The sequence below is a fragment of the Pseudomonas sp. rhizo25 genome (genome assembly GCF_031931935.1).
Lineage (GTDB): Bacteria > Pseudomonadota > Gammaproteobacteria > Pseudomonadales > Pseudomonadaceae > Aquipseudomonas > Aquipseudomonas synxantha.
This window is the reverse complement of the sequence record NZ_JAUJXA010000010.1, coordinates 57,672-171,474: the sequence shown is the minus strand read 5'-3', so window position 1 is coordinate 171,474 and position 113,803 is coordinate 57,672. Positions and strand designations below refer to the sequence as shown.

Sequence of the window (113,803 nt, the reverse complement as noted above, 5' to 3'; positions counted from 1 at the left end):
GCTAAGTGGCAAATGGCAGGCAATAAAAAACCGCCTTGATAGGGCGGTTTTTTTTTGCAAACCCAGTTAGTGGCTGGGGTTGCGGCTTCTCAGGAAGCGTTGACCCACTGCGTTGATACTAATGTGAGTTACTGGATCGCGCAAGGCTTGACGAGGGTCGGTGGTTTTATTCGTCTATCTTATTTAGAGCCAATTTTGGCGGTAAAAAATTGCAATAAATGATCTAGTTTCGACAGCTCGTTTATCTTCGTCCGTCACACCTTTGGTCGGAATATTGGTTAGTATCACCCCCGTTCCAAGTATGTCGTTTTGTGGTGGCTGGGTATGCGCGCGGAATTATGGACCGAACGCCACGGGCTAGTAATCCGTGCCGGATTTCATGCGGGAGGAACCAGAGCCCGGCCGCCTCACAGGAAGCGTTGACCCGCGTCCAAAGGCCCACATGTTCCGGTAAGTGCGCCGGAGGTAAGGCCCAACTCACGGAGGGCCGAGTATGTCTAAGTTTGCACGACGTACATGGAACCTCGTAGTGAACTGCCTGCGTGCGTATCACGTATGGAAGTTCCTGCGGGACAGCTTCGATGACCGTTAAGGTCTGAGAGGTGGAGCCGCCTCGGTCTAGATCGAGGCGGCTTTTTGGTGTCTACACCCGGAAATGACTGACCATCTGCTGCAACTGGCTACCCAGCCGTGCCAGTTCCACACTCGACTTCGCCGTCTCGTCACTGGCCGTCGCCGTCTGCTCAGACACATCCCGCACATTCACGATACTGCGGCTGATCTCTTCCGCTACGGCGCTCTGCTGCTCGGCGGCCGCGGCAATCTGCTGGTTCATCGACTGGATATTCGACACCGTACGGGTGATGTTTTCCAGTGACACGCCGGCCTTGCGCGTCAGTTCGACACTGCTGTCGGTGAGGCTGCGGCTGTTGTTCATCACGTTGGCTACTTGCTGGGTGCCGTTCTGCAAGCCGGCCACCAGGCCTTCGATTTCTTCGGTGGATTTCTGCGTGCGCTGGGCCAGGCCACGCACTTCGTCGGCGACAACGGCAAAGCCACGGCCGGCTTCACCGGCACGCGCCGCTTCAATGGCGGCGTTGAGGGCCAGCAGGTTGGTTTGTTCGGCCACTGCCTTGATCACGTCCATCACGCTGCCGATCTTGTTGCTCTCTTGCTGCAGGTGCGTCATGGCGTCGGTGGAGCGTGCCACTTCGGCGGCCAGGCGTTCGATCTGGGCGATGGCTTCGGCCACCACCTTGTCGCCTTCACGGGCCTGGCCGTCGGCGTCGGAAGCCGCCTGGGAAGCCTGCTCGGCGTTGCGCGCGACCTCCTGCACGGTGGCGGTCATTTCATGCATGGCGGTGGCGACCTGATCGGTCTCGATCTTCTGGCTGTTCACACCGGCGCTGGTCTGTTCGGTCACGGCCGACAGTTCTTCGGCGGCGCTGGCGATCTGAGTCACGCCATCGCGAATGCCGCTGATCAGTTCACGCAGGGTCGTGCCCATGCGCTGGATGCCTTGTTGCAACACGCCCAGTTCATCACGACGGGTCACCTGGATGTTGTGGCTCAGGTCGCCGGAAGCGATGCGCTCCACCACGGCCAGGGTGTCCTGGATCGGGCGCGTGATCTGGCGGGTGATGACCCACGCAGCGATGACGCCGACCAGCAGGGCCAGCAAGGTGCTGATCAATTGCAGGCTACGGGCCTGGGTGCTTTCAGCGTCGCGACGTTCCAGTTGGATGTCGTACAGCTTATCGCTGATCGTCACGATATCGGCGCCTTGGGTGGTCATTTCGGCGCGGGCGGTGACGATATTGGCGTTGGCGGCCTTGTAGCTCTGCACGGCACTGCGATAGTCGCCGAGCGCGGTTTCCAGTGCGGTCAATGCGGTTTGCTGGCCAGTACCGAATGCGGCGTTGAGGGTTTTCAAACCAGCGACGGCTTTTTCGATTTGTGCAGCGGCGCGGGCTTCGGTTTCTGCGCTGGGGCTATTGGTATAGCCACGCACTTCATAGCGAGCTTGCTGGAACTCATTCTTGGCTTGGGTCACGGCCGAAAACTGAGTGAAGCGCTCCGGGCTATCGGGCGCTTGCTGCACGCTGGTTTCCAGCGCATTGATTTGCGCATTGGCGATGTCAGCCTTGGCGCCCATGACGTCGCGCGCAGCGTTGCCATTACGGTAGGCCTCGCGCATTTTGTTCAGGGACTGGCGGTAAGCGGTAATGACGGCTTTCTGCTCATTGAGCAGCTTGAGGTTTTCCGGGCTCTTGAAGCTGTCCAGCAGCTTCTGTTGCTGGGCGGCGAAGGCCTCGAGGCTGGTCTGCACGTTCTGCGCCACGGCTTCGTCGCCGTTGGCCAGCATGTATTGCAAGCGCACGATCCGCAGCTTGGTCAACGAGGCGTTGAGCTGGGTGATGTCGCTCATCCAGTTACTACGGTCGATCAGGCCGCCCAGGCTGGTCCAGCCGGTGAGTGCCAGGATCGAGGTGAGGACCAGCACCAGGCCAAAGCCCAGGCCGAGTTTGAGATTGACGCTGATGTTACCGAACCAGCTGTTCATCGAAAGCTCCTTGAAGAGTGATGTCTGTCTGCTGGACGGTGTGTTGTTGTTTGAGCCAGCCAAGATGTGTAGGGCTGTATCGGCGGCAATGGACAATTCTGAAATACTTTTCTTGCCGGGCGACGAAGAGGTGTCATTCGGCTGTACCTGACCTACCACCTGGCGCTCTGATGGCCGGGGGAGGGGGCTGATCATGGGCCGCCCTTGTGTGCTAGTCTGCGGGCCCTTTTAGTTCTGGGCGGCGCGGGAAACCGTGTTGTCCTATAGCGGAGCCTCTTCATGTCCGAAGTTAATCTGTCCACCGACGAAACCCGCGTCAGCTACGGTATCGGCCGTCAGTTGGGCGACCAACTGCGCGACAACCCGCCACCGGGCGTGAGCCTGGACGCGATCCTGGCCGGCCTGACCGACGCGTTCGCGGGCAAGCCAAGCCGTGTTGATCAGGAGCAAATGGCTGCCAGTTTCAAAGTGATCCGCGAAATCATGCAAGCCGAAGCGGCTGCCAAGGCTGAAGCAGCCGCTGGCGCCGGCCTGGCATTCCTGGCTGAAAACGCCAAGCGCGATGGCATCACCACCCTGGCTTCCGGTCTGCAATTTGAAGTGCTGACAGCCGGCACCGGCGCCAAGCCGACCCGTGAAGATCAAGTGCGTACCCACTACCACGGCACCCTGATCGACGGCACTGTGTTCGACAGCTCCTACGAGCGTGGCCAGCCTGCAGAATTCCCGGTTGGCGGCGTGATTGCCGGCTGGACCGAGGCCCTGCAACTGATGAATGCCGGCAGCAAATGGCGTCTGTACGTGCCGAGCGAACTGGCTTACGGCGCTCAAGGCGTTGGCAGCATCCCGCCGCACAGCGTTCTGGTATTCGACGTCGAACTGCTCGACGTTCTGTAAGACCTGTTGCTGATTACCTGTTGGGGCGAACGCGTTCGCCCCAACAGGGATTTGCCAGTTTGTTCATGGATGGAACTTGCCATTCAGATCCGCCGCCGGGCGCAACGCTCGGGCATAGCAGAACAGAAACAGATTCCTTACCACTTCCTTCAGTACTCCAGGCTCACTGGAACTCAGGCCATTGACGTCCAGGTCGCCCTGATCCTGCAGTTCGTTCAGCGCTTCTTCCTCAAGCACCGCACAGACTTCGCCGGTTTCCCGATGCAGGATCCGCAGGTAAGGGTGTGGGCGATCCAGCCAGGCGTCTATCAAATAAGTCATGGTCGTTCTCCTTGATGGGTTTCAATGAGAATAATTCTTATTCGTAGAATAGCAAGTATCTATTGGCGGTTTCCGGTTTTTTTTGTGTGGATATTGTTGTCGATCAATCGAGAGGGCGAAACGCCATCCCGCGGCGGGCGCGGGATGGATGCAGCAGGATCAGACCTTGCGCACGAATTCGGACTTGAGTTTCATCGGGCCGATACCGTCGATCTTGCAGTCGATATCGTGGTCACCGTCGCACAGGCGGATGTTCTTGACCTTGGTACCGACCTTGACCACCAGAGAGGTACCCTTGACCTTGAGGTCCTTGATCACGGTGATGGTGTCGCCGTCCTGCAGGACGTTGCCCACAGAGTCTTTCTTCACGGTTTCATCGCCGGCCACTTCGGCCTCGCCAGTGGCGGACCACTCATGGGCGCATTCCGGGCAGACCAGTTGGGTGCCATCTTCGTAGGTGTATTCGGAATTGCATTTCGGGCAGGGTGGCAACGTGCTCACTAAAGCTCCTTGAAGTTCAGGGATGACTAAAAGTCGCACATTATATAGGGTTTTGTAGCTCGGGCGGGATCTTGAATTGGCAATGGATTCCAAACGTGGGAGGGGGCTTGCTCCCGATGACGGTGTATCAGCCACCTTATATATTGGCCGACATATTGCCATCGGGAGCAAGTCCCCTCCCACATTGTCCTGCGTCTGCTGGTGATTTTAGTGAGTGCGGGCGACCGCAAACTCACTCAGCTCAACCAATGCATCCCGGTATTCACTGGCCGGCAAGGCTTCCAGGCACTGGATCGCACGGGCCACGTAGTCACGCGCCAGTTGCGCGGTGTACTCCAGGGAACCGGACGCTTCCACGGCAGCGCGGATGGCCTCGAGGTCTTCGATGCCGCCTTTCTGGATCGCCTTGCGCACCAGGGCGGCCTGTTCCGGCGTGCCTTCGCGCATGGTGTAGATCAGCGGCAAGGTCGGCTTGCCCTCGGCCAGGTCGTCGCCGACGTTCTTGCCCAGGGTCTCGGCGTCGCCCTTGTAGTCGAGCAGGTCGTCTACCAGTTGGAACGCCACGCCCAGGTGATCACCAAAAGTGCGCAGGGCTTCGGCCTGTTCGGCGGTGGCGCCACACAGTGCGGCGGCACTGTGGGTGGAGGCTTCGAAGAGCATCGCGGTTTTGCCGCGAATCACTTCCATATAGGTTTCTTCGGTGGTGCTGGCGTCGCGGACTTTGGACAGTTGCAACACTTCGCCTTCGGCGATGATGCGCGTGGCCTGTGAAAGGATCTTCATCACCGGCATCGAGCCCAGCTCGACCATCATTTCGAACGAGCGCGAATACAGGAAGTCGCCCACCAGCACGCTCGGCGCGTTGCCCCACATGGCATTGGCGGTCTCGCGACCACGGCGCATGCCGGACATGTCGACCACGTCATCATGCAGCAGGGTGGCGGTGTGCAGGAACTCAATGGTGGCGGCCAACAGGCGCAGGTCATCGCCTTCGCGGCCCAGGGCCTTGCCACACAGCAGCACTAATAAAGGACGCAGGCGTTTGCCGCCCGCCGACGTAATGTAGTCGCCAATTTTGGAGACCAGCGGCACGTTAGACGTCAGCTGCTGCTTGATGATGCCGTCGACGGCGCTAAAATCGTCCGCGACCGCGCGGTAGAAAGCTTGGGGTTGCATCAGCGACAGTCGCTCCAGAAGGGTTGCGCGGCATGCTAGGACCCTGACCCCCGGGTGTCAAGGCGCGATAGACGGCCCCTTGCAACACCCATTTACCTTGCGTACAATCGCGCACCCTGAACTTCCTGGGCAGCACCTGCCTTACGCAATTGCATTCGGGACGTCCATCCCATGCAGCCATGCCAGCCAATACCTCTTCTTATAAAGCGCTGGGTGAGCAGGATTATCGGAGAAATACCATGTCGTACGCAGTAATTGTTACTGGTGGCAAGCAATACAAGGTCGCCCCAGGTGAATACCTGAAGATCGAAAAACTGGAAATCGCTACCGGCGAATCCGTTACTTTTGATCGCGTTCTGTTGGTCGCCAATGGCGATGACGTGAACATCGGCGCTCCAGTCGTTGCTGGCGCTACCGTTGTGGCTGAAGTGATCTCCCAAGGTCGTCACGATAAAGTCCGCATCATCAAGTTCCGTCGTCGTAAGCACCACATGAAGCGTATGGGCCACCGCCAGTGGTACACCGAGATCAAAATCACCGGTATTCAGGCTTAATTTCAGCCTAATTCCTCACTAGGAGAATTGACTCATGGCACACAAAAAAGCTGGTGGTAGTACCCGTAACGGTCGCGACTCAGAAGCCAAACGCCTTGGCGTGAAGATGTATGGCGGCCAGAAAATCATTCCGGGCAACATCATCGTGCGTCAGCGCGGCACCCAATTCCACGCCGGCTACGGTGTAGGCATGGGTAAAGATCACACCCTCTTCGCGAAAATCGAAGGCGTGATCAAGTTCGAAGTAAAGGGCGCGTTCAACCGCCGTTACGTGAGCGTTGTCGCAGCTTAATTGCGAGATCGCTGGAAAAGCCCTGTCTTGCGACGGGGCTTTTTCGTTTGTGGAGTGAGTCTCTTGCAAAGCTGTTTGTAATGGGCGAGGGCAGCAGGATTTGCGGTCGTTGCTTGAGGTCGCTGCGCTCATTTTTGCAAGAGTCTTATGTCTTGGTTTCTTAAGCTCGCCCATGCGGCGAGAGGCGTTTTGTTATGAAGTTCGTTGATGAAGTTTCCATCCGAGTAAAAGCAGGCGACGGCGGTAACGGTTGCATGAGTTTCCGTCGCGAAAAATTCATCGAAAACGGTGGCCCTAACGGCGGCGACGGCGGTGACGGCGGTTCCATCTATATGATGGCCGACGAAAACCTCAATACCCTGGTCGACTATCGTTACACCCGGCACTTCGATGCCGAGCGTGGCTCCAACGGCGGCAGCACCGACTGCACCGGTAAAAAAGGTGAAGACCTGGTACTGCGCGTACCGGTGGGCACCACGATCATCGACTCCGCGACCCAGGAAGTGATTGGCGACCTGACCAAGGCCGGCCAGAAGCTGATGGTTGTGCAGGGCGGCTGGCACGGCCTGGGCAACACCCGATTCAAGTCCAGTACCAACCGTGCGCCGCGCCAGACCACGCCGGGCAAGCCGGGCGAGCAGCGTGACCTGAAGCTGGAAATGAAAGTACTCGCCGACGTGGGCCTGCTGGGCCTGCCGAACGCCGGCAAAAGTACCTTTATCCGCTCGGTATCGGCCGCCAAGCCGAAGGTCGCCGACTACCCGTTCACTACCCTGGTGCCAAACCTGGGCGTGGTCAGCGTCGACCGTTGGAAGAGCTTCGTAGTTGCCGATATTCCCGGCCTGATCGAAGGAGCTTCCGATGGCGCAGGCCTGGGGATTCGCTTCCTCAAGCACTTGTCCCGCACCCGTTTGCTGCTGCATCTGGTCGACATGGCGCCGTTGGATGACACCAGTGCTGCGGACGCCGCCGAAGTGATCGTCAGCGAGCTGACCAAGTTCAGCCCGGCTCTGGCCGAGCGTGATCGCTGGCTGGTACTGAACAAGTGCGACCAGATCCTCGAGGAAGAGCACGAAGAACGCGTCAAGGAAATTGTTGATCGCCTGGAGTGGGAAGGTCCGGTCTATGTGATCTCGGCGATTGCCAAAGAAGGCACCGAGCGCCTGACCCGCGACATCATGCGTTACCTGGAAGACCGCGCCGACCGCCTCGCGGCCGACCCGGTATTCAAGGCCGAGCTTGCCGAGCTCGACCAGCAGATCGAAGACGAAGCCCGTGCCCAGTTGCAGGCCCTGGACGACCAGCGTGCCCTGCGCCGCAGCGGCGTGAAGTCGGTCCATGACATCGGCGACGATGATTGGGACGAAGAAGACGTGGATGATGAAGACGGTCCGGAAATCATTTACGTGCGCGATTGATTCGTTGCGATAAACTTGAACGCCGCTCCCTGGAGCGGCGTTTTGGTATCCGGGTATAACGTTATGGGCGGCGCTGGGTCGCGCAGCCCTCACTCTAAGGTTGAAGATGATGCGGAGCAAAGTGACAGGTGCGCAGCGCTGGGTCGTGAAGATCGGAAGTGCGCTGCTGACGGCGGATGGCAAAGGTCTGGATCGCGCAGCCATGGGCGTCTGGGTCGAGCAGATGGTGGCCTTGCATGAAGCAGGCGTCGAGTTGGTGCTGGTTTCGTCCGGGGCCGTTGCTGCCGGAATGAGCCGCCTCGGCTGGACCGCGCGACCCAGCGCGATGCACGAACTGCAAGCTGCCGCCGCTATCGGCCAGATGGGCCTGGTGCAAGCCTGGGAATCCAGCTTTGCCGAGCACGGCCGCCATACCGCGCAAATCCTGCTGACCCACGACGACCTGTCCGACCGCAAGCGCTACCTCAACGCCCGCAGCACCTTGCGCGCTCTGGTGGAGCTCAAGGTCATCCCGGTGATCAACGAGAACGATACGGTGGTCACCGACGAAATCCGCTTCGGCGACAATGACACCCTGGCCGCCCTGGTGGCCAACCTGGTGGAAGCCGACCTGCTGGTGATCCTCACCGATCGCGATGGCATGTTCGACGCCGACCCGCGCAACAACCCCGATGCCCAGTTGATCTACGAAGCCCGCGCCGATGACCCGGCACTGGATGCAGTCGCCGGCAGTGTCGGTGGTGCCCTGGGCCGCGGCGGCATGCAGACCAAGCTGCGCGCCGCGCGCCTGGCCGCGCGTTCCGGTGCCCACACCATCATCGTTGGCGGGCGCCTGGAGCGCGTGCTGGACCGTCTCAAGGCCGGTGAGCGCATCGGTACGCTGCTGTCGCCGGAGCGCGGCATGCTGGCGGCGCGCAAGCAGTGGCTGGCCGGGCACCTGCAAACCCGTGGCACCCTGGTGCTGGACGCGGGTGCGGTGTCGGCGTTGTCTCAGGGCAACAAGAGCCTGCTGCCGGTGGGCGTCAAACTGGTGCAGGGCAGCTTCCGCCGTGGCGAGATGGTGGTGTGCGTGGCGCCGGACGGGCGCGAGATCGCCCGTGGCCTGGCCAACTACAGCGCCCTTGAAGCGCAGAAGATTATTGGACAATCGTCTGACGCCATTGTCGGACTCTTGGGCTATATGGCGGAACCGGAACTGGTGCACCGCGATAACCTCATCCTGGTTTAAACGAAGGAATACCTGATGCGCGTAATGAAGGGATTGCTTGGCCTGTTGCTCGCCATGCCACTGCTGGCCTCGGCCGAAGAGATTGCCCAGGTCTCGACAGTGTTCAAGTTTGTCGGCCCCAACGACCGAATCGTGGTCGAGGCGTTTGACGACCCCAAGGTCGATGGCGTGACCTGCTACCTCTCCCGCGCCAAGACCGGCGGCGTCAAAGGCGGCCTGGGCCTGGCCGAAGACCGCGCCGAAGCCTCGATTGCTTGCCGCCAGGTCGGCCCGATCCGCTTCAAGGGCGAGCTCAAGGACGGTGACGAAGTGTTCAAGGAGCGCACCTCCCTGGTATTCAAGACCATGCAGGTGGTGCGTTTTCTCGACAAGAAGCGCAATACCCTGGTGTATCTGGTCTACAGCGACCGTCTGATCGAAGGCAGCCCGCAGAATGCGGTGACGGCGATTCCAATCTTGCCGTGGCCGACCGCTCAGTAACCGGCAAGCGTGTTTCGTCACCGACGTCTATGATTGCAGTCTTGCGGGTTGTAAGCTCTAAGGGCTGCAATGCAAAGAACATGGGATATCTGGAGTTCGTCATGAGTGCTTTCCACGATCTGAAACTCAAAGCCTTGGACGGACAAGAGCTACCGCTGGCGCCCTTTAAGGGCCAGGTTGTGCTGGTGGTCAATGTGGCGTCTAAATGTGGTTTGACCCCGCAATACGCGGCGTTGGAAAACCTCTACCAGCAATACAAAGACCAGGGGTTTTCGGTGCTTGGTTTGCCGTGCAACCAGTTTGCAGGCCAGGAGCCGGGCTCCGAGGAAGAGATCCGCGAGTTCTGCAGCCTGAACTACGGCGTGACCTTTCCTCTGGGCAGCAAGCTCGAGGTGAACGGTCCTGACCGTCACCAGTTGTACCGTCTATTGGCGGGCGAGGGTGCAGAGTTTCCGGGGGATATCACTTGGAACTTCGAGAAGTTCCTGTTGGGTAAAGACGGCCGGGTATTGGCGCGCTTCTCGCCGCGTACCGCTGCGGACGACCCGACAATCGTGCAGGCCATCGAAAAAGCCCTGAGCTGAAACACACCCACTGTAGGAGCGAGCTTGCTCGCGAAGATCGCCAACGGCAACGCGTTTATCCTGACTTAACGCGTGTGCTTGGGTTCTTCGCGAGCAAGCTCGCTCCTACAAGTATTCGGCTACTTTTATCCCTTTAATCACCCAGATCAATAGTGCTATTCGGCACGCTGCACTGCCCATATTATCCGCATCATAAATTTTTTTGCGGTGGAGTGCTGCCATGCCTGTCCAAGCCTTGTTCAAACCGTTCCAGCTCGGTGCATTGCAGCTGTCTACCCGCGTGGTCATGGCCCCGATGACCCGTTCGTTCTCCCCGGGGGGCGTACCCAATTCCAAAGTCATCGAGTACTACCGCCGTCGCGCCGCTGCCGGTGTGGGGCTGATCATCACCGAAGGCACGGTGGTCGGCCACCCGGCATCCAACGGCTATCCCAACGTCCCGCACTTCTATGGTGAGGCGGCGCTGGCTGGCTGGAAGAAAGTGGTGGATGCCGTGCATGCCGAAGGCGGCAAGATCGTCCCACAGCTGTGGCATGTAGGCAGCGTGCGTCGCATCGGCACCGAACCTGACGCCAGTGTGCCGGCCTACGGCCCGATGGAAAAACTCAAGGACGGCAAGGTGGTCGTGCATGGCATGACGGCCCAGGACATCAAGGACGTGGTCAATGCCTTCGCCCAAGCCGCCAAGGACGCCCAGGCCATCGGCATGGACGGTGTGGAAATCCACGGCGCCCACGGTTACCTGGTGGACCAGTTCTTCTGGGAGGGCAGCAACCAGCGCACCGACGAATACGGTGGCAGCCTGATCAACCGTTCGCGCTTTGCCATCGAGCTGATCCAGGCGACCCGCGCCGCAGTGGGCCCGGATTTTCCGATCATCCTGCGTTTCTCCCAATGGAAGCAGCAAGACTACACGGCGCGCCTGGTACAGACCCCGCAAGCATTGGGTGAGTTTCTCAAGCCGTTGTCTGACGCCGGCGTGGATATTTTCCACTGCTCCACCCGCCGTTTCTGGGAGCCCGAATTCGAAGGCTCCGAACTCAACCTGGCCGGTTGGACGCGCCAGCTCACCGGTAAGCCGACGATCACCGTAGGCAGCGTTGGCCTGGATGGCGAGTTCCTGCAGTTTATGGTCAACACCGACAAGGTCGCGCAGCCGGCCAGCCTGGAAAACCTGCTGCAGCGCCTGAACAATGATGAGTTTGACTTGGTGGCGGTGGGCCGTGCGCTGCTGGTCGACCCGGATTGGGCCGTGAAGGTGCGCGAAGGGCGCGAGGGCGACATCTTGCCCTTCAGTCGTGAGGCGTTGACGACGTTGGTATAAGGGCTGGACTCCCTGTGTCGACCACAGGGAGTTTTGCGGCTCTAGTGATTAATACTCTGGACGCTTATTCAGCTCTTTGTGGTGATCAGCCTTGAGCGCATCTTTATGCCCGGGCTGACCATAGGTTGGCGGCTCTGCACGAGATTGATCCAGCCATTGTTGCTGGCGTGTCCATTCCGCGGTTGGCATATTGACGCCATTGCGTACACCCATTCCATAAATTGGCATTGTTAAATATCTCCATTATTTAAAAGGGCCTGCTTGACCGGCAGGTATCAATGGTTGGCGTTTCGCGGCGCAAGGGTTCCCCTTTTAAATACCAGGCAAAACTTGAGTTGCCTGCAGCAGGCTCATCGCGGTTTGCACGTAAATGGCAGGTTGCTCAGCGTACGTAAGGTTGTGTTGGAAGGGCGAAACGCTCCCCGCACACACCACGCAAGTGATGCTCGAATTGCTCGATAATCGCTGCCCAGCCTTGGCGGCTGGCATGTTGGCGAGCATTCAGGCGCATGCGTCGTAAACTCTCCGTATCCTCCAGCAGCCAGTTGGCGGCATCGCAGAACGCATCTTCATCCCCTGGCATCGCCAGCACGCCGTTGTAGCCGTGACGAATGTGCTGGGTAGCGGCTGCCTGGTCGTAGGCCACCACGCCCAGTCCCGAGGCCATGGCTTCCAGTACCACGTTGCCGAAGGTTTCGGTCAGGCTGGGGAACAAGAACACATCGCCGGACGCGTAATGCCGCGCCAGTTCTTCGCCGCGCAAGGCGCCGCAGAAAATCGCTTCGGGCAGTTCCTTTTCCAGCATCGCCCGTTGCGGCCCATCACCGACGATGATCAGTTTCATCTGGCGCATTGGGTAACGGTCCTGCAGCGTCTCGAAGCAGCGTTTCAGCAGGCCCAAATTCTTTTCCTGCGCAAGCCTTCCTACATGCAGCACCGCGATTTGCTCATTGTTCAACGCCCAGGTTTCGCGCAACGCATTGTCGCGTTTGGCCGGATGGAACAATTGGCTGTCGACGCCCCGTGACAACATCTCCAGGCGCTCGAAATGTCGACGTTCCAGTTCCAGCCGTTGGCTGGCGCTCGGTACCAGCGTCAGGCTCGAACGGTTATGAAACCAGCGCAGGTAATGGGTGACCATGCGACTGAGCAGGCTCAAGCCATACTGGTTCGAGTACTGCTGGAAGTTGGTGTGAAAACCGCTGACGACGCTGATACCCAGCCGACGCGCTGCTCGCAGGGCCGATAAGCCCAGCGGCCCTTCCGTGGCGATATACAGCACGTCCGGACGTTGGCGGCTCCAGCGCCTGAGCAATTTGTGCATCGACGATTGGCCCCATTGCAGTCCTGGGTAGCCCGGCAATGGCCAGCCGCGACACAGCAGCAATTGGTCGTCACTCGACCGGCTCTGGTCGGCACCCTGGCGAGGGCGTACCAGTTCGACCTGATGGCCACGCAAGCGCAAACCCTCGCACAGACGGCCAAGGGTATTAGCCACCCCGTTGATTTCCGGCGGGAAGGTTTCGGTGATCAGGGTTATGTGAAGCGAGGCTGTCGTCATGACCCACAGTGTCGCCGTGGGCCATGTCGTCATTGTGTCAGCGCGATGATGGATTTATGACTTGGCCACTGTTTGCTGCGTCATCGCCTCGGCGCCTTGCTCGCGCACCCAGAACAACGTCGCCCCGGCGACCGCAGCCGGCATCATCAGCAGATTGACCACCGGCACCAGCAGCACCAGGTAGACGATGCCGCCGAAGCTCATGCTCTGCCAGCGCTTCTGGCGCAGCCAGGCGAGCATTTCGTTCCAGCCCAGCTTGTGGTTGTCGGCCGGGTAGTCGATGTATTGGATCGCCATCATCCACACGCCAAACAGCAACCATAGCGGCGCCGCGATCAGGTTGACCACCGGAATGAACGACAGGATAAAGAGGCCGATAGCCCGTGGCAGGAAGTACCCCAGCTTGCGCATTTCCCGGGCCAGGGTACGTGGAACCATGGCGATCAGCTCACCCCAGCTGAAAGGCGGGAAGTCATCGGTGCCTCGTACCACCACCTCGACTTTCTCGGCGAGGAAGCCGTTGAATGGCGCCGCGATGATATTGGCAAGCATGGTGAAGGTAAAAAACACCATCAGCACCACCAGCACCACAAACAACGGCCACAACAGGTAATTTAAAAAACCTAGCCAACCGGGCAGCGTCGGTATCAAGCTATCGACCCACAGGCTGAACTGATGGCCGGCAAAATAGATCAACCCGACGAACAGCACCAGGTTGATCCCCAGCGGCAATAATACAAACAGGCGCAGGCCGGGGCTCAACACCAGTTTGAGGCCTTCACGCAGGTATTGCGGGCCAGAAAGAACAGGGGCAGGCATGGACAACTCCGAGCAGGATGACGAACGCGCCGACCTTACCGGCTTTGCACAGGATGTGAAAGCGCAGGCACGGAGGCGACATCCACGGTAACAAAAGTGTCGATTAACTCAATCAAGCACATAGAGAGTCGCTATGAGCTGGATTGTTAATGCGTATTTCCTTAATCTTGCCCCCCTCGATACCCTGCACCCATTATTTTTCAGGACCTGGCGAGTCAAAGCCTTCCCCAAGTGCTTCGCGGTCCTTTTTTATTCCAGCCGCTCTGTGGTTCGAGCGGTCGATAGGAGTGAGTCATGTCTGATACCCGTCATTCCCGAGTGATTATTCTCGGATCCGGCCCTGCCGGTTACAGCGCTGCCGTCTACGCTGCCCGGGCCAATCTCAAGCCGCTGCTGATCACCGGCATGCAGGCGGGCGGCCAGTTGACCACCACCACGGAAGTCGACAACTGGCCGGGCGACGTCCACGGCCTGACGGGGCCGGTGCTCATGGAGCGTATGAAAGAGCACGCCGAGCGTTTTGAGACCGAGATCGTCTTCGACCATATCAACAAAGTCGATTTCTCGAAAAAGCCTTACAGCCTGACCGGCGACAGCGGCGTGTACACCTGTGACGCACTGATCATCGCCACCGGTGCCAGCGCACGTTACCTGGGCCTGCCCTCGGAAGAAGCCTTCATGGGCAAGGGCGTTTCTGCCTGCGCCACCTGCGACGGTTTCTTCTACCGCAACAAGCCGGTTGCCGTGGTTGGCGGTGGTAATACCGCCGTGGAAGAGGCACTGTACTTGGCTAACATCGCCAGCACCGTGACCCTGGTCCACCGCCGCGAGACCTTCCGCGCCGAAAAAATCCTGATCGACAAGCTGCACGCCCGTGTCTCTGAAGGCAAGATCATCCTCAAGCTCAACGCCACCCTGGATGAAGTCCTGGGTGACAACATGGGCGTGACCGGTGCTCGCCTGAAAAACAACGATGGCAGCTTCGACGAGCTGAAAGTCGACGGCGTGTTCATCGCTATCGGCCACACCCCGAACACCTCGCTGTTCGAAGGCGTGCTGGAAGCCAAAGACGGCTATCTGGTGGTGCAGGGCGGTCGTGAAGGCAATGCTACCGCGACCAACATCGAAGGGATCTTCGCTGCCGGCGACGTGGCTGACCACGTCTATCGCCAGGCCATTACCTCGGCTGGCGCCGGTTGCATGGCGGCCCTGGATGCCGAGCGTTACCTCGACGGTTTGAAGGACGCTTCGTTCTAAACAACGCTGCAAAAAAATGTGGGAGGGGGCTTGCTCCCGATAGCGGGTTTTCAGCCAAGTATTAGTTAGCTGATACACCGCTATCGGGAGCAAGCCCCCTCCCACATTTGGATATGTATTTGACTCAGGATTTGCGGGCCAGTGGCTGCGCGGCAAATTTTACCCCAGCCAAACCATGGGCAATCAAAGCCCGGATATTGCCATGGTCACTGCCGTCCGGCGTGGCCATCACCGAGCGGTAATGCTCGCCAAACGCCAGCAAGGCTTCCTGGTCGCTCAAGCCTTCCAGCAGTGCCAGGCCCAAGGTCTTGCACGAGCCTTCGTTCTGCCCAGCAGCGTTTTCCACATCGCCATTGGTGAACGCCTGTGGCTGGTAGTCGTAGCCTTGCGCGACAAAGGCTAGGGTATCGGCAAAGACGTGTTCGCCGCTGTCGAGACTGGCACGCAGGGTATTCAAATCAGTCATGGGGTTTTCCTTTGGCAAACGCTGTTTGCTGGTCGGCGTTGGCTTCTTGCTGGTATTGGGCTTTCCACTCGGCATACGGCATGCCGTACACCACTTCACGGGCTTCATCGAGGCTGACCTCGATCTGGCGCTCGTCGGCCTCTGCCTTGTACCACTTGGACAGGCAGTTGCGACAGAAGCCGGCGAGGTTCATCAGGTCTATGTTCTGCACATCCTTGCGGCTGTCCAGGTGGGCCACCAGCCGGCGGAAGGCGGCGGCTTCGAGTTCGAGGCGTTGTTGGTCGTTCATAGGGCTCACTGCAGATTCAGGGGGTTAGCGGCTGGCCGCCAGGGTAATCGAAACCGATTCGGCAAAACGCAGCGCATGGGGCTTGTCCACTTCGACCTCGGCGTACAGCACCGACTCGTTGCTCATCACCAGGTCCAGCAATTCCTGGGTCAGGCGCTCCAGCAGGGCGAAACGGTTGCCTTCGACATGGGCGATGATCGCCTTGGTGATGGTGCGATAGTTCAGGGCGTGGTCGATATCGTTGTCGCGCACGGCTTCCTGGGCGGCATACAGGATGGTCAGGTTGATCAGCACATCCTGCTTATTGAGGATTTCGTCCTCGTTGATGCCGATAAAGGTGCGCAGCCGCAGGTCCTTGACCCGGATACGCGCCATGCCTGGTTGAAGTTGTGGCATTGCTACTTGCTCCGTCCAATCAGTTGCAGGAACTCCATGCGCGTGGTGTTCGAATCGCGGAAGGCGCCGAGCATCACCGAGGTGTTCATGGTTGAATTCTGTTTTTCCACGCCGCGCATCATCATGCACATGTGTTTGGCTTCGATCACCACAGCCACGCCGGCGGCCTGGGTCACGTCCTGGATGGCGTCGGCGATCTGGCGCGTGAGGTTTTCCTGGATCTGCAGGCGCCGGGCGAACATGTCCACGATGCGCGCCAGTTTCGACAGGCCCAGTACCTTGCCGGTCGGAATATAGGCCACATGGGCCTTGCCGATAAAGGGCAGCAGGTGATGCTCGCACAGCGAGTACAGCTCGATGTCCTTGAGGATCACCATTTCGTCATTATCGGAGGCGAACAGCGCGCCGTTGACGATTTCGTCCAGGTTCTGCTCGTAGCCATGACACAGGTACTGCATGGCCTTGGCGGCACGCTTGGGCGTGTCGAGCAGGCCCTCGCGCTGCGGGTCCTCGCCCAAGCCCTTGAGGATTTCGCGATAGTGGTGGGGCAGGGATAAAGTCATGCAACATCCTCACAAACGGCTTACTTGATATGCCGCCCGCCGTTGACGGTCAGGGTGGTACCGGTGACATAGGGGTTGTCCAGCAGGTAGCGCACGCTCTGGTAGATCACCTCGGGCCCGGGCTCGATGCCCAAGGCCGACTTGTTCAGGACCTTGGCGCGATAGGCCGCGTCATCGCCCTCATTGAACATCACCATCGCCGCAGCGATGCCATTGACCTTGATCAACGGCGCGAACTGCGCGGCAAACGACAACGTGAGGCTGTCGAGCCCGGCCTTGGTGGCGCAGTAGGCAATGTGCTGGCGACTGCCCTTGCGCACCACATCATCGCTGATATGCACGATGTCGGCAGGTGTCGAGCGTTGCAGCAAGGGTGAACAATGCAGGTTGATCAGGTATGGCGCAAGCATGTGCACGCTGAACATGTCGATAAAGGCGCGGCTTTCGTCGCCTGGGGTTTCCGCGACCCAGGCCGACGCGTTGTGGATGATCGCGCGCAGGCTTTGGGTATGGGTGTGCAGTTCGGCAATAAAGGCAAGCGTCCCGGCTTCGCTGGAGAAGTCGGCGAACACACCGATGGCACCCCGATCGCGCAGTGCCTGCACGCCGGGGCGTTCGCTGCGGTAGCTGAAAATCACCGATTGGCCCTCGTCCAGCAGGCGCTCGGCGCAATGCAGGCCGACCCGTTGGCCGGCACCGGTGATCAGGATCGGGGCGTTGGTTGCAGTCATGGGAGGCTCAAGTCGCGGGCAGGCTGAAACTATACCAGCGCCCCGGCCCCCTGTACTCAAGCGGCGGCTTCGGTGACTTTGCGTGAAGGCGAGGGCTGTAGCCAGTTCGCCAGCAGATGGGTCGACAGCGGGATAAAGAGGTAAACCATCAACGGTGTCAGCGCAGCCGTGCTGACCAGTACCCGGCTGAACAAGTCCAACTCGTTGAGCAGCGGCCCCAGACCGAAGTTGAACAGCAATGACACCGGGAAAAACGCCAGCCAGATCGCCACTGCCTGTTTCCAGCGTGGAGGGCGAGCACCCACGGCGCCGAACCAGCCATCAATACCGCTTACACGGTGCTCGGATGGGTCGGCAAACAGTTCGCTGCCGCGGCTCAGCCACGCGCTGCGCGAGGCGGAAAACTCCCAGGCGTGCAGGGTTTTTTCGTCGGCGAAGCGAAAGATAATCTGGAATTCATCGTCGTGGGGTGGAGGGGCTAGCACGCCAGAGCCCAGGTAACCCGGGAAGTCAGTGGCCAATTGCTCGCCTTCGCGCAGCCAGGCCATCAGTTCTTCGTAGCGACCTTTGGCCACGCGCCGCGCAACCATCAAGGTGACGGGTGAAGTAGACATTGTGTATCTCCAAGTGATCGGGTGCGCTGGGCCGGATAAGCGGCGCACGAACGAAGCTGCGGGGTGATGCAGCGACGTAAAAAACAGGCAAGGATTATTCCGGTTTTGCCGAAATACGCCAGAAACTTCGGATGGTTTGCCGTAGATCTTGAATAATTGGCTTTAATGGGCGTTAAATAAGATCCAAGCCCAAACGGATTTTTTGACTGCTGATGTCCGAAATCATTGCTCCTGTTCGAGAAACGACACCCGACCGACACGCTGACGCCGAGGTGCTGTTTCCGATTCGTGAAGTGGCAAGGGTTACCGGTGTTAACCCGGTGACACTGCGTGCCTGGGAGCGTCGCTATGGCTTGATCCAGCCCGTGCGCACCGAAAGTGGGCACCGGCTGTATTCAAGCACCGATATCGATACGGTTCATCGCATTCTCGACTGGATCGAGCGTGGCGTAGCGGTGAGCAAGGTGGGCAAGATCCTGGCGCGCGACCCACTGCCTGGCGAGCCCGCCACGGCGTCACGCAGCGATACCGAACTGGAGTGGCGCCAGTGGCAGGCACAGCTGAGGTTGGCAATCAGCGCCTTTGATGATCATGAGCTGGGCCACCTGTATGGCCAGATCTTCAGCGTCTACTCAACGACAGTGGTGTTTCAAGACATTCTGATGCCGCTATGGCAGCAACTGTTGCGTCATCAGGGGCGCTTTGGCCAGGCCAGCGAGTGGCTGTTCTTCGACAACTTCCTGCGCTCGCACGCCTCGCGTTGCCTGCAGATGGCCTGTGCCTCGCCGGTACCCAGGGTGCTGTTGGCGGCCATCGCGGGAGAGTGCCGTGAGCTGGAAATGCTGGTTGCAGGCCTGTTGATGTCAAGCGACAAGCTCGCAGTCAAGGTTCTGGAAGTGGGCCAGCCACTCGATGAATTGACGCTGATTTGTGAGAGAACCCGGCCGCAAGCCTTGGTGATGTTTTCCAATCACGCACCCGGCGCAGAACTACCATCGCGGCTCAATCGCCTTGCATTGACGCTCGATTGCCCGCTGCTGCTGGCTGGGGATGTCTCTGACCTGGCCGAACAGAGCCTCGCGGGCTCGTCGATTGGTTGCCTGGGCAATGACGGCCGTGTGATGCCACGTCGCTTGCAGCAGTTTCTCAGCGGTCGCCTGGATACCTGATCTCAGGCATGCACCTGGGGATGGACCAGGCGGTGCTGGTGCAGGATGAACTGGCGCAGGCGCTCGATTTCACCGGCATCACTCTGATTCAGGCGATAGGCAAACAGGCCTCGAGCGGTTTCCCGCTCCAACGTACCGCGCAGCGCGATACGCTCGTAGCCGGAAGGGCTGAACCACAGGGAAAAGGTCTTGGGTGGGTTGGTCCGGCCACGCACCTCTACCAGCACACCCTTGAATGACACTTCGTGCACCCACAATGCGCTGGCGTAGCCCTTGACGTTCTCCAGCGCCACGGGCGCTTCCAGGGCCAGCCGCCAGGGGCGGATCATCGGGCCGTCTTCGAAAATGCTCGGCACACCCAGGCGCAAATGCACGGCATGAAATTCATCTTCCACCAAATGCAGGGGGAAGGTCAGTTGCTGGTTGTCGAACTGCGCCTGGATGGTGACCTGGTCGTGAGCGGCAAGCCGGGTGAGCAAATCGCGAATCTGCGCTCCGCCATTGACCGTCAGGCTCGACCACGCATCCCGCAGGTTGAGCTGCGGGTTGTGCTGCATGTCCTGGATAAAATCCAGCTCGTCCTGCGTCAATAGCGTGTGGCGCTGCATTGATCTGGCTCAAGGCTAAGGCATTAAAGAGCCATTATCGCTCTAAAGGCTGCATCTTTTACAGTTTGTTAATTCCGCTCGTCGCCTTGAGAGCCGCGAGCTCGGCTTTGAGTTCGGCCAATTGGGCTTCCAGCTGGGCAACGCGTTGCTGCGCCTTGACTTGAAGGGTGACGTCTTTTTGCACGCCGACGAAGTACGTCTGCTTATCGGCCTCGTTGTACACCGTCGAAAGCGATAACTCATTCCAGAAGTGGCTGCCGTCTTTGCGGTAGTTGCGCAGGATCTCCCGGCACATGCCACCGCTGTCGAGGGCTTCACGGATGGCCATCAGCGCCGGCTGGTCACGGTCGCCTGACTGGAGGAAGCGGCAGTCCTGATACAGGATCTCGTCCAGGGTGTAGCCGGTCATCCGCTCGAAGGCCGGGTTGACGTAGATCAGCGGTTTGTCCCTGCCTTCGCGTTCGGCAACGACGATGCCGTCGTTGGAAGCATTGACGACCATTTGCAGCAGCTTGGCGTTAATCATTGAGCGGTCCATGGCTTGTTTTGACCCTGCAAGTTTATGGCAAGTCTTGAATGTTGCACGGTGCGCACTGAAATATTGGCACGGGCTGCTAATATCCCAGGCTTTCACTCAACTACAGGATCAGATTGATGAAAGTCGCCATCCTTTCCGGCTCGGTCTATGGCACGGCTGAAGAAGTCGCTCGCCATGCCAAAGAAATCCTCAAAGACGCCGGTTTTGAAGCCTGGCATAACCCTCGCGCTACCTTGGCCGACGTGCAGGCGTTTGGCCCTGAGGCCTTCCTGGCGGTGACCTCGACCACCGGCATGGGCGAGTTGCCCGACAATCTGCAACCCCTGTATTCGACCATTCGCGATCAACTGCCCGCGGCCTGGCGCGGCCTGCCCGGTGCGGTCATTGGCTTGGGCGATGCCAGTTATGGCGATACTTTCTGTGGTGGCGGGGAGCAGATGCGCGAATTGTTCGGTGAGTTGGGGGTACGTGAGGTGCTGCCGATGCTGCGCCTGGACGCCAGCGAAAGCGTCACCCCGGAAACCGATGCCGAGCCGTGGCTGGCCGAGCTGGTCACTGCACTGCGCAGTTGATCGCAGTAAACGTCGTCAGTGAAGACCTGCCTTCATTGACGGCGTTTGCCTGACACAAATTTGTACTATTCTGTTGGCTGACTCGCTCAGTCATCAAGCTGGCTGCGAAGGCAACTCCTTCGGCCTCGGCGTCTGACTAGACTGGCTCTCACTTTCGACACAATAAGAAGTGCGCCAAGGAGGTCATTGCCGTGAGCCTAGCCCCCGCTTTATCGCCACAGAATGTCAAAGCCCAGGTCAGTGCTGCCGAATGGCAGACCCGCGTCGATCTGGCGGCCTGTTATCGCCTGGTGGCGATGCATGGCTGGGACGACCTGATCTTCACACACATTTCTGCCAAGGTGCCAGGTACCGAGGACTTCCTGATCAACCCCTATGGGCTGATGTTCCACGAGATCACCGCCTCAAGCCTGGTCAAGGTCGATCAGGCCGGCAACAAGCAGATGGAAAGCCCCTACGAGATCAACCCCGCGGGCTACACCATCCACAGCGCCATCCACGAAGTGCGCCATGACGTGACGTGCGTGCTGCATACCCACACCGCTGCGGGCGTGGCGGTCTCAGCGCAAAAGCAGGGGGTGTTGCCTATCAGCCAGCAATCGCTGTTCGTGCTGTCGAGCCTTGGCTATCACGCCTATGAAGGCGTGGCGCTCAATCACGAAGAAAAGGCTCGCCTGCAGGCGGACCTGGGCGACCACAATTTCCTGATGCTGCACAACCACGGCCTGCTGACCTGCGCCGGCACCATCGCCGATACCTTCTTGATGATGTTCACCTTCCAGCGCGCCTGCGAGATCCAGGTGCTGGCGCAAAACGGCGCACCTGAGCTGATTGCCATCGGGCCGCAGATTCTCGCTGGTGCCAAGGCGATGGTGGCAGCTGTCACAAAAAGCGCCCAAGGTATGGGTGGTGCGCTGGCCTGGCCGGCGTTGCTGCGCAAACTGGACCACCAGGACCCCGGATATAAAAGCTGATGCCACTCGCCGAGATACCACTCAGAGCCTGGCGCAAACGCGGCCAGGACTTCATCTTTCGTGGCCATACCCTGCGTTATTGGGTGGCCGGGCAGGGCGAGCCGTTGCTGCTGATTCATGGCTTCCCCACTGCCAGTTGGGATTGGCACTATCTGTGGCAGCCGTTGGCTCAGCGCCATCTAGTGATTGCCTGCGACATGCTCGGCTTTGGCGACTCGGCCAAGCCCCTGAATCACGACTATTGCCTGCTGGAACAAGCCGACTTGCAACAGGCGCTGCTTGATCACCTGCGTGTGGAGCAACCGGTGCATGTCTTGGCCCATGACTATGGCGACAGCATCGCCCAGGAATTACTCGCCCGGCATTACGAGGGGCGTTTCCAGATGGCCAGCTGTGTGTTCCTCAACGGCGGGCTGTTCCCGGAGACCCATCGGCCGACGTTGGTGCAAAAATTATTGCTCAGCCCCCTGGGCTGGATGATCGGCCGGGCCTCTGGGCGCAGTGCGCTGGCCAGCAGTTTCAACCAGATCTTCGGCCCGTGCACACGCCCCAGTGAAAGCGCCCTGGATGATTTCTGGAGCCTGATCAACTGCAATGATGGCCCACGCATCCTGCACAAGCTGATTACCTACATTCCCCAGCGCCACCGCCTGCGCGAGCGCTGGGTAGCCGCCATGCAGCAGGGCGATGTAGCGTTGCGAGTGATCAATGGCGAGGTTGATCCTATTTCCGGCGCCCATATGGTCGAACGCTATCACCAACTGGTGCCCCACGCCGACACGGTAATGCTGGCCAATATTGGCCACTACCCGCAGATCGAGGCGCCGGTGCAAGTGCTCAAACACTACCAGGCGTTCCGTGATCGTCTCGGCCAGCCGACGCCGCGTGCGGTCTATTCCTGAAAAGGCATCATCCTGCTGCCTTATCGAGCACCATTCAGCCTCGGCCGTCTTTATTGTGACCAAAGGCGCTGTGCGTGACACTCTGGCTATTCCCATTGTCGCCAGCGGAGTTCGGTATGAGTGAGTCAGTGCAGTTCCAGGATAAGGTCGTGATCGTCACCGGTGCCGGCGGTGGCCTGGGCCGGGCCCATGCGCTGCTGTTTGCCAAACACGGGGCCAAAGTGCTGGTTAATGACCTGGGAGGCTCAACCCAGGGCGAGGGCGCCAACGCCTCGGCGGCCGACCGGGTGGTGGCAGAGATTCGCGCAGCGGGGGGCATTGCTCAAGCCAACCATGATTCCGTCACCGACGGCGACAAGATCGTACAAAATGCCCTGGATGCATTCGGCCGTATCGACGTGGTAGTCAACAATGCCGGGATCCTGCGCGACAAGACCTTCCATAAAATGGACGACAGCGACTGGGACCTGGTCTACCGGGTGCATGTCGAAGGCGCCTACAAAGTCACCCGCGCCGCCTGGCCCCATCTGCGCGAGCAGGGTTATGGCCGGGTGATCTTCACCGCCTCCACCTCGGGCATCTACGGCAATTTCGGCCAGTCCAACTACGGCATGGCCAAGTTGGGCCTGTATGGTCTGACCCGTACCTTGGCGCTGGAAGGGCGCAAGAACAATATCCTGGTCAATGCCATTGCCCCCACGGGTGGTACGCGCATGACCGAAGGGCTGATCCCGCCGCAAGTGTTCGAGCGGCTCAAGCCTGAGCTGGTCAGCCCGTTGGTGGTGTACCTGGGCAGTGAAGCCTGCGAGGAAACCGCGGGGTTGTTTGAAGTGGGTGGCGGTTGGATCGGCAAGACCCGCTGGGAGCGCAGCCTGGGGGTGGGCTTTGATCCGGAGGCGGGCTTCTCGCCGCAGGATGTGGCCGCGCACTGGCAGCAGATCTGTAATTTTGAAGGGGCCGCGCACCCCAAGGATAATATTGAAGCCTTGAAGGAGATGATGGCTAACTTGCAGAAGTTCAGCCTCTGATCGTTGCTGGAAAAACACTGAATCCAACGGGGCGTCGATGACGCCCCGTTTTATTGCGGGCATAAAAAAGGCCGCTGCATAGCAGCGGCCGAAGTAAGACGTTGGATCAAGGAGCGACAAATCAACGTCAGTGAACACCGGGAACAGACTGAATAAAGGATCAATCTGTTGTAAATAGGCTTTTTCTCCCAACCTTGGAAGCGGGCTGTTTGCCCTGAAAGCCAGGCAAGAATAATCGGTTGTAACAAAATGAGTAATAGCAGTTCAGGACAAGGACTGTTACATAAATGACAATAATTGATCTCGCCATGGATTCTCCTGATAGCCCCTTATCCGTCTAATGCATGGGCCCTGTGCAAGCCCCGTCCTGCTGGGCCATTCATCCTTTCGAGTGACAACACGAATACCGCCTTGGTGCGCTTATCGCTCCTCAAGGGCGGCAGTAGGGTGGGGCCTTCTGTCACTCACCGGGGAAGACGCATGACAAAAACAATAATGCGCGCCATCTTCACGCCACAGGCGCTGGCCACTGCGGTTGCGTTGGGTTGCTGTGCCCAGGCACAGGCTGTTTCGTTCAATATTGGTGAGATCGAAGGGCAATTCGACTCTTCGCTCTCGGTGGGCGCGAGCTGGGGCATGCGCGATGCCGATAAAAGCCTGGTCAGTACCGTCAACGGCGGCACCGGCCAGGCGTCGACCGGGGATGACGGGCGCCTCAACTTCAAGAAGGGCGAGACCTTTTCCAAGATCTTCAAGGGCCTGCACGACCTCGAGCTGAAATACGTCGACACCGGCGTGTTCGTGCGCGGCAAATACTGGTACGACTTCGAACTCAAGGACGAAGATCGCGAGTTCAAGCAGATCAGCGATCACAACCGCAAAGAAGGCGCCAAATCCAGCGGCGCGCAAATCCTCGATGCCTTCGTCTACCACAACTACTCCCTGGGCGACCTGCCCGGCACCGTGCGCGCCGGCAAGCAGGTGGTCAGTTGGGGCGAAAGCACCTTCATCGGTAACTCCATCAACAGCATCAACCCCATTGACGTCTCGGCGTTTCGCCGCCCAGGGGCCGAGATCAAGGAAGGGTTGATCCCGGTGAACATGCTGTTTGCGTCACAAAGCCTGACCAACCAACTGACCGTGGAGGGTTTCTACCAACTGGAATGGGACCAGACCGTGCTGGACAACTGCGGCACCTTCTTCGGAGGGGACGTGGCGGCGGACGGCTGCACCGGTAACTACACGGTGGGCAACCCGGCGATTGCCCCTCTGCAACCCATAGCAGCGGCACGTGGCCAAGGCTTTGTGGTGACCCGCGAAGGGGTGGTGGTGCAGCGCGCTGGCGACCGTGATGCACGAGACTCCGGCCAGTTTGGCGCGGCCTTGCGCTGGCTGGGTGATGACACTGAATACGGCCTGTACTTCATGAATTACCACAGCCGTACCCCGACCGTGGGCACGATTACCGCCAATACCAACCTTGCGACCATCGGCGCCATTGGTGCCGCTGCTCCGCCGGGCTTCGGGTCGGCCCTGGCCCAGAGCACCATGCTTGGCCGTGGCCAGTACTACCTGGATTATCCGGAAGATATCCGCCTGTTCGGCGCCAGTTTTTCCACCACCCTGCCTACTGGCACGGCGTGGACCGGCGAGATCAGCTATCGGCCGAATGCACCGGTACAACTCAACACCACCGACCTGACCCTGGCGCTGGTCAACCCGATTGCCGGCAATACCGCGTCGCCGATCCGCAGCGCGTTTGGTGCGGACAACAAAGGCTACCGCCGCAAGGAAATCACCCAGATCCAAAGCACCATGACCCAGTTCTTCGACCAGGTGCTGGGCGCCGAACGCCTGACGCTGGTTGGCGAAGCGGCGGTGGTGCACGTCGCGGGCCTGGAAGATAAAAGCAAGCTGCGTTATGGCCGCGACTCGGTGTACGGCGCCTACGGTTTCGAGGGCGACACTGACGGTTTCGTCACCTCCACCTCCTGGGGCTACCGCGCGCGGGCGATCCTGGACTACAACAACGCGATTGCCGGGGTGAACCTCAAGCCCAACCTGTCCTGGTCCCATGACGTGGCTGGCTACGGCCCCAACGGCCTGTTCAACAAAGGCGCCAAGGCCATCAGCGTCGGCGTGGATGCGGACTATCGCAGCACCTACACCGCCAGCCTGAGCTACACCGACTTCTTTGGTGGTGACTACAACACCCTGACCGACCGCGATTTCCTCGCCCTCAGCTTCGGCGTGAACTTCTGATCTGGCTTAAAAGAAGGACAAGACCCTATGCGTAAGATGATTGCAGTGATGGCCCTGAGTGTATTGGCCGCTAACGTAATGGCGGCGGTGTCGCCCGAAGAAGCCGCCAAGCTCGGCACCACCCTGACCCCGGTCGGCGCCGAGAAGGCCGGCAACGCCGATGGCTCGATCCCGGCCTGGACCGGCGGCATCCCGAAAAACGCCGGCGCGGTAGACAGCAAGGGCTTTCTCGCCGACCCCTTTGCCAATGAAAAACCGCTGTTCGTGATCACGCCCGCCACCGTGGACAAGTACAAAGACAAACTCTCCGACGGCCAGGTGGCGATGTTCAAGCGCTACCCAGAAACCTACAAGATTCCGGTCTACCCCAGCCATCGCACGGTCAATCTGCCGGCAGACATCTACGAGTCGATCAAGCGCAGCGCCCTGAATGTGCATGCGATCAATGACGGCAACGGCCTGGAAAACTTCACCGGCAATCGTTATTACGCGTTCCCGATCCCTAAGAACGGTGTGGAGGTGCTGTGGAACCACATCACCCGTTATCACGGTGGCAACCTGCGCCGCATCATCACCCAGGCCACGCCGCAGACCAACGGCAGCTATACGCCGATCCGCTTCGAAGAAGAAGTCGCGGTGCCCCAGGCCATCGCGGATATCGACCAGGCCAAGGCGGCCAACGTGCTGAGTTATTTCAAGCAGTCGGTCACCGCCCCGGCGCGGCTGGCCGGCAATGTGCTGCTGGTGCACGAAACCCTCGACCAGGTGAAGGAGCCGCGCCTGGCCTGGATCTACAACGCCGGACAGCGTCGTGTGCGGCGGGCGCCGCAGGTGTCCTATGACGGTCCGGGCACGGCCTCCGACGGCCTGCGCACCACCGATAACTTCGACATGTTTTCCGGCGCCCCCGACCGTTATGACTGGAAGCTGGTGGGCAAGAAGGAAATGTACATCCCCTACAACAGCTACAAACTCGATTCGCCGAAGCTCAAGTACGACGACATCATCAAGGCCGGGCATATCAATCAGGACCTGACCCGCTATGAGCTGCACCGCGTATGGGAAGTGGTCGGCACCGTCAAGCCCAGCGAGCGGCACATCTACGCCAAGCGCCATATGTACATCGATGAAGACAGCTGGCAGGTCGCCCTGGTGGATCACTACGACGGTCGCGGCCAACTGTGGCGCGTCGCCGAAGGTCACGCGCAGTTCTACTACGACCACCAGGTGCCGGCCTACACCGTGGAAACCCTGTACGACCTCATCGCGGGGCGCTATATCGCGCTGGGCATGAAGAACGAGGAGAAGAGCAGCTTCGTATTCGGCTTCGCGGCCAAGGCGGCGGACTACACCCCGGCCGCACTGAGGTCGGCAGGCGTTCGATAGTACCTTTGTGAAATGCGATCAACGTGTGGGAGGGGGCTTGCCCCCGATGGTGGCCTGACAGCCAACTGGGATGTCGGGTTTGTGCATGGTCACTAATCACCCCGCTGAATACTTCTTCAACAACCACCAACCACGGGTCTACGGTTGCATAACAATAAAAAAGCAGGATGCAGCAATGACCGCCATGACCCGCTGCCTGGACCGTCCTGGACTCATGCCAAGGCTGTCCGCTCACCACCTGTTGCGCCCGCGCCTGGCTGGGCCGCTGCTCGCGGCACCGGCGCGGGTGAAGTTGCTGTGCGCGCCTGGGGGCAGTGGCAAGAGTGCGCTGCTCGCCGAGTGTGCATTGCAGGCGCCCAAGGAGTGCCAGGTCTACTGGATGCCACTCAATGGTGCGGCGCTCACCCCTCTGGATTTCTGCGCACGGCTGGCGCAATACCTGGGTCTGCGGTTTATCGACGAAGCCACATTGCTGCTCGACCTCAGCCGTTGGCCAAACCCCACGTGGCTGTTTCTCGATGATTTCTGTCGTCTGCCGGCGCCCGAGCTGGACGCCTTGCTTGACCGTTTGCTCACCGCCAGCAGCCCACACCTGACCTGGTGGCTGGGTGCGCGGCGACGTCCGTTGTGCAACTGGCCACGCCTGTTGCTCGACGATGAATTGCTGGAGTGCAGTGAGTTGTCATTCAGCGCTGCGGAGATCCAGACGCTGCTCGCACCAGGGCAGAGCGTCGACAGCATTATGCAGTTCAGCGCCGGTTGGTGTGCCGGGGTACGTATTGCCTTGCTGGGCGACGGCCATCCCGACAAAACCTTGCTCGATTACCTGCAGCATGAACTCTTCAACACCTTGCCGACGCCATTGGTGGATGCCTGGCGCGTGCTGGCCCATCTGCCACGCTTCAATCAAAGCTTGTGTGAGCATCTATTCGGCATTGACGACGGCGCTCAGTATTTGCACGCGTTGCAGGCGCTCGGCGCGTTTATCCAACCTTGGGAAGACACCAGTGAATGGCTGCAAGTTTTTGCCCCGCTGGCGCGATTGACGCGCGAAGCCCCCTGGCCGACCAAGCGTTCATGGCACCGACGTGCGTGCCAGTGGTTTTGCGCCGAAACCGACTGGCAGGCGGCCTTCGAGCAGGCGCTGCTGGCAGAGGAATACGAACTGGCGGTAAGCCTATTGCAGCATTTCAGTTTCGAAGATTTGTTTCGCCAGCAAAACGCGGTGCTCCTGTTGCGCCTGCATGAGCAGCACGGCGATGAGTTGATGCTTGGGTCTGCGCAATTAGTGGGGTTGGTCACGGCGGCCTTGCTGTTTGCCGGGCGCTTCGAGCAAGCGGCGTTGTGTATCGACCAACTGGCTCGGTTTGCTCCCCAGCCGACGGCCGCTGGGCAACGCTATCTGCTGGCGCGCTGGCAGGCCCAATGGGGCTGGCTGCTGCATTTGAGCGGCGATGCCGGACGCTCCCGCGAGCATTTCCTCGAAGCGTTGCAAGCCTTGCCTGAGAGTGCCTGGACGTCGCGCCTGATGTGCCTGTCGGGCCTGACCCAGCAAGCCTTGTTGCGCGGTGAGCTGGATGTCGCCCAAGCCTTGAACCGCGAAGCCCTGTGCCTGGCCCGTGCCCATGATTCGCTGGTGCTGGAGGCCCTGCTGGAGTTGGATCATGCTCAATTGCTGGAGCAGCGCGGCGCGCCCTACCGGGCACAAAGCCTGTTGGAGACGGTGCAGGCGATGTTGGCTCGCCAACGTCTCAAGGCTGGGCCGTTGGTGGGGCGTATTGTGCTGCGTCGCGGGCACTTGGCCTTGCGGCAGGGCCAAGACAGCTTGGCGGCCGAGTGTTTTGAAGCGGGCTTGACGATGTGCCTGCAGAGCCAGGACAAACGCGTGCTTTATGGCTTTCTCGGCCTGGCGCTGTTGGCCGCCAATCGTGGCGACTACGCCCAAGCCTTTATCCAACTGCGTGACGCCGAGCGCCTGATGCAGCAGCGCCATGTGCCGGACACGGTGTATCGCGCGGTGCTGCTGTTGGTCAGCGGGCACTTCTGGTTGCAGCAGGGACGTGCTGAATTGACGGTGCAAGCGGTGCGCCGGGTGTTGCGTCATTTTCGTGGGCCCTGCGCCAAGCAGGCGCCACCGGCTACCTTGGAGCTGATCCCGCGCCTGGAATATTTGCTGGTGTTGGCCGAGGTCAAGCTGGGCTGTGCCGAACAACCCATTACGCGGCTCAATGCCTTGCTCGACACCTCCCGGCAGCGCGGCATGCTCTGCCTGGAAACCGAACTGCACCTGGTGCTGGGAGAAGTGACCTGGCAGCTCGGTGACCCCGCCTTGGCTCGTCGGGCGTTGCAGGCCGGGTTGGCGCTGGCGGGGCGTTGCCAGGTGCAGCAGGCCATTCGCGAGTTGCGTTTGCGCGCCCCCGGGCTATTGAGTGAACTGGGCCTGGAGCCACAGGCAGCGCCTGTCGGTGCCGTGGAGAACCCACTGAGCCAGCGCGAGCTGCAAGTGCTGGAGTTGATCGCCCTCGGTAATTCCAACCTGGAAATCGCCGAGCGCCTGTATATCTCCCTGCACACCGTCAAGACCCACGCACGGCGTATCCACAGCAAACTCGGGGTGGAGCGACGCACCCAGGCGGTGGCCAAGGCCAAGACGCTGGGCTTGATGGTCTAGGCGCAGAAAGCCTGGCGGTATTCACTCGGGGTGGCGCCCATGGCTTGGCGAAAACGTTGGTTGAAATGGCTGGCGCTGGAAAAACCGCACAGCAGGGCAACTTCGCCCATCGGCAACGCGCTGCTGCGCAGCAAGGTCTGCGCCCGCACCAGGCGCCGTGACAGCAGGTATTGATGGGGCGGCAGGCCGAAGCTTTGCCGGAACATCCGGGCGAAATGGTATTCCGACAAGGCGCACATCGCGGCCAGTTGGCCGAGGCTGATGGGGTCTTCGACGTGGTGGTCGATGTACTCCACCAACAGCCGCCGCTGGTGCGCCGCCAGCCCGCCTTTGAGGCGCAAGCCGTCGCGGACGCCGACCTGGCTGAGCAGGGTATGGCTGAGCATTTCATGGGCCAGGCTGCTGGTCAGCAGGCGCTCACCGGGCTCATGCCAGTTGAGGCCCACCAATTGGTGAAAACGCCGGGCCTGGCGGGCATCTTCAAGGAAGGTACCCTCACGCAATTGCAGTGCACGCGGCTCGCGGTCGAGCAGGGTGATGCAGCCGAGGGCGAATTGTTCCGGGCTGAAATACACATGGGCCAGGCGAATCTCGCCATTGATCACCCAGGCCGACTGATGCTCGGCCGGCAGGATGCACAGCTTGTCGGGGCCGCCCATGGTGCCCGGCCGCTCACGGCGAAACGTGCCGGTGCCGCCGCCGATGTAGCACGACAAGGTGTGATGGCTGGGCGCCTGGTAATCCTGGGCGTCATGGTGGTTGCTCCACACGGCTGCAGCCAAGCCATCGCCCAGTTCGGCGCAGGCCTCGAGGCGCGCATGGGGCGAACGGTTGAGGGATTGAAAGACTTGCAGGGATTCCAGCTCTGGCATGGTGTGTTCTCCGACACCTTGCATCCTACGCTCCACGGCTGGCGCTGTGAGCCCACCGCTCGATAAAAGCGCAAGAATGTGCAAGAGCCTTTCAAGGAGCGGGGGCGACACTGTGGCTCAATCGATGGAGCCCGCTATGAACCTCTTCCTGTATTTACTGACCGTGCTGATCTGGGGCACCACCTGGATCGCGCTCAAATGGCAGCTGGGCGTGGTCGCCATTCCTGTGTCGATCGTTTATCGCTTCGGCTTGGCTGCGCTGGTGCTGTTCGGGCTGTTGCTGCTCAGCGGCAGGTTGCAGGTGATGAACAGGCGCGGGCACCTGATCTGCCTGGCCCAAGGGCTGTGCCTGTTCTGCGTCAACTTCATGTGCTTTCTGACTGCCAGTCAGTGGATACCCAGCGGCTTGGTGGCGGTGGTGTTTTCCACGGCGACCTTGTGGAACGCTCTGAATGCCCGGGTGTTTTTCGGCCAGCGGGTTGCACGTAACGTGTTGATGGGCGGCGCGCTTGGGTTGCTGGGCCTGGGCTTTCTGTTCTGGCCGGAATTGGCCGGGCATACCGCCAGCCCGCAGACCTTGCTGGGTCTGGGCTTGGCGCTGCTGGGGACACTGTGTTTCTCGGCGGGCAATATGCTCTCGAGCCTGCAACAGAAGGCCGGGCTCAAGCCGTTGACCACCAACGCCTGGGGCATGGCCTATGGCGCGGCGATGTTGGCCACCTATTGCGCGGTACGCGGTATTCCTTTCGAAATGGACTGGAGTGCACGGTATATCGGCGCCCTGTGGTACCTGGTGATCCCGGGTTCGGTCATCGGCTTTACTGCTTACCTCACCCTGGTTGGCCGCATGGGCCCGGAGAAAGCCGCGTATTGCACCGTGTTGTTCCCAGTGGTGGCGTTGAATGTGTCAGCGTTTGCCGAGGGCTACCAGTGGACAGCGCCGGCTTTGGCAGGGCTGGTGTTGGTGATGTTGGGGAATGTGTTGGTGTTTCGTAAACCCAAGCCGGTAGCTCCGACTTTTCATGCGAAACAAATCTAATGTGGGAGGGAGCAAGCCCCCTCCCACACTTTACTGAGTCGCCTGGTCTATTTGAGGCCCAGGCGCTTGGCCATGCGCCCAAGGTTGGCGCGGTCCAGGCCCAGTTCCCGGGCGGCGCCGGCCCAGTTGTGCTGGTGACGTTCCAGGCAGGCGCTGATGACCTGGCGCTGGTAGTGCTCGGTGGCCTGGCGCAGGTCGCCAGTGGCCATGGGCACGGCTTCGACCGGTGCTTCAGTCACCGCTGCAGTGACGGCGGGCAAGTCCAGGTCCTGGGCACTCAGGCTGAGAATCTTCGGCCGCTCGCGGCAGTTACCCAGGGCTTTCAACGCGCTGCGGCCGATCAGATGTTCCAGTTCGCGCACATTGCCCGGCCAGTCATAGGCCAGCAGCGCCGCTTGGGCGTCGGCGGTCAGGCGCAAGCTGCCCAGGCCCATGCGCGAACGGTTTTGTTCGAGGAAGAAACCTGCCAATAGCAGCACGTCACGCCCGCGCTCGCGCAGTGCGGGCACTTGCAGCGGGTACACGCTTAAACGGTGATAGAAGTCGGCACGGTAGCGGCCATTGCGCACCTCTTCGGCGAGGTCGCGGTTGGTCGCGGCGATCAGGCGCACATCCACCTGGTGCTCCTTGTCCGAGCCCAGGCGTTGCAACTGGCCGCTTTGCAGCACACGCAGCAGCTTGGCCTGTACGGTCAACGACAACTCACCCACCTCATCGAGGAACAGGGTGCCGCCATTGGCCAGTTCGAACTTGCCCCGCCGCTCATTCAGCGCCCCGGTAAAGGCGCCGCGCACATGGCCGAACAGCTCGCTTTCCACCAGGGTTTCGGGCAGGGCGGCGCAGTTGAGGCTGATCAGAGGTTTATCGGCGCGGGACGACGCCGCGTGAATCGCCTGAGCCACCAACTCCTTGCCGACCCCGGTTTCGCCGGTGATCAGCACGGTCAGGTCGCTGCCACCCACCAGCTTGATTTCCTCAACCAGTCGTTTATGTGTCTTGCTCTGGCCGATCATTTCCTTGTGCTGCTGGCCGCTGGCCTGGCGATAGATCTCGGCGCGTTGGTGCTCGTCTTCAGCCCGCAACGCCAGGCGTTCGATGCGCTGCGCCACATTGACCGTGGCCGCGGCGAGGCTGGCGAAGGCTTGCAAAGCGTCCAGTTCGACCCGTTCAAAGCGTTCGGTGTCGAGGGCATCCAGGGTCAGCAGGCCCCAGGGCCGGTCGTCGACAAACAGCGGGCAACCCATGCAGTCGTGAACCTGCAAGTGCCCGTGCAAACCGGCGACCAGGCCGTCATAGGGGTCAGGCAATTGGCTGTCGCTGTCGAAACGGGTAGGGCCGGGGCTGCTCAGCAGTATCTCGAAGCGTGGGTGTTCGCTGATCTTGAAGCGTCGGCCCAGGGTGTCGGGGCTCAAACCATCCACGGCCAGCGGCACCAGCCACTCACCGTCCAGGCGCAGCAACGCGGCGGCGTCACAGGGCAGCAGGGCGCGCATGGCTTGTAGCAGGCGTCGGTAACGCTCGCCTTCGGGTAATTCCCGAGACAGATCGGCAACCAGCGGCAGCAGGGTGGTGAGCAACGGTTGTGCAGTCATAATGACTCCTTGTAGTCCTTATGACTATAAAGCGTAGGAAGTCATTTTGACTAGATTATATTTAATCTATTGAAAATAAAGGATTTATTAGTTGGCACGAATACTGACTACCAAAGGGTGATGAGTAAAAAGACCTAGGAGTCTCCCATGCTTAGTGCCCAAGACCGTGCAATCGTCAAATCCACCGTGCCCCTGCTGGAAAGTGGCGGCGAAGCGCTGATCACCCATTTCTACCGCATGATGCTCTCCGAGTACCCCGAAGTGCGCCCGCTGTTCAACCAGGCTCACCAGGCCAGCGGCGACCAGCCCCGCGCCCTGGCCAATGGGGTGCTGATGTACGCGCGCCATATTGACCAGTTGGACCAATTGGGCGACCTGGTGGCCAAGATCATCAACAAGCACGTGGCTTTGCAGATCCTGCCCGAGCATTACCCCATCGTCGGTGCCTGCCTGCTGCGAGCTATATCCGAAGTGCTGGGCAGCGAGATTGCCACCCCAGAGGTAATGAGTGCCTGGGGTGCGGCCTATGGCCAGTTGGCGGACATCCTGATCGGCGCTGAGGCGGCCATCTACGATGAAAAAGCCCAGGCGCCCGGCGGCTGGCGCGGTGCGCGGCCATTCCTTTTGGTCAAGCGCGTGGAGGAGAGCGACGAGATCACCTCGTTCTATTTCGCCCCGGTGGATAACGGCCCGATCCTGGCTGCCACACCTGGCCAGTACATCGGCCTGAAACTGGTGCTCGATGGCGAAGAAGTGCGCCGTAACTATTCCCTGTCGGCCCTCACCGATAACGGCATGTACCGCATCAGCGTCAAGCGCGAAGCCGGTGGGCGGGTGTCCAACTACCTGCATGACCAGATGCACATCGGTGCCACCATTGACCTGTTTCCACCGTCGGGCGAGTTCACCCTGGCCGCCAGTGATAAACCGCTGGTGCTGATCAGCGGCGGGGTGGGTATCACTCCAACCCTGCCGATGCTCGAAGCGGCCCTGGCGACCCAGCGCCCGGTGCATTTTATCCACTGCGCCCGTAATGGCGGGGTGCATGCGTTTCGTGACTGGGTAGACAGCCTGGCGGCCCAGCATCCGCAGCTTAAGCGTTTCTACTGTTATGCCGAGGATGACGGTATCAGCCCGGCGGCGGACAAGGTTGGAATGCTGAACCAGGAGCAGTTGGAGGCCTGGTTGCCTGAGGAGCGGGATGTCGATGCGTACTTCCTGGGGCCCAAGGGGTTTATGGCGGCGATCAAGCGGCACCTGAAGGCGCTGGGCGTACCGGAGAAGCAGGCGCGCTATGAGTTCTTCGGCCCGGCTGCGGCGCTGGAATAATCTTTTTGTAGCGGCACTATCCCAATGTGGGAGGGGCTTGCTCCCGATGGCGGTGGGCCAGCTACCTCTATGCTGACTGATACACCTATATCGGGAGCAAGCCCCCTCCCACATTAAGTGCTCTATTTTTCCTGATTAATCTGCTGTTAACCCCTCTCTGTTTAAACCACTGCCTGTGTGTAAACTTGTTGCCATCAGGCACAACCATAATCAGGCAAAGGGAAAACGGGGATGATTGACGATATGCGTTTGGGCAGGGAGCGGCGCTTTCTGGTGTTGCTGGGCATCATCTGCCTGGCGCTGATTGGCGGGGCGCTGTACATGCAAGTGGTGCTGGGCGAAGCACCATGCCCGCTGTGCATCCTGCAACGCTACGCCTTGCTGCTGATCGCCCTCTTCGCGTTCATCGGGGCGGCCATGCGCACCAAAGGAGCGGTCACAGTCTTCGAAGGGCTGGTCGTACTCAGCGCCTTGGGTGGCGTGGCTGCTGCCGGCCACCATGTGTACACCCAGTTCTTTCCACAGGTCAGTTGCGGCGTTGATGTGTTGCAACCGATCGTCGATGACCTGCCCCTGGCCAAAGTGTTTCCCCTGGGTTTCCAGGTCGACGGCTTCTGCAGCACGCCTTACCCGCCGATACTCGGCCTGTCCCTGGCCCAATGGGCGCTGGTGGCGTTCGTGCTGACGGTGATCCTGGTGCCGCTGTGCATCTATCGCAATCGTCATCCCAAAGCCTGAGCCTTCGCTCCATTAAGACGCTCCGTCCTTCTTGTGAAGGCCGGAGCGTTTTTGTTTGTAGGGATTTGTGAAAGCGCCGTGACGAGGAGCAACTTAAGGTGCGCACAGTGTGCGACATGTTGTCACACGGACACTGTCGCAGGACGTTTCTGACCCGTGAAATCGGCGCTTAAATTTGCACCCAGCGCACAAATTGTGCTGTCAGTTCGTGGTGCGAGCGGCGCCGCGCCGCACCTGTGGTCCGAGCGCTCGACGGAGCTATGAATGCCTTGTTTTATGGGGACTTGGATAGCTTCGGCATGCCCTTACAGGCTGTAAGGGAAGTGGCAATCTGCCCAATAACAGGGCAATTTTTGTGGTTTTTGTTGAGAATTGAACGCGATAAGATCGCGAATCTTTGCAAGTTTGGTGAAGGATTGTTGCTGGAATCGATAAAAATTATTTCTTTATAAGACATGGTTTATACATCGCTAGCTAACTACAATCGCCCGCACTGAATGTCCGGTGCTGTTCAATCTTTGAGCATTGGAGCGGTCGAGGGGCAGATGGAAGGCTCTGTGCGACCCCAGGTTCCGGCAGCCTTTCAACTATCCGCACCAAATGGAATTGGTCTGTAACAAGGCCTTTAGCCACGAAATCGAATAAGAACTCACTGCTGGTCCGTGCAACGTACAGTCATGACGTGTCGGGCAGGCTCTTATTCAATCGAAGAGAAATGCCAACCCTTGGCAGGGTGAAGTGTTGGCGATCAAAACCCAACTGCATTGCGCAAGCTGCTTTAGAGGTCGTGAGATGAGTAAAAACAGGTACCCCCGATTACTAGGCTTTTTGCCGCTGCTTGGCATGATGTTAATGCTGGGAGGCTGCAAGTGGACCTTGATGGACCCAAAAGGACAGATCGGTCTGGATCAACGAAACCTGATCATCACTGCCACCCTGCTGATGCTGTTGGTCGTGGTGCCTGTGATCATCATGACGTTCGCCTTCGCCTGGAAATACCGCGCGTCGAACACCAAGGCGACCTACGCGCCCAAGTGGTCGCACTCCACCAAGATCGAAATTGCGGTGTGGCTGGTACCGATCCTCATCATCATCGCCCTGGGTTACATCACCTATAAGTCGACCCACGAGCTGGACCCGTACCGTCCGCTTGAATCCGACGTCAAGCCGATCAACATCGAAGTGGTCGCGCTGGACTGGAAGTGGCTGTTCATCTACCCGGACCTGGGTATCGCCACGGTCAACGAGATCCGTTTCCCGGAGAACACCCCGCTTAACTTCCGGATCACCTCCGACGCCGTGATGAACTCGTTCTTCATCCCAGCCCTGGGCGGCCAGATCTACGCGATGGCAGGCATGCAGACCCGCCTGCACCTGATCGCCAACGAAAAAGCTGAAATGGAAGGCATCTCCGCGAACTACAGCGGCGCTGGCTTCACCGGCATGAAATTCAAAGCGATCTCGACGAGCCAGGACGATTTCAACGCCTGGGTAGCCGAAGTCAAGGCCGCACCTAAACAGCTTGATCAAGCTGAATACGACGCCCTGACCAAACCAAGCCAGAACAACCCAGTCGCCCTGTACTCCACGTATGAGCCGAACCTGTTTCAGAAAATCGTCGACAAGTACGAAGGTATGAAGCCAGGCAAGCCGGTCAAGCATGAGAAGAAAGAAGTGGCCGCGGTTGAAGGTTCTGATACAGGCGCGCATTCAACTGCTGGGGCAGAGGAGTAAACGATGTTTGGTAAATTAAGTTGGGACGCGGTCCCATTCCACGAGCCGATCGTAATGGTGACTATCGCCATGATCGCGCTGGGTGGTCTGGCACTGGTTGCGGGTATCACCTATTTCAAGAAATGGTCCTACCTGTGGACCGAATGGCTGACCTCGGTCGACCACAAGAAAATCGGCGTCATGTACGTCATCGTTGCCATGGTCATGCTGCTGCGTGGTTTTGCCGACGCCATCATGATGCGTACCCAGTTGGCCATGGCCACCGAGGGTTCGCCTGGCTACCTGCCACCTGAACACTATGACCAGATCTTCACCGCTCACGGTGTGATCATGATCATCTTCATGGCGATGCCATTCTTCACCGGCTTGATGAACCTTGCCTTGCCGCTGCAGATTGGTGCGCGTGACGTTGCCTACCCGTTCCTGAACTCCCTGAGCTTCTGGCTGCTGGTTTCCGGCGTGGTGCTGATCAACGTTTCCCTGGGCGTCGGCGAATTCGCCAAGACCGGTTGGGTTGCGTATCCGCCATTGTCGGGCTTGCAATACAGTCCGGGCGTGGGTGTGGACTACTACATCTGGGCGCTACAGTTATCAGGACTAGGGACGACATTGACGGGGGTCAACTTCCTGGCCACCGTCCTGAAAATGCGCGCCCCTGGCATGAAACTGATGGACATGCCGATCTTCACCTGGACCTGCACCTGGGCAAACGTACTGATCGTGGCCTCGTTCCCGATCCTGGCCGCTACCATGGCGCTGCTGTCGCTTGACCGTTACCTGGATTTCCACATTTTCACCAATGAACTTGGTGGCAATCCAATGATGTACGTGAACCTGTTCTGGGCATGGGGTCACCCTGAGGTGTACATCCTGATCCTGCCAGCGTTCGGTATCTTCTCCGAAGTGATCTCGACCTTTACCGGCAAGCGCCTGTTCGGTCACCACTCGATGGTCTACGCATCGGGCGCAATCTCCGTACTGGGCTTCATGGTCTGGCTGCACCACTTCTTCACCATGGGCTCGGGGGCCAGCGTCAACGCCTTCTTCGGCCTGGCGACGATGCTGATTTCCATCCCGACGGGGGTGAAGCTATTCAACTGGCTGTTCACCATCTACCACGGTCGTCTGCGCATGACCAGCCAGGTCCTGTGGACCCTGGGCTTCATGGTGACATTCGCCATCGGCGGCATGACCGGCGTACTGCTGGCCATCCCGGGTGCTGACTTCGTCCTGCACAACAGCCTGTTCGTGATCGCGCACTTCCACAACGTGATCATCGGTGGTGCTGTATTCGGCTACATCGCTGGCTTCAGCTTCTACTTCCCGAAAGCGTTCGGCTTCAAGCTGCACGAAGGCTGGGGCAAGGCTGCATTCTGGTTCTGGATCTCGGGCTTCTTCGTCGCGTTCATGCCGCTCTATGCGCTGGGCTTCATGGGCATGACCCGTCGTCTGAACGCCACCACCAACCCTGAGTGGGTACCGTACCTGTACGTTGCCATGTTCGGTGCGGTGATGATCGCCGTGGGTATCGCCTGCCAGTTGATCCAGCTGTACGTGAGCGTCCGTGACCGTAAGCAGAACGCTTGCGAATCCGGCGACCCATGGAATGGCCACACCCTGGAATGGTCGACCTCGTCGCCACCACCGTTCTACAACTTCGCCGTGATCCCGACTGCGAACACCATTGATGCGTTCACCGAAGCCAAGGAAGACGGTACTGCGTACCAGAAGCCCAAGCACTACGAACCGATCCACATGCCAAGCAACACCGCCACTGGTGTGGTGATGGGCGCGCTGTTGACCGTGTTCGGTTTCGCGATGATCTGGCACATCTGGTGGCTGGCAATCGCGAGCCTGGTGGGCACTATCGGTTACTTCATCATTCACGCTGCCCGTGATGATCAAGGCTACATGGTGCCGGTCGAAACGATCGAACGCATCGAAGCCGAGCAGCACGCTCGCCTGGTAGCCGAGAAGAAGATTCCGGCCAACCGTGTAGAAACCTCGTTGGAACAGGCTTAAACCATGTCGAACTTAGTGACCAATGCTGGACACGCCCATGTCGATGACCATGGGCACGATGACCATCACCACGACTCGGGGCCAATGACCGTCTTCGGTTTCTGGCTCTACCTGATGACCGACTGCATCTTGTTTGCGTCGATCTTCGCGGTGTACGCGGTACTGGTAAACAACGTAGCGGGTGGCCCGTCGGGCCACGACATCTTCGAACTGCCTTACGTGCTCGGCGAAACTGCCTTGCTGTTGTTCAGTTCGATCACCTACGGCTTCGCCATGTTGGCCTTCTACAAGGGCAACAAGAAGGGCGTACTGAGCTGGTTGGCACTGACCTTCCTGTTCGGCCTGGGCTTCATCGGCATGGAGATCAACGAGTTCCACCTGCTGATCTCCGAAGGCTACGGCCCGCACCGTTCCGGCTTCCTGTCGGCGTTCTTCACGCTGGTCGGCACCCACGGTCTGCACGTAACGGCCGGCCTGCTGTGGATGGCGGTGATGATGTATCAGGTCAATAAGCACGGCCTGACCAACACCAACAAGACTCGCCTGACTTGCCTGAGCCTGTTCTGGCACTTCCTGGACGTGGTCTGGATCTGCGTCTTCACCGTTGTTTACCTGATGGGGACTCTGTAATGGCTAATGCACACTCCCATGACCATGACAGCCATGATGCGAGCCACGGCAGCGTTAAGTCCTACGCTATCGGCTTCATCCTGTCGGTAATCCTGACGATCATCCCGTTTGGTCTGGTGATGTACCCGACCCTGCCGAAGTCGATCACCTTGATGATCGTGTTGGCGTTCGCGGTGATTCAGGTGCTGGTTCACCTGGTGTACTTCCTGCACCTGGATCGTTCCAAAGAGCAGCGCGACAACGTGGTTGCGTTCGTGTTTGCAGGGATCGTAATCGTGCTGCTGGTTGGCCTGTCGATATGGATCATGTTCAGCATCCATACGTTCATGATGGCGAAGTGAGGTAAGACCCGATGTCGCTTAAGCACTTTATCCAAATCACCAAACCGGGGATCATTTTCGGTAACGTGCTTTCTGTGGCGGGCGGTTTCTTCCTGGCCTCCAAGGGACATGTCGATCTGGCCATCTTCCTGGCTGCAATGATCGGTACGTCCCTGGTGGTTGCTTCCGGTTGCGTGTTCAACAACTGCATCGACCGTGACATCGATATCAAGATGGAGCGCACCAAGAATCGCGTGCTGGTGCAGGGGCTTATCTCCCTGAAACTGGCACTGATCTTTGCGACCGTCCTGGGTGTTGCCGGTGTGGTGCTGTTGTACAAGGTGGCCAACCCGTTGGCGGCGCTGTTTGCCGTGATCGGTTTTGTCATCTACGTCGGCCTCTACAGTCTGTACCTCAAGCGTAAGTCGGTACACGGTACGCTGGTGGGCAGCCTGTCGGGTGCGATGCCGCCGGTGATTGGTTATGTGGCTGTAACCAATAGCTTCGACATGGCCGCGCTGGTGCTGCTGGTGATGTTCAGCCTGTGGCAGATGCCGCATTCCTACGCCATCGCGATTTTCCGCTTCAATGACTACCTGGCCGCGTCGATTCCGGTATTGCCGGTCAAGCGTGGCATCCAGGTGGCCAAGAAACACATCCTGCTCTACATCCTGGCCTTCCTCGTGGCGACCTTGATGTTGACCTTCAGTGGCTACGCCGGCATGAGCTACCTGGCCGTGGCCGCCGCCATGGGCATGTACTGGTTGTACATGGCCTGGACCGGCTACAAGGCGGTGGATGACACCGTCTGGGCGCGTAAGCTGTTCGTGTTCTCGATCTTCACCATCACCGCGCTCAGCGTGATGATGTCCCTGGATTTCCAAGTGCCGAAAGAGCTGTTGCTGACCTACGCCCACTGAGTGGTGTGAGCAATTAAAAACCCCGCCTTCGCAAGAAGCGCGGGGTTTTTTATGACATGCCCTTTAAACTACTCCCCAATTCCACGAATGCAGGAAGCAAAGCAATGAGTAAAAAAGCCGTTATGGTATTCAGCGGCGGGCAGGATTCGACGACCTGCCTGATCCAGGCACTGCCGCTGTATGACGAAGTGCACTGCATTACCTTTGATTATGGTCAGCGCCATGTGGCGGAAATCGAAGTGGCCCGCACGCTTGCCAAGCAACTGGGGGCCACGGTCCACAAAGTGATGGATGTGTCCTTGCTCAATGAGCTGGCCATCAGCAGCCTGACCCGTGACAACATTCCCGTGCCGACCGTGAACAGCTCGGGCGAAAGTCTGCCAAGCACTTTTGTGCCGGGTCGCAATATCCTGTTCCTGACCTTGGCGTCGATTTACGCCTATCAGGTGAAGGCCGAGGCCGTCATTACCGGCGTGTGCGAAACCGACTTCTCGGGCTACCCCGATTGCCGGGATGAGTTTGTCAAAGCGTTGAACAAGGCCCTTGAATTGGGCATGGAATACAAGCTGCGCCTGGACACCCCATTGATGTGGCTGAACAAGGCCGAAACCTGGGCACTGGCCGATTACCACGACCAGCTGGAGCTGGTGCGCGAGCAGACGCTGACTTGCTACAACGGCATCATCGGCACAGGCTGCGGCAATTGCGATGCGTGCAACCTGCGTGCGCGGGGCTTGAATGAGTATCTGCAGAACAAGGCGGATGTCATGCACAGCTTGAAGCATAAGTTGCAGTTGAAATAACTCTTGTAGGAGCTAGCTTGCTCGCGGAAATCCCGAGAGCGCCGCGTTCAACCAGGAGCGCTGCGTTATCGTTGACGTTTTTCGCGAGCAAGCTCGCTCCTACACGGCAATGGGTTCAAGTCGCCAGGTAGCGCTTGAACAACGAGCGTGCCCCATACGCAGGCAGGATATTGAAGAACGCAAAGCCGACTTTGATCGCGATCTGTACATAGATCATGCCCAGGATGTCGCGGGTCTCCATGGCGCCGTAGAAGGCAATGAAGCAAAACAGGAAGCTGTCGATAATGACCGCAAAGAATGTACTGAGGAAAATCCGCAGGTACAGGTATTTGGAGTTGGTCAGCTCCTTGATCTTGCACAGCAGGTAGGAGTTTATATTCTCCGACACCAGGAACGACACCGAAGAGGCCACCAGCACCGACGACACTTGCAGGATCACGTCGGTATACGGCCCGTCCAGTTTCCAGCCCGGCAGCCCCGGCAGGAAGGTCGAGCCATATAGCAGGATGATGATCATCGCGTTGCTGGCAAACGCAAACAGAATGGCCCGTCGCGCCAGGCGCAAGCCGAAATTCTCGTTCAGCAGGTCCACGATCAGAAAGGTCAGCGGGTACAGGAATGTGCCCGGCGTCACGATGATGCCCATGGACTCCAGGTATATCGGCTTGGTCGCGGCAATGCTGGTGAAGATATAAAACGTGAACAGCAGCAAGTTCAGGATGATGTAGATCATCCAGGAGTTTTCATTGCGATCGTTTATATCGTAGGCGGTGAGTGTGCCTCCCTGGGCATAGAACTTCTTGTAGACGTTCTTGACTTCCATTCTATTGAAGTCATCCATGATCTCACTGTTGAGCACTTCACTCAGTTTGATCTTGATGACCTTGCCCGTGGCAAGCACCATGATCACCGCCAGGCGCTTGTCATTTTCAAAGCCCAGCAATTTATACCTGCTGTTTTCAACGGCCCCTTCATACGTGGTCATTGAAGCGCTCCTCAAGAATATCGCCGATGACACATAAACGGTCTGAATGAGCACAGGGCTCCAGGGTGATAAACAGCTTTTTGGTCGCGCGGTCGTATACCAGTTTCTCTTTACCGTCGCTCGATGAACCTTTCTGTACGATCAACAAGTCACCCGCCTCATTGATGCCGGGGATCGCATGTTCCAGGCGCACGCCGATCAAGTTGCATGACGTACCGAAGTAATAGGTCAGCGGATAAAGCGTGGCCAATTCGCCCACGCGCTTGCCCAGGTTCTGCATGAGCAGGCTTTCCTTGAGCACAGGCACCGCTGCCGGGTTCATATTGCCCAGCGGCGAGACATTGTTCTCGATGATTTCCTTGGCTTCAAAACTGATGGTCTCGATTTCCTCATACGAGACGCCGAAGAAGTCAGAGATCTTGCGAATGGTCGACTGCTGTACGTTGAGGACTTTGCCTCCCAGGATGTTGTAGATGGTGGTCCTGGTCAGCCCGGCGGCATTGCTTAACGAACGCTGGGTTTCGCCACGGCTCTTGATCAAGTACTTGATGTTGCTCTTCAAGTGCTCGGTTTTTTCCCGTCTGTGTATCAAGTGCTCACCACTTCCATTTAGTCGTCAGTCCATGTCCGGCAGAACCTGTCCTTTCAAGTTCGCGGCACTGGAAGTGTTGCATGGGCCCGGCATAACAATAAAGTGCTGAGTGTACCGATAGGGTGTGACGCTAAATCAGGCAACGGTTATTTCGTCATACTCTTGAATATGACCCGGTGCGAATTTCTCGCGCCTCTACAAGGAGTAGTAGCCATGGTCAGTATCAACCGTCGATCGCTTCTCGCCCTCGGGGCCGCTTTGCCCGTGCTGGGGCATCTGGATTGGGCGCTCGCCAGCCCGCCGCCGACGTCATCTGACAAGGTGCTGCTCAACTACAACGAAAGCCCTTACGGCCCTTCAGACGCAGCCCGTGCGGCGATGCAGCGGGCGATTGCAGAGTCTGGACGCTATCCTTACCCGCACATGTACGCACTGGCCGAGCTGTTTGCCCGGCAACAGGGAATCGCTGAAGAAAACGTCGCAGTATTTGCCGGGTCGATGGCGGCCCTGCGTTATGCGGTGCTGGCGTTCACCAGTCAAAACCGCGGCCTGGTGATGGCCACACCGTCCTACGAAGTCCCGCGACAGGCGGCCGAGTCAAACAAAGCGCCTGTGCATGAAGTGGACCTCGACACGCAGCATGCCCATGATGTGCAGGCCATGCTCAAGGCCGACCCACAAGCCGGCATGCTGTACCTGTGCAATCCCAACAACCCGACCGGCACCCTGACCCCGACTGAAGCTATCCGCCAAGCCCTGGTGAACAAACCCAAGGGCAGTGTGCTGGTGGTAGACGAAGCCTACATCGATTTCTGCGACGCCCCCAGCTGCGTGAGTTGGACCAACGACTACGATGACCTGCTGGTGCTGCGCACGTTCTCGAAAATCTATGGTATGGCCGGTGCACGCCTGGGCCTGGCAATCGGCCATCCGGCACTGTTGGAGCGGCTGGCCGTGTTCGGCGGCGACAACGTCCCGGCTGGCGCCAGCTTGTTGGGTGCGACTGCCAGCCTGGAAGAGGCCCAACTGGTGGGCCAACGCAAAGCGCTCAATGCCAGGTTGCGCGATGAGACGATCGCTTGGCTCAAGGACCGGGGTTTTGCCTGCACGGCCTCCCAGAGCAATTGCTTCATGATTGACGTGAAGCAACCGGCAGAACAGGTGGTCGAGCGGCTGGCAGCCCAGAATGTACTGGTCGGGCGGGTGTGGCAGAACTGGCCGCAATGGGTGCGGGTGACGGTGGGTACCCAGCAGGAAATGGAACGCTTTCGCCAGGTCTTCGCGGCGCAGCTGGCCCGGGCCTAGGCACCAGGGTTGTTACACCAAGCCTGGACAGGCCTGCCGGGCATGCTTCGTTTTCGTGCGGGTTGAATGATCAAGGACGACAGCTGTGCGACGAAATGTCTTCCCCGATAAAACCCGACCGATGCTGAACGACGACCTTCGGCGCTTGCTCGATGTGTGCTGCACATCGTGTTACTGGGCGGCGATGGTATAGCCGTCAAAGGCGCTTTGCTGTTGCAGTGCGGTGACGATGCTCTTGCGCGTGACTGGCTGCTCCGCGCCGCTGTTGTCGATAAAGGTTTCACTCGCCAATTCCGCCTCGCTGCCTTCGCCCACAAAGGCAAAGCCGAGGAACTCCAGTGCTTCGCGGTCCACATTGAGCTTGGAGCGCGGCGTGCGCAGCGGCAGGGTGACGCTGATGCCATCCTTGCTGATCACAAACACTTCGGTGTCTTTCTTGGCGCGCGCGGCCTTGCCCTTGCCGGCGTTCGGGTTGCTGATGGCCTGGTGCGACTGGTTCAGCACCTTGAGGGCCAGGCCGTACACCAGTTCCTGGAACTCTGGGTCGTCCTTGAAGCAGGACAGGATACGGCTGATGGAGAACTGGCTGCTCAGGTTTTCCAGGGCGGCGTTATCGGCGGCTTCGGCGTCTTTCAATTGCTTGAGCTGACCCATCAGGTCATAAGCCTTGTCATCGTCGAAGGCGTCGTGGGCCTGGCGGATGGCAACGCGCAACTCGCGGATCTGGTCGCTTTCCTTGGAGGTGTGAAACGCGTCCAGCACCATCTCGCTGATGATCTTGGCCGCTGGCACATGCTGTGAAAGATTGATGGCGTTTTCGTATTCGGCTTTGGATCGCAAGGCGGCTACGGATTCTTCGGCGGATTCTGCGGTGTAGGAATCGGACATTAAAATTTCACTGCGTAGTAAGCGGGGAGACAAAAAAACGTCGGGCATTTTCGGCGGGGAGAGGGATCAGGTCAAGGCAGGTTCGGGCGGGTGAATACTTTCAGTGCCGATAGCGGCGCATCAATGACTGTACCACCATCCAGGCCCTGCCTTGGCATGCGTGCTATTCATCCAGTTGTGCGAGACAGGCCTGGAGAATATCCAGGCCTTCCTCCAGCACTGCCGGCTCGGTGGTCAATGGTGCCAGCAGGCGCACGATGTGCCGCGACTTGCCGCTGGGCATCAGCAGCAAGCCGGCCTCCCGCGCCAGGCGCAGCAATTGGGTCAGTTGCTGGGGCGCGGGCGTGCCGTCGGCATGGGCCAGCTCAATGCCGCGCATGGCCCCAACGCCGGTGAGGCGGCCCAGGTAGGGCGACAGTTGTCGCGAACGCCAGGTGTTATAGCGGCTGACAATCGCCGCTTCCTGTTGTGATCCCCATGCCTGCAGATGCTCATCGGTCATCACCTCAAGAGTGGCCAGCGCTGCTGCACAGGCGATGGGGTTGCCGGAGTACGTGCCACCCAGGCCACCTTTGGGCAGGTTGTCCATCAGCGCTTTGCGCCCGACCACCGCGCCCAGCGGCACGCCGCCGGCAATGCTTTTGCCGAGCAGTAACAGGTCCGGTTCGATGCCCAGGCGCGAGAAGGCAAAACGCTGGCCGGTGCGGCCAAACCCTGACTGGATTTCATCGATGATCAGCAGGATGCCATGCTCGTCGCAGAACCGGCGTAAGGCCTGGGCGAACGCGATATCCAGGGCGAGGAAGCCGCCTTCACCCTGCACCGGCTCGATAATGAAACAGGCCACATCGTTGACGTCGATTTCCACGCTGAACAGGCGGTCCATGGCCTTCAGCGCTTCGGCACTGGTCACCCCATTATCGGCACTGGGGTAGGGCAGGTGATACACCGGGCCGGGCAGTACGCCGACTTTCTGCTTGTAGGGCGCTACCTTGCCATTGAGGTTGAGGGTCGCCAGTGTGCGGCCGTGGAAAGCACCGTCAAAGGCGATCACCGCCGTGCGCCCGGTGGCGCCACGCACGATCTTCAAGGCGTTTTCCGCGGCCTCCGCGCCGCTGTTGGTGAGCATGCCGCTGACCGGGTAGCCCACCGGAATAAACGCAGTCAGGCGTTCCATCAGCTCGATGTAGGGTGTATGTGGTGCGGCGTTGAACGCGTAGTGCGTGAGCTTGGTCGCTTGCTCACTAATCGCCGTAACCACAGCCGGGTGGCAATGGCCCAGGTTGAGTACGCCGATGCCGCCGACAAAATCGATATAGCGCTTGCCCGCCGTATCCCAGACTTCGGCGTTTTTACCGTGGCAGAGGCTGATGGGGTGAACGATGGAAATTGATTGGCTGATAGTGGCGTGGCTCATGAATACGGGACTCGGCAAGGGCAGGCGTGTTTATCTAAGCCGCGCGCCTGGTCTTGCCGCAAACGAAATAAAGTCGCCGGGTCATTCCAAATCGGAAGGAGCGGTTGCCTGCATTATTCCGAAACCCCGTCCTTGCCCGCCGCCTTTGACCGATACAGCGCTTGGTCGGCCCGCGCCATAAGGGCGGCCGGCGACTCACCCATGAGCCGCTCCACCACACCCAGGCTCAGGGTGACGTTGAAGCCGCCTACGGTGGGCGCTAGCTTGACTGTATGGCGAATCCTTTCGGCCAGTTCCTTGGCCATCTCCAGGGTGCTTTTGGGCAGCACGACCATAAACTCATCGCCCCCCCATCGGGCCAGCAAGTCACTGGTGCGTATGCAGGTTTCCAGGCTTTCGACCACCTGTATCAGCGTCTGGTCGCCGACGCCGTGGCCGTGGCGGTCGTTGATCGGCTTGAAATCATCGATATCCATCGCCACCAGCGCCAGGGGCAAGCGGAAGCGCTCGGCGCGGTCGCATTCTTCCAGCAGGACTTTTTCCAGGCGATAACGGTTGGCTATGCGTGTCAGCGCGTCCCGTTCGGCCAGGGAGCGGTTTTCGTCCAGTTGCAATTGCAGTTGTTGATTGACCCGCGACAGCTCCAGGGTACGTTCGGCCACCAGTGCCTCAAGGGATTTATTGCGCCTTTGCAACTGTTCGATGGAGCATTTGCGCGTATGGATATTGCGGTGCGCGCCCACCATGCGGGCCACGGAGTGGTCGGGGTTACGTGCAATGATATAACCGCAGTCCTCGATCCAGAGATAGGTGCCATCTTCTTTTCGACAGCGGTATTCAGCCCGGTAATGGGGCGAGCGCTGGCTGATGTAGTCGTCAAACATCGCCATCACGCGGGGGTAATCCTCGGGGTGGATCACGTTCTCCCAGGTGAACACGCTGTTTTCCAGGGAGTGGCGGGAGTAGCCAAGCATCTCGTACCAGCCGGGGTTGCGGTAGACGAAACCGGTATTGGCGTTCCAGTCCCAGACTCCGTCACTGACCAGTTCCATGATGGCGTGCAACAGGTCGACGTTGAGGTCGGTTATGTCATTGCGTAGTGGTTCGTTGCCGGATGTATCGTCCATCAGCGCGCTTCCTGCGAGGGCTGGCTTAAGGCCAGTCATTGTTGTCGCCGATACTCCGTGGCTGGCGCTACTGTACATCGCCGCCTGCGCGCTTTGAATAGGGCGGGTGTGCTGCTTTTGGCTAGTGGCAATAGGCTATTGTTCGGGAGGTGCCATTTTTGTCCGGGGCTTCCCATTGGCGTTGTGCTGGTAAATAGCCTCTGGCTGGCCGTGCTCATTGAAAAACACCTGGCCAATGCCCGCCGAATTCCACAAACGCTCCCCCGCCTCGGCATGCTCCGGAATATGCGGTACCACCTGCATGGTGCGACGACGGGTAAACCAGTTGAGCGGTGAACGTGGGGAGTAGAGCCAGCGATTGAGGCGGTCGAACCATTCCAGCAAGCGTGGCGGGAACTCGTTCTTGATACCGCTGCTGGTGATTTGCCAGATCTTCGGGCCACCGTTGCGATGGCGGATCAGCACCTGGTAGACGAACGAGTAATGCACGTCGCCGGAGAGGATCACGTAGTTACCCGGCGTACGCGAGTGGCGGAAGATATTCAATATCACCTGGGCGGCGCCGCGATGGGCCATCCAGTTTTCAGCGTCTACCAGCAAGGGGAAGCCGCACCAGCTGAAGATTTTCTGTACGGTCTCGATCAGCTTTACGCCAAAAATCGGCGCGGGCGATACGATAATGGCCGACGGGTGGTCGAGCAGTTCCTGTTGCAGTTCGCTCAAGGCTTCCCAGTCCAGCAGGCCGGAGGGTTGCTTGAGGGTGAACTCGCTGCGCCAGCGCCGCGTGCGGGTGTCCAAAACCACCAGGGCGGGCGTGGTTGGCAATACGTAGTGCCAGTGCTGGAATTTCAACAGCGCTTTCAGCAGGTCATCTTGCGCGACGGCGTCGAGATGATTGTCGCGTGCCTGGCCGGCCATGGCCTGGGTTTGGCTCAGCAGTTCACCAAACACTTCGGGCTGGTTGCCCCAGCCTTGGCATAACAGGTACGCCAGCAACGCATTGCCGATAATGCGTTTGGAGAAGGGGTGGCCGTAGGCAGTTTCTTCCCATTGGGCGCTGAGGTTCCAGTCGTCGGTGATGTCGTGATCGTCGAAGATCATCAGCGTCGACAGGTGGGCGAACACTCGAGCGACTCCAGGCAGACCGCTGCGGAACAGGTCAATCTGCGCCTGCTCGCGGGCATAACGCTGTTGTTCTTCGGGGCTCAGTTGTGGTGGTTGTGGCGTGATCAGCGTCCACGGCGTGGGTGACCAGGCCAGCAGATACATGGCGATCACTTCGGCAAAGGTCACCAAGTGGTTGTCCGCGGTGCTGCTGGTGAAGATAGGTTTTTTCACGCCGCCGAAAAAGCGTTCGCGCAAGGTCTCGTTACTGTCCAGCGCAGGGAGCAAATCCGCTCGGTGGTAGTAACTGGCGCGATGGTCGTAGAGGGTGGCGCTGTCGGTCACCACGGCACCTTCCAGGTATTCGTCGAACAGCCCCAGGCGCGCGATCAGCGCATGAATTGCCCGTAGCATGGGGCCTGCGACATCGTCGGCGTAGACCTGGTCGCCGCTCATCATCAGCAGGGCCGGGCGTTCGGTCGGTGTGCGGGCATCCGTCAGCAGGCGGTCAACGCATAACAAGCCTTCGTCGGCACGGTGGTGGGGCTTACGGCAGGAGCCGTGTACCAACTGGTGGATGCGGCTGTGCAGCACGAAGTTCGGCATCGTCTTATCGGCGTACAGCAAATGTGATGCCCAGTCGGCGATGCCTACGCCGTCGATCAACAGGTCGTAGCCGATGACCACATCCTGGGGCAGGGCATGATCCAGCACAACATCGATCAGGTGGATGAAGGCATGGCGCCCGACGGGCACGACTTGGCAGCACGTGGTATCTAAAGGGATATCCAACGTCTCGCCGTGGGGTAAACGCAGTTCCAAGTACAACGGCAGGACACGACTGCCCACCAACCAAATAACCAGGCGCTGCGGTTCCAGCCGCCTTAACAGCGGTCCTGCAATGACTGCGGGCAGAGTGTCGGGTTGAAGCATTGAGGTGGTGGCTCACACGAAGTCTAGGACGTGAAAGGGTAGCGCGGGGGATGTCAGTGTTTTGTCAACAGAGTGCAGCACCGGCGCTGCACTCCTTGGGGGCGACCAGGCGTGCTACAGGCCTGGCGCTGTGGGTAGGGTCAAAGCAGCCTGCCCTGTCCGAGGGAGTCCAGGGATGAGTGAGGAGGTTTCCCCGTTGTCACGTGCTCTGATTGATTGCTTTCAGTTGTCGACGGGTTATCCGCAGGATTTAGGGACGCTTGATGGTCCTGCTGGACCTCCGTGGATTGGTTGATGTTATAGGTGTGGAACGGCTGACCGATAATCATGATAAACCCTTTGCTCAATTGGAGGATTGTTCCCGCATCAATGCTCCCTTTGAGTGCGCACTTAATCAGTGGCATAAGCCGGGTTCGTCGTTCCCGGCCTCAGGTAATCAAATGTTTGGGCGTGTTTCAGGCGGGCTTAGGCACCGTAAACCTGAACTCACTGCCACGGCCCAACTCACTCTGGGCTTCAATCCGCCCGCCATGGGCCTGGACAATGCCTTGGGTGATATACAGCCCCAACCCGCTGCCGGTAGGGTTGTTTTCCGTCTGGGTCCAATAGCGTTCAAACACATGGGGCAGTTGTTCAGGCGCAATGCCTTCACCGGAGTCGCGCACCGAGAACACGATATCTTTGCCGTTGCTCATGGCGCTGATACCGATGTTGCCCTGGCGCGGCGTGAACTTGATCGCGTTGCCGATCAGGTTCGACAGCACCTGGAACAAGCGTTCCGGGTCGGCATTGATCTGCAGGCCAGGTTCGGCATTGAACGACAGGTCGATGCCTTTTTCCGTGGCCAGCGGCGCCAGTAGTGAGTACGCCTCTTCAAAGATCTGACTGACGTCCAACGCAACCGGCTTGACCACATAGCGCCCGGCCTCGATTTTCGAGGTGTCGAGCAAGTCCTCCAGCAGCACATTCATACGTCCGGCGGCCTGCTGCATGGTGTCGATGGCCGATGAAATCCGCCGTGAGGTGTGTGGGCCCTCGGAACTGAAGGCTTTTTGCATCATGCCGCAGAGCATCGAGATGACTGTCATCGGGTTACGCAGGTCGTGGGACACCACCGCGACCAGTTCATCACGGGCGCGCACCGCTTGCCGTTCGCGCACCACTTGGCGGGCCAGGTCATTTTCCAGGGCCGAGCGACGCAGGTCGTTGGCGGCAAACAGATCGCCATGGCTCCACTTGGTGGAGATGCCGGCCATTTCCACCTTCCAGATTTCAAACGAGGTGCGAGGGCGAAGGCGCAGGCCGGCGTCGGAAGTTTCCAGGTCCAACGGCTTTTTCGGATCGCCACTCCAGTTGATGTTCTCTTTCACCTCGGGGCGGAACCACAGCACACCGTTATCCACAGGCTTGGGCAGGCTCATGGCGAGTACGCCGCTGGCGACGGCCTGGTACTCGGCGGCGGGCGGGTATACCGAGGCCAAGTTATGGCTGGAAAACACCGGCTCGCCGCTCTCCTGCAACCACTTGTGCAATGCGCGGATCTGCGCCGGTTCCGGACAGTTGCCGTAGCGGTGCAATTGTTTGTCTTCGATGATCGCTACGCCGCCGGAGAGGGCCAGGTCCATCAGTTTTTTGCCGTGGTGGGCCAGGCTGTCGAACACGTTACCTTCGTTGGCTTTCATGGCCTGATCGAGCAGCGCCAGGGCTTCGATTTTCTCTTCGCGCTGGCGATTCAGCTCCAAGGCTTCCATGGCACTGATCTGCAACGACAGTATTTGGCCTATGGTCTGGCAGGTCATACGCAGGTCGTTGGGCACCAGCAGTGGTTCGCGGTTGCCGCAGCTGATCAGTCCCCAGAGTTTGTCGCCCTTCATCAGCGAGATGCTCATGGACGACAGCACACCCATGTTCTGCATGTACTGGCAGTGGATCGGCGAGACACTGCGCAGGGTGGCAAAGCTCAGGTCCAGGGGCTGGCCCGTGTCCGGCCGCAACTTGGGCAGCAGCGGCACCGGTTCGTAGGACGCGTTCGGGATGATGCGTAGCCAGTTGGTGCGGTACAACTCGCGAGCTTGTTCGGGGATGTCGGATGCGGGGAAGAATAGCCCATTGAACAACTCCATGGACGGTGCCGACGCTTCTGCAATCACCTGGCCATGGCCTTCTTCTTCGAAGCGATAGATCAGCACCCGGTCGTAGCCGGTCATGGCCTGGATTTCATTCACACTGATGGCATACAGCGCCTGCAGGGTCTTGGCCGATTGCAGGCGTTGCAGCATCTTGCCCAGGTCACTGGTGCGGCCATTGCGCGCCTGTGGCTTGAAGTTCTCAAGCCGTGGTTCGAATTCCAGTACCAACACATCCTGATGGCGATGCAGCAGGCCCTCGAATGGCGCGCCGTCGAAGGTGACGTGCAGGGGCGGAGCATCGAAAAACGTGTTGTTGGCAGCCATGGTTTGCACAGCCAGGGCATGCTCGTCGCCAATCAGCCTGTGCAACGGCTGGCTCAACAGGGTCTCAGGCGCGTGGCCAAACAAGGTGCCTACGTTGGCACTCACCTGAATGATTTCCAGGCCGGGCTCCGACAAGGTCAGCAGCACACCGTGGGGCTGGATCGCCCCCGGAAAGCGGATGGGCTCGTCAGCACAGTTGGCAAGCAGCTCATCAAAGTCTTCGGGTTTCATAGCAGTACCTTCTGGCTGTCGAGCCATTGCTCAAAGCCGCTGAATGTCGAGCGGGCCGCGTTAACCGCGTGCTGTTTGGCGAGTGCATCCAATGGCAAACGGCCCAGATAATCGAGAAATTCTTTCCAGCGCCGACCGGTCTCGGCGCCATATACATTGAGAAACGCGCCGCCGTTGTCGGCACCCACGTCCAGGCGCAGGGCCATTTCCCGGCGCAGCACCTGGCCGCCGAGGGTCGCGCCTTCCAGCACGTAGAGTGCGCCCAGGCAGGCCGCCGGGGTGTCCAAGTCTGGGAGATGGGTGCAGCGGGGCAGGGCGTTGATACCATGGTCATCCAGGCCCAGGGCGTGGAGGTCACTGACCAGTGTCGGGGTTTTCGCACGCAACACGCAGTCGAAGCCTTCAGGGATCAAGTCACTGTGGTTCAGCGCTGATTCTATTGGTCTGTAAAACCCGTAATACGCTTGAAGTAAACGTCGGTACCAGTCGACATCCAGGCTCGCACAGAAAAACGGCAGGCGCTTTTCCAGTGCTACGTGCAGCAAGCCCGTGCCTGTGCGCAAGGCTTCCAGCAACGGGGGCGCACCAATGTCAGGGGCCTGTGAATGCATTCAATGAGCTCGAACTGTGGGCTTGTCAGCCATCCATGACGGGTAAAAGTCGGCAACGATTCTACACACTCATGGCCGTCAGCTGAGCGCACAAAGCGAAAAGGCTGACCGTCGGATCCGAGAAGTCGCTCCATGCATGGTTAATGACCCCTTCGCCTGACCGGAAGTTCGGTTTGAGCGATGTCGCAGCGCTATCAATGCATGGACGCACCCTGCTGGGTCAACGCCGACTCCACACATTCCAGCAGACGCTCGGTGCTCCACGGCTTGGGTAAAAACCTGACTCTGCCACCCAACTCAGACGCCAGCGACGTATTACCGGACGTCAACAGCACCTGGATAGATGGCCAACGATGCGCCACCACCCTGCTCAAGTCATAGCCGTTCAATAGCCCGGGCATCTGGATATCGCTGACAATCAGGTCCACCTGCTCATCATCGCGCTCCAGGAAAATCATCCCGTCATCCGCCGAAGGGAACGACGTCACATGCGCCCCGAACTCCTCCAGCACATCCACCATCAACGAACGAATGATCTCGTCGTCTTCCAATACCAAAATCGATGGCTGAGCCATGATCCTTACTCCACCATCAGGGGTTCAGTAGGGTGGAGTGGGGCGCGCGCTTATAGGTTCGATTGGATGTTTTTTAAACGATGGGTGGTCATTTGACGTGGTTGCTACCGGAGCGAGGTTATCTGACGTGCCTGATTGAACGGTTGGGGGCATGCCCGCTTAAACAGGCATAATCGCCGGTAATAGCCGAAGTGGAACCCTCAATGAAGTACGCCCTGTTCACCCTCGTCCTGACCCTTGCCACCAGCCCTGCCTTCGCCGCCGGCGACGCGGAGGCGGGCGGTAAACTCTTCGCCAAGACCTGCGGTGGCTGCCATAGCGTCGGCGAAGGCGCCCGCGGTGGTTTCGGGCCGCAGCTTAACGGCATCATTGGCCGGCCTGCCGGAACTACCACCGACTATCAGTATTCGGATGCGATGAAGAATTCCGGGGTGGTGTGGACGCGGGACAAGCTTGCGGCCTATATCGAAGCGCCGAAGAAGGTGGTGAGTGGGACGCGGATGATTTTCTGGGGGATCAGCGATCAGGAGAAGATTGAAAACATCCTGGCCTACCTGGAGACATTCCAGCCCAAGTGAGCGGCCTCGCATGCGTATTCAGCTGATACAGCGCGATCAAAATGTGGGAGGGGCTTGCCCCCGATGGCAGAGTATCAGTATCCGATCTAGTCACTGATTCACCGCTGTCGCGGGCAAGCCTCCTTGTGTTGATCAGCCCAGCAGATGCTTGGAAATCAACCGCGATATTTCCACAATCGAGGTCTTGCCGGTGAACTCAAACCTCACCTTCCCCAGTGAGGAAAAGTAAATCTCCAATTCCGAATCCAGATCAAACGTCCCGGACGTTTCCACCGAATACGCCACGATATTTTTATACGGCAACGACGTGAAGTCCTTCTTGCTGCCGGTAATCCCCTGCACGTTCACCGCAATGATGCGCTTGGTGGTGAAAACCACGCCGTCACGCATGGCTTTGTAGGCGTCGACCACTTCCTCACCGTCGAGCAGCAGGGCCGATACGCGTTCGGCGTACTCATTGTTTTGTTTGAGCTTGAAGAAGCCTTTGTTGTTGAAGTCGATCATGTACCTGTCCTGGGTCAGTGGGGGCGCCTGTGTATGAGGTTTTGTTCGCGGATCTGTATCTAACGCCCACGCCTCTAACGCCCTAGCATGGAGCGAAACATCACAGTGTGGCGAAGGATTCACGCTGGCAGAATAAAAATCCAGGAGCGAAACAATGCCCGATATGTCCAGCTTGCTTGCCTATGGCCTGATTTCACTCGGCATGGTGCTGACGCCCGGGCCGAACATGATCTACCTGATCTCCCGCTCGATCTGCCAGGGCCGCACCGCCGGGTTGATTTCCCTGGGCGGGGTGGCGTTGGGTTTTGTGGTGTATATGGTTTGCGCGGCACTGGGTATCACTGCGTTGGTGATGGCAGTGCCCTTCGCCTACGACGCGCTGCGGCTCGGCGGGGCGCTGTACCTGGTGTACCTGGCCTGGCAGGCGGTCAAGCCGGGTGGGCGTTCGCCATTCCAGGTGCGGGATTTGCCCAAGGACAGTCCGCGCAAGCTGTTCACCATGGGCCTAATCACCAACCTGCTCAATCCCAAAGTAGCGGTGATGTATTTGTCGCTGTTGCCGCAGTTCATCGATCCGAACGGTCATGCCAGTGTGCTGATGCAATCCCTGGTGTTGGGCTCCCTGCAGATTTTTATCAGCGTGAGCGTCAATGCGGTGATTGCCTGCATGGCGGGTTCCATCGCGGTGTTCTTCGTCACCCGGCCAGGCTGGCAGGTGGTGCAGCGCTGGGTGATGGGGTCGGTGTTGATGGGGTTGGCGGTGCGGATGGCGGTGGAGGGGCGACGCTAGCTGCGCGTTACAGGATGGCTTTGAGGTAATCCTTGAGTGCCTGGAGCGGAGCATTGAGTGCTTCCAAGGTCGCTGCTTGATGCACGTCCAGCGCAAGCCGCTGCAGCTCGCGCCCCATCACGGTATGGGCGCCGCCCAGAGAGTCGAGCGCTAACGTCAGGCACTGATCAAGCTTTAACTGAATCCGCGCCAAATCACCCTGGCGCACCAGCAGCCCAAACACCTCGCGTTCATACCCATCCATCGCCGGGTCATCGCGCAGCAGCGGGCTGCCGTCCTCGGTCTCATGCACCAGTTTCAGGGCAAACAGTGCAACGGCTTCAAGCGTCAATTCCATGGTCCCGCTACCTCTACTGCCATGCCGGTCACTTTTTCACAGGCGAAAAAAAAGACCTTGAATTTCAAGGTCTTTTCTTAAGATGGTGCCCCGAGGGAGAATCGAACTCCCACTTCTTTCGAAAACGGATTTTGAATCCGCCGCGTCTACCAATTCCGCCATCAGGGCTCAATGGCGGCGAAGTATAGAGATGAGATTACCGTTGGTCAATCACGTTTCATGGTCAATTTTGACTATTTCCGCTAGACTTCCCGGCCCTGCTAGACGAACCCCATCATGCGCGTTGCTGACTTTACTTTTGAGCTCCCTGATTCGCTGATCGCTCGCCACCCTTTGGCCGAGCGTCGCGCCAGTCGACTGCTGACCCTGGACGGGCCGAGCGGTGCCCTCGCACACCGTCAATTCACTGATTTGCTTGAGCATTTGCGCCCAGGCGATTTGATGGTTTTCAACAATACCCGGGTGATTCCGGCGCGGCTGTTTGGCCAGAAAGCCTCCGGCGGCAAGCTGGAAATCCTGGTGGAGCGGGTGCTGGACAGCCATCGCGTGCTGGCCCATGTGCGCTCCAGCAAGTCGCCGAAACCGGGTTCGAGCCTGTTGATCGATGGCGGTGGCGAAGCCGAGATGGTGGCGCGCCACGATGCCTTGTTCGAGCTCAAGTTCTGCGAGGAAGTGTTGCCGCTGCTGGAACGTGTCGGTCATATGCCGTTGCCTCCTTATATAGATCGCCCCGACGAAGACTCGGATCGCGAGCGCTATCAGACGGTGTACTCCCAGCGTCTCGGTGCGGTTGCAGCACCGACGGCCGGCCTGCATTTCGACCAGCCGCTGCTGGATGCGATTGCCGCCAAGGGCGTCGAGACCGCTTATGTGACCCTGCACGTGGGGGCCGGTACGTTTCAGCCGGTGCGTGTGGAGAACATCGAAGACCACCATATGCACAGCGAATGGCTGGAAGTCAGCCAGGACGTAGTGGACGCGGTTAACGCGTGCAAGGCGCGCGGTGGGCGAGTGGTGGCGGTGGGCACCACCAGCGTACGGTCACTTGAAAGTGCGGCGCGTGATGGCGTACTCAAGCCGTTCAGTGGCGACACTGACATCTTTATTTTCCCGGGTCGGCCATTCCATGTGGTCGATTGCCTGGTCACCAATTTCCATTTGCCGGAATCCACGCTGTTGATGCTGGTGTCGGCATTTGCCGGTTACCCGGAAACCATGGCCGCTTATCAAGCCGCCATCGCCAACGAGTACCGTTTTTTCAGCTACGGTGATGCGATGTTTATCACCCGTAACCCGGCGCCGCGCGGCCCTGAGGACAACTTATGAGTCGTATGTCGTTTGAACTGCTGGCTACCGACGGCAAGGCCCGTCGCGGTCGCCTGACCTTCCCGCGCGGCACCGTAGAGACCCCGGCCTTCATGCCGGTCGGTACCTACGGCACCGTCAAGGGCATGCTGCCCCGTGACATCGTCGCCACCGGCGCCGAGATCATCCTCGGCAATACCTTCCACCTGTGGCTGCGCCCGGGCACGGAAGTGATCAAGAAGCATGGCGACTTGCATGACTTCATGAAGTGGCAAGGCCCGATCCTCACCGACTCCGGTGGTTTCCAGGTGTTCAGCCTGGGCGCCATGCGCAAGATCAAGGAGGAGGGTGTGACCTTCGCCTCGCCGGTGGACGGTGCCAAGGTGTTCATGGGGCCGGAAGAGTCGATGCAGGTGCAACGTGACCTGGGCTCCGACATCGTGATGATTTTCGACGAATGCACGCCGTACCCGGCTGACGAAGACGTAGCGCGCATCTCCATGGAGCTGTCCCTGCGTTGGGCCCAGCGCTCGAAGAATGCCCATGGCGACAATACGGCTGCGTTGTTCGGTATCGTCCAGGGCGGCATGCATGAAAGCCTGCGCAAGCGCTCGCTGGAAGGCCTCGACAAGATCGGTTTCGACGGCCTGGCCATCGGCGGTTTGTCGGTGGGCGAGCCCAAGCACGAAATGATCAAGGTGCTCGACTACCTACCGGGCCTGATGCCCGCTGACAAACCTCGTTACCTTATGGGCGTTGGCAAACCCGAAGATCTCGTAGAGGGTGTGCGCCGCGGTGTGGACATGTTCGATTGCGTGATGCCAACCCGTAATGCCCGCAATGGGCATCTGTTCATCGATACAGGCGTGCTGAAGATCCGTAACGCGTTCCATCGCCATGATGATTCGCCGCTCGATTCCACCTGTGACTGCTACACCTGCCAGAACTTCTCCCGTGCTTATCTGCATCACTTGGACAAATGCGGGGAAATGCTGGGTAGCATGTTGAATACCATCCACAATTTGCGTCACTACCAAGTCCTGATGGCTGGTTTGCGCGAGGCTATTCAACAGGGTACATTGGCCGCCTTCGTCGATGCCTTCTATGCCAAGCGCGGGCTCCCTGTGCCGCCCTTGGACTGAGTTTCCCGACCCTAAGATTCACTATTTGCAACTGGAGTGCTAAATGAGCTTTTTTATCTCTAACGCCATGGCTGACGCCGCTGCGCCTGCTGCTGCCGGCCCTATGGGCGGTGGTTTCGAGTGGATTTTCCTGGTCGGCTTCCTGGTCATCTTCTACCTGATGATCTGGCGTCCACAGGCCAAGCGCGCCAAAGAGCAGAAAAACCTGCTGGGCAGCCTGCAGAAAGGCGACGAAGTCGTGACCACTGGCGGCATCGCCGGCAAGATCACCAAGGTTTCCGATGCTTTCGTGGTACTGGAAGTCTCCGACACCGTAGAAATGAAGTTCCAGAAGGGCGCCATCGCCGCCACGCTGCCTAAGGGCACGCTCAAAGCGATCTGAGTAACAACCTTTACCAATCGACGGGGCGCGCAAGGCGCCCCGCGTTATAAGCGGGCGGCGTGATGCTGAACAAATACCCTCTGTGGAAATACGTACTGATCCTGGCGGTGCTGGCGATCGGTTTTATTTATTCCGCTCCCAATCTCTATCCTGATGACCCTGCGATCCAGATCTCTGGCGCCAGCACTTCGCTGCAGGTCAATCAGGCTGACCTGGAACGTGCGAGCAAAGCGCTCAACGACGCGGGTATCCAGGTTAAAGCGGCAACCTTGGCGGCTGGTTCCAAAGGCGGCTTGTTGCGCCTGACCAAGCAAGAAGACCAGTTGCCGGCCAAAGATGTCGTGCGCAAGGTCATGGGTGACGACTACGTCGTTGCTTTGAACCTGGCACAGACCACGCCACAATGGCTGCGTAGCATTGGCGCGCACCCGATGAAGCTGGGTCTGGACTTGTCCGGTGGTGTGCACTTCCTGCTGGAAGTGGACATGGACAAGGCCCTCGATGCGCGCCTGAAAGTCTACGAAGGTGATGTGAAGAGCCTGCTGCGCAAAGAGAAGTTGCGTTATCGCAGCCTGCCGCAGCTCAACGGTGCCATCCAGTTGGGCTTTGCTGACGAAGCCTCTCGCGAACAGGCCCGTGCGCTGATCCGCAAAAATTTCAATGATTTCGACATCGTGCCGGCCGACTTGAATGGTCAGGCTGTGTTGCGCCTGGCGATGAGCCCGGCCAAGATCGCCGAGATCCGCGAGTACTCCATCAAGCAGAACTTGACCACGGTACGTAACCGCGTCAACGAGCTGGGTGTGGCCGAGCCGATTGTGCAGCGTCAAGGCGCCAACCGCATCGTGGTTGAGCTGCCGGGCGTGCAGGACACCGCTGAAGCCAAGCGTATCCTGGGTAAGACCGCCAACCTGGAATTCCGTCTCGCGGCTGAGCCAGGTGCCACCCGCGCGACCTCCGAAGAGTTCGAGTTCCGCGAAGGCAACCGTCCTCCAGCATTGATCGAGCGTGGCCTGATCATCACTGGCGACCAGGTGACCGATGCCAAGGCCGGTTTCGGCGAGCACGGCACCCCTGAAGTGAACATCCGCCTGGATGGCCACGGTGGCGAACTGATGAGTCGCGCCACGCGCAGCAACGTCGGTCGCAGCATGGCGGTGATCTTCATCGAGCAGCGCCCGATCACTACCTACACCAAGCAGATGGTCAACGGCGTCGAAAAAGACGTGCCGGTACAGACCTTCAAGGAAGAGAAGAAGATCATCAGCCTGGCGACCATCCAGTCGCCGCTGGGTGCTCAATTCCGCATCACTGGCCTGAACGGCCAGGGCGAGTCGTCCGAACTGGCGCTGTTGCTGCGTGCTGGTGGCCTGGCGGCGCCGATGTACTTTGCTGAAGAACGTACCATCGGGCCGAGCCTGGGTGCCGACAACATCACCAAGGGTGTCGATGCGGCGCTGTGGGGCATGTTGTTCGTGTCGCTGTTCATCATCGCCATCTATCGCTTCTTCGGCGTCATCGCCACCGTCGCCCTGGCGGGCAACATGGTGATGCTGCTGGCCCTGATGTCGCTGCTGGGGGCTACCCTGACACTGCCGGGTATCGCCGGTATCGTGCTCACCATGGGTATGGCGGTCGACGCCAACGTGCTTATCTTCTCGCGTATCCGTGAAGAGATCGCGGCGGGCATGACCGTACAGCGTGCAATCAACGAAGGCTTCGGCCGGGCATTTACCGCGATTCTCGACTCCAACCTGACCACTTTGCTGGTCGGCGGGATTCTCTTTGCCATGGGCACCGGCCCCGTCAAAGGTTTTGCGGTGACCATGTCCCTGGGTATCTTTACCTCGATGTTCACGGCCATCATGGTGACCCGCGCAATGGTCAACCTGATCTTTGGCGGGCGTGACTTCAAGAAGTTGTGGATTTAAGGGGCTGCCATGTTACGTACAATCAACTTCATGGGCGTTCGCAACGTTGCGTTCGGCGTCACCGTGCTCCTTACTGTTCTGGCGTTGTTCAGCTGGTTCCATAAGGGCCTGAACTACGGCCTGGACTTCACCGGTGGTACGCTCATCGAGCTGACCTACGAGAAGCCTGCCGATGTCACCCTGGTGCGCGACGAGCTGGTCAAGGCCGGCTATCACGAAGCCGTCGTGCAGAGCTTCGGTGCGACCACCGACCTGCTGGTGCGTATGCCTGGCGAAGACCCGCAACTGGGTCACCAGGTAGCCGAGGCCTTGCAGAAGGTCGGCGGCGACAACCCGGCATCGGTCAAGCGCGTCGAGTTCGTGGGCCCGCAGGTCGGTGAAGAGCTGCGCGACCAGGGCGGCCTCGGCATGCTGATGGCGTTGGTCGGCATCATGATCTACCTGGCCTTCCGTTTTCAGTGGAAGTTCGGTGTCGGCGCCATTGTGTCGCTGATCCACGACGTGATCGTGACCGTGGGTATCCTGGCCTATTTCCAGATCACCTTCGACCTGACCGTATTGGCGGCCGTGCTGGCGATCATTGGATACTCGCTCAACGACACCATCGTGGTATTCGACCGGGTTCGTGAGAACTTCCGGGTACTGCGCAAGGCGACGTTGATCGAGAACATCAATATCTCCACCACCCAGACCCTGCTGCGAACCATGGCGACGTCGATCTCCACTTTGCTGGCGATTGCCGCACTGATGATCTTCGGTGGCGACAACCTGTGGGGCTTCTCTCTGGCGCTGTTCATCGGCGTGCTGGCGGGTACCTACTCGTCGATCTATATCGCCAACGTGGTGCTGATCTGGCTGAACCTCAACAGCGAAGACCTGATCCCTCCTGCTGCTACCGGCAAGGAGGTTGACGACCGTCCTTGATGGATGTTCGTTGATACGCTGTTACAAAGAAGGCACGAGATTGAACTCGTGCCTTTTTTTTGGCTCCAAGGCTGGGTATAGCGCGGACGTTTCGGTCCGCTTGTGATGGTCAGGAGGTTCATGTGAACAAGTCGTTGCTGGTTGGTGCGGTATTGGGTGCTGTCGGTGTGACTGCCGGGGGCGCTGTTGCCACCTACAGCCTGGTAAAAAGCGGCCCTGAGTATGCGCAAGTGCTGGCGGTGCAGCCGGTGAAAACCCAGATTAAAACCCCTCGTGAGGTCTGCAAGGACGTCACCGTGACCCGGCAGCGTCCGGTGCAGGATCAGCATCAAATCGCCGGTACCGTAGTGGGTGCCCTTGCAGGTGGTCTGCTGGGTAACCAGATCGGTGGCGGTAACGGTAAGAAACTGGCCACCGTGGCCGGTGCGGTTGGTGGCGGTTACGCCGGTAACAAGGTTCAGGAAGGCATGCAGAACCGTGATACCTACACCACCACGCAAACCCGCTGTAACACTGTTAACGACATCAGCGACAAGGTTGTCGGTTATGACGTGCGTTACAACCTGGATGGCAAGGAAGGGACTGTGCGTATGGAGCGTGATCCAGGCAGCCAGATTCCGGTGGATAAGGAAGGGCGTCTGATCCTCGGTCAGAACCAGCAGTAATCCCGGGCCTGGCACTGATTCAAAGCTCTGGTGCAGTTCAAAATGTGGGAGGGGGCAAGCCCCCTCCCACATTTGATATGTATTGCTGCTGATTCACGGGGCTGGCACAAATCCCAGGCATAAAAAAAGCACCCCTGAGGGTGCTTTTTTGTGCTCGCTCGCTTAACGCTTCAGCGAAGCCGGCAGGTGCGGCTGGATCGCCGTCAGTACGGCCTTGAAGCATTTGGTGTTGCCGGCAACCACGTGGCCTTTCTCAAGGAAGTCGTGACCGCCGGTGAAATCGCTCACCAGGCCGCCAGCTTCCTGGATCAGCAGGGCGCCTGCAGCCATGTCCCACTCGGACAGGCCCGATTCCCAGAATGCATCGAAACGACCCGCGGCAACATACGCCAGGTCCAGGCTGGCTGCACCGGCGCGGCGGATGCCGGCGGTCTGACCAACCAGGGCGCGGAACATGCCCAGGTAGTTTTCCAGGTTGTCCATCTGGTCGTCACGGAACGGGAAGCCGGTGCCCAGCAGGGCGCCTTCCAGGCTGGTGCGACCGCTGACACGCAGGCGACGGCCGTTCAGTTGGGCGCCACGGCCACGGCTGGCGGTGAATTCTTCCTGGCGAACCGGGTCCAGCACAACGGCGTGTTCCAGACGGCCACGGTATTTGCAGGCGATGCTCACGGCAAAGTGCGGGATGCCGCGCAGGAAGTTGGTGGTGCCATCCAGTGGGTCGATGATCCACAGGTAGTCTTCGCCTTCGCCGCTACCTTTGTGCAGGCCGGTTTCTTCACCGAGGATGCCGTGGGTAGGGTAGGCCTTGCGCAGGGCGTCGATGATCTTCTGTTCGGCGGCGCGATCGACCTCGGATACATAATCCTTGGCGTCTTTTTCATCGACCTTGATGGTATCCAGGCGCTCGATGGAGCGGAAGATCAATTCACTGGCGCTGCGGGCGGCGCGCAGCGCGATATTCAGCATGGGCTGCATGGATGTGTCACCTAAGGTTGTTAAAGAAAGCCGGGCATTCTAGCAGAAACTTTCCTCAGGTGAAGGATGACGTTAGCTTTCATGGCATAACCTTAGGCTGTTCTGTAAGATTTGCTCCCCTTTCCCATGTCCGAGAGCGCCTCCCTTGCTGCAAAACATTCGTGTCGTCTTGGTCAATACCAGTCATCCCGGCAACATCGGCGGGGTGGCGCGAGCCATGAAAAACATGGGGCTGACGCGCCTGGTGCTGGTCGAGCCGCGGGTATTCCCGCACCACGAGGCCGACGCCCGTGCATCCGGCGCCAATGACCTGCTGGCAAACGCCCAAATCGTCGCCACCCTGGAAGAGGCTCTGGTCGGCTGCAACCTGGTGCTCGGCACCAGCGCCCGTGACCGACGCATCCCCTGGCCGCTGCTGGATCCACGTGAATGCGGCACCAAAGTGGTAGAAGAGGCTGCCGGTGGCGCTGAGATCGCCCTGGTGTTCGGCCGTGAAGACTCCGGGCTGACCAATGAAGAGCTGCAGCGATGTCATTACCACGTGCACATTCCATCAGACCCTGAATTCAGCTCGCTGAATCTCGGGGCGGCGGTGCAGGTATTGAGTTACGAAGTGCGCATGGCCTGGCTGGCTGCTCAAGGCCAGCCGAGCAAGGTTGAGAAGGATGAAGTCGCATCGACCAAAAGTGGCGAGTTGGCCACCATGGACGAGCTTGAACGCTTCTATGAGCACCTGGAGCAAACCCTGGTAGCCATCGAATTCCTCGATCCTGAAAAGCCAAGGCATTTAATGGCGCGCCTGCGTCGCTTGTACGGTCGCAGCTCGGTGAGCCGGGCTGAGATGAATATATTGCGTGGCATCCTCACGGAAACCCAGAAAGCGGCCCGTGGCGAGCTTCTTAAGCGGAAGGATTAACAATGTTCGAGCGTTTGCGAGAAGACATCCAGAGCGTTTTCCACCGAGACCCGGCGGCGCGCAATGCCTTTGAAGTGCTGACCTGCTACCCGGGCATGCACGCGATCTGGATCCATCGCCTGTCTGCTGTGTTGTGGGGCATGGGCTGGAAATGGCTGGCGCGATTGGTGTCGAACTTCGGTCGCTGGCTGACCGGCATCGAGATTCACCCTGGCGCCAAGGTCGGTCGCCGCTTCTTCATCGATCACGGCATGGGCATCGTGATTGGCGAGACCGCCGAGATTGGTGATGACGTGACGCTGTACCAGGGTGTGACCCTGGGCGGCACCACTTGGAATAAAGGCAAGCGCCACCCGACCCTGGAAAATGGCGTAGTGGTAGGGGCGGGCGCCAAGGTATTGGGGCCGTTTACCGTGGGCGCCGGCGCCAAGGTAGGCTCCAATGCCGTGGTGACCAAGGCTGTACCTGCTGGCGCCACCGTGGTGGGCATTCCGGGTCGCATCATCGTCAAGCCGGAAGTCGGCGACGAGCAGGAGGCCAAGCGCAAGGCCATGGCCGAGAAGATCGGCTTCGATGCCTACGGCGTCAGCGAAGACATGCCTGACCCGGTGGCGCGCGCCATTGGTCAATTGCTCGACCACCTGCAGGCGGTGGATGGCAAGTTGGACGGTATGTGTGGTGCGCTGAAGGATCTGGGCAGCCCATACTGTGCTAAGGATCTGCCTGAGTTGCGCGAAGAGGACTTCGCCGAGATCAAGGACGAGGCCGCCACCAAGGCAAGCTGAAGTCCCAAGGCCGCCAGAGATCCCTGTGGGAGGGGGCTTGCTCCCGATAACGGTGGGTCAGCCAACTGATAAGTGACTGACATTCAGTCATCGGGAGCAAGCCCCCTCCCACATTTTGATCTCCATTGGTCTCGAGATCTCTGCCAGGCCCTGTTCCCGCTGGTCCATCCCACCCCATGCTGCTATGATTCGCGCGCCCTTTTTACGGGTAATCCCGACTAAAGCACTAGGTCTTATAGTTGACTTAAATACTCGGGAATCGCATACTTGCTCCCATTCTGAAACACCTTGGTACCTTGTCCATGAGACTGACTACAAAAGGCCGATACGCGGTGACCGCCATGCTTGACCTGGCTTTGCACGCGCAAACTGGGCCGGTGTCCCTGGCCGATATCTCCGAGCGCCAAGGCATTTCCCTGTCTTACCTCGAACAGCTGTTCGCCAAATTGCGCCGCAGCAACCTGGTTTCCAGCGTTCGTGGTCCAGGTGGCGGCTATCAATTGTCCCGCGACATGCAGGGCATCCAGGTAGCCCAAGTGATCGACGCGGTCAATGAATCCGTCGATGCCACCAAGTGCCAGGGCCTGGGTGATTGCCACGCCGGCGACACCTGCCTGACGCACCACTTGTGGTGTGACTTGAGCCTGCAGATCCATGAGTTTTTGAGTGGTATCAGCTTGGCTGATCTTGTGACTCGCCGTGAGGTGCAAGAAGTAGCCCAGCGTCAGGACCAGCGCCGTTGCAACACCAAGGCGCCGCGCCTGGACAAGATCGAAGCGTCCGCCGTCGAGTGACAGCCGCAGAGCTAACGGCACGCCAGCCAGCCTGATTTAGGAGAAAGTCCATGAAATTGCCGATTTACCTTGATTACTCAGCGACCACCCCGGTTGATCCGCGTGTCGCGCAAAAAATGAGCGAATGCCTGCTGGTCGACGGAAACTTCGGCAACCCGGCCTCCCGTTCCCACGTATTCGGCTGGAAGGCCGAGGAAGCGGTGGAGAATGCTCGTCGCCAGGTCGCTGACCTGGTCAATGCCGACCCGCGTGAAATCGTCTGGACCTCCGGTGCTACCGAGTCCGACAACCTGGCTATCAAGGGCGCCGCGCATTTCTACGCGACCAAGGGCAAGCACCTGATCACCACCAAGATTGAGCACAAGGCTGTCCTCGACACCATGCGCCAACTGGAGCGTGAAGGTTTCGAGGTCACCTACCTCGAGCCCACCACCGACGGTATCGTCACCCCGGCCATGATCGAAGCCGCGATGCGTGAAGACACCATCCTGGTTTCCGTGATCCACGTGAACAACGAAATCGGCACCATCAACGACATCGCAGCCATCGGCGAGCTGACCCGCTCCAAGGGTGTGTTGCTGCACGTCGACGCTGCCCAGTCCACCGGCAAGGTCGACATCGACCTGTCCAAGCTGAAAGTCGACCTGATGTCGTTCTCGGCTCACAAGACCTATGGCCCTAAAGGCATCGGCGCGCTGTACGTGAGCCGCAAGCCACGCGTGCGCATTGAAGCCACCATGCACGGCGGCGGTCACGAGCGCGGCATGCGTTCGGGCACCCTGGCGACCCACCAGATCGTCGGCATGGGCGAAGCCTTCCGCGTAGCCAAGGAAGACATGGCTGCCGAGAACGTGCGTATCAAGGCCCTGAGCGATCGCTTCTACAAGCAGGTCGAGAACCTTGAAGAGCTGTACATCAACGGCAGCATGACCGCCCGTGTACCGCACAACCTGAATTTGAGCTTCAACTACGTCGAAGGCGAGTCGCTGATCATGGCGCTCAAGGATCTGGCGGTATCGTCCGGCTCGGCCTGCACCTCGGCGTCCCTTGAGCCTTCCTATGTATTGCGCGCCCTGGGCCGCAACGACGAACTGGCTCACAGCTCGATCCGCTTTACGTTCGGTCGCTTCACCACCGAGGAGCAAGTCGACTACGCCGCGCAGAAAGTCTGCGAAGCCGTCAACAAGCTGCGCGTTCTGTCGCCGCTGTGGGATATGTACAAAGACGGTGTCGACATTTCCAAGATCGAGTGGGCGGCACACTAACTATAGAAGCCGCCACCCAAGCTCTGTAGGAACGTGGCGGTAAACGCAGGCGTTTCTACAGGGTTCCAGAGCGGCCCTGATGAGTGAGGATTCAGTACCATGGCTTACAGCGAAAAGGTCATCGACCACTACGAAAACCCGCGCAACGTCGGCAAGATGGACGCGCAAGACCCTGATGTCGGCACCGGCATGGTCGGCGCTCCGGCGTGCGGCGATGTGATGCGCCTGCAGATCAAGGTCAACGAACAGGGCATTATCGAAGATGCCAAGTTCAAGACCTATGGCTGCGGTTCGGCCATCGCCTCCAGTTCCCTTGCGACCGAGTGGATGAAAGGCAAGTCCCTGGATGAGGCTGTCACCATCAGCAACACCCAGCTGGCCGAAGAACTGGCCCTGCCGCCAGTGAAAATCCACTGCTCGGTGCTTGCGGAAGACGCCATCAAGGCGGCCGTTCGCGACTACAAGCAGAAGAAAGGCTTGATCTAAGCATTTGGCGACGAGTAAGGAGTCAACGATGGCTATCAGCATGACAGAAGCGGCTGCGCAGCACATTCGCCGCTCCCTGAATGGGCGCGGTAAAGGTGAGGGGATTCGTCTGGGTGTTCGCACCACAGGCTGTTCCGGCCTTGCCTACGTGCTGGAGTTTGTCGACGAGGTGGTTGAAGAGGATCAGGTGTTCGAAAGTCACGGCGAGAAAGTGATCATCGACCCTAAGAGCCTGGCCTACCTGGACGGCACCGAACTCGATTTCGTCAAGGAAGGGTTGAACGAAGGCTTCAAGTTCAACAACCCCAACGTGCGCGGTGAATGTGGCTGCGGCGAAAGCTTCAACATCTGAGGCTACTCGTGGGTACTCCTTGTCATTTCGCTTTATTCGAGCTGCAGCCGAGCTTTCGCCTGGACCTCGATCAGCTTGCCACGCGCTATCGAGAACTGGCGCGTGGCGTGCATCCGGACCGTTTTGCTGACGCTTCCGAGCGTGAACAACGCCAGGCCCTGGAGCAATCGGCCAGCCTCAACGAAGCCTATCAGACGCTCAAAAGCCCTGCGAAACGCGCGCGCTATCTGCTTGCGATGAACGGTGGCGAGCTGCCATTGGAAGTGACCGTGCATGACCCGGACTTCCTGATGCAGCAGATGCAGTGGCGCGAAGAACTCGAAGACTTGCAGGACGAAGCCGATGTGGCGGGTGTCGCGGTTTTCAAGCGTCGTCTGAAAACCGCCCAGGATGAGCTCAACGAAAGCTTCGCAGCCTGTTGGGATGATGCTGCGCAACGCGAGCAGGCTGAACGCCTGATGCGGCGCATGCAGTTCCTCGACAAGCTCACCTACGAAGTGCGCCAGCTAGAAGAGCGCCTCGACGATTAACCCAGTGCTGCCCGTGATGCACGCCTGATAGACAGATAAGACCTGATTACCATGGCTCTACTGCAAATCGCCGAACCCGGCCAAAGCCCTCAACCGCACCAGCGTCGCCTGGCGGTGGGGATTGACTTGGGCACTACCAATTCCCTGGTCGCCGCCTTGCGCAGCGGCCTGTCCGAGCCGCTGCCCGATGCCGATGGGCAGGTGATCCTGCCGTCCGCTGTGCGTTACCACGCTGATCGTACCGAAGTCGGTGAATCGGCCAAGCTGGCCGCGTCCTCGGACCCCCTGAACACTGTGCTGTCGGTCAAGCGCTTGATGGGTCGTGGTCTGTCCGACGTCAAGCAATTGGGCGACCAGTTGCCCTATCGCTTCATCGGCGGTGAATCCCATATGCCGTTCATCGATACCGTCCAAGGGCCTAAGAGCCCGGTGGAAGTATCGGCCGATATCCTCAAGGTGCTGCGCCAGCGTGCGGAAACCACCTTGGGCGGCGAACTGGTCGGTGCGGTGATCACCGTTCCCGCGTATTTCGATGACGCGCAGCGCCAAGCTACCAAGGATGCGGCGAAGCTCGCGGGCCTGAACGTGCTGCGCCTGCTGAACGAGCCGACTGCGGCCGCTGTAGCCTATGGCTTGGATCAGCACGCTGAAGGCCTGGTTGCTATCTACGACTTGGGCGGCGGCACCTTTGATATATCAATCCTGCGCCTGACCGGCGGTGTGTTCGAAGTGCTGGCCACCGGTGGCGACAGTGCCCTGGGCGGCGATGACTTTGACCACGCCATTGCAGGTTGGATTATCACCAGCGCCGGTTTGTCTGCCGACTTGGATCCAGGCGCGCAGCGTAATCTGTTGCAGACCGCCTGTGCCGCCAAGGAAGCACTGACTGATGCCGCTTCTGTTGAAGTCTCCTACGGTAGCTGGTCAGCACAGCTGACCCGCGAAGCCTTCGATGCGCTGATCGAGCCGATGGTCGCTCGCAGCCTCAGGGCATGTCGCCGTGCTGTTCGTGACTCCGGTGTCGAGTTGGAAGACGTGGCTGCCGTGGTCATGGTCGGCGGTTCCACCCGCGTACCGCGCGTTCGCGAGGCCGTGGCCGAAGCCTTCGGTCGCCAGCCGCTGACAGAAATCGATCCGGACCAAGTCGTTGCCATCGGTGCCGCGATTCAGGCTGATACCCTGGCCGGCAACAAGCGCGATGGCGGCGAGTTGCTGTTGCTCGACGTGATTCCATTGTCCTTGGGCCTCGAAACCATGGGCGGCCTGATGGAGAAGGTGATTCCACGCAATACCACCATCCCCGTCGCCCGCGCCCAGGATTTCACCACCTATAAAGACGGCCAGACGGCCATGATGATTCATGTGCTGCAGGGCGAGCGCGAGCTGATCAGCGATTGCCGCTCCCTGGCGCGCTTTGAATTGCGCGGTATCCCGGCCATGGTCGCGGGCGCAGCGAAGATTCGTGTCACCTTCCAGGTCGACGCCGACGGCCTGCTCAGCGTGGCGGCCCGTGAGCTGGCCTCTGGTGTTGAAGCCAGCATCCAGGTCAAGCCGTCCTACGGCCTGACCGACGGCGAAATCGCCAAGATGCTCAAGGACTCGTTCCAGTACGCCGGCGACGATAAGGTCGCCCGTGTGCTGCGTGAGCAGCAAGTCGATGCCCAGCGCCTGCTCGAAGCGGTGCAGGGGGCCCTGGATGCTGACGGTGAGCGCCTGCTGGATGCCGAGGAGCGCATGGTTATCGACCTGCAGATGCAGGAACTGGCCGAACTGATGAAAGGTAATGATGGTTATGCCATCGAGCAGCAGACCAAGCGCTTGTCGCAGGTTACTGACGCCTTTGCCGCCCGCCGCATGGATCAGACGGTGAAAGCCGCACTGGCGGGGCGCAACCTGAATGAAATCGAGGAATAACTGATGCCGCAGGTCACTTTTCTACCGCACGCCGAGCATTGCCCTGAGGGCAAGGTCGTGGAAGCTGAGACCGGCAAGTCCCTGCTCGACGTCGCGCATGACAATCACATCGAGATCGAAAGTGCCTGTGGCGGCGTGAATGCCTGCACCACTTGTCACTGCATCATTCGTAAAGGTTTCGAAAGCCTGGAGGAAGCCGATGAGGTGGAAGAGGACTTTCTTGACCGTGCCTGGGGTCTGGAAGCCACCTCTCGCTTAAGCTGTCAGGCAAAGGTTGGCACTGAAGACATCACCGTCGAAATTCCGAAATATTCGCTTAACCATGCCGCCGAAGCGCCGCATTGATTCAAGGAACTGTCATGAGCCTGAAATGGGTTGATGTACAAGAAATCGCTATACAACTTGCCGAAGCTCACCCTGAGGTCAATCCTCTTACCGTGAACTTCGTCAAGCTGCGCAACCTCGTAATGGCGCTGCCGGATTTTGACGACATCCCTGACCGGGGTGGCGAAAAGGTCCTGGAGGCGATTCAAGGCCTGTGGATCGAAGAAGCAGACTGAGCCGCCTTTTTACGCAGTTAGGCAATACCTAATAACCCGCGTATAATTCGCGGGTTTAATTTTTCGTAAATTACCGTTTCTGGAGTTACACCATGGCTGTTCAACGTACTTTCTCCATCATCAAGCCTGACGCTGTTGCAAAAAACGTCATCGGCGAGATCACCACTCGTTTCGAAAAAGCCGGCCTGAAGGTTGTAGCTTCGAAACTCAAGCAACTGTCCAAGGCTGAAGCTGAAGGCTTCTACGCTGAGCACAGCGCTCGTGGCTTCTTCGGCGACCTGGTTGCCTTCATGATCTCCGGTCCTGTTGTTGTCCAGGTACTGGAAGGCGAAAACGCTATCGCTCTGAACCGTGAGCTGATGGGCGCTACCAACCCTAAAGAAGCCGCTGCCGGCACCATCCGTGCTGACTTCGCTGAATCCATCGACGCCAACGCTGTTCACGGTTCGGACTCCGAAGCCGCTGCTGCTCGCGAAATCTCGTACTTTTTCGCTGCTACTGAAGTAACCGCTCGCTAAGCATCGGCTTAAAGAGTGAGGGTGAATCCATGACTACATCGACTGTTAAAACCAACCTGCTGGGTCTGACTCAGCCGGAAATGGAGAAATTCTTCGACTCAATCGGGGAGAAGCGTTTCCGTGCCGGTCAGGTAATGAAGTGGATTCACCACTTTGGCGTCGACGATTTCGACGCCATGACGAACGTCAGCAAGGCCCTGCGCGACAAGCTCAAGGCCATTGCCGAGGTGCGTGGTCCCGAGGTTGTCAGCGAGGACATTTCCAGCGACGGCACCCGTAAATGGGTGGTGCGCGTGGCGTCCGGCAGCTGCGTCGAGACCGTGTACATCCCCCAGGGCAAACGCGGCACCTTGTGCGTTTCGTCCCAGGCAGGCTGTGCCCTGGATTGCAGTTTCTGCTCCACCGGCAAGCAAGGCTTCAATAGCAACCTCACCGCCGCCGAAGTCATCGGCCAGGTGTGGATTGCCAACAAATCCTTTGGCAGCGTCCCGGCGACCGTCGACCGTGCCATCACCAACGTGGTGATGATGGGCATGGGTGAGCCGCTGCTGAACTTCGACAACGTGATTGCGGCCATGCACCTGATGATGGACGACCTGGGCTACGGCATCTCCAAGCGCCGTGTGACCCTGTCGACCTCCGGCGTGGTACCGATGATCGATGAGCTGGCCAAGCACATCGACGTCTCCCTGGCGCTGTCGCTGCATGCACCCAATGACGCATTGCGTAACCAATTGGTGCCGATCAACAAGAAGTATCCGCTTAAGATGTTGCTCGAGTCTTGCCAGCGCTATATGGCGACCCTGGGCGAGAAGCGCGTGTTGACCATCGAGTACACCATGCTCAAGGACATCAACGACAAGGTCGAGCACGCGGTCGAGATGATCGAGTTGCTCAAGAATACCCCGTGCAAGATCAACCTGATTCCGTTCAACCCGTTTCCACATTCTGGCTACGAGCGGCCGAGCAACAACGCCATCCGTCGTTTCCAGGATCAACTGCACCAGGCCGGCTACAACGTCACCGTGCGCACCACCCGTGGTGAAGACATCGACGCCGCCTGTGGTCAATTGGTAGGGCAGGTGATGGATCGCACCCGCCGCAGCGAACGTTATATCGCCGTGCGCGAACTTAACGCCGCTGAAGATTTGCCGCAAATTGCTGTGAATCGAATCTGAGAGAGGAACTCTATGCCCTTGCGCCTTGCGCTGCTTTTACTGGTTACCGGCCTTGTGGCCGGTTGCGTTTCATCGGGCCATGTCAGCCCTTTGCAAACGGATAAAGGCCGTGATGAGGCGCGAGTTGCCTATGTGCAGCTGGGCTTGGGCTACCTGCGCCAAGGCATGAGCGAGCAGGCCAAGGTGCCATTGAAAAAAGCCCTTGAGCTGGACAACGAGGATGCCGACGCCAATGCCGCACTGGCCCAGGTATTCCAGGCCCAGGCCGAGCCTGAACTGGCCGACCGCTATTTCCACAAGGCCCTGGCTTCACGCCCTGCCGACCCACGGCTGCTGAATAACTACGGCAGTTTCCTGTTCGAGCAGAAGCGTTATGACCTGGCGTCGCGTTATTTCCAACAGGCTGCCACCGATACCCTCTACCCGGAGCGTTCGCGGGTGTTCGAGAACCTCGGGGTGGCCTCGATGCGCCTCGGCCAGCGCGACAACGCGCGTCAGCACCTTGAAAAAGCCTTGCATCTGAACAGCCGCCAGCCTCGGGCATTGCTCGAAATGGCTGAGTTGTCGTACGAAGACAGGCATTATGTGCCTGCACGAGACTATTACGAGCGTTTTAGCCTGCTCAGCGGGCAAAATGCACGTAGTCTATTGCTCGGTGTGCGCCTGGCGACGGTTCATGAAGAACACGACACGGCCGCACGTTTTGGCCAGCAACTCGAACGACTCTATCCCGGTACGCCGGAATATCAGCAATACCTGTCGGAGCAATGATGAAAGCCGCGCACCCGGAAGATGTAGCAGCTAATCGCGTAAACCCAGGCGACACCTTGCGTCAGGCCCGCGAAAGCAATGGTTGGTCGCTGGCGGAAGTGGCCCTCAAGCTCAATTTGACCAGCACGTCCCTGGCCAACCTGGAAGCCGGCGCGTTCGACAAGCTGCCCGGGCATACGTTTGCCCGCGGCTATATCCGCGCCTATGCCAAATTGCTGGGGATCGACCAGACTGTGCTGGTGCAGGAATTCGACCAGTTCACCGGTACTGACTCCCAGGGCAGTAACGTCCACGGCCTGGGGCGCATCGAAGAACCAACACGGGTTTCCCATACGATTTTGCGGATTGTCAGCCTGTTACTGCTGATTGCCGTGATCGGCGGCGGTTTCGTCTGGTGGCAAGACCAGGCCTCCCAGCGCAGCAAAGACCTGACCAGCAATGCCATGGAGCACGTCGAAGTCGAAAGCGCCGACGGCACCACCCAGATTCATCCGCTGGATGAGCCGGAAGACCAGGCCGTTGTAGAAGGGCAAACCACGCCGCAAGCGCCGGCCGCTGTCGAGCAGCCTGTGCCGGAAACCGCCACGGCACCGGCTGCGACGCCTGCGGTACCGGCTCCAGCGGCCCCGACAGCACCTGTGGCCCAGGCACCGGCCGCACCGACACCTGCCCCCGCGCCAGCCGCACCGACAGCGCCGGCGATGTCGCCTCCCACCACCCCGGCGTTGATCGCCGGTGATGGGCGAGTACAGATTACCTTCGTCGCTGACTGCTGGACGCAGGTCACCGATGGCAACGGCAAAGTGCTGTTCAGCGGTTTGAAGCGTAAGGGAGATACGCTGGACCAGGGCGGCAAGCCTCCTTTGACGCTGCGTCTGGGCTTTGCCCGTGGCGCGCAAGTGGCCTACAACGGCCAGCCTGTAGACGTGGCGCCGTTCACCAGTGGCGAGACTGCTCGCCTCAAGTTGGGACAATAGTCATGCACGGCGAATCTCCAATCAAACGTCGCGTATCGCGCAAGATCTGGGTCGGCTCTGTGCCGGTGGGCGGCGATGCCCCCATTGCAGTGCAAAGCATGACCAACAGCGACACCAACGATGTGGCGGCTACCGTGGCCCAGATCAACCGTCTGGAAGCGGCCGGTGTGGACATCGTGCGAGTTTCCGTACCGGACATGGATGCCGCCGAGGCTTTCGGCCGCATCAAGCAGTTGGTCAAGGTGCCGTTGGTTGCCGACATTCACTTCGACTACAAGATCGCGTTGCGCGTCGCCGAGTTGGGCGTGGATTGCCTGCGTATCAACCCGGGTAACATCGGTCGCGAAGACCGTGTGCGAGCCGTGGTGGATGCTGCCCGTGATCGTGGTATCCCGATCCGCATCGGCGTCAACGCCGGCTCCCTGGAAAAAGACCTGCAGAAAAAATACGGCGAGCCCACCCCGGCGGCGCTGGTTGAGTCGGCCTTGCGCCATGTTGAGCATCTTGAGCGCCTGAATTTCCAGGACTTCAAGGTCAGCGTAAAGGCCTCCGACGTGTTCATGGCGGTAGAAGCCTACCGCCTGCTGGCCAAGGAAATCGTGCAGCCGTTGCACCTGGGTATCACCGAAGCTGGCGGTTTGCGCTCAGGCACAGTGAAATCTGCCGTGGGTCTCGGTATGCTGCTCGCCGAAGGGATTGGCGATACTATCCGCATCTCCCTGGCGGCAGACCCCGTAGAGGAAGTGAAGGTCGGCTACGACATTCTCAAGTCCCTGCGCTTGCGTTCCCGTGGTATCAACTTCATTGCCTGCCCGAGCTGCTCGCGGCAGAACTTCGACGTGGTGAAAACCATGAACGATCTGGAGTTGCGCCTCGAAGACCTGCTGGTGCCGCTGGATGTCGCAGTGATCGGTTGTGTGGTCAACGGGCCGGGCGAAGCCAAGGAAGCCCATGTGGGCCTGACTGGCGGTACGCCGAACCTGATTTACATCGACGGCAAGCCGTCGCAGAAACTGACGAATGACAATCTGGTGGATGAGCTGGAAAAGCTGATCCGCGAGAAAGCGGCCGAGAAGGTCGCCGCTGACGCAGCGCTGATCGCTCGCGGCTGATTGAACGAATTTAAGGATCTGATGTGAGCAAGTCTCTGCAAGCCATTCGTGGCATGAACGACATCCTGCCGGAGCAGACGCCACTGTGGCGCTACTTCGAAAGCACTGTCGCGCGTCTGTGTGATAACTACGGTTACAAGCAGATACGCACGCCGATCGTCGAGTTCACCGAGCTGTTCAAGCGCTCCATCGGTGAAGTGACCGACATCGTCGAAAAAGAGATGTACACCTTTGAAGACCGCAACGGGGACTCCCTGACCCTGCGTCCGGAAGGCACAGCCGCATGCGTGCGCGCCGTTCTGGAACATGGCATCACCGGTGGTGGCCAGACCCAGAAAATGTGGTACATCGGCCCGATGTATCGCCACGAGCGCCCGCAGAAAGGCCGTTACCGCCAGTTCCACCAGATCGGTTGCGAAGTTTTCAACCTGGACGGCCCGGACATCGACGCCGAGCTGATCGTGCTGACCTGGCGCCTGTGGGGCCAGTTGGGCATTCGTGACGCGGTCAAGCTTGAGCTCAACAGTCTGGGCACCAGCGAGTCCCGGGGCCGCTATCGCGAAGCCCTGGTCGAGTACCTGTCGGCCCACCTGGACAAATTGGACGAAGACAGCCAACGCCGTCTGAAGACCAACCCGTTGCGCGTTCTGGATACCAAGAACGCCGACACCCAGGCCGTGTTGGTCGATGCGCCGAAAATGGCTGATTACCTGGACGACGAGTCCCGGGTGCACTTCGATGGCCTTAAGGCTCGCCTGGATGCCGCGGGTATTCCCTACGTGATCAACCCGAAACTGGTGCGTGGCCTCGATTACTACAGCAAGACCGTGTTCGAGTGGGTCACCGACAAACTCGGCGCCCAGGGTACCGTGTGTGCCGGTGGTCGCTACGACGGCCTGGTGGAGCAAATGGGTGGCAAGCCGACCCCGGGCGTAGGTTTTGCCATGGGCATTGAGCGGCTGATCCTGCTGCTCGAAACCCTCGAGCAGGTGCCCGAAGAGATTTCCCGTCAGGTGGATGTGTACCTGTGCGCCTTTGGCGAGGCCGCCGAACTGGCTGCCCTGGCCTTGAGCGAAAAAGTGCGCGACCAACTGCCGAACCTGCGGCTGCAGATCAATGCCGGCGCCGGTAGCTTCAAAAGCCAGTTCAAGAAGGCCGACAAGAGCGGTGCGCTGTATGCGCTGATCCTCGGCGATGATGAGCTGGGCCAGCAAGTGATAGGTTTCAAACCCCTGCGTGGCCAGGGCGAACAACAGAACATTGCCTTTGATGCGCTCGCTGCGCACTTGGCCACCTGCGTCGTGCAGGGTTGAAGCTGTCGAACAGCCGAATTTAGCGATTAAGGAGTATTGGGGTGTCGAGTACTGATGATGAGCAACTGGCCGAATTCAAGGACTGGTGGCAGCGTAACGGCAAGCCCCTGGTCACTGGCGGCCTGCTGGCGTTAGTGGTGGTGTTCGGCTGGCAAGCCTGGACCAAGTATCAGGCCAACCAGTCCCAAGGCGCCTCGATCGTTTATCAGCAATTGCTGGAAACCACCCTGACGCCGGACGGCAAGCCTGACCCCGCGCAGGTTGCAGACCTGGCTGGCAAGCTGAAGAACGAATTCGGCGGTAGCACCTACGCCCAGTACGGCAGCCTGTTCGTCGCGAAAGTCGCGGTTGATACCGGCAAGCTGGATGATGCCGCCACTGAGCTGAAGGCCATCGCCGACAAGCCGACCAACCCGACCCTGGGTGAAATCGCACGTCAGCGCCTGGCACAGGTATTGGCGGCACAGAACAAGGCTGACGAAGCACTCAAACTGCTCGACGGCGATGCTGACAAGGCATTCGTGGCCACTCGCGAAGAGCTCAAGGGCGACCTGTTGGTCCAATTGGGTCGTACCGACGAAGCCCATGCTGCGTACCAAAAAGCCAAGGCGGCGCTGTCTGATGAAGCGGCGGTCGGTGGCTTACAAATCAAGCTCGACGACTTGGCCAAAGGGGATGCGTGACGTGATCCGTTGGAAACATGCAGCATTGCTGGCTCTGGCCGTTTTGGCCGCGGGTTGCAGCAGCAACAGCAAAAAAGAACTGCCACCTGCCGAGCTGACCAGCTTCAAGGAAGAAGTGGTCCTGCAAAAGCAATGGAGCCGCTCCGTCGGTGATGGTCAGGGCGACCTCTACAATCTGTTGCAGCCGGCCATAGACGGCGACAACATCGTCGCCACCGACTCCACTGGCGTTGTCATTGCCATGGATCGCATGAATGGCGACGTGAAGTGGAAGAAAGACCTCGAGCTGCCGGTTTCCGGCGGTGTGGGCGTCGGCTACGGTATGGTGCTGATCGGCACGCTCAAAGGTGACGTGGTCGCACTCGACTCCAGCACCGGCGAAGAAAAATGGCGCGCTCGCGTGACCAGTGAAGTGCTCTCGGCACCTGCGACCAACGGCGATATCGTCGTGGTACAAACCCAGGATGACCGCGTGATCGGCCTGGAGGCCTCCACCGGTGACCAGCGCTGGTTATACGACAGCACCCCGGCGGTGTTGACCCTGCGCGGTACCAGTGGTCCGATTGTGACCAACAACCTCGCCGTTGCTGGCCTGTCGACCGGTAAAGTGGTCGCCTTGAATACCCAGAACGGCGTGCCGGCCTGGGAAACCCGTGTGGCTATCCCACAAGGTCGTTCCGAGCTGGATCGCGTCGTGGACATCGACGGTGGCTTGCTGCTGTCGGGCGAAACCCTCTACGTCGCCACCTACCAGGGCCGTGTTGCTGCGCTGGACCTGCAGAGCGGCCGCATCAACTGGCAGCGTGATGCTTCCAGCTATGCAGGTGTCGCCCAAGGGTTTGGCAGCGTCTATGTGAGCCTGGCCTCCGGCACGGTTGAAAGCGTCGATGAGCGTTCCACCACCGCACTGTGGAGCAACGACTCACTGGCTCGCCGTCAACTGTCGGCTCCGGAAGTTTTCTCCAGCTACGTAGCGGTAGGTGACTTCGAAGGTTACCTGCACCTGCTGAGCCAGGTGGACGGTCGCTTTGTGGGTCGCCAGCGTATCGACAGCGACGGCCTGCGTGCACGCCCGCTGGTGGTAGGTAACATGCTTTATGTGTATGGCAACGGCGGCACGCTGGAAGCCCTGACCATCAAGTAAAGGTTTGACTATGCTTGGGGTAACCCCCCAGGCGGCCCTGTTTCAATGCCTGTTGCTGTAGGAGCAAGCTTGCTTGCGAAGGACTTCAACGATAACGCGGGTTTTCTGGATAGACGCGTCGTCCTTGGGTTTTTCGCGAGCAAGCTCGCTCCTACAGTGGTGGTGCCAGAGCAGGGCATGTGGCATTTCAAATGCCGCCCCGAGCACCAGCCGCTGCCCTGCAGCGGCTTTTGTATTTTCTGAAATAACGAAGTGGAGAGCCGCATGGTTCCCGTAATCGCCCTGGTGGGCCGACCTAACGTCGGCAAGTCCACCTTGTTCAACCGCCTGACCAGGACTCGCGACGCCATCGTCGGCGACTTGTCCGGTCTGACCCGTGATCGCCAATACGGTGAGGCAAAGTGGCAAGGGCGCTCCTACATTATCGTCGACACCGGTGGTATCTCCGGTGACGAGCATGGCATGGACGAAAAGATGGCCGAGCAGTCGCTGCTGGCCATTGAAGAAGCCGATGTCGTGTTGTTCCTGGTGGACGCCCGCGCCGGCTACACCGCTGCCGACCAGATGATTGGCGAGCACCTGCGCAAGCGTAACAAGCGTTCCTATCTGGTCGCCAACAAGATCGACAACATCGATCCTGAGGCAGCCCGTGCCGAATTCAGCCCGATGGGCCTGGGAGACGCGATCCCGGTCGCCGGTGCCCACGGTCGCGGTATCACCCAGATGCTGGAAATTGCCCTGCGCGATTTCCCCAAGGATGACGTCGAGGAAGAAGAGGGTGATGAAGAGATCGTTGCCGAAGGCGAGGAAGCCAAGCGCATTCCTGGCCCGAGCGAAAAAGACGGTATCAAGATCGCCATCATCGGTCGCCCGAACGTCGGCAAGTCGACCCTGGTCAACCGCATGCTCGGTGAAGACCGCGTTATCGTCTACGACCAGCCCGGCACCACCCGCGACAGTATCTACATCCCGTTCGAGCGTAACGACGAGAAGTACACGCTGATCGACACCGCAGGTGTGCGCAAGCGCGGCAAGATCCACGAAGAAGTTGAAAAGTTCTCCGTGGTCAAAACCCTGCAGGCGATCAAAGACGCCAACGTGGTGATCTTCGTGATGGATGCCCGCGAAGGCGTGGTAGACCACGATCTCAACTTGCTGGGCTTTGCCCTGGAAGCCGGTCGGGCCCTGGTGATCGCGATCAACAAGTGGGACGGCATGACGCCGAGCGAGCGCGATTTCGTCAAGATCGAGCTGCAGCGTCGGTTGTTCTTCGTTGAGTTTGCCGACATCCACTTTATCTCGGCACTGCACGGTACCGGCGTGGGCAACCTCTACGCCTCCGTACAGAACTCGTTCAAGTCTGCGGTCACCCGCTGGCCGACCAACCGCCTGACCCAGATCCTCGAAGACGCCGTGGGCGAGCACGCCCCGCCGATGGTCAACAACCGCCGGATCAAACTGCGTTACGCCCACTTGGGTGGTGCCAACCCGCCGATTATCGTGATCCATGGTAATCAGATCGAGAAGGTGCCCAAGTCCTACGTGCGTTACCTGGAAAACACTTACCGCCGAGTCTTGAAACTGGTCGGTACGCCGATCCGCATCGAGTTCAAGGGTGGCGAGAACCCATACGAAGGCAACAAGAACACACTGACCGACCGTCAGGTGAACAAGAAGCGTCGTTTGATGACTCACCACAAGAAGGCCGACAAGAAGCGTCGCGACAAGAAATAGCAGGCGCTATAAGTTGTGAGCGACAAGCTGCAAGAGAGGGCTCCTTTGGAGCCCTTTTTTATGCGCGGCCGTTTGTGCCTTGACCCGATGCAATTGGCAGCTTAAAACTTGAGGCTCACCTGCAGGGGCCTCCGATGATCACCAGCAAGCTGCCGAACGTCGGCACGACCATTTTCACCACCATGTCGCAACTCGCTGCTGAAACCGGCGCGCTCAACCTGTCCCAGGGTTTCCCGGATTTCAATGGACCGCAAGGTTTGCTCGACGCAGTGGGCAAGCATATCGCTCTGGGTCACAACCAATACGCGCCCATGACCGGCTTGCCCGTGTTGCGGCAGCAGGTGGCTGCCAAAATTGCTCGCAGTTATGGCGCCACAGTCAATGCCGACAGCGAGGTGACCATCACTCCTGGCGCCACCGAGGCGATCTTCTGCGCGATCCAGGCGGTGATTCGCAATGGCGATGAAGTCATCGTGTTCGACCCCAGCTACGACAGCTATGAGCCCTCAGTGGAGCTGGCCGGTGGTCGTTGCGTGCACGTGCAACTGAGCCTGGACGGCTTTGCCCTCGACTTCGAGAAGATCAAGGCGGCACTGTCACCGCGCACCCGCATGATCATCATCAACTCGCCCCATAACCCGACTGGCGCGCTGATCAGCCGTGCCGAGCTGGACCAGTTGGCCGAACTGATCCGCGACCGCGATATCTACCTGGTCAGCGATGAGGTCTACGAACATCTGGTGTTCGACGGTGTGCCACACGTCAGCGTTCTCGCCCACGAAGAGTTGTATCAGCGCGCTTTCGTGGTCAGTTCCTTCGGCAAGACTTATCACGTGACCGGCTGGAAAACCGGCTATGTGGTCGCTCCCCCGGCCCTCAGTGCCGAACTGCGCAAGGTGCATCAATATGTCAACTTTTGTGGCGTGACCCCTTTGCAGTACGCTTTGGCTGACTTCATGGCTGATCACCCGGAGCATGTCGAAGAACTGCCGGCCTTTTACCAGGCCAAGCGCGACATGTTTTGCGACCTGCTGGGGCTATCCCGCTTCAGTTTTACCCGGGTGAGCGGCACTTATTTCCAACTGGTGGATTACTCACAGATTCGCCCAGACCTGGATGACATTGCCATGTCCTTGTGGATGACCCGCGAACACGGCGTGGCGACCATACCGGTCTCGGTGTTCTACCAGAACCCACCCCAAGGCCAGCGCCTGGTGCGCCTGTGCTTTGCCAAACGCGAGGAGACGCTGCAACAAGCAGCCGAAAAGCTATGCGTGATCTGAGTGCACTGCCCAATCTGAACATCGCCCTGATCCAGACCAGCCTGGTGTGGCATGACCGTCAGGCTAACCTTGAGCATTTTGAGCTGCTGCTGGAGCAGGCCAATGGCGCCGACCTGATCATACTGCCGGAGATGTTCACCACCGGTTTCTCCATGGAGTCCGAAGCGCTCGCCGAGCCGGAAAACGGCCCGACCCATCACTGGCTCCAGGCGCAGGCATCCAAATACAACGCGGTGATCACTGGCAGCGTGATTATCCAGGCCGCCGACGGTAGCCACCGCAACCGCCTGTTGTGGGCAAGGCCGGATGGCGAGGTGTTGCATTACGACAAGCGTCACCTGTTCCGCATGGCCGGTGAGCACGATCACTACACCCCCGGTGAACGCCAGGTGCAGTTTGAGTTGAAGGGCTGGCGCATACGCCCACTGATTTGCTACGACCTGCGCTTCCCGGTATGGAGTCGCGATGCCCAGGACACCGACTTGCTGCTGTACACCGCCAATTGGCCCGGTGCGCGGCGTCAGCATTGGAACCGCTTGTTGCCGGCGCGGGCCATCGAGAATCTGTGTTACGTGGCGGCGGTGAACCGCGTCGGCACGGACGGCAAGGGCTTCGCCTACACCGGCGACAGCCAGGTGCTGGATTTCCAAGGTGAAACCTTGCTGAGTGCAGGGGAGGCGGACGGGGTGTTCCAGGTGATTCTGGATGCGGCGGAGTTGGCTGCTTATCGCACCAGGTTTCCAGCGAACCTGGATGCCGATAGCTTCCAGTTCCTGTAGGAGCGAGCTTGCTCGCGAAAAGCGCCAACGATAACGCAGCGTTATCAGGTTGCCAGCGGTGCCTTTGGGTTTTTCGCGAGCAAGCTCGCTCCTACAAGGTATTGAAACGAGAAGGCCCCTGGATTCACACCCAGGGGCCTTTCACATTTCAGCAGCCGATTACGCCGCTTTGGCTTCCAACTGGCTCAACGAGCGGTTCAGCGCGCTGAACAGCGCCTTGAAGCTGGCGGTGGTGATGTTTTCATCAATACCCACGCCATGCACGGGACGCTCGCCATTCACACGCAGTTCAATGTAGGCCGCCGCCTTGGCGTTGGTGCCTGCACCGATCGCATGCTCGTTGTAGTCCATGATCTCCACGCCAATCGGCAGGCCAGCCACCAAGGCTTCCAGCGCACCGTTGCCTTTGCCTTTCCAGTGCAGGTTGGTCTCGCCCTGGCCCTTGCCGGAGACTTCCACCTCGACAAAGCTGTTGCCGTTTTCTTCCTGCAGACGATGGCTGACCAGCGCATACGGCGTGTTGGCTTGCAGGTATTCGCGCTGCAGCAAGGCGTAGATCTGCGGTGCGGTCATTTCCAGGCCAACGCGGTCGGTCTCGGCCTGGACCACCTGGCTGAATTCGATCTGCATGCGGCGCGGCAAGCTGATGTCGTATTCCTGCTCCAGCAGGTAGGCGATGCCGCCTTTGCCCGACTGGCTGTTCACGCGGATCACGGCTTCGTAGCTGCGGCCAATGTCGGCCGGGTCGATCGGCAGGTACGGTACTTCCCACAACGCATCGTCTTTCTGCTGGGCGAAGCCCTTGCGGATCGCGTCCTGGTGGGAGCCGGAGAACGCGGTGTGGACCAGGTCGCCCACATACGGGTGACGCGGGTGCACCTGGATCTGGTTGCACTCCTCGACGACCTTGCGCACGCCGTCGATATCGGAGAAGTCCAGTTCGGGGTTAACCCCCTGGGTGTAGAGGTTCAGCGCCACGGTCACCAGGTCGACGTTGCCGGTACGCTCGCCGTTGCCGAACAGGCAGCCCTCGACACGGTCGGCGCCGGCCATCAGGCCCAGTTCGGTGGCGGCAACGCCGGTGCCACGGTCGTTGTGGGTGTGCAGGCTGATGATCACACTGTCACGACGGTTGATATGGCGGCCGAACCACTCGATCTGGTCGGCATAGATGTTCGGTGTGGCGCACTCAACCGTGGCCGGCAGGTTGAGGATCATCTTGTGCTCGGGCGTCGGGTTCCACACCTCGATCACGGCGTCGCAGACTTCCTTGGCGAACTCAAGCTCGGTTGCGCTGAAGGTCTCCGGGGAGTATTCGAAGGTCCACTGGGTTTCCGGCTGCTGCGCAGCGTATTTGACGAACAGTTTGGCCGCGTTGACTGCGATGGCCTTGATGCCATCCTTGTCCTGGTTGAACACGATACGGCGGAACGACGGCGACGTAGCGTTGTACAAGTGCACGATGGCCTTCTTGGCACCGCGCAGGGATTCGAAGGTGCGTGCGATCAAGTCTTCACGGCCCTGGGTCAGCACCTGGATGGTGGTGTCCTCGGGGATGTGGTTGTCTTCGATCAGGGTGCGCACGAAGTCGAAATCGGTTTGCGAGGCAGCCGGGAACGACGCTTCGATTTCCTTTACGCCAACCGCGACCAGGGTTTTCCAGAAGCGTAATTTCTTCGCAGCGTCCATCGGCTCGATCAACGACTGGTTGCCATCACGCAGGTCGGAGCTGCACCAGATCGGCGCGGTGGTGATGGTTTTCGAGGGCCAGGTGCGGTCCGGGATATCGATAGTCGGGAACGCGCGGTACTTGGAAGACGGGTCTTTGAGCATGCTCATCGGGAAATCCTTTGTGTAGGGGCCGAGAAGAGGCGGCCTGCCATGCAACTGTTATTGGGGATGGAGCTTGGGACGAGGCAGATCGATTCAGCCTGGCAGTCGTGCGCTGACAAGGCACAGGCTGCGGTGCTGGCGAAGCTGAATGAGGGTGTGAGAGGTTTTCATAAGCCCAACCCTAACCGTGGGCAGGGGAGATGGCAAGTGATCAGGAAAAATTGATAGATTTTCTGATTTTATGCGGTTTTAAGGTTAATTATTGCGGTTATTATTTTTTATATTTGTTGTTGTTGCGCTGCTTTTAAGCAGCGCGCAATTTATTGAGTTCGGGTTTTGTCGCATAGTTCAGGCGTGCACAACGCAATGGCGATCGGTTCGCCATTGCGCAGGCCATGCGCGACTAACACATTCAGGTCACTTGCTGGAAAACCTGATAATCCCCTACCGTAAGGCTGTCCGCTACCCCGGCCCCGGGATCGCGCTGGATGGATGGGCCGCTGATGGCCGTGCTCTTGGAGAATGAAGTGTTCGGGTACACCCCTATACCTATGCCGCCATTCAGTTCGGCCAGGCCTGGTACGTTGCGAGCCGTGTTCATATGGGCCCTGCCTACCAGGGCCAGTACTTTTTCGCCGGGCTTGCGCTTTTGTATGACACGGGTCGCGAAGTAGTTGAGTTCCTGCAGGCGTGTGATGCCATTGTCATTGTCCCCGACGTACTTGTAGAAATCGGGCATATCCGAACGGCGGGTCAAGTAGTGATGCTCAATGGGCCTGACGGTTATACCATTGTCATTGGCAAGCTTAACCAGTTCGGAGAGTGTGGGAGACGCGCCTGGTGGCCGATGACCACCCATGCCGACATCCATAAGCTGGCCTGCGGCATTGAGTTCGATGTTCTCAAGATACAGGGTGGTGACGCCTGCCTCCTTGAGGGCTGGCATGCATTCTTTGATCATCTGGAAACTCGCGATTTCGCGATGAGACTCGCCCAATATCACAATGTCAGTGACGTCATAAGCCTTGCGCAAGAGATCGGCGGGCGACGTGCCGGGTGCAAGCTCCAGCCGAGGCGGGCGCGGCGGCATCTGGCCGGGCGTAAGCATGTTCCGATAGAAGTGAATCAAGTCGCGCCTGAACCAGGTTCTGAATACGGGCAGTCTTGCGGGGGTAAAGTGATTTTCGACCAACCTGCCGTCGGTGATGCTGAAATATTCGTGGTCGGTTAACTTCTGCTTGGCGGGCGCTTGCGCTGTCGATGCTGGCGCTTCTACTGCTTGTGATCCTGAAGCTGAAGCTGAGCTTGACCCTGACCCCCCTGACCCTGAAGCCGATCCCGATCCCGATGCATTTGCTACCGGCGTCGGTGCTCCTCCGGGCAGTCGATTCAGGCGCCATTCACCGTTGCCTGCGTGTTCCACCGACGCCACGATCCTGCTGCTTTTGCTCCTCGTCAGCGGAGCATTGGGGTCGATGATATTGGCCTGCCCACTGCTGGCGTGAAATGCAGAGTCGATCTGATAAACCTTGTTCACGCCAGTGCTATCGGTGAAGCGGATATACCAATTGTCGTCGACATTATAGGTACCGTTGGTGCCTAACTGACGACCAAGGATTATATCGTCGGGTTTGGCGTAGGCGCTCAGGTCGCGGCTTGGAGCGACCCCCAGGGCCGGTGTCTGCACGACACCTTGTTCCACACCTCTGCTAGTGGAGGCGATAGCGGGTGCGGGGCTAGCCGGCGCAGGCAGCGCCCTTGCGGCGGGGCGTATCGGGTTGGCGACGGCAGTCGTTGACGCATTGAATACCGGCCGCATTGACGAAGCGCGAAGGTTGGGGATGCGCGCTGCGGCCAGGGTAAAGTCGGCGTAGATCCCACGGCCCAGGCCGGGGTTCTTGATCAGGTGTGGCAACAGCTGGCTATTGGCGCGCAGCGCAGTCACCGCCGCTTTGCCCAGGCGAGCACCGGCGGAAAGGCCCTTGCCGAGTACGGGTACCAGGTCCAGCAACAGCATGCCCACTTCAATGCCGAACTCGACTTTGTTGATTTTCGACTGGGCCGCTACTTCTGCACTGCTGACGGACTGGTAGTCAGCCTTGTCTATCACCAACTGCACGTGTTGCTTATACAGGTGATCCTCTACATTGCCTGTTATCGGCTCGAGAGTCAGATCGCCGCCTTTGAGCTTTAACGCCTGGACGGCCAGGCTGGTTATTTCATAAGGATCTTTTATCGCCAATGGGTTAGCCAGGCGCTTCTTGGCGGTCTCAATGAACGAGACGAAGTCATCTTTATTTACCGGTGATTTTCTTCGGGCGGTGTAGGCCGTCCACTCATCTTTTTCCAGCAGGGTGTTCAGCGCGGCCTGGTCAGCGACCTCACGAAACACTACGCCATCTGGAGCATCGGGTGCGTACAGCACCAGCGATGAATCCACTTGATTGCCGATCACGAGCACGCCTTGGACGGGTAAGCCGTATTGCACGAGGCTGTTGGCGACGATGGTCTTGCCATCAACCTGAGGGCGATTGGCCGGGTCGGGATAATCCAGCACCGCAGCGACCCATTGCGCAGCGCGTTTTGTCGATTTGTCCTGGCTAGCCTCTGTTTGATAGGCATCGGGGTTGAGCTCGGCGAGAAAGCTTTCTTTGGCCATCAGGTCGTTCAGGTTGGCTTTCCAGGCCTGGCGCAGTTGCGCAGCAGGCCCCGACGCCGTATCAGGCGCCAGCTCCTGTTCAAGCAGCTTGGTGTACTCGCCGCCCACATCTGCGGTATTGACCAGTGTTTTGAGCGTTTCGGTATCGAGTATCACCTGCTTGCCCTTGGCGTCGATGAGGGGCTTGCCCTGGGTGTCGACCAGCGGCAGCGTCAGAGTGGTATGGGTGAATTGGCCGCGTTCGACGGCTGGAAAACCGCTGGGGTTTTGCAATGCCAGGTCGGTCAGGGACACTGAGCGCTGAGCGGGAAAAGTGGTCCTGGCACCACTGCCTCGGCTGCTGTGAATGGTTGTGCGAGTGTCGACCTGAACCATCAGTTGGTCAGCATTCAGGCGTGCCCTCGGGTACTGTCGGCTAAGCGCTTGGTTCAGCCGATCCCGGGAAAAATCCGCCAGGGACGGGATCTTTTCCAGCAGTGAGGCCAACTGGCGCGAACTTTCCCCTTCGGAATGCTCCAGCTTTTCGAAGAGCGCTTCTTGAACCGGTTCGAGGGTTTTCAACCATTGCGGTTGCAGCTTTTCGGCCAGCTTGGCGTCGCGTGCCAGCATGGCATTGGTGCCATCGAATACAAAGAGTGCATCTGCTGCGTCATCGAGGCTTTGTATTGACGCTGGATCCAGCAAGGCGTTGCTGCCGGCGCCAGTGACTGATGGCGCCAATGCCTGGGCCAGGTGCGCATTGATCTGCGTCTCCTGGCGTTTGAGCATCAAGGGGATTGCTTCTGCCAGCACGTCGCCGCTCAGGGGTTCAACACTGCGCATCAGGTCTTTGCCTGAAGGCGCTTCGGGTTGGTTTTGTACAGACAACGGCGCGGTTTGCAGCAGCAGTTCGGCGTCTATTCCGCCCTGGTCAAGGCGTGCCGCCAACGCCTGGCGTGCCTGAGCCGGGGTGGCAAACTCCTCGAAACCCTCACCGGGTGTGTACAGCACGACGGGGCCATTGAGGTCATTGAGAGCAAGGCGCCTGCCGTCTTTTGACCAGGTTGGCGGGGTGGCTGCGCAGCCGTCGGTGCTGGTGATAAGGAAACTGCCCGCCAGCATGGCACCGTGCTCGGTGCCGTCATCCAGGGTGATGGGATACACGCCCGCGCGTGCGCCGTTGGGGAACTGGCGTTCCCGATCGGCCAGCGTGGGATATTGCAGGGCGATATCTATCAAGCGTTTGCTGGCCGGGCTCAGGGTGCCGTCGCTGACACGCAGCGCGGCCAGGGTCGACAGTTGTTGTTTGTGCAGGCTCAGCAGTTGGTCTTGCGGGACTTTCGGCAGTTGCGGGGTGTTCAGGATTTTCTCGATCTGTGCATCCATCGGCGTCAGCCGTGGCGTACTCCAGAACGCTTGCAGGTACGCCGGATACTGCGTGGCAATGGCGCGTGCAATTGATTGCAATGAGCTGGAGGTGCTCAACGTCTTGGGCTCATCGGCAGGCGTGGGGCGAGTCGTGAATTCGGTACGTACCTTGCGTTCTGCGTGCAGGAGCGTATTCGGGTTGGCCAGGATGTTGCGCACCTTTTCACCGAGGGCCTTCATCAGAGGTTCTGATGACAGCGGTGTTTCGTCGTCGCCGTCGCTGCGGTAGCGATTGAAACTGATGGTGTCGGCGGCGAGGGGGCGCAGGTCTGGAAAGGCCTGTTCAAGTTGCGCTTGCACAAAGGCCTTGAAACTCGGTTGTTCGCTTTGCAGGCGTTGCATCTCTTGCGTGAGGCTGTCGTGCTGGGTAAGGAACGCGCGCTGGTGACTGACGTTGAACTGCTTCACAAGCTTGGGGTAATGCACGCCGACGGGGGCAATCCCGGAAGACGTGGGCAGCGCCAGATCGTCTGGGGCATAGCTCAAGGCCGCTGGCGGCGAGGACGTAGATTGGTGTGTATCGGCTGGACGATGGACGCCGGCGTTGTCGACATAGAGACGATAAAAGGCGTCAAAGGGGCTGCGCGGAGCAGCCTCTAGAAGAATAGGCATAAGCGGGCACTCGCAGGATGAATGGGCTGTTCATATCGTCGTTACGCTCCCGGTAACGCGTAGGTTGGGTGCGTATTGACCATCCGGTGGTTCCTGCTGCAAATGTAAGCAGGAGCGAGCGTGTTGCAGTGAAATCGGTGCAGTTCAGGCTAGGCGGGAGGAAAGAGAAGGGCGCGCAGGGGAAGGCGCCCAGGCATGGCTGTCAAGGCTGAAATGCGCCGATAAAAATTGCCGGGTCGACCCTGGCATCGTTAAGGCTGACATTCCAATGCATATGCGGCCCGGTGGCTCGGCCAGTTGCGCCGACCTTGCCCACCACCGCACCGCGGACCAGTTGCTGACCCACTTTCACATCGATCTTCGACATATGGCAGAACATGCTGATAAAGCCCTGGCCATGGTCGACGAACACGGTATTGCCGTTGAAAAAGTAGTTGCCGACCAGGATCACCTTGCCGTTCGCCGGCGTCTTGATGGGCGTACCGGCCGGCACGGCGAAATCCAGGCCTGAGTGCGGGTTGCGTTCTTCACCGTTGAAAAAACGGCGCACGCCGAACCTGCTCGACAGCGGACCATTCACCGGTTTGTCCAGCACCAGGTTGCTTGGCAGGGTAGGGCTGAAGCTGCGGTAAGCCTTGAGCTGCACGGCCAGTTCCCCTTCGATGCGCTTGAGCTGCGCAGGGGCTGGATTGACCTGGCTTTTATTCTTCAAGGTAATGCGCTGTTCCGGGTACTTCTTGTAGCCGACGATAAACGGCAGATTGCGCCCGCCGCTGCTGATGCGCTCGTTGCCAGGCTTGACCGTCAAAGGGATGCCGACAATCGCCAGCCAGTTGTCCTGCTCCTTGACCACCAGCACCGGCTTGCCTTGGTAAGTAGCCTTCGGCGCCGTGGCGGACGGGCCCAGCTCGACCACCGCCACGCCACCCGGCACCGGTTTGTTCAGGGTGCGGGTGATATAGCTGTCAGCCTGGGCGTTAACGGCCAGGCACAGCAGCAGCAACAAGCTCAATAGACGTGGCATCAATCAATCCAGTAGCGAAAGGGTGACGGGTGTCAGGTGGTTGTCTTCCACCCGCACTTGCAATTGGCCTTCACCGAGACGCGCGGTCAGGCGCTGGCCGGTGTGGGTTTGTGCGGCATTGCGAATGGCCTGGCCGCGCTCGTCGAGCAGGATGCTGTAGCCACGACCCAGGGTTGCCAACGGGCTGACCACCTGCAACGTCTGCACCTGGCTTTGCAGTTGCAGGCGCCGCGCCTTGAGGCCTTCGCGCATGGCGCGGGGCAGGCGCTCGGCGAGGCTATCCAGGCGCTGGCGCAACAGCGCCAGTTGGCGGCCCGGATGCTGGCCGGCGAGGCGGGTTTCCAGGCGGATCAGGCGCTCGCGCCGGGTATTGAGGCTGCGCTCGAAGGCGCGGCGCAGGCGCATGTCAAGGTCGTCCAGGCGCTGGGCCTGCTGGCGCAAGCGCTCGCCTGGGTGACGCAGGCGCCGGGCCATGCCTTCCAGGCGCAGGCGGTCGTGGGCCAATCGGTTGCGCATCAGCATCACCAGGCGGCGGTGCAGGTTGTCGACCTGGCGTACCCAGTGGCTGGCGTCCGGTGCGAGCAGCTCGGCGGCGGCGGATGGCGTAGGCGCACGCACGTCTGCGACAAAATCGCAGATGGACACATCGGTTTCATGGCCGACGGCACTGACGATGGGCGTCACGCAGGCGTCCACCGCTCGGGCCACGGCCTCCTCGTTGAAGCACCAGAGGTCTTCCAGCGAGCCGCCGCCTCGGGCCAGGATCAACGCGTCGAACCCACGTGCGTCGGCCAGTTTCAATGCACGCACAATCTGCGGGATGGCTTCGCGACCCTGCACGGCGGTGGGGATCAGGGTCAGCTCAATGTTCGGTGCCCGACGGCGGAACACGCTGATGATGTCGCGGATCACCGCACCGGTCGGCGAACTGATAATGCCGATCCTTTGTGGATGCGCCGGCAGTGGGACTTTACGCTCGGCACTGAATAACCCTTCGGCGCTGAGCTTCTCTTTCAGCGCGTCGAAGGCCAGGCGCAGCGCGCCATCACCGGCAGGTTCCACCGTATCGAGAATCAGCTGGTAGTCACCGCGGCCCTCGAACAGCGAGACCTTGCCGCGCACCTTGACCGCCAGGCCGTCCTTCAACGCCTGGCGCACCCGTGCCGCGTTGTTGCGAAACAGCGCACAACGCACCTGGGCGCCGCTGTCCTTGAGGGTGAAATACACATGGCCGGAGGCTGGGCGGGCGAGGTTGGAGATCTCGCCTTCGACCCAGATATTGGTGAACACGTCTTCCAGCAACACCCGCGCACGGCCGTTGAGCTGGCTGACAGTCAGGACTTCGCGGTCCAGGCCCAGGCGGGCAAAGGGATCTTTAATCATGGGCGGCAGTTTATAGGCATTCGTGCAGGGTTTGACAGAATTGCTCCACCAGCGTGCTCGGCAGCTGCGCGCAGGCCAGGGCTACGGTGCTGTGACAGTCCGGGTCGGCCAGGGGCAGGAAGTGCAGGTTGGCAGGGGCGATGTCCTGCATGGACTTGGGTAACAAGGCAATGCCGAAGCCGGTCTGGATCAATTGCAACTGCGTAGTCTTGCGAGACATCACCCGCGCCGCCCTGGGGAAAAAACCGGCGCGCATGCATAGCTCTGCCGACAGATAACTCAGCCCGCCACGTTGTGGATGGGGGATCGAGATAAACGCTTCGTCCTTGAGCCGGGCCAATTCCACAGCGCCGTCGCTACATGCCAGAGGATGACTTGGCGGCACCGCCAGCACCAATGGCTCGTTGTACAACGGCACCACGCGCACCCCTTCGCGCTGGCGCAACACCGGCAAGCGCAACAGGCCGACATCCAGGCGACCGTCGGCAATTTCTTCCAACTGAGCCTCGGAGGAGAGTTTGGCGATATCCATCGACACCCCGGGGCAACGCTCCAGCCAGGTGCTGATGCCCTGCAGTAGCGCGCCGCTCATCGGCACGGTGCTCGAATGACTCAGGCGCAAGGTGCCGAGCTGGCCATTGCCCACCTGTGTCGCCATCTCGCTGGCCTTGAGCAGCTCACCCAGCAGGTTGCGTGCCCGTGGATAAAAGGCCTCACCGGCCGCCGTCAGGCGCGGCTGGCGAGCGGTGCGCTCGAACAAGGGGGTCTGCAATTGGTTTTCCAACGCCTTGATCTGCCGGCTCAAGGCCGACTGCGCCACGAACAGACGCTCGGCCGCGGCGCTGAAGCTGCCGCTGTCGGCGATTTCGACGAAGTAACGCAGTTGCCGGGTAGAAATCACGGGGCATGCCTTTTAGAGATGGGTGGACGGCTTTGAAGATATTAGTCGCAACACTCACCGATGGCTAAAGTGAAGGCCAGGTCTTTTAAGGAATAGCCCATGAGCGCGGTTGAGTGGATGAGTCAGTGGTCGTTCGGCGCAGTGGATTGGCTGGTGATCGGCCTGGGCATTGTGGTGGCCTATATCGTGTTTGGCATCGCCGGCTTCGGCACGGCGTTGGTGGCGGGGCCGGTCTTGCTGATGTTTATGCCGCTGTCGAAGATCATCCCGCTGCTGGTGCTGCTGGATTTTGTCGCGGCGTTTGGCGGCCTGCTGCAAACGCGACGGGAGGTGAACACACCGGAGCTGCTGCGATTACTGCCGTGCATGGCGATAGGCTGCACTCTGGGCGTGGTGTTTTTGCTCAATCTGCATTCGGATTTGCTACTGCTGTTGATGGGGCTGTTTATCAGCGCCTACGCCCTTTATAGCCTGGCGGTGAAGGCCCGGCCGACGCGGCTGGCGGCGGGTTGGTCGGTGCCCATGGGCACAGTGGGCGGCTTGTTTGGTGCGTTGTTTGGCAGTGGCGGCTTTTTATACGCCATTTATCTCAATAGCCGATTATCCAAGGACGCGGCGCGGGCCACACAAAGTGCGCTGATCAGTTGCAGCACGGTGGTGCGCCTGAGTTTGTTTCTGATTGCCGGGGTATATGCGGATCTGCCCTTGTTGATGTTGGCGGTTTGCCTGTTGCCCGCGATGGCCTTCGGGCTTTGGTGTGGACGCAGGCTGACGATGCGCATGTCTCGTGAAGCGTTTGTGCGTTTGGTGACCTGGTTGGTGCTGGCCAGTGGTATTGCGTTGATCGGGCGGTATTTGAGCACTTGACCTGTGTGGGGCAGGGATTAAGCTGCCAGCCTTTAGGGCGCCATCGGGGGCAAGCCCCCTCCCACATTTTGAATTGTTAATACGTTCAAAGGTGGGAGGGGCTTGCCCCCGATGGCGCCAGACGCCACACCGCAGGACTCCCATGAACTCCCAAAGCATCCTCGTCCCGAAAATCTCCACCTTGCCGGTCCACGAACCCCGCGCCCGGGCAATCGTGCGCTGGCTGGTGCGCAAGAACATCGTCAAGGAAGAGTTAACCACCTGCGGCCGCACGGGTAACCGCATGGCCTACGCCCTGGCCGATGGCGCCCGCGCCGTGGTGCTGCATCCCGAGGCGCTGCCGTTCAATGAGCCGGTCAATGGCCTGGAGATCATCTACAAACGTTGCATCTATACGCCGGCCAAGGGCTTTCTCGAAGAGGCCGGTTGCCCGGAATGCCTCAAGGAAGTCGGCGAGGCGCTGTTCGAAAGCCTGGAAGACTGGATGCCCGGCCACACCGACAATTTCACCTGCCCGCTGTGTGGGCATGAAGATGACATCAACGGCTTCCTGTTCCTGCAGGAATGCGGGTTTTCCAACCTGGGGTTCATCTTTAACAACTGGGCAGAGGCGGGCTTCAAGCAGAGCTTTATCGACGAGTTTGCCGATTGGTTGGACCAGAAGATCGCCTGGGTCAAAGTCGAACTGTAGGAGTGAGCTTGCTCGCGAAAATCATCAACGATAATGCGGGCTGTCTGGTTTTACGTGGTGCCTTGGCGTTCTTCGCGAGCAAGCTCGCTCCTACAGAAAAGCAGCAGGTTTTCTCCATCTATCAGTAATACCAAGTTTGTCAGAGTTTTACATTGAGCCTGGCAGGGTGCATGTATATAATGGCGCGCTTCCATTTTCCCGCTCGGGAGCCCCCGCGATGCTGCGTATCAGCCAAGAAGCTCTGACATTCGACGACATTCTCCTAGTGCCCGGTTATTCCGAGGTGCTTCCTAACGAAGTCAGTCTCAAGACCCGCCTAACCCGTGGCATCGAGCTGAATATTCCCCTGGTTTCCGCTGCCATGGACACCGTCACCGAAGCCCGTCTGGCCATCGCCATGGCTCAGGAAGGCGGCATCGGCATCATCCACAAGAACATGACCATCGAGCAGCAAGCTGCCGAAGTGCGCAAGGTCAAGCGTTACGAAGCCGGTGTGGTGAAAGATCCGATCACCATCGAGGCCGACGCCACCGTGCGCGACCTGTTCGATCTCACGCGCCTGCACAATATCTCCGGCGTCCCGGTACTGCACGATGGCGACCTGGTCGGCATCGTCACTTCCCGCGACGTGCGTTTCGAGAACCGCCTTGAAGTCACCGTCCGTGAAGTGATGACGCCTAAAGAGCGCCTCGTCACCGTCAAGGAAGGCGCCGACAAGAACGATGTGCGCGAACTGCTGCACAAGCACCGCATCGAGCGCGTGCTGATCGTCGACGACAAGTTTGCCCTCAAAGGCATGATGACCGTCAACGACATCGAAAAAGCCAAGGCTTACCCGCTGGCCAGCAAGGATGACCAAGGTCGTCTGCGTGTTGGCGCCGCCGTGGGTACCGGTAAAGACACCGGCGACCGCGTTTCGGCGCTGGTTGCTGCCGGTGTTGACGTGGTGGTGGTCGACACTGCCCACGGTCACTCCAAGGGCGTGATCGACCGCGTGCGCTGGGTCAAGCAGAACTTCCCTGACGTGCAAGTGATCGGCGGCAACATCGCCACTGGCGCTGCGGCCAAGGCCCTGGCCGAAGCCGGCGCCGATGCGGTCAAGGTCGGTATCGGCCCTGGCTCGATCTGCACCACGCGTATCGTCGCTGGTGTGGGCGTGCCGCAGATCAGCGCCATCGCCAACGTCGCCGCTGCCCTTGAAGGCACAGGCGTGCCGTTGATCGCCGACGGCGGCATCCGTTTCTCCGGTGACCTGTCCAAGGCCATCGTCGCCGGTGCTTCCTGCGTGATGATGGGCTCGATGTTCGCCGGTACCGAAGAAGCGCCGGGCGAGATCGAACTGTTCCAGGGCCGTTCGTACAAGGCTTACCGCGGCATGGGTTCGCTGGGCGCCATGTCCCAGGCGCAAGGTTCTTCCGACCGTTACTTCCAGGACTCCTCGGCAGGCGCCGAGAAGCTCGTACCGGAAGGTATCGAAGGCCGTGTGCCGTACAAAGGCACCCTGAGCGCGATCATCCATCAACTGATGGGCGGCCTGCGTTCCTCGATGGGCTACACCGGCAGCGCCGACATCGAAGAAATGCGCACCAAGCCGGAGTTCGTACGGATCACCGGCGCCGGCATGGCTGAATCCCATGTCCACGACGTGCAGATCACCAAGGAAGCGCCAAACTACCGCGTAGGTTGAGGCTTCCAGCAAAACGTTAAGTAACCGGGGCTGTTCTTTCAGCCCCGAGTTGTTTCTGATTCATTAGACGAGACTGACTTCATGGCCCTCGACATTCACGCCCACCGCATCCTGATCCTCGACTTCGGTTCCCAGTACACCCAACTGATCGCCCGCCGCGTGCGTGAAATCGGCGTGTACTGCGAACTGCACCCGTTCGACATGGATGACGCAGCGATCCGCGAATTCGCCCCTAAAGGCGTCATCCTCGCCGGTGGCCCCGAGTCCGTGCACGAAGCCGACAGCCCGCGCTGCCCGCAGGCGGTATTTGACTTGGGCGTGCCGGTCTTCGGTATCTGCTACGGCATGCAGACCATGGCCGAGCAACTGGGCGGCAAGGTCGAAGGTTCCGAGCTGCGTGAATTTGGTTATGCCCGTGTCGACGTGGTCGGCAAGAGCCGCCTGCTGGACGGCATCGAAGACCACATCGACGCCGACGGCCTGTTCGGCCTCGACGTATGGATGAGCCACGGTGACAAGGTCACCAAGATGCCGCAGGACTTCCACATCCTGGCCAGCACCCCAAGCTGCCCGATCGCCGGTATGTTCAGCGACGAGCGTCGTTACTACGGCGTGCAGTTCCACCCGGAAGTGACCCACACCAAGCAAGGCGGGCGCATCCTGTCGCGCTTCATCCTCGACATCTGCGAGTGTGAAGCTCTGTGGACCCCGTCGAAGATCGCTGAAGACGCCATCGCCCAGGTACGCGCCCAGGTCGGCACTGATAACGTGCTGCTCGGCCTGTCCGGCGGCGTTGACTCCTCGGTGGTTGCTGCGCTGCTGCACAAAGCCATCGGCGACCAGCTCACCTGCGTATTCGTCGACAACGGCCTGCTGCGCCTGCACGAAGGCGAGCAAGTGATGGCCATGTTCGCCGAGAACATGGGCGTCAAGGTGATCCGTGCCAACGCCGAGGAGCAGTTCCTCAACAACCTGGCCGGCGAGTCCGACCCGGAGAAGAAGCGCAAGATCATCGGTCGTACTTTCATCGACGTATTCGATGCCCAGTCCAACAAACTGGACAACATCAAGTACCTCGCCCAGGGCACCATCTACCCTGACGTGATCGAGTCGGCTGGCGCCAAAAGTGGCAAGGCTCACGTGATCAAGTCCCACCACAACGTCGGTGGCCTGCCTGAGGAAATGAACCTCAAGCTGGTAGAACCGCTGCGCGAACTGTTCAAAGACGAAGTCCGCCGCCTGGGCCTGGAACTCGGCCTGCCGTACGACATGGTCTACCGCCACCCATTCCCGGGCCCGGGCCTGGGCGTGCGGATCCTGGGTGAAGTGAAGAAGGAATACGCCGACCTGCTGCGTCGCGCCGATCACATCTTCATCGAAGAACTGCGCAAGGCCGACTGGTACCACAAGGTCAGCCAGGCCTTCGTAGTGTTCCAGCCGGTGAAATCGGTTGGTGTTGTTGGCGATGGCCGTCGTTACGCGTGGGTTGTGGCGCTGCGTGCCGTAGAGACTATCGACTTCATGACCGCGCGTTGGGCGCACCTGCCTTACGAACTGCTGGAAACCGTCAGCGGCCGGATCATCAATGAGATCGAAGGTATTTCCCGCGTGACTTATGACGTGTCGAGCAAGCCGCCGGCGACTATTGAGTGGGAATGATCCTGCACTGGCAGGTCAATGCTGAATAACAAAACCCCGGCATGGTGCCGGGGTTTTGCTTTATGTGGCAGCCTTCAATAGAACTCGTCAAGCAAGCAGTAATACGCAATGCGCTGCTCATCAGGCTCTACGCCGTAGCATTTGAAGAACGGCGCCACCCATGCTTGTCCAAAGTTCTGGGTAATGCTGCGCGCTGCCAGGGCCAGGTCCTGGTAGCGGTCACTGACGCCTAAGCGGCCACAATCGATAAAACCGCTGAAACGACCGTCTGCTGTCATGAGGTTCGGCAGGCAGGCGTCGCCATGGGTCACCACCAAGTCTTGAATGATTGGCCGTGTCGATACCAGTTCGTCCAACACTTGCTCGCCGCTTTGCCCTTGTCGTTCATCGTCGAAATCGGTCTCGTCGACCAAGCCCGCGTTGACGTGGCCCCGTGCGGTCGCGATGCGCACTTCAAGGGAGTGATCGAACGGGCACAGAGCGGTGGGAACCTGATGCAGCGTGCGCAGGGCACTCGCCAGGATTTCTATGATGTGCGCCACAGGAAGGTCGTCGACCGTCGCCAGGTCCTTTCCTGGCATGGCGCTCATCAGTAGCCAGTGACGATCCTGGTCTATCACCTCATCCACGACAATTGGTGCCGGTAGCCCTTGTTGCCGCAGCCAGCGCAGGCGCTCGATTTCGTCCGCCAGCTCAGCGAACTCTCCAAGGGGCTCGGATTTCAGGAACAGGTCTTCGCCTTGTTCGCTGCGCAGTCGATAGACGTCTGCGCGCGACTCGCCGATAGACTGTTGTTCAATCAGTGCATGGGGGAACTGTTCGCGCCATGTGTTCGGGATATTCACAGTGTTCTCATTTCCTGGTTTCAGCTGTGCTGCTCATAGCGGCACCGGTTTGCCAACCATCACCATACCCATGTCTTCAAGCGCGGCAAACAACGCTTTGAGGCTGTCGAAGCGCTTACCGCTCACGCTCGGCCAATTGGGTCGCTCGATGAAGAAGTAGCCGTTCTGCTTACGAATATCCGTAGAGACCAACTCCCCCAGTTTGCTGCGATGTTTCAGGGTCGGCGACACCGATGACGAGTCGACGGTAAACGTTCCGGCGCGTTGCAGCAGGGCGTCGAACTCCGCGGCGGTTGCAGGTTTCCGGGGGATCTGCGACTGAAACAGCAGGTCGCTTTTCACCGCGCCTTCCTCGCCGGTTGCCGGGATGCCAGGGTCCGGGATGATGCCTTGGGATTGCCCGGGCGCGACATCCTCTACCCTCAGGCCATGCACTTCTTCCAGTTCGCTCAGCCCGGGAACCCCCTTGTAGCTGCTGACGTGGGTATTGCCCACCAGTGCCACCCATTTGTGCGCACCTTGGGCCGCCTGGTCGGCACGGATCACGGTGCTTGCGTAGTAGTTCATCAAGGCGTGGCGTTGCGCACCTCGGGCGATCTGGCTATCGGTCACGGCCGGGATAAATCCGTCGGTACGGTAACTGGCCAGGCAATCGATGGCCTGGATGCGGATCTTGTGCGCGCGGGCGGCTTTGATCAGCTCCATGAAGTTGTATTGGCCCAGCGGATCGGTGCCCATGCCGGTATCGAGGCTCTGCAGGTAGCGCCTGAGCGTCTCGGGCATTTCGCCGCTTTCGAAAAAACTGTCCAGGGCTGCCTGGTGAAAGTCGCGCAGCAGGTGCTCGCAGTACAACGTCTTGACGTTTTTCTGCGCCAGTAACTCCATGTACTCGATCAGCAGTTGTTTGCTGCCCACGCCGCTGTGGGCTTCGCCGACCACGATGCCACGTCCGTCCTCCAGCAGTGCCTCCAGCCAGGTTGCCGTGGGCGCCTTGGCTGGCACCGAGGGAATGGGCGGGCGATTGGCTGCACGGAACCGACGCAGGAAGGCCACCGCATCCTTGAACAGTTGCTGCCTTCTGCTTTTGAACGGCGCGTACGGGTCGGCGCCGTTGTCAAAGAGGTTCACGCCCTCGTCGCTCAGGGCATATTTCGCAGTGCCAGGCCCTGCGGCGGCATTTTCCAGGGGGGCACGCAGGTCCGGCGGTATTTCATAGGCGATGGCCGGGCTTTGCACCGTCGGCACCGGTCGGCGGCCAGGCACCCGGTTCAGGAGTTGCCCGGCGCCGCCTTTCAAGCCAGGCCTGGGCAGCACTTCCCATTCACCCTGGGCGTTGAAGCGCACCGGGATGGCTTCCGAGAGGGCAAGTGGATGTTCAGGGCTGACAATCGCCCAATGCCCGCCGCCATTGACGTCATTCACATACTGCACGTAATACGGCGTGTCGTTGAGCAGGATGGCCGCCGCCGGGTTGGACTCCAGACGATAGATACCTTGATCCCGGCCGGGCTCGCTGACCGGGTCGCGGCCCTCGAGGATTTCATTGGCTTCCCACGCTGGTGGAATTTCTGGCCGTAGGCCGGCCTCCACCGCGCCGGTGGGAATGGCCGAAGGCGCCAGGGCCGCGCCCGTTTCGGCGGTGGTTTCAACAACGGCCTGCTCGACAGGGCGCTCCAGCTCTATTGCGGGAACCAGCGTCTTGGCCGGCGGCAGGCCTTTGAGCGTGAGGCCGTTTGCGCGCAGGGCGCCGCGCAGCTCAGGCAGCGTCTTGTAGACAGCCCCGTTGAGCCTTGGGAAGGCATCGCGATCAATGAAATAACCGGCGTCCGAGTGTTGGATGCGGTTGCGTACAAGCTTGTTCAGGCGGTTGCGGTGAATAAGCGTCAGCTCATCGCGGGTCTGTTGCATGACGCAGTCCCCTGGCGAGCCGAGGGTTCTTTCAAGGTCTTTCTGTTCAAAGATATAGGGGTGTACTTGTTCGCTCTCACGCATCGGCACTTGCAGGGAAAGGTCGGTGTCCAGCGCATTGAGCGGCGGCTTTACCTGATCGAACGTGGGCAGGTTGTTCACCTTGGGTCCATAAGCGACCTTGATCTGGCTGCCTTCGCCGCCGAGTTCCTCGGTAATGCGCAGACTGGTCCCACCGTTTATTTCACTGATTCCAGCCACCCCTCTGAAGGTGTTGGTGTTTTGCGCCCCGGTGAGCACCACCCATTTGCCGACGCCGTTTTTGGCCTGGTCAAGGCGCAGGATTTCACTGGTGATGAAGTTCTTGGACATTTGCTCATCCACCGCCGACCCTTTGGGCAGGTAGTTGGCCAGGCATTCGCTGGCCTGGATGCGTATATGGTTGTCGCGGGCGGCGTGTAGCAGCTCCAGGGTGTTGAAGCGGCCCATCTCGACGGGGTCCAGCTCGCGCAGGTATTTACCCAGGCGGTCGGGCATGACGCCACTGCGGGCGAACGCATCGAGATCTGCCTGATGAAGGTCGTTGTAGAGCCGATGCAAGTGCAGGGTCTTGACGCCCTGCTTGGCCAGGCGCGGCATCTGCTTGATCAGCATGTAGGTGCTGGCAACGCGTTTAGGGCTCTCGGCGACGACCAGCCCCGGGCCGTTTGCCAGGCATTTATCAAACAATTGGTCGGCGTCCATCCCTGGCGTAATGGCAGGCAATGCCGGCTTCGCGGGCAGGTTGCTGGCGAAAAGTGGACGGGCGTAGAAGTTGCGCGCGCTGGTGAGGATTTTTGCCCGCATGGGATTGATGAAGTAGTCCGAGGTGCTGAAGCTGCCAGCTTCGCCCGTGGGGGTGATGATTGGCTTGATGTAGTCCGGCCCCCCAGACATGGCGAGGCCGATATCGAAACTGTTCTGGTTCTTCAGATCAAAAGGGGTCGGCAAGCTGGAGGGCGGGTTTTCAAAACCCGGTGCCCCATATGAGGTTGGTCGGCGATAGTCGCTCGCGGGCGTCAGCCGGGTACTTGTGGTCGGGGTGTCCATGGGGCTGCCACCGCGCACCGCCTCGGAGGGGCGCAGCACCCGCTCCCATTCGCCCTCGGCATTCAGGCGTACCGGCAGTGAGCCGGTGCTGGCGTGGGGGTTCAGCGGGTCGATGATGGCCCAGGTGCCGCCGCCGTTTACGTCCGCTTCATAACGCACGTAAAACACCGCGTCCTTGAGCTTGATCAGGGTCGAAGGGTTGGCATTGATGCGGTAGATCTGTGCAAAACGGCCGCCTTCGGTCATCGCCGTGGCACCCTCCAGCCCTTGCAGGCGCCGCCAGCTCGAGGGTATTTGCCCAAGGCCGGCGTCGGGCAGCTGGGGCAGTGCGGGGGGCGCCGGCACGGCAGGGCTTGCCGGTTCGGCAGCCTCGGGGTTCAACGCCTCGTCGTACTTGGCCATCTCGGCCGCTTCCGCCGCATCGACGTCGGCACCCACTTCGGCGATAGGCCCAGGCCCATGCAGCGCTGCCAGGTTGAACAGGGTGTCGATCGCGCTGAACACCGAACCGGTCACCCCGGCCTTGCGCTCGGCACTGGTTCGGCCATTGACCGCCTGGTCGATGTTCAGGGCCAGGTTGGCGATGCTGGCGCCCAGCACCGGCAAGGCTATCGGCCATCCAATGACAGCCAGCGGCCCGAATATCTTGAGGCCGGCACTCAGGTAACCGATCCAGATTTTCTTGCTCAGTTGCGCATTGGTGGTCAGCAACTGCTCGGCTTCGTCATACATCGCTGCGCGGGTGCGGTCTCGCAACCAACTGAAGGCGTCCGTGGTGACCGCCTGGTTCTTCTGGTTGATCATGTGATGATCCGACTTGCCCCAGGTCTGCACCAGGCGATTCATCAGGTCAGTGATGCCGTCGGTCATGGCCTCGCGGTCAGTCAGGGAAAAGTGGCAAAGGAACAGGTCACGGGTCTTCTTGTCGTCCATAAGCCCGAGCAACCACCAGTGCAATTGCCCCGCGGTGTCGAACACTTTGAAGGCCTGCTGCTCACCTGGCACATAGAGTATTTGCCGGCCGGCGGCGTCAGTGATGCGCAACAGGTTGGTAGCCACGTGACCGTCCAGGTCAAGGGCGGCGACCTGCGCATTGGCGCCTGGCGCCACGTCGGTTTGCAGCATGGCCAGGCTGACCGGCCAGCTGAGGTGCGGGGCCACGGCCGTGATGCAAGTGTGGAAGTCTTCGGCACTCAGGTGCTTGAGTTCGAGGGCTTGCACCGCCTTGCTGAGGAAATTGCATTTGGCCTGGGTGCGAAAGGCTTCGGCGTGGTCCTGCCAGAAGCTGTCGAGCTTGTCGCGGTAAAGGTCACTGAACTTGAGGGCCCAGAAGTCCTTGAGCACTTCGTTGCCATGCAGGCGCACTTCATTGGTCTGGTTGAAATCGCCGTATTCCGGGCCTTTGGTGTAGAAACCACCGTACAGGTCCAGCAGGTCGGCGTTGTCATAGTCGGTGGCACGGAATCGATGAATCACCAACTCGGTCAGGGTCGTCGACTCGTAGGGTTTTTCCAGGACATGTTCCCAGCCGGTAAAGGTCAGCGAATTGCTTTGGGCCGCCTTGAAGCGGTGGTAGTACACCTCGTCCGGGTCGAGGCCCTCGACGCCGTGCTTTTTCAGAATGCCGCGGGCGGTTTCGTGAGCCGTATCGTGCAGGCTGGGGCAAGCCAGGATCACGCGTCCGGCCAGCGCCTTGAGGGCCGCCTTGTCGGCGGTGTTGGGCAGGGTGTGGGTTTCGCTCGAACTCATGGGAGTGCTCATCCTTCAAAAATGAAGGGCGAGATTCCCCCAGGCTGGCACGGGGAGGGCGCTACATAGTTAGGCTAAGGGGCTGTGCTCAGCGCCGTGCGATATCCGAAAAGTAGAACTTGTCCAGGGTATGGCGCGATTCGGTGTACTCGAACTGCCGCCCGTCCTGCAAGAACGTCTGGTTACTCACCACGATCACATGGCTTTGCCCGTCAAGGTCCAGGTGCGCCTGGTCGTCCTTGCTGCGCGGCAAGGCCTCGATGGTGCGCTGCGCATAGCTGATCTGCAGCTGCAACGTCTGCTCTATAAACGCGTAGATCGACTGTTCGGCGATCTCGCGATCCAGGCCGGGAATCAGCTCGGCGATGAAGTGGTTGATGTCCAGGATCACCCGTTTGCCGCCGATGCGTCGTACCCGCTTGATACGGGTGATCAGCGTGCCTGGGTCGGCCTCGAAGTGTTGCAGCAGTGGCCCTTCGAGCGGGAGCTGGGTGAATTCAACCACCTCGGTGCGTACGTCATTGCCCAGGTCGGCGTGGGTCTCATGGAAGCTGACGATACCGCCCAGCTGGAACTCTATCGGGTTGGGCGACAACACAAAGGTGCCCTTGCCATGGATCTTTTGGGCAAAGCCACGTTCCTGCAACTGCTCAATGGCGCGTCGCACGGTGCCACGGCTGGCTTGGTAGGCGTCCATCAGCTCGGTTTCAGAGGGCAGGCGCGTACCGCGTTGCAGGCGTTCGGTGGTGATGCTGGCAAGCAGATCCGTATAGATCTGGTTGTATTTGCTCATGAGATGGCTCTATGCCCGGCTTGCATTCAAGGCAGGAACCTTAGTGGCAGAGGTGGGGTTTGTCCATTGGGCAGCCGTGTAGCCAGGGGAAAAATCTGACGGGAAGTTCGCATTAATAAACAAAAGTGTAACTCGTACAGACGAGTTGTTGATTTAACTCGTACAGACGAGTACTTTTGCCCTCGGCGTGCTGCCAACGACTGCCACCCATAAAAACAATCACAGTGGAAAACGAGCATGAGCCACGACTATCCGACTATCGCCCGCGAGATTCTCGAGAACCTCGGTGGGCGCGACAACCTTGAGCAAGCTGCCCATTGCGTGACCCGCCTGCGCCTGGCGCTCAAGGACCCGAGCCTGGTCAACAGCAGCGCGTTGAACCAGGTCGACCTGGTCAAGGGATCGTTCTTTACCGGCGGTCTGTTCCAGGTAGTGATCGGCCCAGGCGAAGTGGAAAGGGTCTATGCCGCCTTGCGTGAAGTCACCGGTCTTGCGGCATCGACCATTGCTGATGTGAAGCAGAAGGGCGCTGACAAGACCAACGCCATGCAGCGCCTGGTGCGCGTGTTCTCCGACGTGTTCATGCCGATCCTGCCAGCGCTGATCATTGCCGGCCTGCTCATGGGCATCAACAACCTGATGGGCGCCAAGGGCATGTTCATCGAGGGCCAGACGCTGCTGGAGGCCTATCCGAACCTGGATGGCCTGTGGAGCCTGATCAACCTGATGGCCAATACCTCCTTCGTGTTCCTGCCGGCACTGGTGGGCTGGTCGGCGGCCAAACGTTTCGGTGGCAGTGAAATCCTCGGCATCGTGCTTGGCCTGATGCTGGTGCACCCCGATCTGCTCAATGCCTGGAACTACGGCAAGGCGGTCGCCGGCCTCGACGGCCAGAGCCTGCCGTATTTCGATATTTTCGGCTGGTTCCAGATCGAGAAGGTCGGGTATCAGGGGCAGATCCTGCCGATCCTGCTCGCGGCCTATGTGATGAGCGTCATCGAGAAGTGGCTGCGCGCGCGGGTGCCCAATGCGATCCAACTGCTCGTGGTGCCGATCACTACCATCGTCGTCACTGGCGTGCTGGCCCTGGCGATCATCGGCCCGGTGACCCGTCACCTCGGCATCCTCATCACCGAAGGGGTGGTCACGCTGTTCGACCTGGCGCCGATGCTCGGTGGAGCGATCTTCGGCCTGCTCTATGCGCCGCTGGTGATCACCGGCATGCACCACATGTTCCTGGCCGTGGACCTGCAGCTGATCTCCACCCAGGGCGGCACCTTTATCTGGCCGATGATCGTCATGTCCAACCTGGCCCAGGGCAGCGCCGCACTCGGGGTGTTCTACATGACCCGCAATGCGCGGGACAAAAGCATGGCCTCGACCTCGGCGATTTCCGCCTATTTCGGCATCACCGAGCCGGCGATGTTCGGGGTGAACCTGCGCTTCAAGTTTCCGTTCTATGCCGCGCTGCTGGGTTCGGCGCTGGGCAGTATTTTCCTGTCGTTGAACAAGGTCACTGCCTCGGCCATCGGCGTTGGAGGCCTGCCCGGGTTTATCTCGATCATCCCGCAGTACATCCCGGTGTTTGTGATCGGCATGGCCGTCGCGATCGTCGTGCCCTTTGTACTGACCTGTGTGTTGAGCATGAAGATTATCCGGCCTGGGTATCGGGTCGCCTGATCCACCGCCATCGGGGGTAAGCCCCCGATGAGGCCCTCAAAGCCAGCACACAATTAATTGAAGGAACCCCACCATGCAAAACTGGCAACACTCGGTGATCTACCAGATCTACCCCAAAAGCTTCCATAGCCACGCGGGTAACGCCACCGGTGACCTGCTGGGCATCGTGGATAAGCTTGACTACCTGAAATGGCTGGGGGTGGACTGCCTGTGGATCACCCCGTTCCTGAGGTCGCCGCAACGCGACAACGGCTACGACATCAGCGACTACTACGCCATCGACCCCAGCTACGGGACCATGGCTGACTGTGACCTGCTGATCAGCGAAGCGGCCAAGCGTGGCATCAAGCTGATGCTCGATATCGTGGTCAACCACACCTCCGTCGAGCACGAGTGGTTCCAGCAGGCGCGCAGCAGTCTCGACAACCCCTACCGCGACTTCTACATCTGGCGCGACCAGCCGAACAACTGGGAATCCAAGTTCGGCGGCTCGGCCTGGGAATACGAAGCGCAGACCGGGCAGTACTACCTGCACCTGTTCGACCATACCCAGGCCGACCTCAATTGGGACAACCCCAAGGTGCGTGCCGAAGTGTTCAAGTTGATGCGCTTCTGGCGTGACAAAGGCGTGGGCGGTTTCCGCCTGGATGTGATCAACCTGATCTCCAAGCCCGCCGACTTCCCCGAAGACAACAGCGACGGCCGCCGTTTCTATACCGACGGCCCGTATGTGCACGCCTACCTGCAGCAAATGCACCGCGAAGTCTTCGAAGGCCATGACCTGATCAACGTCGGCGAGATGTCGTCCACCAGCCTGGAACACTGCATCCGCTACTCGAATCCGGCCTCGAAAGAGCTGTCGATGACTTTCAACTTCCACCATCTGAAAGTCGATTACCCCAACCTGCAGAAGTGGGTGAAGGCCGACTTCGATTTCCTGCAACTCAAGCAGATTTTCTCCGACTGGCAACTGGGTATGCAGGCCGGTGGCGGTTGGAACGCGCTGTTCTGGTGTAACCACGACCAGCCGCGGGTGGTCTCGCGTTTTGGTGATGACGGCGAATACCGCGTGGTCTCGGCCAAGATGCTCGCCACGGCGCTGCACTTCCTCCAGGGCACGCCGTATGTGTACCAGGGCGAGGAACTGGGCATGACCAACCCGGGCTTCGACAAGATCGAACAGTACCGCGATGTGGAAACCCTGAACATTTTCCGCCTCAAGCGTGATGCCGGGGAGTCCGAGGCGTCGAGCATGGCGGCGATCATGCAGAAATCCCGCGACAACGGTCGCACGCCGATGCAGTGGAGCAACCAGGCCAATGCCGGTTTCAGTCGTGGCGAGCCCTGGATTGGCGTTGCGGCCAACGCTGCGCAGATCAACGTTGAAAACCAGCTGGATGACCCGGATTCGGTGCTGCATCACTACCGCGCCCTGATCGCCCTGCGGCGCCGCGAACCGCTGATCCAGGAAGGCGTTTATCGCCCACTGCTGCAAGACCATCGCCAGGTCTGGGCGTACGTGCGCGAAGGCCATGGCGAGCGCCTGCTGGTGCTCAACAACTTCTACGGCACGCCGTGCGAAATCCAGCTGCCCGACCAGGTGATCAATCCGTCGAGCGCGCAGCGGCTGCTCATCAGCAATTACCCCGATTGCCCGGCGCGCACGAGCACGGTGGTGTTGCGCCCTTACGAATCGTTTGTGCTGCATCTCAAGGACTGAGCCGCCTCTACCGGTAATCGCATCACGCATCAAAGTAAGAAAAAACAATAAAAATAAAGGAGCGCTTCATGAAAACAACAATAAAACTGGGCCTTATTACGTCGTGCCTTGCTGTGCCGTTTGGCGCCCAGGCCCTGGAGTTCGCCGGTTACTTGCGCAGTGGCGCGGGCACGTCAACGGGCAGCGGCAAGCAGCAGTGCTTCCAACTGCCGGGGGCGCAAACCAAATACCGCTTGGGTAACGAATGCGAGCAATATGCCGAACTGGAATTGCGCCAGGACCTGCTGACGTTCGATGACGGCTCAGTGCTCAGCGTGGATGCCATGGCCTCCCTCTACAACAAGTACGACCGCGCCCTGAAGTTCCAGGGTGAAAACAACGGCTCGGCACGCATGCCGCAGATGTATGCGCAATGGTCCAACCTGCCCAGCCTCAACGGCGGTTCGCTGTGGGCCGGGCGGCGCTACTACAAACGTAACGACATCCATATCTCCGACTTCTACTACTGGAACCAGAGCGCCACCGGTGGCGGGATCGAGGATGTGCTGATCGGCGGTTTGAAATACAGCTACGCCCTGTCGCGCAAGGACAACCTGTACCAGAAGGAATACGCCACCCGTCACGACTTCAACGTGGCCGGTTTCAACACCAACCCGGGCGGCGAGCTGGAGCTTGGCTTGAGTTATATCGCCAAGGCCGGTGGGCGTGACACCAACAGCGGTTGGGCGCTGACCGCGCAGCATGTGCAAACCGCGTTCCTGGGCGGCAAGAACAAATTTGCCTTGCAGTACGGCGAAGGTCCAGGCACTGGGTTGGGCTACACCGGCAATACCCGGTTGGACAAGAGCAGCAAAAGCTACCGTGCCGTGGAATTCTTTGACTGGCAGGTGACCCCGCGTTTCGGTGGGCAAGTCCAGGCGGTTTACCAGAAGGATGTACGCCCGGGGCGTCAGGACCAGAACTGGATGTCCCTGGGTGTACGCCCGGCGTATGCCATCAGCGAGCAATTCAAGCTGGTCGCTGAACTGGGCCACGATCAGGTCGAGGCTACCGGCGGTACACGCAAGCTGAGCAAATTCACGTTCGCGCCGACCTGGTCGCCCAAAGGCCCGGAATTCTGGGCGCGGCCGGAAGTGCGGTTGTACTACACCTATGCCAGCTGGAACCAGGCGGCCAAGCGCGCAGCGAATGAACTCGCGGCGGGCTCGGCGTTATCTGATACCGGTGCCTATGGCACGGCACGGCATGGATCGAACATGGGCGTGCAAGTCGAATACTGGTGGAAATAACCGCGAACTAATGTGGGCGCGAGCAAGCCCGCTCCCACATTTGATCTGTGCCATCCCACCCAATGATTTTTACAGAACAACCCAACAGGTGAAGTCATGACCCCATCTCAACCCCTGGAACTGCTGGCGCCCCTGTCCGGGATGCTGCTGGCGCTGGATCAGGTACCCGACCCAGTGTTTTCCAGCCGCGTGATCGGCGACGGCCTGTGCATCGATCCCACCTCGCAGACGCTCTGCGCGCCGCTGGCCGGGGTGATCAGCAATATCCAGGACAGCGGTCATGCTGTGAGTGTCACCGACGACAACGGCGTGCAGGTGCTGTTGCATATCGGCCTGGACACCGTGAACCTGGCGGGTCAGGGCTTCACCCGTCTGGTTGAGGAGGGCCAGCAGGTGGAAGCCGGGCAGCCGCTGATTGAGTTCGACGCCGACTATGTGGCACTGCATGCACGTAGCCTGCTGACCCTGATGCTGGTCGTCAGTGGCGAGCCATTTGTGTTGCTGGTGCCCGATCAGGGCGCCGTCGAGGAAGGCCAGCCACTGTTACGAGTGTCCCCCGGGCAAGCGTCATCGGAAGCCGATGAAGAGGAGGGCGATGCGCTGTTCTCCAAGCCCCTGACCTTGCCCAACGCCAACGGTTTGCACGCTCGCCCAGCGGCAGTGCTTGCCCAGGCGGCGAAAGGGTTCAGTTCAAGCATCTACCTGCACAAGCAAACCCAGAGCGCGAATGCCAAGTCGCTGGTGGCGATCATGGCGCTGCAGACGTCCCGGGGAGACAGCCTGCAAGTGAGCGCGGCGGGCGCGGATGCCGAGGCGGCGATCCAGGCGCTGGTGGCGTTGTTGCTGGACGGCTGTGGCGAGACGGTGGCGGCGGTCGAAGTAGTCAAGCCTGCCGCGCCGGTGTCATCGGCAACCTTGATGCGGGGCGTGTGTGCGTCGCCGGGCTCGGCGTTTGGGCAGGTCGTCCAAGTGGCCGAACCGGCGCTGAATATTCCCGAAGCCGGTGCCGGCGAAACCTTCGAGCGTGCCGCATTGGCGCGTGGCCTGCGGACGGCAGCCGAAGCGCTGCAAGCCTTGCAAGCCAAGGCCGCCGGCAGTGCCCAGGCCGAAATTTTCCGCGCCCACCAGGAATTGCTCGAAGACCCGACCCTGCTGGAGCAAGCCCACGGCCTGCTCGCCCAAGGCAAGAGCGCCGCCTTTGCCTGGAACAGCGCCACGCTGGCGACGGCGAAACTCTTCGAAGGCTTGTGCAAGGCGCTGCTCGCCGAGCGTGCGGCGGACCTGGCCGATGTCGGCCAGCGCGTGCTCAAACTGATCCTGGGTGTTCCCGAACGCTCATTGGACCTGCCTGAGTGCGCCATCCTGGTCGCCGAACAACTGACGCCCTCACAAACCGCCGGCCTGGATACCAGTAAAGTGCTGGGTTTCGTCACGGTGGCCGGCGGGGCTACCAGCCACGTGGCCATCCTCGCTCGGGCGCTCGGCCTGCCGTCCATTTGCGGGGTGCCGGCTCAAGTATTGGCTCTGGCCAACGGCAAACGGGTACTGCTTGACGCCGATAAAGGCGAGATGCACCTGGAACCGGACCTGGCTGAAATCGAACAACTGCAGGCGGTTCGCCAGCAGCAAAAGCTGCGGCTGCAGCGTGAAATCGCACAGGCATCCCTGGCGGCAATCACTCGCGACGGCCATCACGTCGAAGTCACGGCCAACGTCGCCTCGCTGCAGGAAGTCGAGCAGTCCCTGACCCTGGGCGGTGAAGGCGTGGGCCTGCTGCGTTCGGAGTTCCTCTACCTGGACCGCAACCGTGCCCCGAGCCCGGAGGAACAAGCCGGCACCTACAGCGCCATCGCCCGTGCCCTTGGCGCCGAGCGCAATCTGGTGGTGCGCACCCTGGACGTGGGAGGCGACAAACCCTTGGCCTATGTGCCGATGGAAAGCGAGACCAACCCGTTCCTGGGTTTGCGGGGTATTCGGCTGTGCCTGGAACGGCCCGAACTGCTGCGCGAACAGTTTCGCGCGATCCTCGCCAGTGCGGGCTTGGCGCGGCTGCATATCATGCTGCCGATGGTCAGCCAGCTCTGCGAGCTGCACCTGGCGCGCCGGATGCTCGAAGAAGAAGCGCTGGCGCTCGGGCTCACCGAATTGCCCAAGCTCGGCATCATGATTGAAGTGCCTTCGGCGGCGTTGATGGCGGATGTGTTTGCGCCCCATGTGGATTTCTTTTCCATCGGCACCAATGACCTGACCCAATACACCCTGGCCATGGACCGCGATCACCCGCGCCTGGCCAGCCAGGCCGACAGCTTCCACCCCGCTGTGTTGCGCCTGATCGCCAGCACCGTCAAGGCGGCCCACGCCCATGGCAAGTGGGTGGGCGTGTGTGGTGCGCTGGCCTCTGAACCACTGGCGGTGCCGGTGTTGATCGGACTTGGCGTGGATGAACTGTCGGTCAGCGTGCCGCTGATCCCGAGCATCAAGGCCACCGTGCGCGAACTGGAACTGGTCGACTGCCAACTCATCGCCCGCCAGGTGCTGGGCCTGGAAGAAGCCGGCCAAGTGCGTGAGGCCCTGCGCCTGTACCACGCGGCCACCGTTGAAACCTCACCTGTCATGGAGCACTGAGCATGTTCGAGAAATTGCAGCGGGCATTCTGGAAAGCCCTGACACCGGACCTGATTGCCGAGACGGTTGCACCGACGACCCCGAGCCTGTTGGCCGCCGATGTGCTGAGTGCCTTGGGCGGCGCCGAGAATCTCAAGTCACAACAGCGTGTGGCGCTGACTCGGGTGAGGGTGCAGTTGCAGGATGCGGGGCGGTTGGATGAGGCGGCGTTGAAGGCGGCGGGTGTAGCAGGCGTGATGGTGTTGTCGGGCGGCGTAGTCCATCTAATCACCGGCCTCTAAGCCAAGCGCAGATCAAAATGTGGGAGGGGGCTTGCTCCCGATGGCGGTGGATCAGTCACTGTAGTAGTGACTGGCACCAGGCTATCGGGAGCAAGCCCCCTCCCACATTGGTATTCAGTGTTCTTATAATTGCGGGCTGTCCTGCGGCGGCTTGGTCTTGTCCACACCCGGCACATGCAGGTTGCCTTCGACCACTTGGTCGCCTTCCAGCTGCGGCTGGGTCACCCAGGTGAGGATGTCGTAGTAACGCCGGATGTTCGCCACAAAGTGCACCGGCTCGCCACCCCGGGCGTAGCCGTAGCGGGTCTTGCTGTACCACTGCTTCTGCGACAGGCGTGGCAGCATCTTCTTCACGTCCAGCCACTTGTTCGGGTTCAGGCCTTCTTTCTTCGCCAGCAGGCGTGCGTCTTCCAGGTGGCCGGTACCCACGTTATAAGCGGCGAGGGCGAACCAGGTGCGGTCGGGCTCAGCGATCTTGTCGTCAAGTTCATCCTTGATCTTGGCCAGGTACTTGGCGCCGCCCATGATGCTCTGCTTGGCATCCAGGCGGTTGGACACGCCCATGGCCTGTGCGGTGTTCTGGGTCAGCATCATCAGGCCGCGCACGCCGGTCTTGGAGGTGACGGTCGGTTGCCACAGCGATTCCTGGTAACCGATGGCTGCCAACAGCCGCCAATCGACCTTTTCGGCCTTGGCATAGGCGCGAAAATGCTTCTCGTACTTGGGCAGGCGCTGTTGCAGGTGCTGGGCGAAGGTATAGGCGCCCACATAGCCGAGTACATCGACGTGCCCGTAATAGCGATCTTTCAGACGCTGCAGCGTGCCATTCTTTTCGACTTTGTCCAGGTAGCCGTTGATCTCATTGAGCAGGCTGTTGTCGTCGCCGGCGGCCACGGCCCAGCTCTGGTGGCTGGCATTGCCGAGGTCGAACGCCACGCGCACGTTGGGAAAGTACACCTGATTCATCGCCACTTCATTGGAGTCCACCAGGGTCAGGTCGATCTGCCCCTCGTCCACCATGCGCAGCAGATCAACTACCTCAACGGCGTCGGATTCTTCGTATTCGATTGCAGGATTCTGCTTTTTCAACGCCGCCAGCTGCTCGGCGTGGGTGCTGCCCTTGAGCACCATGATCTTCTTGCCCACAAGATCGGCGGCATTGGTGGGGCGCGATTGGCCGTTGCGGTAGATGATCTGCGGGGTCACTTCCAGGTATGGGTGGGAAAATCGCACCTGCTGTTGGCGCTGTTCGCTGCTGACCAGGCCGGCAGCGGCAAGTACCGGGCCGTTGGGCTTGCCCAACTGGTTGAACAGCTCGTCGAGGTTATCGGCGGTCTCGATTTCCAGCTTAACTCCCAGTTCGTCGGCAAAGCGCTTGACCAGTTCGTATTCGAAACCGGTTTCACCGTTGCGGTCCTGGAAATACGTGGCCGGGCTGTTCCGGGTGACCACCCGCAATACGCCATCCTCCTTGATTCGCTCGAGGGTGCTGGGTTTGTCAACACAGGCACTGAGCATCAGGAAGAGCAAGGTGGCGATGAGCCATTTGACCCATCGCGGGCGCAAAACGGTTGGGGAGAACATCTGCGCAGTATACGCAAACGGCCCACGGCGCCATATCTCGACAGCGGCGCACTTGTCTGCTAGCGCCGCTAAAACTGTGCTGCAGCCCGCAGAAACGCGGCTTGGCGAGCGATTGTGACGGTTAAAATAACTGCGCCCAACGCCGTGGATAACGCCACGATCGCGTGCAAACCCTGCCAACTGACGTTCGGCTGCGGCCACCGGTAGCGTTTCGGGTGCCGTTGGCGAAGGTTTACGCTAGAATGCACGGCCTCAAAGCACACCCCCTTCCGAGGCTGTCCCGAAGATGTTGATCCTGCGCGGCGCTCCTGCCCTTTCTGCCTTTCGCCACAGCAAACTCCTTGAACAACTGAGCCAGAAGGTTCCAGCTGTTACAGGCCTTTATGCTGAATTTGCTCACTTCGCCGACGTAACCGGCGTCTTGACCGCCGACGAACAGCAAGTGCTGGCACGCCTTCTGAAGTACGGCCCCAGCGTTCCCGTGCAAGAGCCGACCGGCCGCTTGTTCCTGGTTCTGCCGCGG

At 59.7% G+C, this 113,803-nt stretch carries 104 protein-coding genes, 1 tRNA gene and 2 pseudogenes (2 of these 107 only partly in view); 67 read left to right on the top strand and 40 right to left on the bottom strand.

What is annotated here, in order from left to right; genetic code table 11:
* On the top strand, positions 1-5 hold the final stretch of the coding sequence (locus tag QZR30_RS20810) for a glyoxalase superfamily protein (RefSeq protein ID WP_032879523.1). The gene continues 364 nt to the left of window position 1, outside the view; only the last 5 of its 369 coding nucleotides appear in the window; the start codon falls outside the window, past its left edge; the stop codon is at positions 3-5.
* A gap of 638 nt (positions 6-643) precedes the next feature.
* On the opposite strand, the pseudogene QZR30_RS28065 reads toward QZR30_RS20810, so the two are convergent.
* Together QZR30_RS28065 and QZR30_RS28060 are read right to left on the bottom strand one after the other, a co-directional pair.
* A pseudogene (locus QZR30_RS28065) lies at positions 644-1,240 on the bottom strand (methyl-accepting chemotaxis protein); the annotation flags it as partial.
* 306 nt (positions 1,241-1,546) lie between these two features.
* A pseudogene (locus QZR30_RS28060) lies at positions 1,547-2,563 on the bottom strand (methyl-accepting chemotaxis protein); the annotation flags it as partial.
* Positions 2,564-2,842: 279 nt separating this feature from the next.
* Here QZR30_RS28060 and QZR30_RS20800 point away from each other — a divergent pair.
* Complete coding sequence (locus tag QZR30_RS20800; protein WP_003194089.1) at positions 2,843-3,460, top strand: FKBP-type peptidyl-prolyl cis-trans isomerase; 618 nt, start codon at positions 2,843-2,845, stop codon at positions 3,458-3,460.
* Between the two features lie 63 nt (positions 3,461-3,523).
* Here the strand turns inward: QZR30_RS20800 and QZR30_RS20795 are convergent, their stop codons facing one another.
* The 3 genes from QZR30_RS20795 to QZR30_RS20785 all read right to left on the bottom strand — a co-directional run bounded on the left by QZR30_RS20795 (position 3,524) and on the right by QZR30_RS20785 (position 5,458).
* Positions 3,524-3,781, bottom strand: coding sequence for a PA4570 family protein (locus QZR30_RS20795; protein ID WP_046069495.1), 258 nt, complete (start codon positions 3,779-3,781; stop codon positions 3,524-3,526).
* Between the two features lie 159 nt (positions 3,782-3,940).
* The gene (locus tag QZR30_RS20790; RefSeq protein WP_046069494.1) at positions 3,941-4,282 is read right to left on the bottom strand and encodes a zinc ribbon domain-containing protein YjdM; all 342 of its coding nucleotides are present in this window, start codon (positions 4,280-4,282) and stop codon (positions 3,941-3,943) included.
* A gap of 207 nt (positions 4,283-4,489) precedes the next feature.
* Complete coding sequence (locus QZR30_RS20785; RefSeq protein ID WP_043046768.1) at positions 4,490-5,458, bottom strand: polyprenyl synthetase family protein; 969 nt, start codon at positions 5,456-5,458, stop codon at positions 4,490-4,492.
* Between the two features lie 239 nt (positions 5,459-5,697).
* Between QZR30_RS20785 and rplU the strand changes: the two genes are divergently transcribed.
* The 7 genes from rplU (at position 5,698) to QZR30_RS20750 (ending at position 11,338) form a co-directional block, all read left to right on the top strand.
* Positions 5,698-6,012 (top strand): 50S ribosomal protein L21, encoded by a 315-nt coding sequence (gene rplU, locus QZR30_RS20780; RefSeq protein ID WP_003176051.1) that lies wholly within the window; start codon positions 5,698-5,700, stop codon positions 6,010-6,012.
* A 34-nt stretch (positions 6,013-6,046) separates the two neighbouring features.
* Positions 6,047-6,304 (top strand): 50S ribosomal protein L27, encoded by a 258-nt coding sequence (gene rpmA, locus QZR30_RS20775; protein WP_003176049.1) that lies wholly within the window; start codon positions 6,047-6,049, stop codon positions 6,302-6,304.
* Between the two features lie 194 nt (positions 6,305-6,498).
* Positions 6,499-7,722, top strand: a complete 1,224-nt coding sequence (gene cgtA / locus QZR30_RS20770) for an Obg family GTPase CgtA (protein WP_005791308.1) — start codon at positions 6,499-6,501, stop codon at positions 7,720-7,722.
* 109 nt (positions 7,723-7,831) lie between these two features.
* On the top strand, positions 7,832-8,950 hold the full coding sequence (gene proB / locus QZR30_RS20765) for a glutamate 5-kinase (protein ID WP_043046769.1): 1,119 nt from the start codon (positions 7,832-7,834) through the stop codon (positions 8,948-8,950).
* A 15-nt stretch (positions 8,951-8,965) separates the two neighbouring features.
* Positions 8,966-9,430 carry a CreA family protein gene (locus QZR30_RS20760; RefSeq protein WP_043046770.1) on the top strand — a complete coding sequence of 155 codons (465 nt, stop codon included), beginning with the start codon at positions 8,966-8,968 and terminating at the stop codon, positions 9,428-9,430.
* Between the two features lie 101 nt (positions 9,431-9,531).
* Positions 9,532-10,014 carry a glutathione peroxidase gene (locus tag QZR30_RS20755; protein WP_046069493.1) on the top strand — a complete coding sequence of 161 codons (483 nt, stop codon included), beginning with the start codon at positions 9,532-9,534 and terminating at the stop codon, positions 10,012-10,014.
* A gap of 220 nt (positions 10,015-10,234) precedes the next feature.
* Positions 10,235-11,338 (top strand): NADH:flavin oxidoreductase, encoded by a 1,104-nt coding sequence (locus QZR30_RS20750; RefSeq protein WP_046069492.1) that lies wholly within the window; start codon positions 10,235-10,237, stop codon positions 11,336-11,338.
* 48 nt (positions 11,339-11,386) lie between these two features.
* On the opposite strand, the gene QZR30_RS20745 is transcribed toward QZR30_RS20750, so the two are convergent.
* The 3 genes from QZR30_RS20745 to cysZ form a co-directional block, all read right to left on the bottom strand.
* A complete protein-coding gene (locus QZR30_RS20745) occupies positions 11,387-11,566 on the bottom strand; it encodes a hypothetical protein (protein WP_080944663.1) in 180 nt (59 codons plus the stop codon).
* 154 nt (positions 11,567-11,720) lie between these two features.
* The gene (locus QZR30_RS20740; RefSeq protein WP_046069491.1) at positions 11,721-12,899 is read right to left on the bottom strand and encodes a glycosyltransferase family 4 protein; all 1,179 of its coding nucleotides are present in this window, start codon (positions 12,897-12,899) and stop codon (positions 11,721-11,723) included.
* 54 nt (positions 12,900-12,953) lie between these two features.
* Positions 12,954-13,718: a sulfate transporter CysZ gene (gene cysZ / locus QZR30_RS20735; protein ID WP_046069490.1), complete on the bottom strand. Its 765-nt coding sequence runs from the start codon at positions 13,716-13,718 to the stop codon at positions 12,954-12,956.
* 294 nt (positions 13,719-14,012) lie between these two features.
* On the opposite strand from cysZ, the gene trxB reads away from it, so the two are divergent.
* The gene (gene trxB, locus QZR30_RS20730) at positions 14,013-14,975 is read left to right on the top strand and encodes a thioredoxin-disulfide reductase (RefSeq protein ID WP_059396508.1); all 963 of its coding nucleotides are present in this window, start codon (positions 14,013-14,015) and stop codon (positions 14,973-14,975) included.
* 124 nt (positions 14,976-15,099) lie between these two features.
* On the opposite strand, the gene QZR30_RS20725 is transcribed toward trxB, so the two are convergent.
* From QZR30_RS20725 to QZR30_RS20700, 6 genes are read right to left on the bottom strand one after another with little or no spacing between them, the layout of a single operon-like run.
* Positions 15,100-15,441, bottom strand: a complete 342-nt coding sequence (locus tag QZR30_RS20725; RefSeq protein ID WP_046069489.1) for a HopJ type III effector protein — start codon at positions 15,439-15,441, stop codon at positions 15,100-15,102.
* Positions 15,434-15,730, bottom strand: a complete 297-nt coding sequence (locus QZR30_RS20720) for a DUF1244 domain-containing protein (RefSeq protein WP_059396510.1) — start codon at positions 15,728-15,730, stop codon at positions 15,434-15,436. Before QZR30_RS20720 ends, QZR30_RS20725 begins: the two co-directional genes overlap by 8 nt.
* 24 nt (positions 15,731-15,754) lie before the next feature.
* Complete coding sequence (gene folX, locus QZR30_RS20715; protein ID WP_005791287.1) at positions 15,755-16,126, bottom strand: dihydroneopterin triphosphate 2'-epimerase; 372 nt, start codon at positions 16,124-16,126, stop codon at positions 15,755-15,757.
* Between the two features lie 2 nt (positions 16,127-16,128).
* Positions 16,129-16,689, bottom strand: a complete 561-nt coding sequence (gene folE, locus QZR30_RS20710; RefSeq protein WP_046069488.1) for a GTP cyclohydrolase I FolE — start codon at positions 16,687-16,689, stop codon at positions 16,129-16,131.
* A gap of 20 nt (positions 16,690-16,709) precedes the next feature.
* Positions 16,710-17,420, bottom strand: a complete 711-nt coding sequence (gene folM, locus QZR30_RS20705; RefSeq protein ID WP_059396511.1) for a dihydromonapterin reductase — start codon at positions 17,418-17,420, stop codon at positions 16,710-16,712.
* Between the two features lie 56 nt (positions 17,421-17,476).
* The gene (locus QZR30_RS20700; protein ID WP_046069486.1) at positions 17,477-18,034 is read right to left on the bottom strand and encodes an antibiotic biosynthesis monooxygenase; all 558 of its coding nucleotides are present in this window, start codon (positions 18,032-18,034) and stop codon (positions 17,477-17,479) included.
* 212 nt (positions 18,035-18,246) lie between these two features.
* Between QZR30_RS20700 and QZR30_RS20695 the strand changes: the two genes are divergently transcribed.
* Positions 18,247-19,203, top strand: a complete 957-nt coding sequence (locus tag QZR30_RS20695; RefSeq protein WP_311904057.1) for a MerR family transcriptional regulator — start codon at positions 18,247-18,249, stop codon at positions 19,201-19,203.
* 2 nt (positions 19,204-19,205) lie between these two features.
* On the opposite strand, the gene QZR30_RS20690 is transcribed toward QZR30_RS20695, so the two are convergent.
* Both QZR30_RS20690 and QZR30_RS20685 read right to left on the bottom strand, forming a co-directional pair.
* Positions 19,206-19,811, bottom strand: a complete 606-nt coding sequence (locus QZR30_RS20690; RefSeq protein WP_059396513.1) for a hypothetical protein — start codon at positions 19,809-19,811, stop codon at positions 19,206-19,208.
* 58 nt (positions 19,812-19,869) lie between these two features.
* Positions 19,870-20,337, bottom strand: coding sequence for a PAS domain S-box protein (locus QZR30_RS20685; protein WP_046069483.1), 468 nt, complete (start codon positions 20,335-20,337; stop codon positions 19,870-19,872).
* Positions 20,338-20,465: 128 nt separating this feature from the next.
* Here QZR30_RS20685 and QZR30_RS20680 point away from each other — a divergent pair, with 128 nt between their 5' ends.
* The 7 genes from QZR30_RS20680 (at position 20,466) to QZR30_RS20650 (ending at position 30,144) form a co-directional block, all read left to right on the top strand.
* Positions 20,466-20,921 (top strand): flavodoxin, encoded by a 456-nt coding sequence (locus tag QZR30_RS20680; RefSeq protein WP_046069482.1) that lies wholly within the window; start codon positions 20,466-20,468, stop codon positions 20,919-20,921.
* Between the two features lie 191 nt (positions 20,922-21,112).
* Positions 21,113-21,895, top strand: coding sequence for a class II aldolase/adducin family protein (locus tag QZR30_RS20675; RefSeq protein WP_056845962.1), 783 nt, complete (start codon positions 21,113-21,115; stop codon positions 21,893-21,895).
* Positions 21,895-22,797: an alpha/beta fold hydrolase gene (locus QZR30_RS20670; protein WP_311904056.1), complete on the top strand. Its 903-nt coding sequence runs from the start codon at positions 21,895-21,897 to the stop codon at positions 22,795-22,797. Before QZR30_RS20675 ends, QZR30_RS20670 begins: the two co-directional genes overlap by 1 nt.
* Positions 22,798-22,913: 116 nt before the next feature.
* The gene (locus QZR30_RS20665; protein WP_046069479.1) at positions 22,914-23,825 is read left to right on the top strand and encodes an SDR family oxidoreductase; all 912 of its coding nucleotides are present in this window, start codon (positions 22,914-22,916) and stop codon (positions 23,823-23,825) included.
* Positions 23,826-24,305: 480 nt separating this feature from the next.
* Positions 24,306-26,087, top strand: coding sequence for a DUF1302 domain-containing protein (locus tag QZR30_RS20660; RefSeq protein WP_311904055.1), 1,782 nt, complete (start codon positions 24,306-24,308; stop codon positions 26,085-26,087).
* A 27-nt stretch (positions 26,088-26,114) separates the two neighbouring features.
* The gene (locus tag QZR30_RS20655; RefSeq protein WP_057025185.1) at positions 26,115-27,473 is read left to right on the top strand and encodes a DUF1329 domain-containing protein; all 1,359 of its coding nucleotides are present in this window, start codon (positions 26,115-26,117) and stop codon (positions 27,471-27,473) included.
* A gap of 175 nt (positions 27,474-27,648) precedes the next feature.
* A complete protein-coding gene (locus QZR30_RS20650; protein WP_311904054.1) occupies positions 27,649-30,144 on the top strand; it encodes a LuxR C-terminal-related transcriptional regulator in 2,496 nt (831 codons plus the stop codon).
* On the opposite strand, the gene QZR30_RS20645 is transcribed toward QZR30_RS20650, so the two are convergent.
* Complete coding sequence (locus tag QZR30_RS20645) at positions 30,141-31,016, bottom strand: AraC family transcriptional regulator (protein WP_311904072.1); 876 nt, start codon at positions 31,014-31,016, stop codon at positions 30,141-30,143. The two genes, QZR30_RS20650 and QZR30_RS20645, sit on opposite strands and share 4 nt — an antisense overlap.
* A gap of 136 nt (positions 31,017-31,152) precedes the next feature.
* Between QZR30_RS20645 and QZR30_RS20640 the strand changes: the two genes are divergently transcribed.
* Positions 31,153-32,055, top strand: a complete 903-nt coding sequence (locus tag QZR30_RS20640) for a DMT family transporter (RefSeq protein WP_059396517.1) — start codon at positions 31,153-31,155, stop codon at positions 32,053-32,055.
* 47 nt (positions 32,056-32,102) lie between these two features.
* Here QZR30_RS20640 and norR read toward each other — a convergent pair whose 3' ends face one another.
* On the bottom strand, positions 32,103-33,647 hold the full coding sequence (gene norR / locus QZR30_RS20635; RefSeq protein WP_311904053.1) for a nitric oxide reductase transcriptional regulator NorR: 1,545 nt from the start codon (positions 33,645-33,647) through the stop codon (positions 32,103-32,105).
* Between the two features lie 147 nt (positions 33,648-33,794).
* On the opposite strand from norR, the gene hmpA reads away from it, so the two are divergent.
* The 8 genes from hmpA (at position 33,795) to queC (ending at position 42,143) form a co-directional block, all read left to right on the top strand.
* On the top strand, positions 33,795-34,976 hold the full coding sequence (gene hmpA / locus QZR30_RS20630; protein ID WP_059396519.1) for an NO-inducible flavohemoprotein: 1,182 nt from the start codon (positions 33,795-33,797) through the stop codon (positions 34,974-34,976).
* Between the two features lie 231 nt (positions 34,977-35,207).
* Entirely contained in the window at positions 35,208-35,714 is a 507-nt protein-coding gene (locus QZR30_RS20625) for a disulfide bond formation protein B (protein ID WP_043046793.1), read from the top strand.
* Positions 35,715-36,506: 792 nt separating this feature from the next.
* The gene (gene cyoA / locus QZR30_RS20615) at positions 36,507-37,448 is read left to right on the top strand and encodes a ubiquinol oxidase subunit II (RefSeq protein WP_043046795.1); all 942 of its coding nucleotides are present in this window, start codon (positions 36,507-36,509) and stop codon (positions 37,446-37,448) included.
* Positions 37,449-37,451: 3 nt separating this feature from the next.
* Positions 37,452-39,470 carry a cytochrome o ubiquinol oxidase subunit I gene (cyoB, locus tag QZR30_RS20610; RefSeq protein ID WP_046069471.1) on the top strand — a complete coding sequence of 673 codons (2,019 nt, stop codon included), beginning with the start codon at positions 37,452-37,454 and terminating at the stop codon, positions 39,468-39,470.
* Between the two features lie 3 nt (positions 39,471-39,473).
* Positions 39,474-40,100 carry a cytochrome o ubiquinol oxidase subunit III gene (locus QZR30_RS20605; RefSeq protein WP_046069470.1) on the top strand — a complete coding sequence of 209 codons (627 nt, stop codon included), beginning with the start codon at positions 39,474-39,476 and terminating at the stop codon, positions 40,098-40,100.
* Positions 40,100-40,441 carry a cytochrome o ubiquinol oxidase subunit IV gene (gene cyoD / locus QZR30_RS20600; RefSeq protein ID WP_046069469.1) on the top strand — a complete coding sequence of 114 codons (342 nt, stop codon included), beginning with the start codon at positions 40,100-40,102 and terminating at the stop codon, positions 40,439-40,441. The genes QZR30_RS20605 and cyoD overlap by 1 nt, the downstream gene beginning before the upstream one ends.
* Before the next feature lie 11 nt (positions 40,442-40,452).
* The gene (gene cyoE, locus QZR30_RS20595; RefSeq protein ID WP_003176002.1) at positions 40,453-41,340 is read left to right on the top strand and encodes a heme o synthase; all 888 of its coding nucleotides are present in this window, start codon (positions 40,453-40,455) and stop codon (positions 41,338-41,340) included.
* A gap of 104 nt (positions 41,341-41,444) precedes the next feature.
* Entirely contained in the window at positions 41,445-42,143 is a 699-nt protein-coding gene (gene queC, locus QZR30_RS20590) for a 7-cyano-7-deazaguanine synthase QueC (RefSeq protein ID WP_046069468.1), read from the top strand.
* Positions 42,144-42,258: 115 nt separating this feature from the next.
* Here queC and QZR30_RS20585 read toward each other — a convergent pair whose 3' ends face one another.
* Entirely contained in the window at positions 42,259-43,128 is an 870-nt protein-coding gene (locus QZR30_RS20585; RefSeq protein WP_046069467.1) for a queuosine precursor transporter, read from the bottom strand.
* Entirely contained in the window at positions 43,115-43,720 is a 606-nt protein-coding gene (locus tag QZR30_RS20580; RefSeq protein WP_081214461.1) for a helix-turn-helix transcriptional regulator, read from the bottom strand. The genes QZR30_RS20585 and QZR30_RS20580 overlap by 14 nt, the downstream gene beginning before the upstream one ends.
* Positions 43,721-43,933: 213 nt before the next feature.
* Here QZR30_RS20580 and ptaA point away from each other — a divergent pair, with 213 nt between their 5' ends.
* Positions 43,934-45,025 (top strand): pyoverdine biosynthesis transaminase PtaA, encoded by a 1,092-nt coding sequence (ptaA, locus tag QZR30_RS20575; protein ID WP_274355976.1) that lies wholly within the window; start codon positions 43,934-43,936, stop codon positions 45,023-45,025.
* Between the two features lie 171 nt (positions 45,026-45,196).
* Here ptaA and QZR30_RS20570 read toward each other — a convergent pair whose 3' ends face one another.
* From QZR30_RS20570 to QZR30_RS20540, 7 genes are all read right to left on the bottom strand, one after another.
* Entirely contained in the window at positions 45,197-45,913 is a 717-nt protein-coding gene (locus tag QZR30_RS20570) for a hypothetical protein (RefSeq protein WP_056845969.1), read from the bottom strand.
* A 163-nt stretch (positions 45,914-46,076) separates the two neighbouring features.
* Positions 46,077-47,330, bottom strand: a complete 1,254-nt coding sequence (locus QZR30_RS20565; RefSeq protein WP_311904050.1) for a 2-aminoadipate transaminase — start codon at positions 47,328-47,330, stop codon at positions 46,077-46,079.
* Positions 47,331-47,443: 113 nt separating this feature from the next.
* Complete coding sequence (locus QZR30_RS20560) at positions 47,444-48,457, bottom strand: sensor domain-containing diguanylate cyclase (protein ID WP_056845971.1); 1,014 nt, start codon at positions 48,455-48,457, stop codon at positions 47,444-47,446.
* 135 nt (positions 48,458-48,592) lie between these two features.
* Entirely contained in the window at positions 48,593-50,494 is a 1,902-nt protein-coding gene (locus tag QZR30_RS20555) for an alkaline phosphatase D family protein (RefSeq protein WP_068967699.1), read from the bottom strand.
* A 455-nt stretch (positions 50,495-50,949) separates the two neighbouring features.
* Positions 50,950-53,178: an ATP-binding protein gene (locus QZR30_RS20550; RefSeq protein ID WP_311904049.1), complete on the bottom strand. Its 2,229-nt coding sequence runs from the start codon at positions 53,176-53,178 to the stop codon at positions 50,950-50,952.
* Positions 53,175-53,789, bottom strand: coding sequence for a biliverdin-producing heme oxygenase (locus QZR30_RS20545; protein ID WP_059396525.1), 615 nt, complete (start codon positions 53,787-53,789; stop codon positions 53,175-53,177). The genes QZR30_RS20550 and QZR30_RS20545 overlap by 4 nt, the downstream gene beginning before the upstream one ends.
* A gap of 194 nt (positions 53,790-53,983) precedes the next feature.
* Entirely contained in the window at positions 53,984-54,364 is a 381-nt protein-coding gene (locus QZR30_RS20540) for a response regulator (protein ID WP_046069458.1), read from the bottom strand.
* Between the two features lie 203 nt (positions 54,365-54,567).
* On the opposite strand from QZR30_RS20540, the gene QZR30_RS20535 reads away from it, so the two are divergent.
* Complete coding sequence (locus QZR30_RS20535) at positions 54,568-54,942, top strand: c-type cytochrome (RefSeq protein WP_046069457.1); 375 nt, start codon at positions 54,568-54,570, stop codon at positions 54,940-54,942.
* A gap of 132 nt (positions 54,943-55,074) precedes the next feature.
* Here QZR30_RS20535 and QZR30_RS20530 read toward each other — a convergent pair whose 3' ends face one another.
* Complete coding sequence (locus QZR30_RS20530; protein WP_043046807.1) at positions 55,075-55,446, bottom strand: PH domain-containing protein; 372 nt, start codon at positions 55,444-55,446, stop codon at positions 55,075-55,077.
* A 154-nt stretch (positions 55,447-55,600) separates the two neighbouring features.
* Between QZR30_RS20530 and QZR30_RS20525 the strand changes: the two genes are divergently transcribed.
* On the top strand, positions 55,601-56,236 hold the full coding sequence (locus QZR30_RS20525) for a LysE family translocator (protein WP_056845975.1): 636 nt from the start codon (positions 55,601-55,603) through the stop codon (positions 56,234-56,236).
* Positions 56,237-56,243: 7 nt separating this feature from the next.
* Here the strand turns inward: QZR30_RS20525 and QZR30_RS20520 are convergent, their stop codons facing one another.
* Together QZR30_RS20520 and QZR30_RS20515 are read right to left on the bottom strand one after the other, a co-directional pair.
* Positions 56,244-56,573: a hypothetical protein gene (locus QZR30_RS20520; protein WP_057025654.1), complete on the bottom strand. Its 330-nt coding sequence runs from the start codon at positions 56,571-56,573 to the stop codon at positions 56,244-56,246.
* 83 nt (positions 56,574-56,656) lie between these two features.
* A tRNA-Leu gene (locus QZR30_RS20515) sits at positions 56,657-56,741 on the bottom strand.
* A 108-nt stretch (positions 56,742-56,849) separates the two neighbouring features.
* Here QZR30_RS20515 and queA point away from each other — a divergent pair.
* The 6 genes from queA (at position 56,850) to QZR30_RS20485 (ending at position 62,922) form a co-directional block, all read left to right on the top strand.
* On the top strand, positions 56,850-57,899 hold the full coding sequence (gene queA, locus QZR30_RS20510) for a tRNA preQ1(34) S-adenosylmethionine ribosyltransferase-isomerase QueA (RefSeq protein WP_046069453.1): 1,050 nt from the start codon (positions 56,850-56,852) through the stop codon (positions 57,897-57,899).
* A gap of 5 nt (positions 57,900-57,904) precedes the next feature.
* A complete protein-coding gene (tgt, locus tag QZR30_RS20505; RefSeq protein ID WP_162493187.1) occupies positions 57,905-59,020 on the top strand; it encodes a tRNA guanosine(34) transglycosylase Tgt in 1,116 nt (371 codons plus the stop codon).
* Positions 59,021-59,063: 43 nt separating this feature from the next.
* Positions 59,064-59,402: a preprotein translocase subunit YajC gene (gene yajC / locus QZR30_RS20500; protein ID WP_003175975.1), complete on the top strand. Its 339-nt coding sequence runs from the start codon at positions 59,064-59,066 to the stop codon at positions 59,400-59,402.
* Positions 59,403-59,464: 62 nt separating this feature from the next.
* Positions 59,465-61,333, top strand: coding sequence for a protein translocase subunit SecD (gene secD, locus QZR30_RS20495; RefSeq protein ID WP_046069450.1), 1,869 nt, complete (start codon positions 59,465-59,467; stop codon positions 61,331-61,333).
* Between the two features lie 9 nt (positions 61,334-61,342).
* Positions 61,343-62,257, top strand: a complete 915-nt coding sequence (gene secF, locus QZR30_RS20490; RefSeq protein ID WP_005791199.1) for a protein translocase subunit SecF — start codon at positions 61,343-61,345, stop codon at positions 62,255-62,257.
* Between the two features lie 122 nt (positions 62,258-62,379).
* Positions 62,380-62,922, top strand: coding sequence for a glycine zipper 2TM domain-containing protein (locus QZR30_RS20485; protein ID WP_003194023.1), 543 nt, complete (start codon positions 62,380-62,382; stop codon positions 62,920-62,922).
* 162 nt (positions 62,923-63,084) lie between these two features.
* On the opposite strand, the gene suhB is transcribed toward QZR30_RS20485, so the two are convergent.
* Complete coding sequence (suhB, locus tag QZR30_RS20480) at positions 63,085-63,900, bottom strand: type III secretion system regulator SuhB (protein ID WP_005791195.1); 816 nt, start codon at positions 63,898-63,900, stop codon at positions 63,085-63,087.
* Between the two features lie 145 nt (positions 63,901-64,045).
* Between suhB and trmJ the strand changes: the two genes are divergently transcribed.
* From trmJ to QZR30_RS20375, 21 genes are all read left to right on the top strand, one after another.
* Positions 64,046-64,816, top strand: a complete 771-nt coding sequence (gene trmJ, locus QZR30_RS20475; RefSeq protein WP_068967695.1) for a tRNA (cytosine(32)/uridine(32)-2'-O)-methyltransferase TrmJ — start codon at positions 64,046-64,048, stop codon at positions 64,814-64,816.
* A 2-nt stretch (positions 64,817-64,818) separates the two neighbouring features.
* On the top strand, positions 64,819-65,601 hold the full coding sequence (gene cysE / locus QZR30_RS20470) for a serine O-acetyltransferase (protein WP_046069447.1): 783 nt from the start codon (positions 64,819-64,821) through the stop codon (positions 65,599-65,601).
* 302 nt (positions 65,602-65,903) lie between these two features.
* Positions 65,904-66,395: a Fe-S cluster assembly transcriptional regulator IscR gene (gene iscR / locus QZR30_RS20465; protein ID WP_003194020.1), complete on the top strand. Its 492-nt coding sequence runs from the start codon at positions 65,904-65,906 to the stop codon at positions 66,393-66,395.
* Positions 66,396-66,445: 50 nt separating this feature from the next.
* Entirely contained in the window at positions 66,446-67,660 is a 1,215-nt protein-coding gene (locus QZR30_RS20460) for an IscS subfamily cysteine desulfurase (protein ID WP_003194019.1), read from the top strand.
* A gap of 99 nt (positions 67,661-67,759) precedes the next feature.
* A complete protein-coding gene (iscU, locus tag QZR30_RS20455; protein WP_043046816.1) occupies positions 67,760-68,146 on the top strand; it encodes a Fe-S cluster assembly scaffold IscU in 387 nt (128 codons plus the stop codon).
* Between the two features lie 28 nt (positions 68,147-68,174).
* On the top strand, positions 68,175-68,498 hold the full coding sequence (gene iscA / locus QZR30_RS20450) for an iron-sulfur cluster assembly protein IscA (RefSeq protein ID WP_046069446.1): 324 nt from the start codon (positions 68,175-68,177) through the stop codon (positions 68,496-68,498).
* Between the two features lie 8 nt (positions 68,499-68,506).
* Positions 68,507-69,028, top strand: coding sequence for a co-chaperone HscB (hscB, locus tag QZR30_RS20445; RefSeq protein ID WP_043046817.1), 522 nt, complete (start codon positions 68,507-68,509; stop codon positions 69,026-69,028).
* A 51-nt stretch (positions 69,029-69,079) separates the two neighbouring features.
* Positions 69,080-70,942, top strand: coding sequence for a Fe-S protein assembly chaperone HscA (gene hscA / locus QZR30_RS20440; RefSeq protein ID WP_046069445.1), 1,863 nt, complete (start codon positions 69,080-69,082; stop codon positions 70,940-70,942).
* Between the two features lie 3 nt (positions 70,943-70,945).
* Entirely contained in the window at positions 70,946-71,287 is a 342-nt protein-coding gene (fdx, locus tag QZR30_RS20435) for an ISC system 2Fe-2S type ferredoxin (RefSeq protein WP_046069444.1), read from the top strand.
* A gap of 14 nt (positions 71,288-71,301) precedes the next feature.
* Positions 71,302-71,502 carry a Fe-S cluster assembly protein IscX gene (gene iscX / locus QZR30_RS20430; protein WP_032879605.1) on the top strand — a complete coding sequence of 67 codons (201 nt, stop codon included), beginning with the start codon at positions 71,302-71,304 and terminating at the stop codon, positions 71,500-71,502.
* Positions 71,503-71,594: 92 nt separating this feature from the next.
* Entirely contained in the window at positions 71,595-72,020 is a 426-nt protein-coding gene (gene ndk, locus QZR30_RS20425; RefSeq protein WP_003175956.1) for a nucleoside-diphosphate kinase, read from the top strand.
* A 29-nt stretch (positions 72,021-72,049) separates the two neighbouring features.
* The gene (rlmN, locus tag QZR30_RS20420; protein WP_005791178.1) at positions 72,050-73,198 is read left to right on the top strand and encodes a 23S rRNA (adenine(2503)-C(2))-methyltransferase RlmN; all 1,149 of its coding nucleotides are present in this window, start codon (positions 72,050-72,052) and stop codon (positions 73,196-73,198) included.
* 12 nt (positions 73,199-73,210) lie between these two features.
* A complete protein-coding gene (pilW, locus tag QZR30_RS20415; RefSeq protein ID WP_059396528.1) occupies positions 73,211-73,969 on the top strand; it encodes a type IV pilus biogenesis/stability protein PilW in 759 nt (252 codons plus the stop codon).
* Positions 73,969-74,946, top strand: a complete 978-nt coding sequence (locus tag QZR30_RS20410) for a RodZ domain-containing protein (RefSeq protein WP_046069442.1) — start codon at positions 73,969-73,971, stop codon at positions 74,944-74,946. Before pilW ends, QZR30_RS20410 begins: the two co-directional genes overlap by 1 nt.
* Before the next feature lie 2 nt (positions 74,947-74,948).
* Positions 74,949-76,058, top strand: a complete 1,110-nt coding sequence (gene ispG / locus QZR30_RS20405) for a flavodoxin-dependent (E)-4-hydroxy-3-methylbut-2-enyl-diphosphate synthase (RefSeq protein WP_003175952.1) — start codon at positions 74,949-74,951, stop codon at positions 76,056-76,058.
* A 23-nt stretch (positions 76,059-76,081) separates the two neighbouring features.
* A complete protein-coding gene (gene hisS / locus QZR30_RS20400; RefSeq protein WP_056845989.1) occupies positions 76,082-77,371 on the top strand; it encodes a histidine--tRNA ligase in 1,290 nt (429 codons plus the stop codon).
* Positions 77,372-77,412: 41 nt separating this feature from the next.
* A complete protein-coding gene (locus QZR30_RS20395) occupies positions 77,413-78,054 on the top strand; it encodes a YfgM family protein (protein ID WP_003194010.1) in 642 nt (213 codons plus the stop codon).
* Positions 78,047-79,198: an outer membrane protein assembly factor BamB gene (gene bamB, locus QZR30_RS20390; protein ID WP_046069440.1), complete on the top strand. Its 1,152-nt coding sequence runs from the start codon at positions 78,047-78,049 to the stop codon at positions 79,196-79,198. The genes QZR30_RS20395 and bamB overlap by 8 nt, the downstream gene beginning before the upstream one ends.
* Before the next feature lie 264 nt (positions 79,199-79,462).
* The gene (gene der, locus QZR30_RS20385) at positions 79,463-80,932 is read left to right on the top strand and encodes a ribosome biogenesis GTPase Der (protein ID WP_046069439.1); all 1,470 of its coding nucleotides are present in this window, start codon (positions 79,463-79,465) and stop codon (positions 80,930-80,932) included.
* Positions 80,933-81,066: 134 nt separating this feature from the next.
* Positions 81,067-82,215 carry a pyridoxal phosphate-dependent aminotransferase gene (locus QZR30_RS20380; protein ID WP_311904046.1) on the top strand — a complete coding sequence of 383 codons (1,149 nt, stop codon included), beginning with the start codon at positions 81,067-81,069 and terminating at the stop codon, positions 82,213-82,215.
* Positions 82,203-82,994 (top strand): amidohydrolase, encoded by a 792-nt coding sequence (locus QZR30_RS20375; protein ID WP_046069437.1) that lies wholly within the window; start codon positions 82,203-82,205, stop codon positions 82,992-82,994. Before QZR30_RS20380 ends, QZR30_RS20375 begins: the two co-directional genes overlap by 13 nt.
* A 159-nt stretch (positions 82,995-83,153) precedes the next feature.
* On the opposite strand, the gene leuA is transcribed toward QZR30_RS20375, so the two are convergent.
* From leuA to QZR30_RS20350, 5 genes are all read right to left on the bottom strand, one after another.
* The gene (gene leuA, locus QZR30_RS20370; protein WP_043046828.1) at positions 83,154-84,833 is read right to left on the bottom strand and encodes a 2-isopropylmalate synthase; all 1,680 of its coding nucleotides are present in this window, start codon (positions 84,831-84,833) and stop codon (positions 83,154-83,156) included.
* A 406-nt stretch (positions 84,834-85,239) separates the two neighbouring features.
* Positions 85,240-89,505 carry a membrane-targeted effector domain-containing toxin gene (locus tag QZR30_RS20365; RefSeq protein WP_311904045.1) on the bottom strand — a complete coding sequence of 1,422 codons (4,266 nt, stop codon included), beginning with the start codon at positions 89,503-89,505 and terminating at the stop codon, positions 85,240-85,242.
* Between the two features lie 202 nt (positions 89,506-89,707).
* Positions 89,708-90,529, bottom strand: a complete 822-nt coding sequence (locus QZR30_RS20360; RefSeq protein WP_046069436.1) for a M23 family metallopeptidase — start codon at positions 90,527-90,529, stop codon at positions 89,708-89,710.
* A gap of 3 nt (positions 90,530-90,532) precedes the next feature.
* Entirely contained in the window at positions 90,533-91,912 is a 1,380-nt protein-coding gene (gene xseA / locus QZR30_RS20355) for an exodeoxyribonuclease VII large subunit (RefSeq protein WP_056847564.1), read from the bottom strand.
* Positions 91,913-91,922: 10 nt separating this feature from the next.
* A complete protein-coding gene (locus QZR30_RS20350; RefSeq protein WP_311904044.1) occupies positions 91,923-92,813 on the bottom strand; it encodes a LysR family transcriptional regulator in 891 nt (296 codons plus the stop codon).
* A gap of 99 nt (positions 92,814-92,912) precedes the next feature.
* On the opposite strand from QZR30_RS20350, the gene QZR30_RS20345 reads away from it, so the two are divergent.
* The 4 genes from QZR30_RS20345 (at position 92,913) to guaA (ending at position 97,717) form a co-directional block, all read left to right on the top strand.
* A complete protein-coding gene (locus QZR30_RS20345) occupies positions 92,913-93,680 on the top strand; it encodes a sulfite exporter TauE/SafE family protein (RefSeq protein ID WP_059396534.1) in 768 nt (255 codons plus the stop codon).
* Between the two features lie 142 nt (positions 93,681-93,822).
* Entirely contained in the window at positions 93,823-94,371 is a 549-nt protein-coding gene (locus QZR30_RS20340) for a hypothetical protein (protein ID WP_046069432.1), read from the top strand.
* A gap of 217 nt (positions 94,372-94,588) precedes the next feature.
* Positions 94,589-96,058: an IMP dehydrogenase gene (gene guaB / locus QZR30_RS20335; RefSeq protein WP_016977684.1), complete on the top strand. Its 1,470-nt coding sequence runs from the start codon at positions 94,589-94,591 to the stop codon at positions 96,056-96,058.
* 81 nt (positions 96,059-96,139) lie between these two features.
* A complete protein-coding gene (guaA, locus tag QZR30_RS20330) occupies positions 96,140-97,717 on the top strand; it encodes a glutamine-hydrolyzing GMP synthase (protein ID WP_057013183.1) in 1,578 nt (525 codons plus the stop codon).
* Positions 97,718-97,791: 74 nt separating this feature from the next.
* On the opposite strand, the gene QZR30_RS20325 is transcribed toward guaA, so the two are convergent.
* From QZR30_RS20325 to treR, 3 genes are all read right to left on the bottom strand, one after another.
* On the bottom strand, positions 97,792-98,586 hold the full coding sequence (locus tag QZR30_RS20325; protein WP_420794073.1) for an APH(3')-II family aminoglycoside O-phosphotransferase: 795 nt from the start codon (positions 98,584-98,586) through the stop codon (positions 97,792-97,794).
* Positions 98,587-98,595: 9 nt separating this feature from the next.
* A complete protein-coding gene (locus QZR30_RS20320; protein WP_311904042.1) occupies positions 98,596-103,308 on the bottom strand; it encodes a membrane-targeted effector domain-containing toxin in 4,713 nt (1,570 codons plus the stop codon).
* A gap of 88 nt (positions 103,309-103,396) precedes the next feature.
* A complete protein-coding gene (gene treR, locus QZR30_RS20315; RefSeq protein ID WP_046069426.1) occupies positions 103,397-104,101 on the bottom strand; it encodes a trehalose operon repressor in 705 nt (234 codons plus the stop codon).
* 237 nt (positions 104,102-104,338) lie between these two features.
* Between treR and treP the strand changes: the two genes are divergently transcribed.
* From treP to QZR30_RS20290, 5 genes are all read left to right on the top strand, one after another.
* Positions 104,339-105,781 carry a PTS system trehalose-specific EIIBC component gene (treP, locus tag QZR30_RS20310; RefSeq protein ID WP_046069425.1) on the top strand — a complete coding sequence of 481 codons (1,443 nt, stop codon included), beginning with the start codon at positions 104,339-104,341 and terminating at the stop codon, positions 105,779-105,781.
* Between the two features lie 73 nt (positions 105,782-105,854).
* The gene (gene treC, locus QZR30_RS20305; protein ID WP_059396538.1) at positions 105,855-107,501 is read left to right on the top strand and encodes an alpha,alpha-phosphotrehalase; all 1,647 of its coding nucleotides are present in this window, start codon (positions 105,855-105,857) and stop codon (positions 107,499-107,501) included.
* A gap of 68 nt (positions 107,502-107,569) precedes the next feature.
* A complete protein-coding gene (locus QZR30_RS20300) occupies positions 107,570-108,790 on the top strand; it encodes a maltoporin (RefSeq protein WP_046069423.1) in 1,221 nt (406 codons plus the stop codon).
* Between the two features lie 96 nt (positions 108,791-108,886).
* Complete coding sequence (gene ptsP, locus QZR30_RS20295) at positions 108,887-111,415, top strand: phosphoenolpyruvate--protein phosphotransferase (protein WP_311904040.1); 2,529 nt, start codon at positions 108,887-108,889, stop codon at positions 111,413-111,415.
* A gap of 2 nt (positions 111,416-111,417) precedes the next feature.
* Complete coding sequence (locus QZR30_RS20290; protein ID WP_311904039.1) at positions 111,418-111,696, top strand: PTS transporter subunit EIIB; 279 nt, start codon at positions 111,418-111,420, stop codon at positions 111,694-111,696.
* Positions 111,697-111,819: 123 nt separating this feature from the next.
* Here QZR30_RS20290 and mltF read toward each other — a convergent pair whose 3' ends face one another.
* Positions 111,820-113,280 (bottom strand): membrane-bound lytic murein transglycosylase MltF, encoded by a 1,461-nt coding sequence (gene mltF / locus QZR30_RS20285; protein ID WP_056847571.1) that lies wholly within the window; start codon positions 113,278-113,280, stop codon positions 111,820-111,822.
* A gap of 286 nt (positions 113,281-113,566) precedes the next feature.
* Between mltF and purL the strand changes: the two genes are divergently transcribed.
* Positions 113,567-113,803, top strand: the start of a protein-coding gene (gene purL, locus QZR30_RS20280) for a phosphoribosylformylglycinamidine synthase (protein WP_274355912.1). The gene runs 3,660 nt beyond the window's last position; only the first 237 of its 3,897 coding nucleotides appear in the window; the start codon lies at positions 113,567-113,569; its stop codon lies beyond the right edge, outside the window.

What these genes read in the sequence shown, in the direction of transcription:
- QZR30_RS20800 (WP_003194089.1), top strand. Translation starts at nt 2,843, where the DNA reads ATGTCCGAAGTTAATCTGTCCACCGACGAAACCCGCGTCAGCTACGGT.
- QZR30_RS20795 (WP_046069495.1), bottom strand. Translation starts at nt 3,781, where the DNA reads ATGACTTATTTGATAGACGCCTGGCTGGATCGCCCACACCCTTACCTG.
- QZR30_RS20785 (WP_043046768.1), bottom strand. Translation starts at nt 5,458, where the DNA reads ATGCAACCCCAAGCTTTCTACCGCGCGGTCGCGGACGATTTTAGCGCC.
- rplU (WP_003176051.1), top strand. Translation starts at nt 5,698, where the DNA reads ATGTCGTACGCAGTAATTGTTACTGGTGGCAAGCAATACAAGGTCGCC.
- rpmA (WP_003176049.1), top strand. Translation starts at nt 6,047, where the DNA reads ATGGCACACAAAAAAGCTGGTGGTAGTACCCGTAACGGTCGCGACTCA.
- cgtA (WP_005791308.1), top strand. Translation starts at nt 6,499, where the DNA reads ATGAAGTTCGTTGATGAAGTTTCCATCCGAGTAAAAGCAGGCGACGGC.
- proB (WP_043046769.1), top strand. Translation starts at nt 7,832, where the DNA reads ATGCGGAGCAAAGTGACAGGTGCGCAGCGCTGGGTCGTGAAGATCGGA.
- QZR30_RS20760 (WP_043046770.1), top strand. Translation starts at nt 8,966, where the DNA reads ATGCGCGTAATGAAGGGATTGCTTGGCCTGTTGCTCGCCATGCCACTG.
- QZR30_RS20755 (WP_046069493.1), top strand. Translation starts at nt 9,532, where the DNA reads ATGAGTGCTTTCCACGATCTGAAACTCAAAGCCTTGGACGGACAAGAG.
- QZR30_RS20750 (WP_046069492.1), top strand. Translation starts at nt 10,235, where the DNA reads ATGCCTGTCCAAGCCTTGTTCAAACCGTTCCAGCTCGGTGCATTGCAG.
- QZR30_RS20745 (WP_080944663.1), bottom strand. Translation starts at nt 11,566, where the DNA reads ATGCCAATTTATGGAATGGGTGTACGCAATGGCGTCAATATGCCAACC.
- QZR30_RS20740 (WP_046069491.1), bottom strand. Translation starts at nt 12,899, where the DNA reads ATGACGACAGCCTCGCTTCACATAACCCTGATCACCGAAACCTTCCCG.
- cysZ (WP_046069490.1), bottom strand. Translation starts at nt 13,718, where the DNA reads ATGCCTGCCCCTGTTCTTTCTGGCCCGCAATACCTGCGTGAAGGCCTC.
- trxB (WP_059396508.1), top strand. Translation starts at nt 14,013, where the DNA reads ATGTCTGATACCCGTCATTCCCGAGTGATTATTCTCGGATCCGGCCCT.
- QZR30_RS20725 (WP_046069489.1), bottom strand. Translation starts at nt 15,441, where the DNA reads ATGACTGATTTGAATACCCTGCGTGCCAGTCTCGACAGCGGCGAACAC.
- QZR30_RS20720 (WP_059396510.1), bottom strand. Translation starts at nt 15,730, where the DNA reads ATGAACGACCAACAACGCCTCGAACTCGAAGCCGCCGCCTTCCGCCGG.
- folX (WP_005791287.1), bottom strand. Translation starts at nt 16,126, where the DNA reads ATGCCACAACTTCAACCAGGCATGGCGCGTATCCGGGTCAAGGACCTG.
- folE (WP_046069488.1), bottom strand. Translation starts at nt 16,689, where the DNA reads ATGACTTTATCCCTGCCCCACCACTATCGCGAAATCCTCAAGGGCTTG.
- folM (WP_059396511.1), bottom strand. Translation starts at nt 17,420, where the DNA reads ATGACTGCAACCAACGCCCCGATCCTGATCACCGGTGCCGGCCAACGG.
- QZR30_RS20700 (WP_046069486.1), bottom strand. Translation starts at nt 18,034, where the DNA reads ATGTCTACTTCACCCGTCACCTTGATGGTTGCGCGGCGCGTGGCCAAA.
- QZR30_RS20695 (WP_311904057.1), top strand. Translation starts at nt 18,247, where the DNA reads ATGTCCGAAATCATTGCTCCTGTTCGAGAAACGACACCCGACCGACAC.
- QZR30_RS20690 (WP_059396513.1), bottom strand. Translation starts at nt 19,811, where the DNA reads ATGCAGCGCCACACGCTATTGACGCAGGACGAGCTGGATTTTATCCAG.
- QZR30_RS20685 (WP_046069483.1), bottom strand. Translation starts at nt 20,337, where the DNA reads ATGATTAACGCCAAGCTGCTGCAAATGGTCGTCAATGCTTCCAACGAC.
- QZR30_RS20680 (WP_046069482.1), top strand. Translation starts at nt 20,466, where the DNA reads ATGAAAGTCGCCATCCTTTCCGGCTCGGTCTATGGCACGGCTGAAGAA.
- QZR30_RS20670 (WP_311904056.1), top strand. Translation starts at nt 21,895, where the DNA reads ATGCCACTCGCCGAGATACCACTCAGAGCCTGGCGCAAACGCGGCCAG.
- QZR30_RS20665 (WP_046069479.1), top strand. Translation starts at nt 22,914, where the DNA reads ATGAGTGAGTCAGTGCAGTTCCAGGATAAGGTCGTGATCGTCACCGGT.
- QZR30_RS20660 (WP_311904055.1), top strand. Translation starts at nt 24,306, where the DNA reads ATGACAAAAACAATAATGCGCGCCATCTTCACGCCACAGGCGCTGGCC.
- QZR30_RS20655 (WP_057025185.1), top strand. Translation starts at nt 26,115, where the DNA reads ATGCGTAAGATGATTGCAGTGATGGCCCTGAGTGTATTGGCCGCTAAC.
- QZR30_RS20650 (WP_311904054.1), top strand. Translation starts at nt 27,649, where the DNA reads ATGACCGCCATGACCCGCTGCCTGGACCGTCCTGGACTCATGCCAAGG.
- QZR30_RS20645 (WP_311904072.1), bottom strand. Translation starts at nt 31,016, where the DNA reads ATGCCAGAGCTGGAATCCCTGCAAGTCTTTCAATCCCTCAACCGTTCG.
- QZR30_RS20640 (WP_059396517.1), top strand. Translation starts at nt 31,153, where the DNA reads ATGAACCTCTTCCTGTATTTACTGACCGTGCTGATCTGGGGCACCACC.
- norR (WP_311904053.1), bottom strand. Translation starts at nt 33,647, where the DNA reads ATGACTGCACAACCGTTGCTCACCACCCTGCTGCCGCTGGTTGCCGAT.
- hmpA (WP_059396519.1), top strand. Translation starts at nt 33,795, where the DNA reads ATGCTTAGTGCCCAAGACCGTGCAATCGTCAAATCCACCGTGCCCCTG.
- QZR30_RS20625 (WP_043046793.1), top strand. Translation starts at nt 35,208, where the DNA reads ATGATTGACGATATGCGTTTGGGCAGGGAGCGGCGCTTTCTGGTGTTG.
- cyoA (WP_043046795.1), top strand. Translation starts at nt 36,507, where the DNA reads ATGAGTAAAAACAGGTACCCCCGATTACTAGGCTTTTTGCCGCTGCTT.
- cyoB (WP_046069471.1), top strand. Translation starts at nt 37,452, where the DNA reads ATGTTTGGTAAATTAAGTTGGGACGCGGTCCCATTCCACGAGCCGATC.
- QZR30_RS20605 (WP_046069470.1), top strand. Translation starts at nt 39,474, where the DNA reads ATGTCGAACTTAGTGACCAATGCTGGACACGCCCATGTCGATGACCAT.
- cyoD (WP_046069469.1), top strand. Translation starts at nt 40,100, where the DNA reads ATGGCTAATGCACACTCCCATGACCATGACAGCCATGATGCGAGCCAC.
- cyoE (WP_003176002.1), top strand. Translation starts at nt 40,453, where the DNA reads ATGTCGCTTAAGCACTTTATCCAAATCACCAAACCGGGGATCATTTTC.
- queC (WP_046069468.1), top strand. Translation starts at nt 41,445, where the DNA reads ATGAGTAAAAAAGCCGTTATGGTATTCAGCGGCGGGCAGGATTCGACG.
- QZR30_RS20585 (WP_046069467.1), bottom strand. Translation starts at nt 43,128, where the DNA reads ATGACCACGTATGAAGGGGCCGTTGAAAACAGCAGGTATAAATTGCTG.
- ptaA (WP_274355976.1), top strand. Translation starts at nt 43,934, where the DNA reads ATGGTCAGTATCAACCGTCGATCGCTTCTCGCCCTCGGGGCCGCTTTG.
- QZR30_RS20570 (WP_056845969.1), bottom strand. Translation starts at nt 45,913, where the DNA reads ATGTCCGATTCCTACACCGCAGAATCCGCCGAAGAATCCGTAGCCGCC.
- QZR30_RS20565 (WP_311904050.1), bottom strand. Translation starts at nt 47,330, where the DNA reads ATGAGCCACGCCACTATCAGCCAATCAATTTCCATCGTTCACCCCATC.
- QZR30_RS20560 (WP_056845971.1), bottom strand. Translation starts at nt 48,457, where the DNA reads ATGGACGATACATCCGGCAACGAACCACTACGCAATGACATAACCGAC.
- QZR30_RS20555 (WP_068967699.1), bottom strand. Translation starts at nt 50,494, where the DNA reads ATGCTTCAACCCGACACTCTGCCCGCAGTCATTGCAGGACCGCTGTTA.
- QZR30_RS20550 (WP_311904049.1), bottom strand. Translation starts at nt 53,178, where the DNA reads ATGAAACCCGAAGACTTTGATGAGCTGCTTGCCAACTGTGCTGACGAG.
- QZR30_RS20545 (WP_059396525.1), bottom strand. Translation starts at nt 53,789, where the DNA reads ATGCATTCACAGGCCCCTGACATTGGTGCGCCCCCGTTGCTGGAAGCC.
- QZR30_RS20540 (WP_046069458.1), bottom strand. Translation starts at nt 54,364, where the DNA reads ATGGCTCAGCCATCGATTTTGGTATTGGAAGACGACGAGATCATTCGT.
- QZR30_RS20535 (WP_046069457.1), top strand. Translation starts at nt 54,568, where the DNA reads ATGAAGTACGCCCTGTTCACCCTCGTCCTGACCCTTGCCACCAGCCCT.
- QZR30_RS20530 (WP_043046807.1), bottom strand. Translation starts at nt 55,446, where the DNA reads ATGATCGACTTCAACAACAAAGGCTTCTTCAAGCTCAAACAAAACAAT.
- QZR30_RS20525 (WP_056845975.1), top strand. Translation starts at nt 55,601, where the DNA reads ATGCCCGATATGTCCAGCTTGCTTGCCTATGGCCTGATTTCACTCGGC.
- QZR30_RS20520 (WP_057025654.1), bottom strand. Translation starts at nt 56,573, where the DNA reads ATGGAATTGACGCTTGAAGCCGTTGCACTGTTTGCCCTGAAACTGGTG.
- queA (WP_046069453.1), top strand. Translation starts at nt 56,850, where the DNA reads ATGCGCGTTGCTGACTTTACTTTTGAGCTCCCTGATTCGCTGATCGCT.
- tgt (WP_162493187.1), top strand. Translation starts at nt 57,905, where the DNA reads ATGTCGTTTGAACTGCTGGCTACCGACGGCAAGGCCCGTCGCGGTCGC.
- yajC (WP_003175975.1), top strand. Translation starts at nt 59,064, where the DNA reads ATGAGCTTTTTTATCTCTAACGCCATGGCTGACGCCGCTGCGCCTGCT.
- secD (WP_046069450.1), top strand. Translation starts at nt 59,465, where the DNA reads ATGCTGAACAAATACCCTCTGTGGAAATACGTACTGATCCTGGCGGTG.
- secF (WP_005791199.1), top strand. Translation starts at nt 61,343, where the DNA reads ATGTTACGTACAATCAACTTCATGGGCGTTCGCAACGTTGCGTTCGGC.
- suhB (WP_005791195.1), bottom strand. Translation starts at nt 63,900, where the DNA reads ATGCAGCCCATGCTGAATATCGCGCTGCGCGCCGCCCGCAGCGCCAGT.
- cysE (WP_046069447.1), top strand. Translation starts at nt 64,819, where the DNA reads ATGTTCGAGCGTTTGCGAGAAGACATCCAGAGCGTTTTCCACCGAGAC.
- iscR (WP_003194020.1), top strand. Translation starts at nt 65,904, where the DNA reads ATGAGACTGACTACAAAAGGCCGATACGCGGTGACCGCCATGCTTGAC.
- QZR30_RS20460 (WP_003194019.1), top strand. Translation starts at nt 66,446, where the DNA reads ATGAAATTGCCGATTTACCTTGATTACTCAGCGACCACCCCGGTTGAT.
- iscU (WP_043046816.1), top strand. Translation starts at nt 67,760, where the DNA reads ATGGCTTACAGCGAAAAGGTCATCGACCACTACGAAAACCCGCGCAAC.
- iscA (WP_046069446.1), top strand. Translation starts at nt 68,175, where the DNA reads ATGGCTATCAGCATGACAGAAGCGGCTGCGCAGCACATTCGCCGCTCC.
- hscA (WP_046069445.1), top strand. Translation starts at nt 69,080, where the DNA reads ATGGCTCTACTGCAAATCGCCGAACCCGGCCAAAGCCCTCAACCGCAC.
- fdx (WP_046069444.1), top strand. Translation starts at nt 70,946, where the DNA reads ATGCCGCAGGTCACTTTTCTACCGCACGCCGAGCATTGCCCTGAGGGC.
- iscX (WP_032879605.1), top strand. Translation starts at nt 71,302, where the DNA reads ATGAGCCTGAAATGGGTTGATGTACAAGAAATCGCTATACAACTTGCC.
- ndk (WP_003175956.1), top strand. Translation starts at nt 71,595, where the DNA reads ATGGCTGTTCAACGTACTTTCTCCATCATCAAGCCTGACGCTGTTGCA.
- rlmN (WP_005791178.1), top strand. Translation starts at nt 72,050, where the DNA reads ATGACTACATCGACTGTTAAAACCAACCTGCTGGGTCTGACTCAGCCG.
- pilW (WP_059396528.1), top strand. Translation starts at nt 73,211, where the DNA reads ATGCCCTTGCGCCTTGCGCTGCTTTTACTGGTTACCGGCCTTGTGGCC.
- QZR30_RS20410 (WP_046069442.1), top strand. Translation starts at nt 73,969, where the DNA reads ATGAAAGCCGCGCACCCGGAAGATGTAGCAGCTAATCGCGTAAACCCA.
- ispG (WP_003175952.1), top strand. Translation starts at nt 74,949, where the DNA reads ATGCACGGCGAATCTCCAATCAAACGTCGCGTATCGCGCAAGATCTGG.
- bamB (WP_046069440.1), top strand. Translation starts at nt 78,047, where the DNA reads ATGCGTGACGTGATCCGTTGGAAACATGCAGCATTGCTGGCTCTGGCC.
- der (WP_046069439.1), top strand. Translation starts at nt 79,463, where the DNA reads ATGGTTCCCGTAATCGCCCTGGTGGGCCGACCTAACGTCGGCAAGTCC.
- QZR30_RS20380 (WP_311904046.1), top strand. Translation starts at nt 81,067, where the DNA reads ATGATCACCAGCAAGCTGCCGAACGTCGGCACGACCATTTTCACCACC.
- QZR30_RS20375 (WP_046069437.1), top strand. Translation starts at nt 82,203, where the DNA reads ATGCGTGATCTGAGTGCACTGCCCAATCTGAACATCGCCCTGATCCAG.
- leuA (WP_043046828.1), bottom strand. Translation starts at nt 84,833, where the DNA reads ATGAGCATGCTCAAAGACCCGTCTTCCAAGTACCGCGCGTTCCCGACT.
- QZR30_RS20365 (WP_311904045.1), bottom strand. Translation starts at nt 89,505, where the DNA reads ATGCCTATTCTTCTAGAGGCTGCTCCGCGCAGCCCCTTTGACGCCTTT.
- QZR30_RS20360 (WP_046069436.1), bottom strand. Translation starts at nt 90,529, where the DNA reads ATGCCACGTCTATTGAGCTTGTTGCTGCTGCTGTGCCTGGCCGTTAAC.
- xseA (WP_056847564.1), bottom strand. Translation starts at nt 91,912, where the DNA reads ATGATTAAAGATCCCTTTGCCCGCCTGGGCCTGGACCGCGAAGTCCTG.
- QZR30_RS20345 (WP_059396534.1), top strand. Translation starts at nt 92,913, where the DNA reads ATGAGCGCGGTTGAGTGGATGAGTCAGTGGTCGTTCGGCGCAGTGGAT.
- QZR30_RS20340 (WP_046069432.1), top strand. Translation starts at nt 93,823, where the DNA reads ATGAACTCCCAAAGCATCCTCGTCCCGAAAATCTCCACCTTGCCGGTC.
- guaB (WP_016977684.1), top strand. Translation starts at nt 94,589, where the DNA reads ATGCTGCGTATCAGCCAAGAAGCTCTGACATTCGACGACATTCTCCTA.
- guaA (WP_057013183.1), top strand. Translation starts at nt 96,140, where the DNA reads ATGGCCCTCGACATTCACGCCCACCGCATCCTGATCCTCGACTTCGGT.
- QZR30_RS20320 (WP_311904042.1), bottom strand. Translation starts at nt 103,308, where the DNA reads ATGAGTTCGAGCGAAACCCACACCCTGCCCAACACCGCCGACAAGGCG.
- treR (WP_046069426.1), bottom strand. Translation starts at nt 104,101, where the DNA reads ATGAGCAAATACAACCAGATCTATACGGATCTGCTTGCCAGCATCACC.
- treP (WP_046069425.1), top strand. Translation starts at nt 104,339, where the DNA reads ATGAGCCACGACTATCCGACTATCGCCCGCGAGATTCTCGAGAACCTC.
- treC (WP_059396538.1), top strand. Translation starts at nt 105,855, where the DNA reads ATGCAAAACTGGCAACACTCGGTGATCTACCAGATCTACCCCAAAAGC.
- QZR30_RS20300 (WP_046069423.1), top strand. Translation starts at nt 107,570, where the DNA reads ATGAAAACAACAATAAAACTGGGCCTTATTACGTCGTGCCTTGCTGTG.
- ptsP (WP_311904040.1), top strand. Translation starts at nt 108,887, where the DNA reads ATGACCCCATCTCAACCCCTGGAACTGCTGGCGCCCCTGTCCGGGATG.
- QZR30_RS20290 (WP_311904039.1), top strand. Translation starts at nt 111,418, where the DNA reads ATGTTCGAGAAATTGCAGCGGGCATTCTGGAAAGCCCTGACACCGGAC.
- mltF (WP_056847571.1), bottom strand. Translation starts at nt 113,280, where the DNA reads ATGTTCTCCCCAACCGTTTTGCGCCCGCGATGGGTCAAATGGCTCATC.